This is a genomic window from Pullulanibacillus camelliae, from assembly GCF_014642655.1.
Lineage (GTDB): Bacteria > Bacillota > Bacilli > Bacillales > Sporolactobacillaceae > Pullulanibacillus > Pullulanibacillus camelliae.
This window is the reverse complement of sequence record NZ_BMIR01000001.1, coordinates 230,687-346,029: the sequence shown is the minus strand read 5'-3', so window position 1 is coordinate 346,029 and position 115,343 is coordinate 230,687. Positions and strand designations below refer to the sequence as shown.

The following is a 115,343-nucleotide window of genomic DNA, read 5'->3' as shown; positions in this document are numbered from 1 at the left end:
TGCATTAGACAAGCCTATTCATAAGCTGATTGGTGGAGCTTTTCGGACAGAAATTACGCCATATGCTACGGGCTTCTATCGGGTAAATGGGAAAACTTATCCTGACGAAGCGGTAAAAGAGGCTAAGAGGCATTTAGATAATGGATTTAATGCCTTTAAGTTGAAAATTGGTTTTGGTGTTCAAGCGGATCTTGAGTATATTTTTGCTTTACGAGAGGCTGTTGGTCCGGACGTTCAGATTATGGTGGATGCAAACGGGGCTTATAATGCAGCAACTGCTCGCAGAATCCTGTTAGAAAGTCAATCCGCTAAGATTCACTTTTTTGAAGAACCCCTTGCTCCAGAAGATATTGAGGGCTATCAAAGTTTGAAAAACTTAACAAGTACTTACATTGCTTCTGGAGAAAACCTATTTGGAAAAGTGGGGTATCGTCATTGGATTTCGAGTGGAGCATTGGATATTCTGCAGCCTGATCTTTGTTCTTCGGGGGGCTTTACTGAATGTAAAAAAATAGCTGCCTTAGCCCAAGCATATAATACTATGCTGATTCCTCACGTATGGGGATCGGGGATCGGATTGGCAGCGGCCCTACAGTTTATTGCTACTCTTCCTCCCGCTCCTCTTTGTTTACACCCAGAGGAAGCTATGCTTGAATATGATCAATCTTCGCATCCATTTCGAGGAGACTTAATCTATCATGCCATCTCAATGGAAGATGGGAAGGTGAAAATACCTGAAAAGTCGGGTATTGGAGTAGAAATCAATCAGGATATTATTAATGAGTATAGTCAAAAGGTTTTTATTTAAGCTATTAAACGGTTCCTATAGCAATCTGTGCTATTGAACCGTTTTTCTATTGCTTTGATAGGATGAGATCTGTTTTTGAATGCTATTTTACACTAGACCTTTTAGTCTATGAATAGGTTGCGATTAAGTCTATCCTTTAAAAAATTTCCTATGGACACTTTTGATAATACCAAGGGTTCTAGGAGCGTGTAGTTGTTGGAGAGATGCAGTCATCTCATAGCCTTAATATCAACAGAAATGAGGCATTGACATTCTTCATATGTTGCGGTTTTTGAATCTTTTAATTGTGTTTACAATTGGAGTTCAAATGTTGTCCATATTGTTTCCCTAAAAGAATCATCGGAAAGATAGCAATAGGTTCATAATTTGGTATAATGATTACTGTTAATCGTTTTTGGGACGTCTCTATGTGTTATTTGTGGTGAATAGCATCAGAGACGTCTTTTGTTTTACTATCAGAATTTATAACTTCTCTTACGCTCATAAAAGAAGATAGTATAAGTTCGGTTTTGACTTTCACCATCTAAGCTTGGCGACAACCTAAGTGTGTGATTTGCAAAAATCATATCAGGAGTACCAGCGAAGTGGTGCAAGCCAAGTTTTCTAAAAGAAAGTATAAAATTTCTGCTCATGGTCATGAGGACGATGCACGATTCCGCTTCATGTAGCTTATTTTCCTCATGCCCACACGATGTGGGTAGGGTCGGTGTTGTCACAGGACGTGACGTTTTTAGCCGATCGTCCTTAGTGGCCTCAGCTCATTTTGGAATGGTTTTATTTCTGTTCCAAAATGGATCTTCGGACACGCGCTGTTCCCGAAGGAGTCTCGCGCCTTACGCTCCCATCCACTTGATCAGGCAATGAAGCCTCTTTCACATATCATGATGCTCTATACTAAGGACAAGGACAGGGCATGCTTTTCACCCGGTTTTTCTTATTCTAATATATAGTTTGCTGTCTCTATTTCGACACTCAGCTTAAATCTATCCTTTTAGCAAAAGTGATGTAACTATAAATATCTGTGTTTATAGGAGGGATGTCTATGTTATCAAAAGCTATTGCTGGACAAATCGTTGATAAGATCATTCAGGATCTCGGGTTTAATATCAATATCATGAATCGAAGTGGTGAAATCATAGCCTCGGGAGATAAAGAACGCATTGGCACCATACACGAAGGAGCGGTCAGGGTATTGGAGACGGGAGCGGCATTGACCATTCAAAATGAAACTTATACTGGTGCTAAGCCTGGCGTGAATTTACCCATTGCTTTTAATGGGAGGATCGTTGGTGTCGTCGGTATTACTGGCAATCCAAAGACAACGGCGAAATTTGGTGCTCTTGTTGTGTCGATGACAGAACTTATGCTTGAGCAATTTTCTCTGCTAGAAGAAAGTGACTGGAGAGCGCGAACCAAGGGGTTTATGATAGATGAATGTTTAAAAGCTGACCCCGACATCCAGAAAATCTATCATAAGGCGAAGCAACTAAAAATAAAGCTTGAGCCTCCTTTTCGGGTCATTGTCTTGCAAATCAAACAGCCGATACAGGCTTCTTCCTCAAATTTATATTATCGTTTGGCAGACCGGCTGACAGCTTTTCAAGATTTATATCATTTTGTTGATGATGAACACTTTCTTTTACTTACAAAAGCTTCAACATGTGATCAAGCTATTCTCAAAAAAATCAAGCCTCTGTTTGAAGAAACGTATAAAACAGTACGGGTAGGCATCGCTGAACCACATGATCATATTAAGCAAACGCACGAAAGGTATAGACGGGTCGTCAAAGGCTTTGAGTTGACCGAAGGCTCCTTATTCCATACCGATGAATTAAGGATGCTGTATCTTCTGGATTCCACGCATGCTATTGAAAGGGATGCTTATATTACCCAAACACTAGGGACTCTATCAGATGAGTTACGAACAACTTTAACAGTATTCTTTGATCACAATCTTAATATCTCACAAGCAGCGCAAGCTTTATTTATTCATCGTAATACATTGATTTATCGGTTAGATAAAATAACCGAAATGACCAAACTTGACCCACGACACTTTTCAGATGCTTGGGCACTTGGGTTAGCGTTTTGGTTAAATTGCACAAAAAACAAACAGTAATCATTAACTAAATTTGTATAGGATAACGATTTCAAATGAATGAAATCGTTTTTATAATAATAGTGTAAGCGTATACAAGGAGATGGTCTTATGAACGTTATTCTCTCCCCAGATTCATTTAAAGGATGCCTTTCATCTGTGCAGGTTTGCCAGGCAATGGCTCGCGGTATAAAAAAGGCGACTCCAGATGCTGAAATAACATGCATTCCCATGGCTGATGGGGGTGAAGGAACAACTACCAGCCTTGTGGCGGCAACAGAGGGGGATTTTATGAAGGATCTTTCTGTTCACGATCCACTCGGCCGTCCGATAAAAGCCTCTTATGGGGTGACAGGGGATGGAAAAACAGCCATTATCGAATTGGCTGCTGCATCAGGACTTGATTTGCTGGAGGCTTCAGAGCTTGATCCACGGCTGGCTTCGACCCTTGGCACGGGAGAACTTATCCTAGATGCCTTAGATCAAGGCTTGCGCTCATTTATTATTTGTTTAGGAGGAAGTGCAACCAATGATGGGGGCACAGGGCTTTTAAAGGCATTAGGCTTTCGCTTTTTAGATCAAGCGGGGGATGAGCTGTCTGAAGGCGGGTGGGCATTGAAACATTTACAGGCCATTGATATGACCCAGGCCGATGCACGCTTAAAGGAATCACATTTTCAAATTGCATGCGATGTCAGTAATCCATTGATCGGGAACTATGGGGCTTCAGCGGTTTTTGGGCCGCAAAAGGGGGCAACCCCGGAGATGATATCGGCTTTGGATCAGGCACTTGCGCGTTTTGCAGATGTTGTTGAGCAAGATAGAGGGCTTCGCCTCCATGATTTAAAAGGCGCTGGAGCAGCTGGGGGGACCGCTGCAGGTCTATTGGCATTCTTAAATGCAGAATTAGTCTCTGGTATTGAGCTCGTTAAACAAACCATTGGCTTTGATGATCGAATTCAGAACAACAGACCCGATCTGATTCTAACGGGTGAAGGTAAAATAGATGCACAAACGAGTTTTGGAAAAGTGATTGCCGGTATTTGTCAGAGTGCTAAGCCACTGCATATCCCAGTCATCGCTTTGGCAGGAGCAACCAGTGATGAGTTGGCTCCCCTGCATGAGGCAGGTTTAGCTGCTGCTTTCTCGATTGCCGATGGACCACTTACATTGGAAGAGAGTATTGAGAGGGCTGAAACATTGATAGAAAAAACAACAGAACAAGTCATTCGTATTATTGCACTTTGAAAAGTGGAAATGTCCCTAAAATGATGAGAAAAAGGGAGACGTAAAAGGCGCCTCGCCATTAGATTGGATGAGGAAGGAACATAGAGGCTCCTGAGAAGCGTAGCAGGAGTAGCAAGGAAAAAGTAGTGCATCCAAGTTTTCTACTTAAATAGGGGGAATTCGTTATGAGCACAAGTCTATTATCTACAGTTGGACCTCTGCTTCTTATTTGGCTGTTAGTTTGTATTGTTGTCATTATCTTTTTATCAGCAAAGATTAAATTACATCCGTTCTTATCTATAGTTGCCGCGACTTATATTTTTGGACTGGGTGCTAACGCGATCGGGAAAATTGTTGGCACCTCCAAGCCGCTGATTGCGGATATTGGTGGGACAATGACCACTGGTTTCGGCAATATATTAGCTTCTATTGGCATGGTCATTATTTTTGGTACGATTATTGGAAAATTCATAGAACGTTCTGGTGCAGCCATTACAATGGCGGAAACAGTCCTTAAATATATAAAAAATTCAGCGCTTGCTATGTCTATCATCGGTTGGGTTGTGTCAATTCCAGTATTTTGTGACTCGGGGTATGTTATTTTATCTTCATTAAAGAAATCGGTTGCCAAGAAGGCTAATGTCAATATCGTCGTTTTAAGTGTATCGCTCGCTACAGGCTTATATGCTTCACATACATTTGTCCCACCGACTCCGGGTCCGATTGCCGCTGCTGGTAATCTTGGTATCAATGCCAGCGAGCTGATCTGGGTTATTATCGTTGGGGCGTTCGTTTCAATTTTTACAGCGCTTGCTGGTTATATATATGCTTCTAAGTTTACAAAGAATTTAACAACGGATGTTGAGGAGGCAATAGAAAGCTTTGAAGACTATAAGAAAAAATTCACACGGCTTCCGTCCGCTTTTCAATCCTTCACACCAATCCTATTACCGGTTGTTTTGATGGCGCTAGGTTCCATTGCCAACTTCCCAGTATCAGGAGTTGGTACGGATCATACACAAACACTCTTTTCTGGATGGCTATATACCGTTGTTAATTTTATAGGTCAACCGGTTAATGCCTTATTTATCGGTGTAGTATCTGCCTTCTTCTTACTTTTACCTGAAAAGAGTGAAACAACATTAACCAAATGGGTGGCAGACGGACTGCTCGATTCTGCTATTATTATCATGATCACAGGTGCTGGTGCTGCATTTGGAGCAATGATACAAGCAACGCCTATTGCAGATTATATTAAATCACTTCTTGAAGGAAATACCGTCTTTGTTGGGGCTGGGGCACTCTTCTTACTCTTTATTATCTCAGCACTCTTGAAAACAGCCCAAGGCAGCTCAACGGCAGCACTCATTATCACCTCTACCATTGTCATGCCGCTCCTGCCTTCTCTCGGTTTGGATGCGATGATCGGGAATATTCCAATCGGTCAAGTCCTTGCAGTCATGGCTATCGGATCAGGTGCGATGGTCGTCAGTCATGTCAATGATTCATATTTTTGGGTTGTCACCCAATTTTCCAATATGAAGCTGACCACCGCCTACAGAGCACAGACGGTGGCCACATTAATCCAAGGCCTTGTTGGAATTATTATCACATTTATACTAGGGGTGATCTTCCTCTGATAAAATGGTTGGTCGATCATAGCAATTGGGTACACAAAGTAAAAGGCGATGCCGGATAGCATTCTGGCACCGCCTTTTAAATGCGGTTGAATAGGTATTCCTTAAATTTTTAGCTGCTAAAAGCAGAAGAAAAGGCAACTGAACACTGATTAACCTAGATTTACAAAGTTATCGCTGGTAAGGTGATAGTACTCAAAATTCCTAAGATAATAATGTAGTGAGATCTTTTATTTAAAGCCTACGTATTAGAGTAACTATTGATATGATCCTTTCATTACCTTTAAAAACTCGTTTAATTTAATGCGTTCTTCACGAGAGAGGGTCTTGGCTGTATTTATAAGTTGAATATAGTCATCTGTCAGTTCATTGACATCGTGTGAAAAGAAAGATGTTAAATCAGTACCCAAGGCCTCTAGAATCTTAGCAAGCATGTCAACATCAGGAATGGCACGATTATTTTCAAATCGACTGATATAGGATTGTGAGACATTTACCCTTTCAGCGAGCTCTTTTGTAGTTAGTGGCACAGTCTTTCTTAATAAACGTAACTTTTCACCAATATTTAAATTCTCCATGACCTATCCCCACTTCAATTTTCTTCTAACTTTAGTGTAGCGTGTCCCTCTTTAATCTCATAGTGTCAAATAAAAATAGAACAAATAGTAATTAATTTATTGACAAATTAGAATAAATAGTAATAAAATAATGAGTGCAAACGTTAGTTCATCTTTAGAACTGTTACGAGACAAATTAGAACTTAACAAAGGAGGCTGACAATGGATTTGTTTAGCATTTAAAAGATTAGATCAACGAGATAATGGCGTAAAGGCTAGGGAGAAGTATTGTTGATGTGCTTTGGAGTCAATTGATGCTAATGATTTCAAAATCAGTCCGTTGTATCACGTTGTATTGAAGAGGAGCCGGGCACGTTAAAAAGCTAATGGACCACTTGTTTCATTTCTAAGAACCTTAATGTTGGCAGAAGGGCGATAAATCCATTGAAAATGTAACCGGTCACACTTTTCTTGGAAAGTAGAAATTATAATGCGTTCAAAATTGGTGAGGCTAATATGACAACAATAAGAGATATAGCTAAGGCGGCAGAGGTTTCAGTTGCAACGGTATCAAGAGTTCTTAATAACAATGGCTATGTGCATGTGGATACAAGAGCTCGTGTGTTGAAAATTATTAAAGAATTTAATTATAGACCTAATGCAGTGGCGAGAAGCCTTTATAAAAAGCAATCCAACACCATTGCTCTTATCTTACCAGATATCACTAATCCCTTTTTCCCTGAGTTAGCTAAGGCTGTGGAAGATGCCCTTAATCTGTATGGCTATACATTAATGCTATGTAATTCAGATGAAAGGCCATTAAAGGAAAGAGAATACGTTGAGATATTGAAACAAAAATATGTCGATGGTGTGATATTGGTGAGTCATACTTTAGCACCTGAGGATTTGGAGAGGCTGGGACTGCCTGTGGTGATTGTTGATCGCAATGTACACGGGAAGATTCCTACAGTATTATCCAATAATATCGGTGGCGCACGAAGGGGAACAAGGTTTCTAAAGGAAAAGGGATACAAGGTGATCGCTCATCTAAGAGGTCCAGAAAATATTGTGACTTCAAATGAAAGGTATCAAGGCTACTTGGATGTCGTTGCTGATGAAAGTTGGTTCCATGAAGGATTAACGGCAGTAGGTAATTACAATATGAAGGAATCAGTAACGGCTACAAAGGAATTAATAACAAAGTATCCTGAGATAGACGCTATATTTTCTGGTAATGATGTTATGGGGGTGGGAGCGGTAAAAGCAGTACAAGAAATGGGAAAGCAAATTCCTGATGATATTGGGATCATTGGCTTTGATGGAATAACTCTTGGTGAAATGATTTATCCAGAACTGACGACGATAGCACAGCCTATTTATGAGATGGGAGTATTAGCCGCGCGTATGCTAATAAAGCTAATAGAAAACAAGCCTTTAAATACAACATTTTATGAGTTTCCGATAAAACTCATTGAAAGAAAGACAACGAGGTAGTGTAGAAAGGAAAAAGATGCAATGGATTCCCCGAAAATAACAGTTATTGGAAGCATTAATATGGATTTATTAACAGAGACATCTGTTATTCCTAATGAAGGTGTCACCGTTATGGGAGAAAGATTTTCGACTATGCCTGGAGGTAAAGGGGCCAATCAGGCAGTGGCTGCAGCACGGCTAGGTGCAGAAGTCAGCATGATAGGATGTGTTGGAGATGATGAATTTGGTCATACATTACTGGATCATTTAGCTAAGGAGGGTATTTTTACAAACAAAGTGAAACCGGTTACACATTCGACTGGAGTGGCTAACATAACGGTTCATAAAGCAAACAATCGAATTATTATTATTCCTGGAGCAAATTATTGCACAACACCCACAATGCTATTAGAAAACAGTGACATTATTGCGAATAGTGATGTGGTTCTTATACAACTAGAGATCCCCTATGAAACCGTGATAATAGCGATAGAACTGGCTAACAGATTTGGCGTGAAAACGATATTGAATCCGGCACCAGCGCAGCCAATTTCTCGAGCGCTCTTAAATAAAATTGATTATATCACACCCAATGAGCATGAAATCGCAGATGTTTTGAGTATGGAACCGGATTCATCTCTCGAGACGTTAATTGAAAAGGCAGGCCATCAGTTTATAGTAACAAAAGGTTCTGAAGGCGTATTTTATTTAGAAGATAATAAAGTTATTCATGTCCCTTCTTTTTCAGTTGACGTTGTTGACACAACGGGTGCTGGTGATGCATTTAATGGTGCTTTTGCGGTGGCCATTGGCAGAGGATATTCAATTAAAGAAGCATGTGTTTTTGCGAATGCGGTTGGAGCATTAACCGTTTCGAGAATGGGGGCTCAGACTGGGATGCCATCGTTTAAAGAGGCTGAAGACTTGGTTAAGAAGGCAAAGATAAAGTAGCTAACTAGGATTCTAATAATACTCATTTAAGGGGGAGTTTAAAGTGAAAGGGAAATTTTTTCTTATGCTGGTAGGAATAGTGTCACTCGTCTTAATTGCTACTGGATGTGAATCCAATGGAGGAAGTGCACATTCAGGTAAAGTTACACTAACAATTTTAGCAGAAGCAGATAGCGCGGATAGCTTGAAGGCGGTGGCAAAGGGATATGAAGAAAAGCACCCCAATGTCACAGTGAAAGTTCAATCCTATCCCTTTGCAGATTTATTTAAACAGCAACAAGTTGTATTAAACGCCCATGATCCCAGTGCTGATATTTTATATATCGATGGTCCTACTCTTCCTGACTTTGCATCTAAAGGTTGGATAGAACCGTTAGATAATTATATAGATGATAGTGTTAAAAAAGAGTGGAGTAAATCCATGGCTGACGAAGTGACTATTCAAGGTAAGCTTTACGCGGCACCAATGAATTCTTCAAGTCAAGTCTTATTCTATAACAAAGAGATATTAAAAAAAAATGGAATTGAACCTCCGGAGAATGATGTGAATAAAAGATGGACATGGGAGAAACTGGTGAATAATGCCAAAAAAGTAAAGGGTAAATCTAATGGACAAAAGGTGTGGGGCTTCGCATTTGAACAGGCCAATCGTGCCTATCAATTAATTCCCTTGGCCCAAAGCCTTGGTGCAACAAAACTTGTAAGTGATGATGGACTAAAATCGAGTGGCTACACTAATTCTAAAGAAATGATAAAGGCAGGTCAATTCATGAATGATCTCTATAATACTTGGAAAATCACTCCTAAAATTTCTGCCGATCAAACCAATGACTATTTTTCGTCTGGAAAGCTAGCCTTTATTGAAGGGGGGAGCTGGGATGCTGTTGATTTTAAGAAGGCTGGCGTAAACTTTGGCATCGCTCCAGTACCTTATTTCTCTGGTGGAAAACCTGTCACTCCGACAGGAAGCTGGACTCTTGGTGTGTCTAAGTACTCTAAAAACAAAAGTGAATCAGCGAAATTAATTAAATATATGTCGACTGGTGAAGGGGCAAAAAAATGGTTTGACTTAGAAGGCAATTTACCAGCAACAACACATTTATTAGAACAAATTCAAAAGGATCCTAAATACAAAAAGCTACCTTATAGTGCTAGCAGTTTGGCAGCATATGAAGATCAGCATGATTCAATGCTTAGACCCAAGACACCTGGCTATATTACATGGGAAAGCGAAGTGGACAAAGCTTTTGAAAATATTATGGATGGAACAGATCCGAAAAAAGCTTTAGATGAAAGTGTTAAGCAGATGGATAATGAATTAGAGAAATATAAAAATTAAATGAGACTAAGATAGATTTTCCAGAGCCCTTTAAGTAAAAGGGTTCTGGAAGGTATGAAACCATTGCTATTTAGGAGGTCTGAACGTTGATAAGCAGTAAATGGACGCCGTATCTATTCCTCTTACCAGCTATCGTTGGGCTTGGGATTTTTAGTATTTATCCAGCATTTCAGGCATTTTTTAGTAGTTTATATTCTTTTTCATTTGTCAATCAAACCAATCAGTTTGTTGGATTACAAAATTATATTTCAGAATTTACTGATCCCGTTTTTTGGAATTCCGTAAAAGTGACACTTTTATTTAATGTTGTCATCAATCCGCTACAAATTGTTTTGGCCTTTGGACTAGCCATACTATTAAATAAGCGAGTTAAAGGGATAGGGTTTTTTAGGAGTATACATTTTATTCCCATTTCAGTGTCATTACCTATTGCGAGTGTTTTATTTATGATCATTCTTAATCCAGATGAGGGCTTAGTAAATAGTGTCCTTACTAGCTTAGGTTTTCATGCACAGCCTTTTTTACATAGCTCTCATCAAGCATTATGGGTGATTGTCGGCATTGCAACGTGGAAAGGTGTCGGATATTGGGCAGTTTTTTTATTGGCAGGATTACAGGAGGTTCCGAGTGCTCTGTATGAAGCAGCAGCACTGGATGGTGCTAATAAGTGGACTGAATTCATAAAAATCACATTTCCTCTGATGAAGCGGTCATTAACGTTTGTTGCTGTTGCAGATACTGTAGCCAATTTCTTGTTATTTGCTCCGATGTATATTATGACTGATGGTGGTCCAAACAACAGTACAGATGTCTTAATGTATGAAACGATTAAGAATGCTTACGTCAACTCCAATATGGGAAGTGCTGACGCTTTAATCGTCATGTTAATCATCATCATCTTAATCATAATAGGCGTGGAATCGAAATTATTAAAGCCTAAACATTAAGCGGGGAGGTGCAAGCAATGGAAAATAAAAAGGTTATGGGGAAGCTAGTCTCATATCTTTTAAATATCGTATTAGTTTTTATAGTCGTTTTACCCTTATTATTTTCGATTACATCATCCTTTCGACCACATGAAGATATATTTAAATATATATCACCTATCACTTGGAAAACCTTCATACCAACTGATATTACCTTTAGTGCCTATAAAGATATATTCACAGAAAGTGGATTTGGTAGAATATTTTTTAATACATTTTTTGTAGGCATCGTAACGGTAGCATTAGGGCTTTTGGTCAACTCAATGGCGGCCTTTGCGTTCTCAGTCTTTAGCTTTAGAGGGAAAAAAATAGTGTTCTTTATTGTGCTTTTGACATTTATGGTTCCCTTTGAAGTTATAGCTGTTCCTTTATACAAAGTCGTTTCGTCTCTGGGATTTATTGATAGTTACTCTGCATTAATTATCCCTGTTGTAGCGAACGGCTTAGTTATATTTTTGTATAAGCAGTTTTTTGATGATTTACCCCTATCCATCTTTGAATCTGCTCGTATGGATGGCGCATCGTGGTGGCGGATATATTATGGCATTGTTTTGCCACTAAGTAAGCCTGTGACAATAACGGCCGGACTTTTAATTTTTGTAGGCCAATGGGAATCCTTTCTATGGCCGTTATTAGCCACACATTCTGACCAATATCGTGTGATACAAGTCGCTATGTCTACTTTTTCACAGGAACATGCAACGATTTGGAATCAACTCTTTGCAGCGTCAAATCTTACAATCGTTGTGCCGGCGATTTTATTACTATTTTTGCAAAAATATTTTGTTAACGGTATTGCTAATACTGGTGTTAAGGAATAGAAAAGGAGAGATAAAGGATGACATTTAATTTATTTAAAAGGTTAGAGGCTCCAAAAGGAAAAATCCGTGTTGTTATTGATACAGATACTTATAATGAGGTCGATGATCAATTTGCAGTTGTTTATGCGTTGCAATCTCAAGACAAATTGAACGTTGAGGCTATTTATGCTGCACCTTTTTTTAATGAACGTTCTCAAGGACCCGCTGATGGTATGGAAAAGAGTTTTAATGAGATTAATAAAATACTAGCATTGATGAATATCTCTCGCGAAAATTTTGTGTTTAGGGGTTCAACAGGATACTTGGAAGATTTGGCGCATCCTTATCGCAGTGAGGCAGCAATGGATCTAATTGAAAAGGCAATGGCGTCATCTGATGATGATCCCCTTTATGTAGTGGCAATCGGTGCTATAACAAATGTTGTTTCTGCCATTTTGATTCAACCAGAAATTGTGCATAAGATTGTTGTTGTTTGGCTAGGAGGACATGCATTATACTGGCCTGACACAAAGGAGTTTAATCTCTATCAAGATCTTTTGGCTTCTCGATTTCTTTATGATTGTGGCGTTCCACTCATCAATATCCCTTGCATGGGTGTCTGTTCTCATCTATTAACCACTTTGTCTGAACTCGAAGCTCATATTGATAGAACGAGTAAAGTCGGGCAGTTTTTATTAGAGACATTCAAGGGTTACCATGAGGATCACTATGCTTATTCTAAGGTGATTTGGGATATTTCCACAATCGCTTACTTAATAAATCCTACATGGGTAGAAACAAAGGTTGTGCATAGCCCTATCTTAACGGATCAATTCACATGGAGCTTTGATTTATCGAGACATCCCATTCGAATGGCTACTTTTTTAAATCGAGATGGAATTTATAAGGATATGTTTAAAAAACTATGTGGTGAAAGATAGTGTAAGAAAATAAAAAGGGGGACAGTCTGTCATAGAAACAAGGAGATAAGAGGAATTTGAATGTCGAATACCTGTCTCGCACTTTATAACTTTCAGTATAACTGGCTAATGAGTTAATGTGCATGGTTATTGAACTGGACTTGTGCCAGTTCTTTTTATACTATACAGAATGTATAACTTCGCTGCCGCGCATAAAGGAAGAGAGTATAAGGCGGGCTTTGACTTTCGCCACCTGAGGCTTGCGGGTAACCTAAGTGTGTGATGTGTAAAAATCACATCAGGAGTACCAGCGAAGGGGTGCAAGCCAAGTTTTCTTATTTATCCTTTTTTGCTGATGCGCTCCATGGAGGAGAGTATACGTTCAGGCTTTGACTAAGGTTGGAGCGGGCATCGATGTCATAAATTTACTGAAAGCTTTAAACGTTCGATCGCCTTTTTGTATGTTTTGCAATTAAAAATATTAAATTTCTAATCTTAATGCTTGGAATTGCTATAAAGATACGAGATCATTGTTATACTTAAAAGAAAAGGTTGAATACAAAACATAGAATTAAGGAGATCTGAAAATGCTCATTCAATGTTCAAAAAAGCTACTTGATCAGCTAAAAATCAAACCTCAGGTACAAAATGTGGCAGAGCCGTTTTTCTCTTGGCATGCAAATTTAATGATGGTTAACCGTCGGAAAACAATTGTATTGGTAAATGATCTTCACCGTTATGTGATCGTTCTTTACGGATTAAAGGCTAAGGATTTTAAAAATTTGCCCAGCCTTATTACTAGTGCAATTCGAGAGACTTACCAACAAGAAGGAATTAAAGAGGAGCTGGTTGAAAAGTACCTAAAACAGGCCCCACAATTTTTCTTTTCGAAGACAAAGGATCGCACCTCTGTTGCTCGAATGAATAAAGCATGTGAGACAGTGGGCTTTTTTGATTATGAAGTGGCAATCGATCCTTCTCTTATTAACGTAACTTTAAGCAGGAGAGCAAGTCAGAATATGTATGGTGCTGGAAAGAATAGCTATATTTATCCTTATAAAGAATTGATCAAAGCTTTTGAGAGCTTCTCAACTGGAAGTGTCTATAATCCCAAGGCTGCCATTGTCAAAATCACACTAAGGCTCGGTAATCACAAGGTTTGGCGACGATTAGTTATTCCGGTTTATTACAAATTTAATCGACTTCATAAGACACTACAGCAAGCATTTGGGTGGCAAAACTATCATCTGCATGAATTTCAAATATATAAATCAAAAACCACTCTTCCATTTATAACTTTAGTGGATAATGAAGAAGCTTTTGAAATTCAGAGCGATACAACGATCAAGCTGGAAAGAGAAGTTTCCTTTTCTGAATATCTTTCAGAAAAAATACGCTATGTCTATGATTTCGGAGATTATTGGGAGCATGACATAAAAGTTGAAGAGATAATTGAGGACTATGACAAGAATTATCCAGTCTGTCTAGCGGGCAATGGCGCGGCGCCACCCGAAGATGTCGGAGGAGAGTTTGGTTATGATCATTTCCTAAAAATCATGGCTGATAAAAATCACCCCAACTATGAGGAAATGACAAGGTGGGCAGAGCAGCAAGGATATCAGGATTTTGATAGAGATCAAGTAAACAAAAAGCTTGAAAGAATGTAGGTGACGCTATTGTGAATCTCTTAGCCAACCCAACCATAGTATGAGCGCAACGAAAGAGAGGAGCAAGTGAATAAAAGCCCTCCTAAAAAATAGCAAGAGACAGGGACGTTTTAACAATAACACTACGCAAAATAACCAATCAAAGCTGAGGTTAACAAATAGAGAACAAATCAGGGGGAGCCGTTTCCCAATCGAGAGTTGAGCGTAACAAAAGAGATGTGAAAATGAACAACAGTCATTCTCAAAAAAACAAATGACTGTGCCAGAAGCAGCTACTTTCATTTCCCCTTTAATAGAAAAAAGAGCCGGGCATGTTTTTTTCGCCCGGTCTTCGTTAGTCTCCAATAATTCTCACTTCGGTTTCTAAGTCGACACCAAAGTTTTCTTTAACTGTTTTTTGAACATGGCGAATGACAGCAACATAATCACTGGCTGTGGCCCGGTCTTTATTAACGATAAAGCCAGCATGTTTTGTTGAAACCTCAGCACCACCAATATTAAAACCTTGGAGCTTGCTGTCTTGAATGAGCTTTCCTGCGAAATAACCCGGAGGTCTTTTAAAAACACTTCCGCATGAAGGATATTCCAAGGGCTGTTTGGACTCTCGTAAGTAGGTGAGTTCATCCATTTTTGCCTTCATTGCTGTATAATCCCCAGGCTGGAGCTGGAAGTGGGCTGCCAACACTATAAAGCCCTTTTCCTCCACTGCGCTATGCCGATAGCTTAGGTTGAGTTCAGCTGCAGGTATCTTGGTGACCTTGCCTTCTTTGATGACTAACGCGCTTGCTAATACATCTGCAATTTCCCCACCATAGGCACCAGCATTCATGTAAAGTGCCCCCCCGACAGATCCGGGAATACCACATGCGAATTCTAAACCAGTTAGACGGCTTTCAAGTGCTTGATAAGAGACATCGATGATTCTTGCTCCACACTGTGCGGTAACAATATCATTGTCCGTTTCTATTTTATTTAGTTTTGTTAAGTTGAGGACGACACCTCTGATTCCATTGTCTGTAATCAAGACATTTGAACCATTACCGAGTGTGGTGAGTGGGATGCTGTTGTCTCGAGTAAAGGTATATATGGTTTCAATATCCCCGTAACACTTTGGGAATACAAGGATATCTGCTGGTCCACCGATTTTTGTATACGTATAATTTTTTAAAGGTTCGTCTTTCTTTATGATGGATTCCTTAAGAATCGCCTGTAAATGATTAAAGAGTTTTTCCTTGTTCATGTTGAGCACCTTTCCCTCCCTCATTCCATAATAACTTTATTCAATAGCCGTGTCACTTGTTTATGGGGGCGATCGTAAATATAAAGACGTCTTAAAAACTTACATTTTAGTTATTCATGAGCGACCTTTAAGTCAATCCGTTTATTCTTATTATAAGTCGATGTATTTAATTTAAGACTAAGAAACCCCAGGAAGGACAAAGTGTTTGCTCCTTTCTGGGGATTACGGCGAATAATTATGAAGCAGTGCGTAGATTGGAGAGGAGTATACACATAGATGATCGTTAAGAGAAAGTCCATCTGTCTTGCAGTGCAATAACTCCCTCACAGTAAAACAGGAGTCAGCATTTACATATTTCGACCTGTCATCGTGTTAACTGGGTATTCAAGGCGCTTAATTTCTGCTTCTGTATGAATCCTCTTAGTGCTCTCTATGGTAAAACGAATTTCGTCACTTCATTGTTGTAAGGAGACCGTTGCCACTCCTCCTTCTAGGATCTCATCTTCTTCTAATATTTTTTAGAACTATATCTAGGCGTTCTCTGCCTCTCTTATTTCAAACATACCGTTATCCTTCATTAGTACCCACTCTTCTAAATCTATCGGACTAGCTCCAGGGAAGTATGGGGGGGCTATTTGTGCGTATTGGTGGGATTCGAGGAGCTTGCAGCGGTATTGGGCAGCACGGTTAAGCTTAATTTCAAATGTACTGAAGAAGATTGGCAGTTTTTTAACTTGATGGTTGGTAAATTGAACAATGGTACCGTTATCATTATTTTGCCAGTTTCTAATGTGTTTATGTGAGAGCCAAATGCAATCACGGTTCTTTGGTGAGGTCAGTGGGAAGAGGATCATATCATAGGCATCACTGATGGCAATAGGGGCCATATGTGTATAGTTTAAAAGCGCTGCGGCACCTTCCTTGCGACCGATATAGCTTGAGCCAAAGAAACAGCAAGAATCATCAATGACAGTGATGGCCTTCGCTTTCACTTGCAGGATTTGGTTTTCTTCAATGATAATGGTCCAATGTTCTCCGAAGAGACCATCCATAGGTAATAAAGCCATTGTCCTAGGGTTGATGATATAGTGTTCTTTTACGTGATAATTTTCCATTTCTCTCTCCCTTTCATGATTTCTCGGATTTATTATGCAGGAGAGGTCTCAATTTGTATAAAAGTCAAAGCTTCATTTTCAGTGCTTCAAATACTGCAAAAATGATGTTTTTCTCCAAGGAAATTGATAATTTTTATAGCATGGTCATCCAGATTATCATATTTTCTTGCTTTTTTATAAAACTAAAGATACACCATTTAAGGCTCAGTTCATTGGGCTTAATTTTAAAAATAACTATGATCTATGGCTTCATAAAAGACTAAAATTACTCTTCCTTAAGTGCATTCAGATATAATAAAGGCCCCATTACGTTCGAATAGTAATAGGGCCATCATCACTTATTATCTTGTCATGTACTTCATCATGCAATGGGATGTGAGCAACAGCTGCCTTAGCAGTGAGCGATGGGAGACATTGACTTCAAGTGGTTTTTTCCGAGTTTTAAAGAGAACAATGGATCGTCCCCGATATTTAGGATGGGGAAGAATGGTTTTGACATGTAGATAGAAGATCCAGTAACATTCCTCATAGTCGGGAGCATGGGTGGGAAAGGCATAGATCCATTCCAGTGGGTAAATGGGAATCGGGACCTTGTTCCATTTCTTCTGGGCGCCCATGTGATGAATCACTGCCTTGCGCCGTCCATCATAACTCGCACCGCCATCAAGGCAGGCCGATTTAATGAGTTGTAAAGGCTTCTTATTGATATAAAGCTGTTGGTCCGGCTCCAATACGATAGTGGCATAGTCGATGTGCCGTGTCGCAAGAATCGCAACAGTATCTTGTGTAATCTCATAGCCTCCGAATACGTTCTCATTCATATCACATTCTCCTTACATGTTAAGATGTTAGAATATGAAAAAAATAATCCCGACATCTAATTCGTCATGTGGAAGCAAGATGCAAATGGGTATAAAGCCCAAATTATGAAATTAAACGCCAGTAATGTTAATTTAATTGTAAAGCGTTTACAAAATAAAAACAACCCAGGATGGTAAAAAAGTGCCGTATGGGTCTTAGAGGGGATAGAAGGATGGGGGATATATGTCATTGAAGAGATGTATTGGAGCGGATAGTTTCTGTTTACGCTTCAAGCTTTTCCGAGTTCTCCAAAAATGTTCTTTACATTTTGGAGCGGTATTGATGTGCTAGCTCCGGTGTTGTCACATGGATGTGACGGTTTAAGCCCGAAGTTCCTTGAAAATGTAGATGCTTAGACTAAGAAGCTCCTCCTGTTCCTGTGTCTGCTAGATTTGCTTTGTAGTCAGCTTCTTCGAAACAACGCACTGTTTATTCGTGAAGTAACCCTCGCCCTTTCCCCTAAGGAGTCTCGCGCTTTGCGCTTTTAATCCACTTGACCATGCACTGAAGAGCACCTTCCATATATGATGAAGCTCTATACCAAGACAAGGACCGGGCATGCTTTTCAACGGGTTATTCTTATTTGAAAAAAATTACTTAAAATTATATTAACCAAGAGTAGCAATAAATTCTTTTAAAATATTTGGTAATACCTTAGAGTCTTTATAAATAGCAACTAAGTTTCTGGGCACTGTGAAGGAACGACAATTTGCAGTTGCAATGAACCCCTGTTTTAGCTCTGACTCAATCGTTGAATAGGGTATGAGAGATATTCCTAGCCCCTGTATTATACAAGATTTGACGGCCTCAAAATGGTCTAGTTGTAATATAACATTGACTTTGTGGCCACTTAATATATTTTCTAATATCTGCTGGATAAACAGTTTTGGGGAGTAAAAAATAAACGGTTGAGTTAAAATTTCTTCAAAAGTTATTAATTGTCCGTTTGCCCACGGGTGTTTCGGTGGGATGGCAAGTACCAATTCATCTTGGTATATCTTTTTGACTTCAATATCATTTCTGAGAATGACACTTTCATAATTAATTATTATATCAATTTGGTTCTTTATAAGTTTATCTAATAATATTGCATTACTTTCTTCAAAACTCACATCAAAATGAATGTATGGATTTTTTTCCATAAATTTTCGGATTACCTTAGGGAGATAGTAGGTACCTGGTATCTTTGGGGTCCCTATCAGTATGTTTTTTTGAAAATTTCCTAAGTGCTCCAATGCACTTTCAGCCTCTTCAACCATACTAAATATGCGTACACCATATTCGTACAGAGTTTCCCCATGATGTGTCAATTGGAATAGCTTTCCACGGCGCTCAATTAATTTTTTTCCTAATACTTGTTCCAAACTTTTTATTTGTTGTGAGATCGCGGGTTGACTGATATTAAGGTCACGTGAAGCATTTATAAAACTTTTGTTTTTAGCAACCGAGCAAAAAATAAATAACTGGTGTAGATTCATTTTTTATCTCCTATATAACTAATTCTTATAAAAAAATAAGAATTATATATTTTACAATATGATAGCGCTGTCGGATAATTATTGCAAGAGATGAAATCTTTAAAAAATGAAAGGAAATGTTTCTAATGAAGGCTATTCATTTTTTAGGTAATAAAGAAATTGAATATGTAGAAAAACAAATACCAAACAATTTAGGTGAGAAAGAAGTTTTGGTAAAAGTAGAGTGTTGTGGATTATGCGGCTCAGATAAGCGCCTTTTCTATCAAGGCTCTAAATACATTCCCGGACACGAGATCTCAGGTGTTATCTATTCTGTTGGAGCAAAAGTAACTATACAAAAAGGAACAAGAGTCATAATTTATATACCTCTTTTTTGTGGGAAATGTAAATTTTGTTTGAACGGGGAGAATAACCGCTGTCAAGAAATTTCAGGATTGATTGGTTGGCAAAGAGATGGCGGATATGCAGAATATGTTAGAGTACCTGAAAGTAATGTAATTCCAATACCTGATGATATCTCAAATACTGATGGAGTATTATTGTTAGATACAATTGGAACGGCCGCTCACGGTATACGATTAGCAATGCAAAGAAATTCATCCCAAACATCCAGTGACAACGTATTGGTTATTGGGTGTGGCCCACTAGGATTAGGTGCAATCTTAACTCTTCAAGCCTTCGGATTTAAAAAAGTTTATGCGTCTGATCCTTCAAAGGAGCGTATCGAACTTGCCAAAGAATTCAACGCTATACCATATTCTAAGAATGATAGTTCAATTGCGGCCGAATTTTCTATAGTTATTGAAGCAAGTGGGAGTGCACTAGGTAGAAAAACAGGAATTTATGCAGTTGAACCAGGAGGAGCATTTGTGGTTATGGGAGAAAGTTCAGAGCCTTTTATTGTAGAGCCGACACCAGAGTTACGAAGAAAAGATTTTTATCTTATCCGCTCTTTCTATTTTCAATTGAATGAAGTGAAAGACAATATTGAATTATATAGGAGACACCAGACGTCATTTCAACGTTTAGTAAGTAAAGTCTCTCCATTTGAAAAGTTTAAAGAAACGTTTGACGAATTTTGCGAAGGGAAAACGGTCAAACCATTTGTAAAAATGAATGGATAAGCATTTTGAAAAAGAGGAGAGAAAATGAAGATAAAGGATTCTGTATATATTGGATTAGACATAGGTTCAACACATATTAAGGCAGCAGCTTATACAACTGCCGGAGATTTAAAATCGATTGCACGATTATCTACTCCTGTTCATGTTTCAAGTGATGGAGGCATTTATCATCTTTCATCAGAACTTTGGGAAAAAACATTAAAGTGTTTAATCGAGTGCATTAATGGAATGAAAGATATCAAAATCAAAGGTATAGGCATTGCGAGTATGGCAGAATCAGGTGTCTTCATGGATGCTGATGGAAAAGAAAATGACTACATTTTAGCTTGGTATGATCAAAGACCTAGTCATTTTTTAAAAGAAATTCAAAAAAAAGTTCCGGCGAAGGAATTCTTTGAACGCACAGGTTTAATACCAGATTCAAAGTATTCACTTTTAAAAATGATATGGATGAAACGATTTATGCCTGATATATGGAAGTCGGCGAGAACATGGTTGAATATTGCAGATTTCATTGCCTATAAACTGACTGGACATATGCAATCCGAAATATCACTAGACAGTCGTACGATGCTATTTAACATAAAAAAACGACATTGGGATCAAGATTTGATAAAGGAATTTGGTATAAAAGACGAACTGTTTAAAGAGCCTGTTCATTCAGGGCAGTTGATTGGGAAACTAGTAGAAGATGTTGCACGGGTACTTAAAATTCCTAAGGGGATTCCAGTCACGATTGCTGGTCATGACCATATTGTGGGTGCCTTTGGTATAGGTGCTATTTTCGATGGGGATGTAACGAATTCATGTGGGACTGCTGAGACGCTTATCATTACAATACCAGAAAAAGATTTAAGCCAATTTCCAACTCTTCCTCCATTTACAATCGGATGTCATGTGATACCAAATCGCCATTATGTTTTATTACCAGTCGGCAGAACTGGAGGTATTGTTGAATGGTTTCTTTCTATTACCGGTTGGAATTATGACCAGTTTCTTGATGTTTTATCAAAAGATGAAATTAAAGATGGGAGTATTGACTTCTTCCCTATTCCCTTTGATGAAGGGAATCAAGTCCAATATGGTTGGTTTGGGGGAGCGATAACACACTCTAATTCAAGTGAGCTTTCACATGCACTAATTCATGGATTGGGTAACTTATTTAGAAATAGGATGGAGCTTTTGGAGAATTTAAATTTTCCCATTGAAAGACTAATGGTCATTGGTGGTTCGACTCAAAATCAATTTTGGATGAGAACAAAAGCTAATATCTTAAATAAAAATCTACAAATTGTTAGGGATTCTGAAGCAGTTGCACGTGGTGCTGCCATTTTAGCAGCTAAAAGTTGTGGAGAAATTGAAGATGTTCCTACTCCTCCTTCTTTAACAATAGAACCTGATCTAAAAGAAATTGATAGATTAGAAGATCATTATAAAAACCGTTATTTAAAAACGATTTCTAATATTAATAAGTAATAAAGAAAGGAATGTTAAGAATGCCACTAGTTTCAGGAAAGCAAATGTTAGAGGATGCTTATAAGAAGGGGTATGCAGTTGGTGCCTTTAGTGTCGACCATTTAAACAGTATAGTAGCAGTAATTAAAACGGCAGAAGAAATGGAGTCACCAGTCATTGTACAAACGGGGCAAGGGACTTTTAAACAAACAAGGATGAATTACTTAGCTGCCCTTGTTAAAGAAGTTGCTACAGAAGCAAAGATTCCAGTAGCGTTACATCTTGATCATGGAACAGGATTCGAACAGGCTATTCATGCGATAAGATGTGGTTATACCTCGTTAATGTTTGATGGTTCACGTTTAAATATTGAAGAGAATATTTCTATTACACAGCAAATTAAAAAAGCATCAAGTACGTTAGGATTGCCACTCGAAGCTGAATTGGGGAAATTGGGAACCAGAGGACAAGATGAGTTCCAATCACTTACTGATCCTGGCGAAGCAGAATTCTTTGTAAGAAAGACAAATGTGAATAGTTTAGCGGTTGCTCTTGGCAATATCCATGCTGCTTATGGTGAAGAGATAAATATAAATCTAGGTCACCTAAAAATCATTCATGATAGGGTAGGAATTCCTATGGTGTTGCATGGCGGGACTGGAGTTTCGCATGAAGATATAAAAAAAGCTATTCAATTAGGTATTAGTAAAGTAAATATTGCTACTGAATGGCGGAGAGCAACCGTTGACTATTTAAGGCGCGAATTAAGTGATGAAAATCAAAATGACTTTTTCACTCTTAATATGGGTGTTCAAAATATAATTTGTGACATTGTGAGAACTAAAATCACTTTATTTGGAAGTCAAGGTAAAGCCTAAGTATAGGGGGGAAAAGGATGATAAATGAAAAAATGTTTGTCAATGGATCATGGGTTGAATCTTGCTCACAAAAAAGGGATGAAGTTAAAAATCCAGCTACTGATGAAAAAATAGGGACTATTCCATCAGCCAATCGCGAAGATGCTTCAAAAGCAATTGAAGCTGCAAATCAAGCTTTTCGACTATGGTCAAAGATGACAGCATACGAAAGAAGCAACATTATGTATAAGGCTTATGAGCAGCTACTAATTAAGAAGGATGAAATCGCAGCGATAATGACTCTTGAACAAGGGAAACCTCTTTCCGAAGCAAAAAATGAAGTGAAAATGGCAGCAGAGTACCTAAAATGGTACGCAGAGGAGGCAAAAAGAGTATATGGCGATACGCTCCCTTCTTCACATCAAAACAAGCGTTTAATGGTGATTCGGCAACCTATTGGTGTGGTAGCAGCCATTACGCCTTGGAATTTTCCAGCTTCAATGATAACAAGAAAAATAGCGCCAGCGCTAGCTGCAGGGTGCACTGTTGTTGTGAAACCATCGGAACTTACCCCGTTCACCGCTGTGGAAATTTTCAAAGTTCTTCATAAAGCCGGTTTTCCAAATGGCACTATTAATTTGGTTACTGGTGAAGGAGCGATAATAGGTAAGGAATTTTTGGAGAATCAAGTAGTGAGAAAGATTGCTTTTACGGGTTCAACTAGGGTTGGAAAGTATTTGTATCAGAATGCTTCAGAGCAGGTAAAAAAGCTCTCACTTGAATTAGGAGGACATGCACCATTTATTGTATTTGCAGATTCAGATATTGATCAAGCCGTTAACTCCTTCATTATAAGTAAATATAGAAATGCTGGACAAACTTGTATTTGTGCAAATCGATTATATGTTGAGGAGTCTATTAAGGAAGCGTTTATAACAAACCTTGTTCAAAAAGTTAAAGAAATGAAAACAGGTGATGGGTTTGATGAAGATATAGATATTGGTCCTTTAATAGATAAAAAGGCATATGAAAAAGTTCACTCTCAAGTAAAGGATGCAGTTAATAAAGGTGGAATTATTTTGACTGGAGGGCATCGTTATCATGTAAAGGGTAAAAAAGGATATTTTTATGAACCTACAATCATTGAAAATGTTGATAATACAATGGATATCTATTATGAGGAAACATTTGGTCCAGTTGCTCCGATTATTACATTTGCTTCAGAAGAAGAAGTCATTCAAAAAGCAAACGATAGCTTATATGGACTGGCAGCGTATGTTTTTACTAAAGATTTAGGTAGATCTTATAGGATGCTAGAAGAGTTAGAATATGGAATTATAGGTATCAATGATCCAATTCCAGGAGTTGTCCAAGCACCATTTGGAGGGTGGAAAGAAAGTGGAATAGGACGTGAGGGTGGATATTATGGGATGGACTCATTTTTAGAAACGAAATATGCTTCAATAGATATTTATTAAAATAATATGAGCAATGCCAATAAAGCAATTTCTTCGGCATTGCTGGAAGGGAGGAGAGATTAATGAAAATAATAGAGATCAGACCTCGTGTAGTTGCTGTCCCTGTTAAGTATCCAGTAGTGTCATGTGTAAGGAAATCCAAAAAAGTTATATTTGTTATTCTGGATATTCTCACTGATGAAGAGATGACGGGTATTTCTTATGTGCAAGCTTTTCATTATCATGGGGCCAGGGCTATAAAAGCTTGTATAAATTATTTAGAGCAATTCCTTATTGGGCAAGACCCAAGACATATAGATGTTTTATGGAAAAAAATGTGGGATGCGACAAAGCTATTGGGACATCAAGGATTACCTACTTTTGCAATATCTTTAATAGATATTGCCTTATGGGATATTGCAGCAAAGGCCGCAAACTTGCCCCTGTATCAATTTTTGGGTGGAGAGAGGCAAGCTATTGAGGCTTATCAAAGTGATGGCTTGTGGTTAGAGTCACAAGAGCTTGTATGCAAACAAGCGGAAGAATTCGCCAATCAAGGATTCCGAACACTTAAAATGCGTTTAGGTAGAGCGAATGTTGATGATGATATTAGCTTACTAAAGGAAATTCAATATGTGCTTGATGATAAAATGGAGCTTTTATGTGATGTGAACCAGGGGTGGGATACAGAGATTTCAAATTACATGGATAGATACCTACAGTTATATGGGATTCGGTGGATTGAAGAACCTATTGATGTGGAAAATTTAAAAGGGTATGGAGATTTAGCCAAATCTATGGTTACACCACTTACATTTGGTGAAAATTTATATCATATTAATTCCTTTCTAGCCTTTTTGGATATGGATAATTTGAAAACGCTTACCCCTGATCTACAAAGAATTGGCGGTATAACAGGATGGATGAAATTAAACGTCTTATTCGATCTTTATAATAAATTTTCATCTATACATTTATTTCCAGAAATAGCGGTGCATTTATTTCCACTTATTAAAAAGAAGCGGAAATTAGAATGGGTAACTTGGGCAACACCATTATTTAAAGAACCACTAGCAATAGAAAATGGTTATGTACAAATGCCGCAAGGGAAAGGACTTTGTTTAGAGTGGGATGAAAGAGCAATAAGTGACATGCAAGAATAAGATCAAATAAATGGAGGTTAGTGGTATGACTGCGGATCATTCGATGAGGAAGGTTGTTATAGGGAGTTTTATAGGTGCTTTAATTGAATGGTATGACTTTTTTCTTTATGGAACAGCAGCTGCACTAGTATTTAATAAAATATTTTTTAATCATACAGATCCTCTAATTGGAACGTTATTATCCCTTACTACATTTGCAATTGGCTTTATTTCTCGGCCACTAGGTGGAATCATTTTTGGGCACTATGGTGATAAGATCGGACGTAAGAAGGTTCTTATTATAACAATCTTAATAATGGGATTATCAACGTTTTTGATTGGCTTAATGCCGTCATCACAAACTATAGGGATATGGGCACCTATTCTATTATGTATACTAAGAGTGTTGCAGGGGATTGGAATTGGTGGAGAGTATGGTGGTGCAGCATTAATGACAATCGAACACTCACCAAACTCAAAAAGGGGTTTCTGGGCAAGCTTACCTCAATCCGCTTCTCCAGCAGGTATTTTATTATCTACTGGGATGTTTACCTTAGTTTCTAAACTACCTGAAGCACAGTTTATGTCATGGGGATGGAGAATTCCATTTTTAATAAGTATTGTATTACTTCTTGTAGGAGTGTTTATTCGTAGCAATGTGGAGGAATCACCTGAATTTAAAAAAAATGTCTTAGAAAAAAATAATGAGGCTAACATGCCAGTTGTTGAAATTTTACGTACAGATCTTAAAAGTGTCCTTATAACATTAGGCGCTCGCTTTGGCGAGGCAGTTTCATCAAACATCTTTAACGTATTTGCTATTGCTTATATAACGACGCAATTAAAATTTAATACAACGGTTTCAACTACAGGAATAATGTTGGCTTCAGCAATTAGTATTATTGCTTGTCCAATCTTTGGAATCATTTCAGATAAAATAGGTCGGAAAATTATTTATTTGATCAGCGCTTTTTTTGTAATGGCTTTTGCATTCCCATTCTTTGGTTTACTCAATACAAAAATTCCCTTGCTCATTGCTTTGGCAATAATTATTGCTTATACCTTTGGTCCTACAATGATGTTTAGTGTTCAATCTGTTTTGTTTGCAGAACAATTTGATACGAAAGTTCGTTATACAGGTTTGTCTATAGCCTATCAATTTTCATCTATTTTAGGAGGGCTAACTCCTTTAATTGCTACAACTTTGCTTGTCCCTTTGGATGGAAAGCCGTGGTTAGTCTCTATCTTTTTGCTGATAATTGGTTTAATCTCTTTTGTTTCAGCCTTCTTTGCAAAGGATAGTATAGCTAAAAGTAGAAAAAAAAATAAAAAAATTGCATGATAAGAGGCTAACTTGTTTAGTAGCCAATTAATAAAAATCATAGAAAAATAAGATCAACTTATGTACATTAATTATTTGTAATAATATATTCCCCCCCTCATTTATTTAAGAATAAAATGAGGGATTAATTTTTTAATATAATTATTCCTAGACTATTCATAGAAGTTCCCAAAACACAGTAAAAAGGCTTATCTATCAAGTGGTTTATTCTGTATTTCAACGCATCAACTAAATGAAAAAATCCGTTTCTGATAAGGTTAAAACGACGAAGAAATAACCATCAGAAAGGCTTCTTATAATGGCTCCTTTACCGCAAATAACGCTTGATTTCAATCGTAGAATTAAATTGTCAAATGATAGAGGAGCCCTTTCCTCCGATACAGGTGAGTTCTTATTTCGAGAATTTGACGAAAAAATTGGTTTTTCACAAACTCTGATTCAACACCTCAAACTAAAGGATGAAAGGCGTTACTTTGTTCATGCGAATGAACAGCTGATTCGCCAAAACTCTATCAAATGATCGCCGGATATTCCGAAGATAATGCGGCTGATCAATCTAGAGGGACAAAAGAATATGCAGATTCAAACGATACGGACAAAGATCATTAAAGTCGCTAGTAAATTAGTGAAATCCGGGTGATCTTTGTCCTTCAAATGTTCTTCCAGTTTCGTGTATCAAGCGTTTTTTTGGGACATACTACAGCGCATTCAAAGGCTAAAACTAGAGTGATTGGAGCGTATGGCACGAGACTCCTACGGGAACAGCACGTGTCCGAAGACCCCGCAGGAAGTGTCTTTCTTCCGAGGAGGCTGAGGCCGTGCCCGTGGAAAGCGAGTGCCAGGAGCGGAAATCACCTACCCATGCTATACCCAATTTCAACATTTATTTTCGCGCCAAGGGAAAAGTATGCCCAAAAACAGATAACTTTTTAGTGCACGATCATTTTATTGCTTCATCGCAGTGAATTTCTCAATATTATTCCTAATATAGTTTGGTCTTGAACTGAAATCTCGTTTTTCTTTGAAGGATGAATAAATCAGGTTATTTGTACTTTTCCAAGACATGAATTTTTAATTAACCTATATTATCTGATGAAAGATTTACATAGGCAATCTCATTGCTATGAAGAGTTTGATATGAAAAAATATATAGATACTAGGATGACCTAGGAGGGGGATCTGTTTAAGTAGTAATGGGTATAGAATACTATAATTAAAGTACTTAATAGTTTAAAGTCCCTTATGCTTACGGATTTCCTCTATAATTGAAAAGGAGATTTCTTATATGGAAGAGAGGAAGCAATTAGAGAGGTCTTTAAAACCGCATTGGGTTTGGGCTGTTGCTTTTGGATCAGCTGTTGGTTGGGGGTGTTTTGTACAACCAGGGGCATGGATGGGACAAGCAGGACCGCTGGGTGCCATCATTGGTTTATGTATCGGTGCTCTTTTTATGATTGTGATTGGTTTAAGCTATGGAACGCTAGTTAAACACTTTCCGGTATCTGGAGGGGAATTTGCTTATGCTTACGCCAGTCTAGGACGCATTCATGCGTATATTTGTGGGTGGTTTTTAACATTAGGATATTTATCGATTGTGGCATTAAATGCAACGGCACTTGCCTTAATGGTTAAATATCTTTTTCCTAGCGTCGTGAAGCATTTACTCTTATATACTGTTGCTGGCTGGAATGTTTATTTTATCGAAATTGTCATCGCAAGCCTAGCGCTTTTTGTTTTCTGTATCTTAAATATTCGTGGTGGTGGGCTTTCTGGAAAATGGCAATTTATCTTTTGCCTGATTCTTGCAGCCGGTGTTCTATTTCTCGGTATTAGCATGAGTATAAGTCCTGATACATCGTTTCATAATATCAAACCGATATTCAAACCAGGAACTTCAGCGATTTCTGGAATTCTTGCAATGGTGGCGATTGCGCCCTGGGCTTATGTAGGATTTGACAGTATTCCACAAGTTGCTGAAGAATTCAATTTCTCTTCAAATAAGGCATTAAAACTTATCATTTTGTCACTTGTTGCCGCAGGGCTCGTGTATTCATTAATGATCTTTGTAACGGCGATGTCGGCTCCTTGGCAAAGCCTATCAACATCCATTTGGGGGACTGGGGATGGTGTTGATGAAGTTCTTGGTCATGTTGGCATGTTTGTTCTTGCAGTAGCCTTATGTATGGGTATTTTCACGGGTATTAATGGCTTTATCGTGTCAACAAGTCGTTTGATGTTTGCTATGGGAAGAGCAAGGATTCTACCCCAAGCCTTTGCTAAGCTACATGCTAAGTATAAAACCCCTTATGCTGGTATCATTTTTACATGCTCGATCTGTCTCTTAGCACCTTGGTTTGGCCGCAATGCGCTAAATTGGATTGTTAATATGTCTTCGACAGGAGTTACGATTGCCTATTTTTATTGCTGCCTGGATGCCTATAAATTTTTTAGATGGTCCAAACAGTCCAAAGGAGATAGGTTGATCGCCCCAGTTAAAAAGGCCTTTTCGCTTTTGGGTATTCTTTTCAGTATGGCCTTTCTTGCTCTCCTTGTTGTTCCTGGTTCGCCAGCCTTTTTAAATAAGCCAGCATGGATTGCTTTAATAATATGGATAATCATCGGGACTATTTTCTATATAATAAATGGAAAAACATTTCGAAGCATACCAAAAGCGGAAATGGATTATTTAATTTTGGGGAAAGAGAGTCAAACGGACAATATGGCTTCTTTAGAAAAAACAAATTAAACAGCAGTCAATGTTATGAGTTAAAAAACATGGAGAGGTTAAAACTCCATGTTTTTTTACTACCAGGATTTATAACTTCGCTGACGCTCATAAAGGAAGATAGTGTAAGGCGGGCTTTGACTATCGCCACCTGAGGCTTGCGGGCACCCTAAGTGTGTGATTGGCAAAAATCACAACAGGCGTACCAGTGAAGGGGTGCAAGCCAAGTTTTCTAAAAGAAAGTATAAAATTTCTGATCATGAGAATGGTGCGGCTTTCCGCTCCCGGACGCTCGCTTTCCGCGGGTGAGTGGTAAGCCCCCTCGCGCCTTCGCACTGCTAAGGGCTTACCGATCTCCCACTTCCCGCAGGACTCTAGTATCCACATCATGAGTCAGCGGCGCCCGCGGAACACATGATTTTAGAGTGTTCCGAATCGAGCGCCTTGAGCTCCCATCCACTTGATCAGGCAATGAAGCCTCTTTCATATTGGATGATGCTCTATACTAAGGACAAGAACAGGGCATGCTTTTTGCCCGGTTTTTCTTATCAGTTCTTTTCTTATAAGGTGTTGAAAGCCTTAGAACCAGCAACTTAGACTGGCACTAGAAAAATAGGCGTTGCCTTATTTGAAGGGGGACCTTCCTGTCTATTGTTTAGTTTTCTTTTAATGTTGTAGAAACAAATTCTAGGAAAGTGCGTACAGCAAGATAGCTAACGGCTTCTTTTGTACAATACATCCAGGCTAAACGTTTCAAAGGAATCCCTTTTTTATTTAAAAGTGGGACACAACAAAGATCGTGTTCGGATTTTAGGCATGATCCCGTTAAGATGGAATAGCCAAGACCCGCTCTAACGAATTCTATACACGTTTCGGCAGTATCGACGTCCATGGCGATTTTAGGAGGGACTTGGAAATAGTTTGTCCACCATTGGTCAATCAATGACTTTAGAGATGGGTTCGTCCGATAATTAATTCTTGATAAGTGGGGGAGGTCCTTAAAATCGACAGGCTCCTTTGAAACCAAATAGATATTTTCTTTTGTTAACAAGTGTTTGTAAGGTGCCCATTCCATATCCTCCCTTAGAAAAGCGATATGGATATCATTGCGGGTTAACGAGCTCACTAAAGGGGAGCTTAATCCTGTAACCACATTGAAATCTACTTCAGGATATAATTGAATAAATTTTGATAAAAGATCAGGAAGATAATACTGAGCGATTGCAGTAGAAGAGCCAATATAGATCGTCCCTTTGACCTTCTCTTCCATGGAATAGATATTTTCACGAATTCTCTTCAAATCTTTAGTCAGATGCTTTGCATATCTTATAGCAATATCTCCTTGAGGTGTTAAATGGAGACCTGAATTACTTCTTACAAATAATTGAGCCCCAAAAAAGCTTTCAATTTTATTAATACGATAGGTTAAAGCCGGTTGAGATATGAAAAGCTCTTCAGAGAGCCTTGAGATGCTTCGTTCCTTATCCATCATAGATAAAATAAACCAATCTCTTTCATCCAATCTTAATCTACTCCCTTTTTATTAAAGTCCATCTTGAGTTCTAGAAACAAAGGATTTTTTAGATCGATCATTCAAGCTTTCTTCCGCTATAAAAAATGTTTATGGACAATCATAAATTTGTTATGGTTTTCATTATAACTGTAAGCGCTTATAATTTGAATAGGAGATCACTTTACATTTGAAATTTAATGTCATCATCATGAATGGGTTGGAGGGATAAGAATGATTGAAAGTGTAGGCATTATCGGATTAGGAAATATGGGAAGTACGATAGCTAGGCGATTATCAAATACATTTAAAATGATTGGTTATGACATTGACCAGCAGAAACGAGAAATGCTTCGTCAACAGGGGATAGAATGTGCAGAATCACCAGAAGAGCTCGCAGCAAAGGTTAACGTCCTTTTACTTTCTCTACCAAGACCAGAAATCTCTTTACGGACATTAGAATCCGTTTGTTCTTATTTACAATCAGGATCCGTTGTCATAGAAACCAGTACCGTTTCTCCTGCAGATGCAGGTCGATTTCATGAAGTCTGTGCCCCCTATTCTATTGATTTAGTGGATGGAGCCATATTAGGTGGCATCTCACATGTTGAAAATGGGGTAGCGACCTTATTAATGGGCGGACCCTCAGAGGTTATTCACAGTCTTAACCCTGTGTTGGCAGAGTTATCGAACGATATCAGGATTATGGGTAAAGTAGGGACAGGTATGGCGGCTAAGATTATTAACAATGCCGTTGCGCATAATGTGATGGTCATGATTATTGAGGCTGCGGCCTTAGGAAAAGAATTAGGGGTTTCTACAGAAGCTATCTATCAATTACTCAGCGGTGAGACAGCTCTATTACGACCGCTTACCCATCGCTTTGGAGAACGGATTATGAATGGTGAATTTGAAGGCGGAATGTCAACAGAGAATGCTAGAAAGGACTCAAAGCTTGCCTTAACTCTTGCTCAAGAGCAGGGTGTGCCTCTTTTTTCTATTCAAGCAAGCCACACCGTGTACGAAATTGCCAAACAAGTTGGATTAGGAAATTTGGATTATGCGTCGATCGCCAAGCTATGGGAGGACTGGCTAAATATCAAATTTACGGATTGAAAGACAATGGCGTTCCAGATGGAATAAAGCCATGTTAAAAGGTAGAATCATACTTCAATAAAGGGAGTCTAGCCATATGAAAAAAATGAAGATGTATATAGACGGTCAGTGGGTGGAGAGTGGAAATCATGAGTATTTATCTTCTGTAAATCCTTTTAATAGAGAAGTTTGGGCAACCGTTCCGCAAGCGAGTCAACAAGATGCGAACGATGCTATTGAGGCTGCGCGCCGCTCATTCCATACAAATTGGAAGCATTCAAGTGGGTTAAAACGCGCCACATTGTTGTTTAAACTTGCGGATCTACTAGATGAAAATGCTGAACACTTGGCTCAAATTGAGTCAAAAGACAACGGGAAGATTATTCGAGAAACTACTAAGCAGATGCACTTTGCAGCTCGAATGTATCGTTTTTATGCGGGGTATGCAGATAAGCTATACGGGGAGTCCATTCCTTTGGATAATACAAATTTACTAGATTATACAATGCGAGAGCCAATTGGTGTTGCCGTGCTCATTACGGCATGGAATTCTCCCATACAACTGCTTGCTAACAAATTAGCTCCAGCATTGGCTGCGGGAAATTGCGTTGTTATTAAGCCCTCTGAGCAAGCTTCAGTGTCGACGCTGGAATTTACTAAATTAATTGAAGCGGCTGGATTTCCCCAAGGTGTTGTTAATATTGTGACTGGAGATGGAAGGGTGGGTGACTATTTAACGCGCTCGGATAAGGTCAATAAAATAAGTTTTACAGGGGGTGTGCATACAGCGCGACTGATTGGCAACAATGCCAGTAAGAACTTTGTCCCTTTAACCCTAGAGCTTGGAGGAAAATCGCCAAACATTATCTATTCTGATGCTGATTTAGAGCGTGCAGTGCCTGGTGCGATGGCGGGTATCTTTGCTTCCAGTGGGCAAACCTGTATCGCTGGCTCACGCTTACTCGTACAAAGGTCAATCTATGATGAAGTGGCGACAAAAATAGCTAAGCGTGTCCAGACTATTAAATTAGGTGATCCACTTGATCCATTGACAGAGATGGGGCCTGTGGCGAATGAAGGGCAGTATCATAGAATTTTGAAAACGATAGAAAAGGTTGAGTCAGAAGGAGCAAAGGTCTTAGTAGGTGGAGAAATACATGATCCAGAGCTGTCAACAGGTTATTATATTTCACCAACAGTGTTGATAAATGTATCAAATGCGATGGAAGTAGCTCGTGAAGAAGTTTTCGGTCCAGTCCTTTGTATGATTCCTTTTGAAGATGAGGAGGAATCCATACAAATTGCTAATGATTCGGGCTATGGATTGGCATCAGGAATATGGACGAATAATCTTTCCCGAGCTCACAGGATCGCAAAAGAATTAGAGGCTGGGACAGTATGGGTGAATACGTATCGGACAAGTGCCGCACAAGCTCCCTTCGGAGGAGTAAAACAAAGTGGGTATGGAAGAGAAAGAGGCTTTCACGCACTTCAAGAATATACGCGGACAAAAAATGTGATGGTTGATTTGTCCAATGAGATACAAGACCCGTTTTCAATTCGGACTTAATAGAGATACTCAAGGAAAGGGGCCGTACAAATGAACAATGTAGAGATGATTGAAAAGAGTACCATGAAAAAAGTGAAATGGCGCATTCTTCCCTTTGTGTTTCTACTCTATATAATTTCATTTATAGATAGAGGGAATATTGGTTATGCAGCATTAGATATGAATACGGCATTAGGCATTTCCAGCACAGTTTTTGGCTTATTGAGCGGTATATTTTTTATTGGCTATTTTCTTTTCGAAGTCCCTAGCAATATTTTGTTACATCGCCTAGGTGCGAAGATATGGATTTCTCGCATTCTCATTAGTTGGGGAATTATCGTCATGCTGACGACATGGGTTAAAAATGTTGAGGAGCTGTATATTTTACGCTTCCTACTAGGAATAGCTGAGGCAGGTCTTTTTCCAGGGATTATATTATACTTAACCTATTGGTTTCCAGCAAAGGATCAAGCGCGTGCGGTGGCTCTATTTATGTTAGGGATTCCAGTCTCGAATATTATTAGCGGCCCCTTGTCAACATGGATTATGAGCAATGTACATGGCTGGGGTCTCGAGGGATGGCAATGGCTCTTCTTTTGGGAAGGCCTACCCGCAGTTGTAATCGGTATCATAGCAATCTTCTTCTTAGTTGATCGGCCAGAAAAAGCTAAATGGCTGTCAAAGGAGGAGAAGCATTGGCTGGCGAATACTTTGGAGAATGAGAATAAAGAAAAACTAGGGTCAAAAAAACATTCCATTACTGAGGTTTTAAAAATACCTAAAGTGTGGAGGTTCTCTATCATATATCTCACTGTTACGATGGGGTCCTATGCGATCTCTCTTTGGATGCCGACCATTGTAAGCCTATTCTCTAAAATTTTGACAGATTTTCAAGTGGGACTCATTAGTATTATCCCCTTTATTTTTGGGGGAATCTGTATGATGTTTTGGTCTAAAAACTCCGATCGAACTGGGGAAAGACGGTTCCATACCTCTCTTCCTCCTCTGTTTGGAGCCATAGGCTTGGTTATTTCAGCAACGAGTCATAGTCCTATAGTGATGCTTATCGGACTGACAATGGCAGCCATTGGTATCTATTGTTTCTTTGGACCGTTTTGGCCATTGCCTAATGCCTTTCTGAGTAAAGAGATGGCCGCTGTCGGCTTAGCTGTCATCAATTCAATTGGAAATATAGGAGGTTTTTTAGGACCTTATGCCATTGGTTATTTAAAAGATGCCACTGGAAGTGTGAGTTCGGGACTTTATTTTCTATGTGGAGGTTTAATCCTCGGTTTCTTATTAACGGTGACATTACCGAAAACATCCGTTAAGGCCTCTGGAGCTCATGTTAAAGATAAAAGAATAGAGAATTAGGAGGAATTGAAATGAGTGACTTTCCTATCATTCGTCCGTTGCTTGTCGGCATATTACAAATTGAAAAGTCCAATTTTGTTTACGGTAGACATCAAGGAACAAAAATTGAAGCCCCATGTATCATGTTTGTTATTGAAATCAATGGTAAGAAAATTGTCGTGGATACAGGCCCTTGTAATCCTGAAAAGGCCGCACAATATCATGGGCCCTTAATCCAGGATGAGAGCATGTACCAACCGAATGTATTGAAAAATAATGATATTGATCCTGATGAAATTGAAATCGTGATTCTCAGCCATCTACACTGGGATCATTGCAGCAACTGTAAAATATTTAAGAATGCCACATTTATTGTTCAAAAAACGGAACTGCAGACTGCAATTGCGCCTAATGAACTTCAGAAGGCACAGTATGAAATAGGATTTAAAGGGGTAATCCCTCCCTGGATTGATGTACTGCCTCAAATATCAACAGTATCTGGAGATGTTCATGATTTTGAAAAAGGCATTCATTTAATCACATTACCGGGTCACACACCTGGTCTTATGGGGGTCGCTGTTGAAACAGAAAGAGGCTTATATACAATAGCGAGTGACTGTGTACCACTTATGGAAAATTGGTACGGGGATGACAAGGTGAGCCATATTCCCAATGGATTACACATAGACCTTGATCAATATGAACAGTCTTTTAAGAAATTGCGTGATATGGGAGGCATTATACTCGCAGGACATGATTTTGAAACATTGAAGTATAAAGTCTACCCTCATGAGTAAGTTCTATGAGGGTAAGACAGAAGTATTCAGCTCATAAAGAAGTCGAACGCATGTACACTTTTGAAGGCATGCGTTCGCTTTTTGAATGAATCATGAAACGCTCCGTCAAAATACTTTGCTTTCCACGGGGAGTGGTAAGCCTCTTCAAGCTGCACTCTGCGGGGTCTTATGCTCTCCCCTTTCTGCAGGAGTCTCTGTATTTTTAACTACGTTTCCGCTTTCCTGTCGCCTTTTAAAATATTATCGTTCGGTATGAGGATTATCCCTTTTAGTTTTGTCCTAGTCTCTTATTTATACTATCAGCAGTAATAGTCCTTATTAACGCTATTTAAGGGCGAGCGTATAGAAGTAAAACTTTGATCTTCGCCAGCAAAGCTTGCAGTTAACATTAACGAAAGCTGCCTTGATGCTGATTAAGACACGGGAAAAGGAGATTAATCCGCGAAGATCTACAAAAAATCAAGACTTTTGTATTGCCTTGTCAAGGAACCTTTCTGTTTGGGGTTTGAGACCACAAACAGAAAGGTTTGGTCTCAACCTCAACCTTCAGTAATTTAGCCACACGTTCTATGTGGCTGATGGTCTAGTAGGCCTGCGGATGCGGTGCATTTGACATTCTATAACAAATGAATACCCACTATTTTTTTAATCTCTAAAGCTGGCTGAGCTCATAGAGGGTCTTGGCGTAAATCGCTGTTGCGAGAATCAAGTCCTCTATTTCTATATATTCATTGGCCTGGTGAGCGGTCATTTCTTTCCCTGGGAATGTCGCTCCGAAGGCAACGCCGTTGTCCATAAGGCGGGCATATGTTCCTCCACCAGTAGTTAATAAAGTGGGTTCATTTCCAGTGATGTCTTGATAAGCCTGCTGCATGGTCTTGATCATCGGATGTCCAGGTGATACATGATGCGCTTTTGATTCGCGCACTTCATCGACCTTTAGACTGTAAGACTCAGCGGTATTAGCAATGCTTTCAATGGTTTTCTTATAATCCGTATCAAGTGGGCAACGGAGGTTAAGTAAGATCTCTAGATGGTGAGATTCATAATGAAAAATACCAGCATTGATGGTTAACGGTCCAAGTGTAGGTTCACTGTAGGCGACACTAAGCGCTTCGCCAAATGGATCTCTATAGAGATGAGTATTACAATAATCAACAAAGGATTTGTCTGTTCCCCTAAAGGGAAGAGTGGCTAAGAAATGAATCAGCTCGAGTGCTGCATTAATCCCATTTTGCGGCGCCATCCCATGAACAGTTTTTCCATAAAGCGTGAGCGTGAGTGCTTCTTGATGAGCATTAACTTCCCCTTTTAAGTGTTGTTCTTCGCAGTATGCTTGAAATGAAGCTGCTATGGATGATAAACCTTCGCCTTGTAATTGAACAACGGCTTGTCCAGGCACCATATTACTCCGTTCTCCAGAATGAAATTGGGCGATCCGGATGCTCACCTTATCATCGACATTAGGCGACTCAGTAGGAGTGACGAGTTTCACATGAATTTGGCCTTTTTCAGCATGGATAATGGGAAAGTCGGCATCAGGAGAAAAACCGAATATAGGTTGTTTTTCCTTTGTGAAATAATGGCGGATACAGCTCATACCGCTTTCTTCGTCAGTTCCAAATATTAATCGAATGCGTCTTTTCAGTGGTACGTCTAATTCCTTGAGGATTTTGAGTGCATAAAAAGCCGCCATACCAGGACCTTTATCATCGATTGCGCCTCTAGCAAAAAGCTTATTACCAACAAGCGTTGCTTCAAAAGGTGGGGTATCCCATTCTGATGGAGTAGCTGGGACCACATCAACATGAGCAAGAACGCCTATGTAATCTTCAGAGCTTCCGTATTCAATGTAACCAGCATAGCCATCAACATTTTTAGTTTCGAAATGATAGTCTTTCCCCTTGTTGAGAACATAGTTCAATGCCTTCCCCACTTCATTGCCCATAGGATGTTCAGGACTTTGTGATTCTGTGTCTTTGATACTTGGAATGTCGAGTAGTCCCATAAGATCCCTTAATAGATCCTCTTTTCTTTGTTGTGCTTCTTTGATCCAATCGATCTGTTTCATCATATCTGGCCTCCTTCTATACTCCTATTATTCACTTCATTCAGCTTTAGTGCCAGAGTTATTTCTTCTTTTTTGGTTAGAGATGATCTTTTCTTTACACTAAATTACAAATGGTAAAATAGTTTTCGAGCCTATTTAATGAAAAGGGAAGTGTAATGAAGCATAGAGAAGTCAAACAAGCAGTGAGAATGGCTCAAATCCCCGACCAGCCATTGGGGGCTATATCAGGTAGAATTACCTTAAACAGGGGCATTCAAGTGCTATAGGACAATTTGTCAAAATTTTGGGATAACTTCAATCGATCATGGAGTGATACGGGCGAGACATCTCAGCGCTTATTTCAAGTGAGGATGTTTGGACGTCCATGGCAAGCAAGTGGTTCTCCCTATCATTAACCTTAGAGCCCAATGTGAACAAAAAATGGACCTGTGTGATTTTGTTTGTTTTGAAAAAACTAACGAAATCACACAGGCGGCCAGATGTTAGTGCGGTAGGGGAAAATGTACAAAAAATGGAGTACTGGAGTGATGGCGCCAAGACTCATCCTGTCCGTCTGAGGCCGTGCCCGTGGAAAGCGTGCACCTGTAGCGGAAATCAATATAATATATTGGATTTAGACATCATAATTTATATTATCGAATGGATTAAAATACTTTGAAAAGAATATGTTTTTAGTTAAAGTTAAAAGAGAATGCATAGATTAAGAAAGGATGAAAGAATGAAAAAGAAGCCAAACATGTTATTGATAGTTGCAGATCAACATCGAATGGATTGCTTGGGGGCTTACGGCAATCAAGAGATTAAAACACCTCATCTAGATAGTCTGGCAAAGGATGGGGTAGTTTATGAAAATAGCTTTTGCGTGGCGCCGCTGTGTACGCCATCACGGTATTCATTGATGACAGGTTTGTATCCGCATCAACATCAGGGCTACACAAACCACAGTACGATTTCTGAAGGAACAGCAACCTTTCCACGCCTTTTAAAGGAACAAGGCTATCGAACAGAGGCCATTGGTAAGATGCATTTGACGCCGACTTATCTCGATATTGGGTTTGAGCACATGCAATTAGCAGAGCAAAATGGTGAGGGGCGGTTTGAAGATGATTATCATCGATACCTTAGAGCACATGATCTAGTAGATAAAATGGATTTGATTGATCAGGTTGATGAATATCGCTATCAAGCTTCTGATTCCTACTGGGACAGTATGGGAACCTTGGAATCCAATTTGCCAGAACAGCACCATTCCACAAGTTGGATCGGTGAAAAGGCACTTTCTTCTATTTCGCAGTGGGGAGCTGAAGAGGCCAATTTTTTGATGGTGAGTTTTATTAAACCACATCATCCGTTTGATCCACCAGAGCCTTGGAGTACAATGTATGATCCAAAAAAATTGACCATTCTTCCAGGTTGGACAGAGGAATGCTTATCTCGTGACCTAGAAAATGATCAAGGTTTTTTTCCACATAAAAAATTGACGAAGGATAAATTAAAGAAGAGCATGGCGTATTATTATGCATCGATATCTCATATTGATTTTTATGTAGGAAAGATAATGGAGTGTCTTAAAACGCAAGGCCTTTATGAGGACACACTTATTATATATACGAGTGATCATGGAGAATACCTAGGGTTTCATCATCTCTTATTAAAAAATAATTATATGTATGATCCGCTTGTAAAGGTTCCATTAATCATAAAGAGGCCGAAGGAGAAACATAAGGGAACAAGAACTGAGCACCTTGTAAGTAATATAGATTTGGCTCCAACTTTGCTAGGATTTGGAGGGGGGGCACCTGATGTGTTCATGGCAGGGAGTGATCTGCTTTCAGAGCATCATCGCTCCTTTTCTGAAAGACAGTTTATTTTTTCGGAACAGGGAAGAGGTCAACAATATATGATTAGATCACGCAGCCATAAGCTTATACTAGACAGAGAGGAATCAAAATGTTTGTTTTTTGATTTGGAAAAAGATCCTTTGGAATTCAATAATCTTTATCATGATTCAAATTATCAAGGCTTGATCCTTCAATTTAAGCAAGCCCTGTATACTATGATACTCTTTGATAATGCTCCACCATCTCATACGAATCATCAAGCATCCGTAATAAGAGAGAATAATGTCCCTCGGAGTAAAAAAGAAAAGTTGGAAATGGCCAATTGGGTGAGGGCGAAAATGCGAAGTGAGCAGTATTGAAATAGTGTTAGCTGAAGGGATTATGTTAATCTCGCAGCACTTTTAAACTTTAGACGACTCATTTATTTTTTAGAAAAGTCTTGACACATATTATCAATGGAATTATGATGTGACTATAGTTCGGCCGGCGAACGAATTAATATATTTTCAAATTGCTTAGTAGTTAATTATAAAAGTAATCGTATAAAGTTCTTATCTTCATTGCTGTTAATGTGAAAATATTTTTGAAGGGCCTTGAAAATAGTGGGAAATTGGAATCAGCAGCTTGTTAAGATTTTAAACTTAAATAAAATTTTATCAGAATTAAGAATCAGTGATGAGACCTCGCGTGTTGAACTATCTAAACGATTAAATCTTGGGAAATCAACTATCACCAGTTTAGTGGGGAACTTAATTGACAGTGGTTGTGTACAAGAGGTAGGGAGTATTGAATCTCCTTTAGGTAGAAATCCAAAATCATTAAGATTAAATGCTACTTGGAGGCATATTATTGCTGTACACTTTGACACGCCGTTACTTCACTTGGCGCTTATTGACCTTAAGGGAAATAAAGTGAGTGAAAAAAGAATTACTCTAGAGGAACAAGTAGAGACTTGGCATTCTATTTCTGAATTAATGAAAGCGTCTGCTCAGCAGCTTTGTTCTGAAGAAGGTCTTGATTGGCAGAAGGATATTATAGGGGTATCTGTTGCGCTTCCTGGAATTATTGATATTCATAGCGGAAAAGCATGGTCCAGAATAATTATTGATCAATCAGGCGTATCGATACAAGAACTTCTTATGAATACTTTTCAGAAAAGAGTGCTGGTGGATAATGATGTACGTGCTTTAGCAATGGCAGTAGGTAGAGAGCTTGATGATGAGGAATCGGATATGGTCACCCTTCTTGTTGGGAAGGGCGTAGGAGCTGGAATAGTTTCTAACGGTCAATTGATACGTGGGGGAGCATTGGGTGCAGGTCAAGTTGGTCATATTAAAGTTTCACAGCATGGACCACTCTGTCATTGTGGAGACAGAGGATGTCTAGAATCATTTATTTCCAATGATGCACTTCTTGAAGCATTTCAGACTAAATGCTTGGAAAATCCTGAGTTAGAAGAACGCGTTTTAGAAGTGCTATCGAAGTCAGACCTTGCTCAAATTGAAATAAAGGATATTGCGTTATTAGCAAAAGAAGATGTTAAAGAGGCCCTGCAAATTATTGAGGATGTATCAAAGAAATTGGGAAAGCTTATACATGTCATGGTTCAAACGTTAAATCCAAATAAAGTATTGCTTGCTGGTCCATTGTTTGACGGAGCTGCTCATATTATGATTCCAAAACTATCAGAACAGGTCAAGACACTCACCCAAGCTTATTTAAGCTCTCATTTAGTTTTTGAAGCCCTTACGAATTACGAAGAACACATTATTTCAGGAATTGCTAACTTTATTCTAGATGAAATATATGCCCCACCCATATATAAGGATACGAATGAACCAAGTATAACTTTAACTGATTTTATTAGTGAATAAACATTTTATCATTTATACATTACTTAAAGTTCTAATAAGACAGTGGGAGGGACCTATATGAATGTTATTTATATGCACACACATGATACTGGCAAATGGATTGAACCATATGGTCAAAATGCAAGAACACCGAATTTAATGAAGCTGGCAAAGGAAGGGACGATTTTTAGAAAGGCATTTTGTGCTGCTCCCACATGTTCTCCAAGCCGAGCCGCATTGCTTACAGGAATGACACCGCATTCTTCAGGGATGCTCGGGTTGGCTCATAGAGGGTTTCAATTAAATAACTATGACCAACATTTAGTTCAGTATTTAAATAGCAATGGTTATGAAACAGTATTGTGTGGTATTCAACATGAAGCAGAAGCGGTAGAATCACTTGGTTATCGAAGAATATTAGATAATCAAAATTATGACATGGGAGATTTTGATAAGGACTGGACGGAGTTTGATAAAGGCAATGCACAGCAAGTCGCCTCCTTTTTAAATGAATCCCATGAAGAGCCGTTTTTCCTTTCATTTGGAATGTTTAATACCCATCGTGAGTTTCCTCAAGTTGATTCAGACATTGATTTAAATTATGTGGCTGCACCCTATCAGCTTCATGACAACAAAGAAAATCGACTCGAAATGGCTAGATTTCTCAGTTCGGTTCGCGTGGTAGATGATTGTGTAGGCATTGTCATGAACGCAATAAAGGAATCAGGGCACGAAAAGGATACCCTGATCATATTTACTACAGATCACGGTCCAGCCTTCCCTTTCATGAAATGCAATCTATATGATGAGGGGATTGGTGTATCTCTAATCATTAGACATCCTGATGCTGATCAGGCTCCAAAGGCTTTTGATGGACTGATATCGCATATTGACCTTTTTCCTACGCTTTGTGATCTTCTAAATCTTGAGCATCCAGATTGGCTTCAAGGGGTTTCATTCAGTTCAATCTTTAAAGGAAATCCGGAAAAGGTTCGGGAGGAACTTTTTTCTGAAGTAACCTATCATGCAGCCTACGAGCCTTCCCGATCGATTCGAACAGAGCGATATAAGTATATACGATACTTCGATGATGACTTAAATATTGCTGGAGCAAACATTGATGATAGTCATAGTAAAACGTTTCTTATTGAAAATGGTTTTCTAAATATGCATCGAGAAAGGGAACAGCTTTTTGATCTATATCTTGATCCAATGGAACGAACAAACTTGGTAAATGACCGGGCTTATCATCAGGTCTTTATGCAAATGTCCCAAAGGCTTCATGAGTGGATGGTTAAAACGAATGATCCTCTGCTTTCGGGGCAAGTTTTGAAACCAGAAGGAGCTATAGTAAACAGAAGGTCTGCTATTAGTCCTAATAGTGATGACTTCGAGTAACTCATGCCTGCTTTTTGGAAAGTGGATAACCTTAAGGTGACAGCGCTCATTTTGAGGTTAATCATTGATATGAAATGATAGCGGTCACATTAAAGCATGAATATCATGGGTCGTTAATATAAGGAACAAAGCAATGATTCAAAGAAAGAGAAGATAGTCAATGGAATAGATTTATAGCATAACGTAAATTCATATTATTTTGAATAGAGGGATAAAAATGTCCGAGAAGATTGCAAGTAATAAATCGATTATGTCAATTTTTATTTTCGGAGCATTAGCTGATTTATTATTTGGTTATGATACAGGGGTAATGGGGGTTGCCTTGCTGTTTATTAAAAAACAAATGACACTGAGCCCGAGTATGCAGGGATGGGTTGTCAGCTCATTGCTTATAGGGGCTATGATTGGTGTGGCGATAGCAGGCATATTAGCAGACAAATTTGGTAGACGTAAAATTATTCTAATAACGGCTGTTGCATTCGGTATCGGTGCTATCGGGGCGGCGGTAGCTCCTGATGTTTCTTTACTTATAATTTCACGATTTATAATGGGGTTAGGAGTTGGCGCAGCTTCTGTGGTTGTGACAATCTATCTTTCAGAAATGGCCCCTACTAACAAACGAGGTATTTTAACAGCGCTTAACCAGCTTATGGTGACGCTGGGCATTTTGTTATCTTATATCGTGGATTATTCTTTAGCTCCATTTGAAGCATGGCGCTGGATGCTGGGCATTGCACTTGTTCCATCCATTATTGTATTCATAGGTATCTGTTTTCAGCCTGAGACGCCACGTTGGTTAGTCAAAAATGGGTTTGAAGATAAAGCGCTTCAAGTGCTGACCAGATTGGTTGGAAAGTTGAAGGCAGAGCAAGAATTGAATGAAATAAAAACGTTTCTAGATGCAGAAAAAATAAATAAGCAATCGACTGTCTTTACACCAAAGATCCGATTAATGATAATCGTAGCAGCCTTTATAGCTATGTTTCCGCAAATAATGGGAACGAACAGTATCATATACTATGCCCCGACAATGCTTACTACCATTGGATTTGGAGGTTCAGCTGCCATCTTAGCGAATGTCGCCATAGGTGCTTTAAACTTTTTGATGACCTTTGTAGCGATGAAGCTTATTGACAACGTAGGGCGGAAACCGATGCTTTTATGTGGCACTGTAGGAATGGGCTTGGGGATGCTGACACTTGGAATCGTTTTTCATTCATCACATTCCCATCCTTCCACTGGGTCAGGAGTGATAGCATTAATTGCCATGCTTGTATTCATTGGTTCCTTTGCGACGACATGGGGAACCATTACCCGTATTCTTATTTCAGAACTGTTACCACTTAAATTTCGTGGTTCTATAATGGGATATGTCCTAGTGCTTAACTGGGGATTCAATTTCTTAATTGGATTAATATTCCCGATTGTTCTTAACGGCTTAGGCGCAAGCGTTATGTTTTTCATATTTATGGGTATCGCTATTATTGCTTTCTTCTTCGTTTTGTTATTAGTTCCAGAGACAAAGCAACGCAGTCTAGAAGAAATCGAACAATCAATGCGAGCTTAATTAATTTATCATTCAACGGTTAGGAAAGCACCCCAGACCAACATGATCTGGGGTGCTTTTATAGTATAGGCTATACAGATCAACTGATTGATTTCTTGCTAGGATGTATCTCTGCTTCAGTACAGTCCCCCTCTCCAAAAATGATGCCCTCAAAATAAGCATCACGCTTTATTCTAAAATGTTAAATGACAATGAAAATGGTACTAATAACATATGTATTAGCCTCTATTTGTGTCTTCCCCTGATTATTTCCCAAGGTTTATAAGGGATTCCTAGTAATAGGAAAGAAATATAAATGTTGAAGTTTAATCTCATTGCTAGAATATAAATCAGAAAGTAGGATTATCCCACTCACTCAGAATAAGTCAGGGCTTCTGTAGAAGGACAAGATTATAAGCGGTTGAACATGTACTTCATGGTAGACGTTTTCGGAAGTGAACGGGTTTTGAAACGCGTTTCAAGGCTTTTTGTCTCTGTTAAGGCATTTCATTCGACCCAAAACAATAAACTTCCCAAAAATGAATTCTGAGTAAAAGAGGATTTTCATTAAAAAATAGGAAGGGAGGGAATCATGATGACTAAAACCGTTTTATTAGTATGTGGAGCGGGAGCATCATCTGGTTTTATGGCGGGAGCTGCCCGAAAAGCTGCAAAGAAATTGGATGTAGATATTCAATTTAAAGCTAAGAGTGAGTCTGAAATTAGTGAGAACTTAAATGATATTGATTTGCTGTTGGTTGCACCACATTTGAAATATATGATTGATGATGTAAAAGAAGAATGTGATAAAGCAGGTGTTAAGTACGCTATCATTCCACAAAAAATATATGGCGTATTAGACGGTAAGGGTTTGGTTAAAATTGCAGAAGAACAATTACAAGGTGGAGAACAATGATGGAACAGGTAAATAAAGAAGAACTAGTATCAATTTCTATGAACGTGATACTATATGCTGGAAACGCACGCAATTATGTTTTCCAAGCCGTAAATAAAGCATCCAATGGTGATTTTGATGAGGCCGATGAGCTGATGGAAAAAGCTAATGACGAAGTAACTACTGCGCATCAGGCTCAAACAGATACGCTACAAAAAGAAGCGAAAGGTATTGGTATTTCGTATTCGCCGTTGTTCGGTCATGCCCAAGACACATTGATGACAGTTAAATCAGAAATCAATATGATGAAAGAAATTATAAAAATTTACAAGAGAATCATTTGAAACGGGTAGTACCGAGTATAACGGCAAAGTATTGGAGATCTCCTAATTAAGTGTTCTTAATTTGATTAACGAGGGGGAGAAAAAATGGAGGGATTTATGTCGTGGATGACGGAGAGCTTTGCGCCAAGAGTTAATAAATTGGCAAAAAACCCTTGGATTGCAGCCATTCAAGCCGCTATTTTGGCAGCTATGCCAATGGTTTTAGTCGGCTCATTTGCTACTATCTTATCAATTGTTAAGGATTTTTGGAAGGGCTTTCCTGACTTTTCGATGATTAGCACATTTTCATTCGGCTTGTTTTCAATATTTTTAGCCTATTTAATACCTGAGTCAGTAATGAATCATAAAGGTCATAAGGATGTTGCTAAACAAGCTGGTCTTGCCGGATTGGGCTTTTTTCTAATATTGGTATATCCCCAAATTTCTAAAGATGGTGGTCACATAACGTTTGATCTAAACACCCTTGGATCCGGTGGTATGATTGCGGCTTTGATTGCAGGGCTATTTGTTGGTTTTGTTATGAATCTATTCTCAAAATGGAAATTCATTCATGAAGATTCACCAATTCCTGACTTTATTGCTGCTTGGTTCAACACATTAATTCCAATTACAATAATATTACTCATTGGTTGGATTTTTACGTTTGAAATGGATGCTAACTTATATCATGTTGTAAATACGATTGTTTCTCCGCTAGTCAATCTTGGACAAGGGTTCTGGGGCATGGTAATCATTAACTTCCTTGCTTTCGGTTTCTTGTATACCTTTGGGATTTCAAGCTGGGTATTATATCCCGTTCAATCGGCTATTTTTCTACCGGCGATTGCACAAAATCAAGCAAACTTTGAGGCTCATAAAGCCGTGACTAATATTTTTACGAATGAAGCAATGTTTTTATTTTTAATCGGTGGGGGAGGGGCAACATTAGCTCTCGTCATTATGCTATCTTTTATGGCTAAATCAAAAAGATTAAGAATGATAGGGAGAGCCTCTTTTGTTCCTGCAATATTTAATATTAACGAACCGGTCGTGTTTGGTGCGCCAATTGTCTTTAACCCAATTTTAATGGTTCCTATGTGGATTTGTAGTTTGCTAGGCCCTATTTTAGTTTGGGTTGTAATGAAAATTGGGTTAGTACCAATACCGCATAGACCCTTTCAGCTATGGTATGCACCTGCACCTATCCAAAGTTGGATTGTTGTTGAATCAATACGCGGGTTGATCTTCGTTTGTATATTTTTTGCCATTACATGGATTGTATACTATCCATTTTTTAAAGTTTACGACAAACAAGCGGTTAAACAAGATGCGGAATTAGCAGAAAAAGGAGAGTGATACTTGTGAGACAAAATAAATATGCAAGTTTTCCAAAAGACTTTATGTGGGGCGGTGCCATTGCTGCAAGTCAAGCCGATGGTGCTTACAGTGAAGATGGCAAAAAGCCCAGTTCCTCTGATGTCCAACCCTATCTTAAAGGAATGTCAAATGAAGAAATTCAAGAGTTAGAAAAGCAAGGTATGACATTGGAGGAAGTCAAAAAGAATCTTATGGATACAGATCGTTATTTTCCTAAGCGTCATGGGATTGATTTCTATCATACCTATGAGAGTGATTTAGAATTACTAGCAGAAATGGGCTTTAAAACATTTAGAACTTCCATTGATTGGTCAAGGGTATTCCCTAACGGGGATGAAACCGAACCTAACGAAGCAGCTTTAAAACATTATGACAAGATGATTGATAAAATGAAGTCACTTGGAATCGAGCCCATCATAACTATGCTGCATTATGAAACACCGATTAACATCACATTGAAATATGGTGGGTGGAACAATAAAGCGATCATCGATATGTTTGAGCGCTATGGTAAGGTGCTATTAGATCGATTTGGAAATCGGGTGAAGTATTGGATTGTTATTAACCAAATTAACTTGATTCAGATTGAACCATTCTTGTCTCTAGGTATATGTAAAGATCAATTTAATCATATTGAAGAAGCGGAATATCAAGCAGTTCACAATCAGATCGTCGCCGCAGCTAAAATTCAAAGGTATGCAAAAACATTACAATTCGACTTAGAAATTGGCACAATGGTTGCAGACGGAACTGTGTATCCGTATTCATGTAAGCCAGATGATGTTGTGTTAGCGATGCAGCATAACCGTATGCAATATTTTTTTACAGATATTCAGTTTAATGGAAAGTATCCGACATATGCTTTAAATTACTTCAAGGAAAATAAAATGGATCTTAATATTACAGAGGAAGAAGTACAGCTATTAGCAGAAAATCCAATGGATTACCTTGCCATTTCTTATTATTACTCTAAAATGGTCGATTCAACGAAGAATGTGAACAAAGCTGATTCAACTTCGGAAAATCCCTATTTAGAAGCTAACCCGTGGGGATGGAGTGTAGACCCACAAGGGTTGTATCATACACTTTCCCAATATTGGGATCGCTATCAAAAACCAATCATTATTGCTGAAAATGGGTTTGGAATGTACGATGAACTTGAAGACGGAAAGGTTCATGATGATTATCGTATATCTTACTTAGGTGATCATATCGAACAAGTAGGTCGTTCAATAAAAGATGGTGCTGAGATTATTGCCTATTGTGCCTGGGGGCCGATTGATATTGTTAGTTGCTCTTCACAGCAAATGTCAAAACGTTACGGTTTTATATATGTTGACTTAGACGATGAAGGTAAGGGCTCTGGGGAGCGAATCAAGAAGGATAGTTTTTATTGGTATAAACAAGTGATTGCAACGAATGGTGCTGAAGTTTAACAGATAGAAAAAGGGGGGCGATGCACTCCCTTTTTCATGTATAAGGATTGATTCGATGAACAAAACCGATATGTTACTTGAATACCTAAAAAGACATTCAACAGAAGGCTTTATATCGGCCAAGACATTGGCTGAATTATTAGGCGTAACGGACAGAACCATTCGTCATTATATTAAAGTGATAAATAATGAACAGCCAAATGTGATTGAGTCTAGCAGAGCGGGATATAGATTACGCGATAAAACTACAAAAGTTGTGAAACGCTTGGAAAATACCAATCATATTGATAACCGTCGTTTTTATATTCTGAGAAGACTTATTAAGAGTTCTGACCGGGGCTTAGATTTGTTCGATTTAGCAGATACACTTTACATTTCAGACGCTACTGTACGTGCTGATATAGCATACCTCAATCATTTAGTCACCAAATATGGTTTGCAAATCGTTCAGCAAAATAATCGCTATGTTCTTATTGGGGATGAGAAGACTCTCAGAAAGTTGATGATAGATCTCATTGGCTTCTCGAAACAAACAAAGGTATCCTTTGAAGAAGAAGTCCAAAAACTTTTAAAAGGCGTCTCCCTTCAAGAATTGATGAAGATTTGTAAAAAAAGTTTTGAAAAGTATCATGTGCACCCAAACACGTACTTTTTCAAAAACTTTATTCTACATTTAGCGATTGCTATTGAAAGAGTTACTGATCACGAACAATTGGGACAAAGTTCATTTCAAATCAATAACCGCAATACAATCAGTTTCAAAATTGTTAACGATATCCTAAATCAACTTAGTGAAATCTATCATGCCCAGTTTTCTCAATCGGATATTGACGAATTGGCACTTTTATTTAATGGTCAAATAAAGAATGATGACATTTCAATGGAATATTATGCTAACAATAAAGTGACTCAAGCTTTTGAACATGCCATACAAGCAATAGAAGAAGTCTATATGCTTGATTTTGGTGATGATGATTTCAAAGTACGTCTGTTTGTTCATGTGCAAAACCTTTATCATCGTTTAAGGCAAAATAAATACACAAGAAATCTGAGTGTGTTGAATATCCGGATTAAATACCCGATTATTTTTGATATTGCAGTCTATTTCGCTTCCGTATTATCAAGCGATTTGAATGTTGAAATGAATGATGATGAAATTGCTTTTATTGCTCTGCACATAGGGACGTTTTTAAATCGTCAGCATGAAAAAAAATCATAAAATTAGAACAGTTATTATCACACCGGCCTATCTTCACCAACACAATCAAATTGAGCGGTATATTCAAAAATATTTTGATGATGATTTGGAGGTTGAAGGAATATATGAAGATGTTATTAGTGATTGGAATTTGCTCATACCTCCTGAATTAGTCATTACAACGCAAAACGCTGAATGTTTAGAAAATGAATTTGCAACGTCGAATACTGAAATTGTAAGTATACACGAATTTATGACTAAACATGACGCTGTCCTAATCAAACGTGCAGTTGAAAAAATCAAACATAGCAAGTATTTGCGTTTTCTCAAACAAAAAGTGCCAGAATTAATTAGAGATGAGTTTTTTCTAAAAATTAGAGATGGTATTCCAAAAGAACAAATTATAAAGACCATAGCTGACGTCTTTCAACAATATGGTTATGTGGATGATGATTATTTGATAAAAATGAACGAACGCGAAAAGGTCTCTTCTACTGCGTTTCCAAGTGGTATAGCTGTTCCCCACACAATGAAGTTTGAATCAAAAAAGACAGGCTTAATGATTATAAAACCTATCACCCCCATTCGTTGGGATAGTGTTAAAGTGAAATTAATTATCGGAATATCTGTTAATAAGGAAGACTCACAAATGTTTAATATGATATTCCCTCGTATTATTGAATTAACAGCGGAACCTTATAATATTAACTACCTTGTCGCATCAGCTTCTAGATATGAATTTATTCAACGTTTGATCGAATTGATGGCGAAGGATAATTATTTTCAAGAATAACCAGGAGATTTTATTTCTTTCAACGTTCATTTCGTTCAGTAGAAACACGGAGATGTTTTTAATAGCAATCTTGTAAAAATAAAGGAGAAGACAAGTGGAACGTCATTATGCAATGCTTATTTTTCTGATCGGGGCCGGAAGCTTTGGTTTCAATCCGTTTTTTGTCAAGCTGAGTTATGCTGGGGGCTGGACTTTATCCGAAATCATTGATATGCAAATCATAATTGCTCTGATTGTGCTCTGGATCGTTGGCATTTTTGCTATGTACCGTCACCGATGGGCAGTCCGGAAGCTGACAGCTAAAAGTGTCTTGAATATCATGGCAGTTGGGGGATTCACAGGCCTGACTAGCGTGCTCTACTATGGGGCAATGGCATACTTGCCGGCCTCGTTGGCCATCGTGATGTTGTTTCAGTTCGTATGGGTCGGTATGATTTATGAATGGATTTTTGACCGACGGAAACCGAGCTTGAAGACTATATTGTCTGTGATTCTAACCCTCATTGGCGTGTATTTTGCCGCCGGACTGGTTAGTGGGAAGGCTCTTGATTTTCCTATGATCGGTTTTCTTTTGGGATTGGGCGCTGCTTTTTCATACTCGGCTTTTATCTTTACAAGTGGACGTGTTTCGGTGGATATTCCAGCCACAGTCCGTACACCGATTATAGCTACGGGAGCTGGGATTGTTATTTTTGTCATCTTTCCTCCCATTTTTACTATAAAAGACGCATTGGGGAGCGATTTGTGGTTGTATGCAGCAGCACTCGGATTCACCGCTTTAATTTTGCCTCCTTTTCTTTTCGCTATCTCAGCACCGAATTTGTCCCCAAGTTTGGCTACTATTTTAGGCGCAATAGAATTACCTGTAGCTGTTATTGTCTCAAATCTAGGACTCTCTGAACACGTCACAGGCTGGCAATGGTTTGGGATTATCTTGATTCTTTTCTCGATCATGGTTGGGGAGGTTAACATCTTCAAAAAGAGCAGTAGTCAGAATCTTAAAAGGGATATTTTAAAGAATAAATAATCAATACTAACCTTTATAGTTTTTGAGGTTTGCCATCCGAGTCATGTGATAAATGATTGAAAAATTGGATCATTACAAAAGGGGCATTTGTCCTTGTTGTAATGGATTGGTTATTTCCCTGTTTGTTTTTCCAATAGCGTATCTTCGCAAAACTCGTTAATATAGCTTTACGGCCTGTCAAAAAGTTGAGGATATTGAACCTCTGTTCATTGTAGTCACTTCACCAATCATTCCTGAGCTAGCCATCACCATTTATTTTAAAAGGAGTATTTTTGATGGTATGTTAAGCTGGGGAGAGTGGGAACAGCATTGAAGGCATTTTAGGTGTTTTAAAAAATAGCTTATATATTTGTTTTAATGAAATAAATATCTATAAGGCACCCTTAATATCCTGAAGAGGGTGTCAAGGAATGTGAATTTCTTCTATAAAGGTGATTCCTCGTGAATTTTGAAAAATATTGTACAGAGCTATGGTTTGGACCCCTAGAATAAATATAAAATTGTTACATTTTATAACAAAAAGGTTGAATTATACAAAATAGGCTTTATAATTTGTTGTAATCAAATAAAATTTTAATAATTAAAAATTTTTTGTGTCAATAAGGAGTGGATTGGGTGACTTATAGGTTTATTTCACAGCCCCAGTATCCGGAGTGTAATAAGAAGTTCGGCAAGGAGGACCTACTGCAACTCTGTTCGTGCGGAATGCTTATAGCTGCGAGACGTGTGCAAGAAAGTGATTGGATGAAAGAAAATGAAGAATGAAAATAACTTAATTTTTGATCATGCTATTCGCACAGCGGATATGTTAGTAACCATGCTGGGACCGCGATGTGAGGTGGCTGTTCATGATTTTACAAATCTAGAACAATCACTCATTTATGTTGCGGGAACGATCACGGGCAGAAGTGTTGGAGGCCCTATAACGGATTTAGTTTTACAGGAATTAAAAAAGTCACCTGAGAAGATTGCTGATATCCCTAATTATAAAACAGTATCAGAAAAAGGCCATGTGATGAAGTCTTCAACAGTGTTTTTGCGAAATCGAGAAAAACAAATCATCGGTGCTTTATGTATCAATATTGATATCAGTTTAATGATTCAAATTGGTGCAGAAATCAATGACTTTGTAACGCTTGATAAAGAAGACCATAACGCGGAAAATTTCTTTTCATCTGTACAGGACGTCATCGAAACAATGGTGAAGCAAGTTTTGCAGACCTTTAATAAAGCTCCGACTCTTTTAGATATGGATGAAAAAATTGAATGTGTACGGATATTGGATACTAAGGGTGCATTTCTAATTAAAGGATCAACGGAGTATTTAGCGTCAGTTCTAGGTGTCTCAAAATATACCATCTATAATTATCTTCAAAAAATAAGAGTGGAAACGACTTTTACTTCATGAAATACCTTCCTATATTTAATAACTCAAATAACAAAAAATGACGTACCAGGCAGGCCACTGTGCAAGAACCATTGTGTTTATCTCTGTATCGCACGTTTGTAAGCGAATTATAAGCAGAATTTAATAAGTGGGAGGATGTATATGGAGCCTGGGTTAAATGAGGTTAAGAAAACAAATTGGCGAAAGTCCTTATTTAAGATGCCCGATGCCTACGTTATTTTATTTATCCTCGTGGTGCTGTGTGCGGTCGCAACTTATTTCATTCCAGCAGGCGAATTTAAGAGAGTTCAGCACGGAGATATAACCATTGTTGATCCTAAGAGTTATCATGCCATCCAGCAAAGCCCAGTAGGCATTACGGCTATTTTTCTATCATTTTCAAGAGGGATGATTGATACTGCCAATATTATCTTTTTAATATTGTTTATTGGTGGCGCATTTAAAATAATGGATGCTTCAGGAGCAATTCACTCGGGCATTATGACTTTAATAAACAAAATGCAAAAGAGGAAATTTTTATTGATAGCCATATTGGGCATTTTGTTTTCTCTATTATGTACTACTGGTTTTTCTGCGAATGCGACAATTGCTTTTATTCCCATTGGCCTTTTAATAGCAAAGTCATTAAAGCTCGATGCGATTGCAGGGGTTGCTATCGTTTTTCTAACAAGTATGTCAGGATTCAATACAGCATTTCTAAACCCAAAGACGTTAGGCGTTGCTCAACAGATTGCTGAGCTTCCTATGTTCTCAGGATTAACTTATAGAGTGGTTTTATATGTTGTATTTGCTATGGCTACAATTCTATATATTATATGGTATTGCAATAAAATTCTGAAAGACCCCTCAAAAAGTTATATGGGGCAAAGGAGATTTGCAGGGAACGAGGAGCAAATGGATGATGGCGACATTAGTCATACGTTCACTCTCAGATATGGCTTGATCCTCCTTCTTTTTGTTTTGGGCATCGCCTTCTATGTCTATGGCTCATTAAAATTTGGTTTCGGAATGGAAGAAATGACAGCCATATTCTTGGTCATAGCCATTGGAGCTGGGTTACTCGCGAAAATGAACTCCAATGAAATTGTGAGCAACTTTATGCAAGGGGCACAAAACCTCTTATATAGTGCATTGATAGTTGGTGCTGCTCGTGCAGTCGTATTCATATTAGAAGATGGCAAGATAATAGATACGATTATTCATGCCTTATCTACAACACTTGAACCCCTCTCTCCAATGGCAGGCGCCATTGGCATGCTTTGGGCCAATGCGATTTTTAACTTTTTTGTTCCCTCAGGCTCAGGGCAGGCAGTTGTTACGATGCCGATTTGGACGCCATTAGCTGATCTTCTCAATATTAATCGTCAAGTTGCCGTTCAAGCCTTTCAATTGGGAGATGGCTTCACCAATAGTTTGTTTCCTACGTCAGGGATTTTAATGGCAAGCTTAGCCATTGGTGGGGTTCCTTTCTCAGCATGGTTGAAATTTATTTGGAGAATTATGTTGATCTGGTTAGTCTTGGGTTCTATAGCTATAGCCATAGGTGTCATGATCAATTGGGGCCCGTTCTAAAAAGGTTATTTACAGCGTTAGAATTAAAGAAATGAAGTGTTATAGCAAAGCAAACAAAGGAGGCTAAATAACCATGGATGTCATTCGTACACGTCGTGATTTACATCAGCATCCTGAGGTGGGATTTACTGAATTTCGTACAGCCAGCAGGGTGGTTGAGGGTTTACAATCATTAGGATATGATGTTCTATTCGGTGCAGATGCTCTGGATGAGGCGTCTCGAAATGGTGTTCCTTCACAGAAGGAATTGGATCAAGCTTATAAGAGGGCCATTGATGATGGAGCCAATCCAGAAATTATCAGTAAAATGCAGGGAGGGCTTACAGCTGTTATTGGCATTTTAGAAGGTCATGCCCCTGGGCCAACAATCGCTTTTCGCTTTGATATGGATGCTCTTCCTGTTCATGAAAGCACTGAAAATGATCATTTTCCTCAGAAACAGGGATTTCGTTCGAAATACGAGCAAACAATGCATGCCTGCGCACATGATGCGCACACAGCTATTGGATTAAGCCTTGCCGAAAAGATGGCAGAAGGCAGCTTTTCCGGAAAGCTTAAATTGATCTTTCAACCGGCAGAGGAAGGTGGAAGAGGTGCACATTCTGTTGTAAAAAAAGGTGTCGTAGATGATGTTGATAAAATATATTGTCTTCACTTAGGATTGGATGTGCCGCTAGGGGAAATCAGTGGTGGTTCAAAGGATTGGTTAGCGACGACAAAAATGATGATCGAGTTTTTTGGTGTGCCTTCTCACTCGGGGGCATCTCCGGAAAAAGGGAAAAATGCTTTAATTGGTGCCGCAACGGCGTTATTAAATATTCATAGTCTTCCTCGACATAGTACAGAACAAACGCGTATCAATGTGGGAAGATTAGAAGGAGGAAGTGCGGTAAATATTATTCCCCATTACGCTAAAATGGTGGCAGAGACGCGATCAACGTCTGCAATGGTCAATGCAGAACTTGAGAACAAGATAAAATCAATTGTTAAACACAGCGCTGAAATGCATGAGCTTCAGTACAATTTGGAGGTCATTGGTCAAGCTATTCCTATTACATGCGATCAAGAGTTAATAACGCTCATTAAGGAGGAAGCGGCACAAATAGACGATTTCACTTCAGTGCAGGACTATCACAAGGGTGGAGGCAGTGAAGATGCTAGTTTGCTCATTAAACGCGTACAAGAGTTAGGGGGCAAGGGGACCTATATGATAATAGGAACAACAATTCCTGCCCCCCACCATCATCAAAAATTTGATATCGATGAACAAGTTCTTGAACCGACTGTTAAACTTCTAGAGCGAATCTCTAAAAGAGAGTTAGTCTAAGTGAGGGAATGGAAGGTGAATAACACTTGGAATCGGCAATGACATTTGTGGCCACAGGAGATAGCTTTATTACCCGGAATTTGCCTCACGCAGATCAGAAGCATCGAGAAATAGCTACTCTCTTTAGTCAAGCGGATGTCTGTTTTACTAATTTAGAAGTGACAACTCATCATTATGAGGGGATCCCTTCAGCAGTGAGTGGCGGGGCATGGGCAGTGGCTTCTCCTCGAGTTTTAGAGGACCTAAAGAAGTATGGCATTAATCTCATAGCATGGGCAAATAACCATACGCTCGATTTTTCATATGGAGGACTTAAGGCGACTGACAAGTATTTGAATGATTATGGTTTTATTCATGCGGGGGTTGGCAGTAATTTGGCTGAGGCCAGTAGACCGAAATATATTGAAACACGTATGGGGAGAGTGGCGTTAATTTCTGCAACCTCAACTTTTCATGAAACATGGCGGGCAGGGGCTCAAAGACCTGATAGTATAGGAAGACCTGGGATCAATCCGCTTCGTTTTAATGTAATTTATGAAGTGACTCCGTCGGAAATGGAAGTGCTAAAATCCATTGCTGATAAAACGAGTATTAATGCGACACAGCACTTGCATGCCCGATTAGGCTTATCGACGAGCTCTGATCAGCCATTCTTTTCATTTGGCTCCTATACCTTTAAAGTGGGCAATAAAGAAGGCGTTATCACTACACCGAATAATGAAGACATGCGACGCATAACGAACGCGATTTCTGAGGCAAAAAGACAGGCAGACTATGTCATTGTAAGCATTCATTCTCATGAAATGAACGGGGAAAGATTAGAAGAGCCAGCGGATTTTATTAAAACATTTTCAAGAAACTGTATCGATAAGGGGGCCAATGCAGTGATTGGGCATGGTCCTCACATCTTACGTGGTATAGAAATCTATAAAAATGCTCCAATATTTTATAGCCTTGGCAATTTCATTTTCCAAAATGATACGATGATAAGCCAACCGGCTGATTTTTATGAAAGGTATGGCTTAGATGACACACATAATGTTGCTGATTTATATGATGCTCGAACACAAAAAGAGACCAAGGGATTCGTCACAGATAAAAAAGTGTGGTCATCGCTCTTTGTTAAATGGAGAGTTAAGAGTGGAAAGTTAATTCGGCTTCAATTGTATCCTATTGAATTGGGGTTTGGAAAACCGCGTTCGCAAAGGGGATGGCCAGAACTAAGTAGGAGTGAAAGCATATTGCAAGAAGCCCAAGCTCTTTCATCGCCCTTTGGGACGAACATTCACATTATGAGTGGTGTAGGAGAAGTGGAACTCCATTAGCTCATGAATAACCAAGAATATCAGAGCTGGGAATCAATGAGGTTGGAATCCTTATATGTGCGCATTGATTATTCTTGCTTAGACAGTAGAGAGCGGAATGAATGTTCATCCATTGAGTGCCCACCTTAAGTAAAGCATCTATCGAAGTAAAAGTCATGAATGGTTGGCTTTATAAAAACGATCGGAATAAATTTCATAGCAAACGTCTGAGAAGGGTCAATTTGGCAAGCTCTTTCTTGCTGTCTCATTCGTTTCCATTTAAACTTTGATTTGCAAAGATGGATAGACTAAATGCGGAAGAAATAGGTTTACAAATAAAGAAAATCCATAGCGTTAGAAATCGTTCGCAAATGCTCCTTAAGAGAAACAGATGACTGTCACCCTTCACAGTGATTTGGGATGAGGATCATTTTAAGGAGGAATTTTTTTCATTCACCAAATGGATTAGCGATGGTGACGTTTATTCCAATATCCTCAAAATCCCCTTTTAAAATCCCATTAATTTTATTATCTGTAATAAGAACATCAATTTCTTCAATCGCACAAAAGCTTTTAAAAGCCTTCTTTCCAAGCTTACTGCTGTCACATAGAAGAATCGATTGATCGGAAACAGACACCATTTGTTTTTTTAATTTGGCTAAATGAACATCAGGGGTAGAAGGGCCAAAATGCAAATCTAATGCATTAGCGGCAATAAAAGCTTTGTCAACAGAGAATGCCTTTAATTCATCCGAGCCAAGTGTATAGTGGAAATGATGGCGAATGATACCACTTAAAAAATGGGTTTGAATATGACTCGATTGCTGTAAAATGAGCCCAATTTGCAAGTCATTAGTGATCACTGTAACGCTTTTTTTGAGATGAAGGAGTTTAGCGAGTTCTAGGGTAGTCGTCCCAGTATCAAGAACAAGGGTATCACCATCACTGATATATTGAAGGGCTGCCTGTGCAATGCTCTGTTTTTCTTGAAAATAAAGAGTTTCTTTCTCGTCGGGCTCCATTTCTTTAATGTTCTTTTCGGGATGAATCATTGCGCCACCATGGGTGCGAATAATCAAATGCATATTTTCTAATTCTTGTAGATCATTCCTTACCGTTGCGGGAGTCACTTGAAAGTTATCAGCTAATTCGCTTACAGTCATTTTTCCATTTTCTAAGATGAGTGAATACATTTGACCTTTACGTTCGTGGGCAAATAATTTTTCTTTTGAGTGCTGCAAGGACGGTCCCTCCTTTTGGGAATAGAATTATCATTAATGAAATAGGCAGAGGTTTAATAGAGAAAGAACCGTTCTGAAAATGGAACGGCTCTTTCTTGCTCTGTCTATATTTTAATCAAAAACGATGACACTTTTAAAGTCTTTTGATGATTTTGCCTGTTCAAACGCCATTTTAAAATTATCGATGCTATATCGATTGGAAATCAGCTTATCGAGCTTGAAAAGGCGCTGAGTGATAATCTCCAATGATTTTAGAAAGTGAAGAAGACTGGCACGGGTACTGCCGGTAAGCAGGAGCTGCTTGTAATGAATGAGATTAGAGTTAACTGGAACCATTTCTTTTTCCTTTGGAATCCCCCCAAAATAGGAAATGCGTCCGTTCATATTCATCCATTCCAGACACTTTGATTGGATGTCTGGTGCAGGGGCGGCTACGATGACGACATCCATCCCTTTATTGTTCGTTAAGGCCAGTACTTTGTCATCAATATTATCCTTTACAGAAATGGTCTGTATCTCTGGTTCTATCTCTTTGGCAGCTTCTAAACGCTCAATATGGCGATCATATAAATAAACGTTTGATGCTCCCTGAGCTTTCGCTAAAATGGCATGCATGACACCAATGGGCCCGCCGCCGATAATTAATACATGATCACCTGGTCCAATGTCTAAACGCTGTTGACCGTTATAGACACAGGAAAGGGGCTCAATTAAGGCGATTTCTTCAAAAGAAACGTTATGTTTATTATGAATCACCATGACATTTCCTTGTATGACAGCCTTCTCGGGAATCCTCACGTATTCAGCAAAGGCACCGTCCATATTAATCCCCAATGCTTTATACTCGTCACATAAATGAGTATGTCCAGATATGCACCTTTCGCACGTGCCACATCCCATATTAGGGGCAACGGCCACGGGTTGCCCAATCTGATACTTCTCGTCCACTGCGCTCCCTTTTTTTGAAATAATCCCCGCTAACTCATGTCCAAGAATAAGCGGGTGATTTTCATCAATACCTCCATAGCCGTTACGGTACATTCTAATGTCTGTTCCGCAAATAGAAGCCGCCTCAACCTTTATTAATAGTTCATGTTCGCCAATAGCAGGAATGGGCACTTCATCGATTCGAATATCTTCCTTACCATATAATCTTGCGCACTTCAATGGATTCCCTCCCCTAGTTGAATGACAGTTCCAGTTTTAAGAGATTCATTGCCTTTATCAACGATATGAACAGCCATTTTTCCATCCATTCCCGTTGCTTTGGGCAGGGTATCATTTAAAATACACTTAACAAAGCTAACTGCTTCAGCCAAATAAGCGTCTTTGAATAGATTCGTCCAACTTTTACGTGCCGGACGTTTGACGCTGTGATTTTTAGCGCATGATAAAACGGTTGTTTCGTGAATATCTCCGATTGTAATAATCCCTTCAGTTCCAAGAATTTCTACTCTTGCATCATAGCCATACTGGACGTATTGAGCGCCATCTAGAGAACCAAGGACACCATTTTCAAATACACCGTTCATCACAACATTATCGTAGAAGTCAGGATAACGGTCCTTCACCTCCTTATTTCGAAAATTCCCACCTACTGCAAATAATGTTTTAAATTCGCTCCCTGAAAACCAGCGCATGGTATCAATATCATGGCTGTTCACTTCACCTAAGGGGCCATTGCTAATTGAGATATCGTACATCCATTCTTGAGGTTTAGATGGCCCACGGGTGAGTGATTTTACAAGCACGACATCGCCAACCTCTCCTGCATCCACCATCTCTTTTGCGGTTTGAAAGCTTTCATCAAATCGGCGCATAAATCCGATCTGCAGCTTCACATGATTTCTTTCGGCTGCCTCTATCATTTCGTCACATTCTTCGGTGTTCATCGCCATAGGCTTTTCACAGAAGATATGTTTCTTTGCATTGGCTGCGGCCACTGCGATGTCTTTATGAAATTTAGTAGGGCAGGCAATAATGACTGCATCAATAGTGTCGTTAGACAATGCCTCTTGATAAGTCGTATAGTAGGTTGTAAGCTTCAGAAGATTGGCTGCTTTTTTGGCAGCCGCCTCATTTGGATCACATACTGCTACTAATTCTGCTTGTTCGATTTGATGATTATAATTATGTGCGTGGATCATACCCGCTCTTCCTGTTCCTATTAAGCATACCCTCAGTTTTTCCATAATTGATGTTCCCTTCATTAGAATGTTCTACTTTTTGTGATTTAAGGACAATGGCTATAATAGCTGTTACGCATGCGCCGATGAGTATGGCCAGCATATATAAGAAAACGTGTGATACGGCTCCTGGGATTGGCAGGACAAAGATACCGCCGTGTGGGACAGCTAAACCACATTTGAAGAGCATTGAAAGTGCACCAGTGACGGCAGCTCCGATAACTGAAGATGGAATAACACGTAAAGGATCGGCGGCAGCAAAAGGAATAGCCCCTTCTGTAATAAAGGAAATGCCCAGAATCCAAGCTGTTTTTCCGGCTTCTTGCTCTTCCTTTGTGAACTTCTTCTTATTTATGAATGTTGCAAAGGCCATTCCTAAAGGAGGCACCATACCAGAAGCCATAGTGGCGGCCATCACGATAGAGGTTTCTCCAGGGTGTAAGCCGGTTAATGAAGCCACACCGAAAAAATAGGCAGCTTTACCAACAGGTCCAGCCATATCAACGGCCATCATGCCACCGATAATTACGCCTAATATAATAGAGTTTGTTCCACTTAAACCATTGAGCCAATCGGTCATAAATGTATTTAAAGCTTTAAAGGGTTCACCAACTACATAAATCATCAAAAGACCAGTAATGAGAGATGAAATAAGTGGCAAAATTAAAACAGGAATAAGGCCTTGCAGAGCTTTAGGGAGTTTCAAAGATTTTCTTAAATATAAGGCGATATACCCAGCTAAAAAACCAGCAATTAATGCACCGAAGAATCCTGCACCTACTGTCGAAGCAAGCATGCCGCCGATCATACCAGGAACAATTCCGGGTCTGTCTGCGATTGAAAAGGCAATAAATCCAGCTAAGATAGGGAGCATTAAGGCAAAGGCTGTTCCAGAACCAATTTGATTCAGGCTAGCGGCTAAAGTGCCTTTATGGTCCGCTGCATGAATGCCTCCAAATGCAAAAGAGAGGGCGATTAAGATACCGCCTGTAACGACGAATGGAATCATATACGAGACACCAGTCATTAAATGGCGGTAAGGGCCTAATCCCTTTTTCCCTTTCTGAGGCGGGGCTTGCTCTGAGGAATGAGCGGTAGTGGACGCGTTTCCAAAAATCTTTGCTTCTTTTAATGACTTTTGAATTAATGTTTTGGCATCATGGATAGCTTCATCAATATTGACCTCATTTAAGCGCTTACCAAAAAAGCGGTCTTTATTGACAGTTGTAGTTGCGGCAATAATAACGACATCAGCTTCTTCAATATCGCGTTCACTTAGCTTATTTTCTACTCCGATAGAACCTTGAGTTTCAACCTTAATCTCGTAATGGAGTTCCTTCGCAGCCATTTCCAAACTTTCAGCAGCCATATAGGTATGGGCAATGCCGGTTGAGCATGAGGTAATAGCAACAATTTTCATATGAACACCTCGCTTTGGATTTTAATTATTTTTAAATATGGAAAGGATCTCGGAAGTAGAATCCGCTTTCATAAGCTTGTAACGAAAATCTTCATGCATTAATTTTCGAGATAATTGGCTTAAGATTTTCAAATGTAAGTCATCAGAGTCCTCAGGCACCGCAATCATTATAAATAGATGAGACAATTGGTTGTCCATAGCATCATAATCGATTCCCCTTATGCTTCTGCCAAAGACAATACTGGCTTCGTTAACAGCCGCTGTTTTTCCATGTGGTATAGCTACGCCATTTCCGATAGCTGTTGAATATTCCTCCTCTCTTTTTTGGACAGCCGCAATAAACTCCTGCATATCCTTAAGCTTTCCACTTTTGTCTAGGATGGTAGCCAATTCATGGATGACTTCATTCTTAGTATGGGATTGCAGATCTAGTGCCATTTGATTTTCTTTTAATAAGTGGTCAATTTGGTCCATTAAAATATCCCCCTCCTTTTTGTTTTTTTCTCTTCTGTGTGATTATATTACCATAATATTTTTGAAATGAAAATAAAATAACTAAATAAAAATAAAAATTACGTTTTTTATATTTATAATTTCGAAACGAAAAAACGGGATTTGTTGTTTTAATAATCGTTATAATCAGTGAATACGTGGTAGGGAGGTTGACAAATATGTGTGAGATAATCTCACAAAAATGTGGTAAGAAGTAAAGGGACGTATTAAAATTAGCCTATTGTCGAAATGATCATGATTTGCTGCGGACGTTGTCAGATAATGAGGATGTCTAAACGTATAAAAATAAGGGAATTACATTGTCTGAATAGACAAAGGTTAATAGACTGAAATAATAGAAATTTATATAATTATAGAATTATATAAAATATACAAGGGAGAGTCATAATGTTAAAAAGTGCCGAAACATCAAAGAAGACGTTTAATGACGCGGGAGAAAGCCTAAATTCTAATCACTGGAAAACCATGTGGGCGTCTATGATTGGTTATGCGATGGATGGCTTGGATATGATGGTGCTTTCCTTTACACTGGCTTTAATCACAGTTAGCTTTCATCTTAATTCAGCCCAAGCTGGTTTTATTTCGACTATTACGTTAATCGGTGCCGTTATCGGTGGCTATGTATTTGGCATCATGGCCGATGCCTTTGGTCGAGTGAAAGTCTTTACGTGGACCATATTAATTTTTTCATTATTTACAGGACTTTGTGCCTTAGCGACCAATATTTATATGCTCGATACATTTAGATTTATTGCAGGATTGGGCATCGGGGGAGAATTTGGCATCGGCATGACACTTGTTACTGAAGTTTGGCCAAAAAAGTATCGATCAAGAGCGACAGCAGGGGTTGCTGTAGGGTATCAAATTGGTATCGTACTCGCCACTCTTTGTACCACATTTATTTCACCTATTTTTGGCTGGCGTGGTGTTTTTCTTGTTGGCGTCATTCCAGCGCTATTTGCTTGGTGGTCACGCCGGGGACTAAAAGAACCAGATATGTTTATAGAAAGACAGAAGCAGCGTAAAAGTAAAGCTGTCCCGATTAAACAATTGTTTGAAACACCAAAAAAGACAGGGACAACCCTTGGATTGATTTTGATTTCCGGTGTACAAAACTTTGGATTTTATGGCATTATGACCTGGCTGCCAAGTATGCTGAGTAATCAATTAGGCTTTTCTCTTTCATCAACTACACTGTGGACGATTTTGACAACCATTGGCATGATTGTTGGCATTGTGATATTTGGTACGATGGTTGATAAGTTAGGACGAAAACCATCTTATATGATTTTTCAAGTCTGTGCAGCTGTCATTGTTTGGATATTCTTTCAACAGAGCTCAGTGGCTATTTTGTTTGCATTAGGTGCAATTCTTGGCTTTTTTGTTAATGGCATGATGGGGGGATACGGGGCCTTATTGGCAGAGCATTATAAAACAGAGGTTCGATCTACCGCTGAGAATTTTATTTTTAATTCGGGCCGAGCGATCGGTGGCTTTGGACCGTTTATTATTGGTACACTCTCATTAAAGTATTCCCTAAGCTACTCTTTGGGGCTTATCTCAGGCATCTATATTTTAGCTGCTTTGGCCTTCTTATTTTTAATTCCTGAAACCAAGGGCGTCGATTTAGACTAGGAGAAAAATATAAAGGAAATGGCTATGGACAGCGCTGCTGTCCTTTTTTCAAAGATCAGAAAGTATAAAATTTCTGGCCATGATGAGGACAGTGCACGAGGCTGCTCCAGGTCGCTCGCTTTCCGCGGGGGAGTGGTAAGCCTCCTCGTGCCTTCGCGCTGCTAAGATTTTACCGATTTCCCACTTCCCACAGGACTCTCGTATCGCATCAGGAGTCAGCGGAGCCCGTGGAACACACGATTTTAGAGTGTTCTTGAATCTCGCACCTTGCGCTCCCATCCACTTGATCAGGCAATGAAGCCTCTTCCATATATAATGATACTCTATACCTAGACAAGGACCGGACACGCTTTTCGCCCGGTTTTTCTTGCTTAAAGCGGGAGGAGGTTACACTGTTTTTTATACTATCAGGCATTCTCAAAGAAAGAGAGTATAAGTTCGGGCTTTGACTTTCGCCATCTAAGGCTTGGCGGCCCCCTTAATGTATAAGTGCAAAAGCACGAACATCAGGCTGTGCTTAACAAAGCGGTAAAGTATAAGTCAAGTTTTTTAAGGATTGAGGATGCGGCGAAGCTTTATTCTCCAAATATAAAAAGGCGTTTTTTTATAATAAAGAAAAGATCAGAAAGTAGGTGCGCTATTGTCACTAACCGTTTTCGAGGCGATGAAACTTGGTAGACTCAATGAATGCAGAATTGTTGCAGGTCACGCTGGCATAAAGAAGGAGATCAAATATGTCACGGTGATGGAGGTTCCTGACATTGTGAATTGGTTAAAAGGCGGAGAGCTTATTCTGACGAGTTTATACCCAATTAAAGATGATGCAGAGTCTCAGATCCGTTTGATAAAAGATCTTTATGAGGTGGGGACTGTGGCCCTGGCCATCAAGCCTAATCGTTTTATTGATGAGATTCCGTCATTGATTTTAGAGGAAGCAGATAAATATAATATGCCAATTATAGAAATCAAAGAGTCCATTAGTTATTTAGATCTTATGGTACCAGTGATGCAAGCCCTCTTCAGCAATCAAATGATTTATCAGGAGGACATTGCTAAGGCCAATCAAATCGTGAATGACATCGCTGTGGCCTCTAAAGGGATTGCTCAATTGACAGAGATTTTAAAAGAGAAAACTGGGAATGACATAACCATTGAAACGCAACTTCGATATTTGACGGTTCCTAACGCAACTTTTGATTATAAGTCACTTTCTTTAGAACAAAGAGGGGAGCTTATGACATTAAAGCAGCCTGTTCTTATGAAAAGGCAAAGAGAAAATCAAGCTGTTGACTGCATAGTGACGCCGCTTTTTATTGATGGGAAAGCGATAGGCTATTTGACATGCTGGGGAGTCCGGCTTACTCATGTTGGCATAGATATTGCAATTATGGAAAAAGCCTCGACTCTATTTACCTTGGAATTTCAAAAGCAAAAGATCAACTATGAAGTTCAACAGCAATATAAAAATGATTTCATTCGAGAATTACTTTTTAATAATGTGCTGACGGATACAGATCTATATGAGTGGGGGGAGAAATACGGGTTTTTAAAAAAAAATAGATATGTCTGTGTCTTGTTAGGAAATAAAAAACATCATTTTGGTTCAGAAGCATTAGCCTTGCTGGAGCCTATATTAGAGCTTTGGGAGCAACAGGGTATTTACACTGCTGTTCGTGGGTATCTATCCATCTTATTACCAATAGAGAACGCCCAAGAAGATCAGATCAAAAAGAGGGTAGAAAACATTTTAACGTCTATGCAAAGTCGTATGTCCGAAGAAAAGCTATATGTTGGTATCGGAGGCTTTCATGAAGGAATAAAGGGAATAAGACGCAGCTATGCAGAGGCGGAAAAGGCATTGCGGCTCTCGACTCATCATAGCTTAACACACTATAAGGATTTGGGTGTGTTTCGTTTGTTAGACTTTATTGATGATCAAGAGGCCTTAAGAGAATTTTATGATGAGACTGTAGGTCTTTTGAAAGCCTATGATAGTGACAATCAATTAGATTTACTGCACACACTGATCAGCTATCTGCACTATAATTCAAATCTTAAGATGACAGCGGATGCACTTTTTATTCATGTGAATACTTTAAAGTACCGCTTAAAGAGAATCCATGCCATTACAGGATACGATATTCACCAAACAGAGGATCTTTTAAACTTACAGATAGGATTAAAGATTGCGTATCTCTTAAGAGAAATTAGCTAAAAAGACAATGAAAAATTGATTTTATTAGTTATAAAGACAAAGGCAATGGAGAGCAAAGTAAAGAATCCTTAAATAAGGAAAATGGTCATCCTTTATGAGGAGGAATTGCTTTGAATGTCGGTCGAATAGAAAAAACACTAAAGGAAATCAATCAAATCGGGTACAGCGAAAAAGGAATGAACCGTTTAGCCTATACTGCTGAAGAATTACAAGCTAAAAAACTGGTGATGGCTAGGTGTCGGCAGGAGAAGATGCACGTCAGAATGGATGAAGCAGGCAATGTGATTGCTCGGCGTGAGGGACGCTTGCCACACTTAGCGCCAGTAGGAATGGGATCGCATATTGACACGGTATATGATGGTGGACGGTTCGATGGGACTGTAGGGATTGTTGCAGCATTGGAAGTGGTTCGGCGTCTTAATGAAAAAAACATAGTGACACAAAGACCTATCGAATTAATGATTTTTTCTGCAGAGGAGTCCTCCAGATTCGGAATGGCAACGATCGGGAGTAAAATCATGGCGGGGCTAATTCGAGCTGACCAGCTAAAGCATTTAACAGATCGCAAGGGTGTGACCTTTAAGCGAGCGGTTGAAAAAGTTGGGTTAGACATTTCAACCATGGATAAAGCGATTAGAACGGCTCCATTACATGCCTTTTATGAGATACATATAGAACAAGGGCCTATTTTAGAAAAGGAAAAATTACCAATAGGGATTGTTACAACTATTGCGGCGCCTACGAGATTTAGGGTAACGATTAAAGGGAAGGCTGCGCATTCAGGAACGACACCTATGCATATGAGACAAGATGCCTTAATGGGTGCAGTTGAGGTGGCAAAGAAAGTAGAAGAGTCGGCCCGACGAATGGGTGAGGGAACCGTGGCAACCGTTGGTGATTTAAAAGTTAGTCCTGGTGCGATGAATGTTATACCTGGAGCAGCTGAATTGCTAGTCGACATACGCGGTCAGTCTAAGAAGCAAAAGCAAGAAGTCATCCATGCTATTTTGAGAAAGTTCGAACAGTTAGAGATGGAGAGGCGTCTTGAAGTGGCTGTGGATTGGCTGGCTGATAATGATCCTGTCCTTTTAAATAGGACAATGATCACTCAATTAATAGGGCTATGTGAGCAAGACCATTTTTCTTATAAAACGATGGCAAGCGGTGCAGGGCACGATGCGATGAATATGGCGTCCCTCTGCCCTACAGGTTTGATTTTCATCCCTTGTAAGGATGGATTAAGCCACCATAAAGATGAAGAAACGAAGATTGAGAGCATTGAAATAGCCGTTCGTCTATTAGAGAAGGCTGTTCTCCAAAAGTCAGAGGACGTTCATGAAGGGGCTTATTGTAAAGGGGGAACAGCGCTTTGAGAGATTTTCGTTTAAAGGTTGTCTTTAATCAACAGGTCAGTCAACGCTATTGGCATCTTTGCCTTGATGCGTCATCCATTCAAGAAGATATAAAACCCGGACAATTTTTTAATATCTTTTGTAGTGATTATTCAACAGAGCCTTTTTTAAGAAGGCCCTTTAGCCTTTATCATTTTGATAAAATGCATCTGGAATTTTTGTACGCTATCAAAGGAGTGGGAACCAAGGCACTTACCCACTATCAAAAGGGAGATACCCTCAATGTTTTAGGACCGCTTGGTCAGTTCTTCCAGCTTCCTAAAAATACAAGAGAAATTTTATTGCTTGCAAGAGGTGTTGGCATCGCCACGTTAGCGGCTCTTGCTTATGAGGCCTATGAGAGAGGCATTAAGGTTGTGGGCGTGCTTAGTGCACGGACAAACGATGATCTTGTGATTGCTGACACGTTACAATCCTTGGGCATGGTGATTTATAAAGTGACTGATGAAAATAAAACAAGCGACATTGAAAATGTAATGGAAAGACTCTCATTCATCCTTAAGCAGCGCACTATTGATGCGGTCTATACGTGCGGGTCAAGGCGATTAACACGCTTATTACAAAGGGTTTCTTCAGAGTACGGCATTTATGGAGAAGTTGCTTTGGAAGAAAATATGGGCTGCTCTGTAGGGGTGTGCTATGCCTGTGTTTGTCAAATCAAAGAAAAAGAGGATAGTCAATCTGTTCGCATTTGCAGAGAAGGACCAGTTTTTCCTTTAGAGAAGGTGTTGGTATGACAGGCAGAATAAATTTAAAGGTTCAGATTGGAGAACTTCTGTTGCAAAATCCTGTGATGCCTGCTTCTGGAGCATTTGGTGAGGGAATGGATGAACTGGTTGATTTTAATCAATTGGGTGCAGTGGTGCCGAAAAGTATTACGCGCTATCCCAGAGGAGGCAACCCGACGCCAAGAATTTGTGAAACACCGAGTGGCATGATTAATTCGATTGGTATCCAAAGTAAAGGGCTGGATGATTATTTAGCACATACGATTCCCTATTATTCTCGTTATCATGTGCCCTTAATTCCTAGTATTTCAGGGGATTCGATTGAAGAGTTTGTTGAAATGTCGAGAATTATCGCTCTAGAAGAAGCGGTTGCTGGATTAGAGCTTAATATCTCTTGTCCCAATTTAAAGGGTAATGGCTTGTCATTTGGCATGGATGAAGAAGTGACCTATCAACTGATTTCTGAAGTCAGACAGGTGACGACGAAACCGCTGCTTGCGAAATTGACGCCCAATGTGACGAGTATCGTGGATATTGCCAAGTCTGCGGTTCGTGCGGGGGCCGATAGTCTTGTAGTGGCTAATACATTACTCGCTATGGCCATTGATACTGAGAGCTGGAAGCCTAAAATTGGCAATTTAATGGGTGGCCTTTCAGGACCAGCTGTTCGTCCGGTTATTGTCCGCATGGTTTATCAAGTGGCGCAAGCGGTCGATGTTCCAATCATTGGGTGTGGCGGCATCATGTGCGGTCGTGATGCCATAGAAATGATGCTCGCAGGAGCAACAGCCGTTCAAATAGGAACAGCGAGCTTTCTCAATCCCACGGCGATGTTAGAAATTATTGAAGAAATCAAAGCTTATTTAAAAGAACATCAGTTGGAGGATATTCAGCAATTAATTGGTCAAGCACATAGCCAAATAAAACAAGAATAGGGTGATGGAATAGATGAGATGGGATCATATTATAAAAAATGGAACACTTGTAACGTCAGATGGGGAGAAAAGGGCCCATATTTATATAAAGTCTGGAAAAATTGTCGCGGTTACTTCTGAAGCATTAGAGGGACAAGCTGAAGTGATCACAGATGCAACAGGCAAGCATGTCTATCCGGGATTCATAGATACACATGTTCACTCGCGAGATCCAGGAACAACTTACAAGGAAGATTTTTATCACTCTACTTTAGCAGCGGCAGCGGGTGGGATTACGTCTGTCTTTGAAATGCCCAATACCAATCCACCAATAAACACTGTAGAAAATTTTAATAAGCAGGTTAAAAATCTGTCAAGCAAGGCCAACGTTAATTTTGCTATATGGGGAATATGCTTGGGAGATTTAAATCTTAAAGAGCTTCCGGCTCTAAGTAAAGCGGGAGTTATTGCTTTCAAGTTTTTTTGGGGCTACGCAGTCAACCGCCAGACCTACCAACTGGTCTATAACTATTCTGATGACATGCAGGATGTCATTCCTCCGTTCAGTGATGGTGAGGTGCATGACATGTTTGCAGCGGTCGCGCGTACAGGGAAATTATTAGCGATTCATGCGGAAAATAACGAATTGATCCAGACGCTTACCCATAAGATGATCGCAACAGGTCGGACAGATTATAATGCTCTCGTAGAAGCACGCCCAAATCTAGCAGAGGAAACAACAGCTCAGACAGGGATCAGTTTTGCGCAGGACACAGGAACGCACCTGCATATATTGCATATCAGTTCTGGGGGCACGGTTGATCAACTCCTTGAAGCACAGCAAAAGGGCATCACTGTCACGGGGGAAACCTGTCCGCATTATCTCTTTTTAAATAATGAAGATTATGAAGCTATAGGAACAGATATGAAGGTTTATCCTCCAGTTAAGTATAAGAAGGATCAAGAGAGACTATGGCAAGGTCTGCAAGATGGTACAATTTCTTGGGTTTGCTCTGATCATGCCCCGCATACGCCGGAAGAGAAAGCGGGCGACTTATGGTCAATACCTGCTGGGATGTGTGGTGTTGAGACATTGGCTCCATTGATGATTCATGCGGTAAGTGAAGGGAAATTAACCAAAGGACAATTAGCACAAGTGCTTGCTGAAAATCCTGCAAAAACATTTAATCTCTATCCAAATAAAGGCTCACTTGAGGTTGGAAGTGATGCAGATCTCACCATTGTTGATTTTAATCAAGCATTTAAAATTAAACGTGAGCATCTTCATAGTAAGAGTAAAGTGACCGCTTATGATGGTTTTATGACCCAGGGAGCACCTGTTCAAACCATCGTTAACGGGCACACGGTTATGAAAGACGGACAAATTATAAAGACACATAGTGGGCAGTTTTTTACAGCGACCGATCATTAAGGGTGAGGGGATAGAAGTGAATAAGATAACCATAGCGGCAACTGGCGATAGCTTTATTACACGGAGGTTGCCGTCAAAAGACAGCCTTGCCTTTAGGCAAATAAAGGATTTATTGGATGAAGTGGATATTCGATTCACTAATTTAGAAACGACGATTCATAGAAAAGAGGGGTATCCGGGAGCGTTTAGTGGAGGCACTTGGGCGATGTCTCCTCCCGAGGTTCTTGAGGATATAAAGGCGTTTGGTTTTAACCTTTTGTCTTGGGCAACGAATCATACATTGGATTATTCACATGGGGGTTTATTAGCCACTCAGCGTTATCTGGATCATATGGGATTCGTTCATGGAGGGGCTGGAAGAAATCTGCGCGAAGCCTCCCAACCTGTCTATATTGAGACGGAAGGAGGAAGGGTGGCTTTGATTGCCGCAACTTCAACGTTTCATCCCGCGTGGCGTGCCGGTGAACAGCGTTATGATATGATCGGCAGACCAGGCGTTAATCCGCTTCGGTTTACACAAACGCATCACGTACCTCCTGAGGCATTTAATCAATTAAAGAAAATTGCTGATCAAACAGAGATTAATGCCAAGTATCATCTGGATATTAAAGAAGGATTTGAGGTTGAAGGCACGGATAAAACCAAGTTGAGGCTTGGCGATTTAAACTTTCAATCTAGTGATACTTATCAAAGTCTATCTGAACCTCACGCCGACGATTTAACAAGGATTGCCAAGGCTATTCACGAAGCCAAGCGACAAGCCGATGTAGTGCTAGTCAGCTTGCATTCTCATGAAATGGAAGGGGAAAATAAGAGCCGGCCTGCTCCCTTTTTCATAAAAGCCTCTCATTACTTTATTGATCAAGGCGCGACTGCTATTATTGGCCACGGTCCTCATATTCTCAGAGGAGTAGAAATATATAAGCAAAAGCCAATCTTTTATAGTTTGGGCAATTTTATCTTTCAAAACGATACGATTGAAGCACTTCCAGCTGATTTTTTCGAAAAATATAGATTGAGTCATGAGCACAATGTTGCTGATGGGCTAGATGCAAGAAGTCGGAATGGTGAAATCGGGTTAGGTGTAAATCCGCTAGTGTGGGAATCAATGCTACCTGTTTTGGAAATAGAGGATGGTGTCGTAAAAAGTATTAAGTGTTATCCCATATCATTAGGCTTTGGTCAACCGCGTTATCGGAGAGGATGGCCTGCCTTGATTAATAATGATACTCGTGTTCTAGAAAATTTAGCGGCATTAAGCAAGCCATTCCATACACAGATGACTATAAAAGATAATATTGGGTTTATCGAATGTTAAAGAAGAAAAAGGCTATTCATGGATTAGTGAGTAGCCTTTTCCTTTTGGGCTAATTTTGACCAATTGCTTTAGTTTGTAGGTACTTATAGAAGCTTAACGCTCTGTAAAGGCTTTTATTAGGGAGTAGCATCCAATAAAAGGGGTAACGTGTCGAATAAGGACATATTTATATGTGGTAAACTATAAATATTAAAAAAATGGAGGGCTTCGTATATGACAGTTGACGACAAAGAGGATATTGATGGTCTCAAGGAAATCGGTAAAATTGTCGCGTTGGCAATACGTGAAATGAAACGTCAGACACGGGTAGGAATGACGACAAAAGAACTGGATGATATTGGCGGACATTTTTTAAGAAGCCACGGTGCGGTTTCTGCACCAAAGCTTACTTACGATTTTCCGGGGAATACGTGCATTAGTATTAACCAAGAAGTTGCTCACGGAATACCGGGAAACCGGAAAATTCAAGAAGGGGATCTAATAAATATTGATGTTTCCGCTGAACTCGGAGGCTATTTTGCCGATGCAGGCCATTCTTTTCAAGTGCCTTTATACACCCCTGCTTTGACGCGGCTTTGCCAGCATACACACGATACTATGATGAAGGTGATCTCTTCACTTAGAGCGGGGGTAAGGTTGAATGAAATCGGGAGAATGATTCAAAGGGAAGCCAGAAAAGGTGGCTATAAGGTCATCATGAACCTGTGCAGTCATGGCATTGGAAAATCCTTGCATGAGGCCCCTGATAACATTTTGCCTTTTTATAGCAAGGATGATAAACGTGTGCTGGAGGAAGGTGCAGTCATTACTATTGAGCCTTTTTTGTCAACTGGAGCAGAGTATGTCGTCGAAGGTTCGGATGGATGGACACTGTGTTTACCTAATAAGGGCTTTTGTGCACAGCATGAGCACACAATAATTGTTACAAGAGGTCAACCGATCATTACAACCATTGCTTAGCGATTGAGTTCTTCGTTGATTAGCTTCTTCTGTTGCTGAGGCGCATTTCCATATTAGGGGATGGGTCTTTTTTATGTTTCGGATCAGGTGGTATGAAATAATCGTTAAACCATAGGGGATAAAGCTGAGTGCTGCAAAGTTTTAAAAGGGGCAAAAATCGATAATGGCTATCTGTTCTTTAACAATCACAAACATGGCTTTGTATTCAAAAAGAAAAACCGGGCGAAAAGCATGCCCGGTCCTTGTCCTTAGTATAGAGCATCATTCAATATGAAAGAGGCTCCATTGTCTGGTCAAGTGGATGGGAGCGCAAGGCGCGCGATTCGGAACACACTAAAATTGTGTGTTCCACGGGCGCCGCTGACTCATGATGCGATACGAGAATCCGGCGGGAAGTGGGAGATCGGTAAGCCCCCGCAGAGTATGGCATACCATTCCCTCGCGGAAAGCGAGCAACCTGAAGCGGAATTGTGCACCGTCCTATGACCAGAAATTTTATACTTTCTGATCTTTGAAAAAAGAGTGGTGAACCACTCATCTTAATCATTAGGGTGACATGGATATATCCTTTTTCTGTCTCACATGACTCTATTCACTTATCGCTCTACTAATTCCAGCTTCTCACCATTCGGACCTTGGAAAAAGGCGATTTTAACTGTAGCGTTTAAAATGCTGCGAGGTTTTTCATCTACTAATTTGACGCCGGCTTCTTTGAAGCGTAGGAGCTCGGCTTCGATGTTTTCAACAGTAAAAGCCAAGTGGTTCACAATGCCTTCATTTTCCATCTTGTTACCACAGACAAGTTCAACTTCAACACTCGGCTGCTCTGGAAAAAATAAAAAGGCCAGCTCAACAGTATCATTTAACCACTCTCTATTTCTTAACTTTAAGCCCAGGATATTTTGATAGAATGCTAAAGACTCGTCCATGTCATTTACCATAATCCCAACATGTTCCATTTTCACAACGCATTCCTCCCAACGGAAAATAGTAGTGTACATCTCTATAATAGTCTACATTGGAGTGTTTCAATAGTAAAAAATCATAAGTACACTATTTTCTTAACGTGAATTTGTCACGTTTCTTCTGATGACTGCAATAGGGCCTAGTAATGGAGCGCAATTATTGAATGATAAGTTATTGTAGATCCTGCTACAATAATCAAGATTTAAAAGCACTTCATCTTAATGATTACCTCAACCTAATATACTTTATTTAAAAAAGCTCCAGCTCTTAAGCGAGAACTGGAACTTATTGTCTTATCTAAAATGTGTCATCACTTGTTGAAGATTATCTTGATCGAGGATGAGTTGGGAGTTATTACTCTTTAAGATATCATCGTACAGGGTTTCGGAGTGCCCGGTTAATTGGTAATAGTGAATATCTTTGTTAGGATTTAAGGATTTCACAGCAAGACCTAAACTGAGAATATCTGTGTTGGACATATTTGTGCCGATTAAAAAGTTGGATGTGGTTGAAACAAGATGTGGAAGGTCGGTAAAATTGCTCGGTTGTAAGGCGGCCTTAGCAATGGCGACCAGTACTTTTTCTTGTAAGAGCTGACGATCGAAGTCAACCCTTTTCAGCGAATAGCGTTCATGGACAAGCTCAGTGATCATCTTGCCATCCAATGTTTGTGTCCCTTTTTTTATAATCTTGTCTTTATTTTCTTTATACCACGGATGGGTAAGCTTCACATCAAAGGGGACATCAACGTCAACAGTCCCAAGGGCTTCAACCATTGACTGCAGGCCTTCATAGTTGGTTTCAACATAATAATTGATAGGAACGCCTGTCAATTGCATGATCGAGCTGACAGCAGCTTCAATTCCCGCCTTTGATCCACTTGTCGCTTGTTTGATATATTGGACACTTGTTAACTTGGTATACCCGTACCCCGCTAAATAGACCCGGGTATCTCTAGGAATACTCACTGTATTATATTGGTGCTTATTGAGATCAGCGTGGAGCAGAATCATTGAGTCTGAGTGTCCGGCATGTTGGCCTTTGCGTTCATCAGAGCCAATTAAAAGGATATTAAGGACGTTTTCCTTTAATTTTGGTATATTTCTAAGCGCGTTAGCCGCCTTGATTTTTTCTTGATCTTCTGAGGCGGAATCTGAGTCTGAATCGGCAATGACCTGATCGGAGCTGATGGTTGGCGGATGTTTAAAATGATGCTCGGGTTGAATATGATAGTATTCATAAAAACCTAAACCAAATAAAATGGTACAAAGTGATAAACCGCCAATTAAAATCTGTTTCCAGCGTCTTTTAAAAAACCCCATACAAATCCCCCAATAACAACCAGTATCCTAGGTTCCTTTTTGTACTAGACCGAAATACCCACTTATTCTATTATATTGCAAAGTTTATATAATTCAATTTTTGTGGGAAGATTCACAAAGAGTTGCCGAGAACATAAAGGAAAAGGTGAACAATCATATCGAAATAAATGACCAGGTGTAAAGGGTGTTAAATGTGGCTGGTAATGCTGCTTTTCATAAGATAGTAAAAGACCTCAAAGGCAAGCCTTCAAGGTCTTCAGGCGTTCTGAAGTTGAGATGATCTACTATGGCTTTCTTCCTTACCCCTTAGTTCCCGAAATGACAATGCCTCTAATAAAATATTTCTGCGCGAAGAAGAACAAGAGCAGCGGGGGCAAGATGGCGATAATAGAGGCGGCCATGAGTAAATTCCAGGGTGTCTGTGCAAAGGCCGCGGTAAAGTTGGCGAGACCGAGAGCAAGTGGGTATTTATCCGGTGTGCTCAAATAAATAAGCGGACCGATAAGATCATTCCAGCGATACATGAATTCCATGATGGCTGCCGTTGCCATACCAGGCATTGATAGCGGGAGCAGGATTCTAAAAAATATGGTGAAATAACCGCCACCATCAATTTCGACGGCCTCATCGAGTTCCTTGGGTAAGCCCATATAAAATTGTCGCAATAAGAAAATGGTAAATGCGCTGCCACCGATGGTTGGGATAATAAGGGGCCAGTAAGAATCCACCAAGCCGAGCTTGTTGAAGATCAAATACTGTGGAATCATCGTGACCTGTGGGGGGAGCATCATAGTGCTTAGAACGATGCCAAACAAGACGGCTTTTCCCCGCGCTTTTAGTCGAGCGAAGCCAAAGGCCACAAAGGCTGAGAAAAACGTCGTCGAGCAAACCGTAACAATAGTGTACCACACACTGTTCCAAGTAAATCGACCGAAGGGAACTTCTTTGAAAACCTGAACAAAGTTATGCCATTGAAAAGAAGGAATCCATTTCGGCGGAAACGCCTGGGTTTCTGGCAATGTTTTGAGCGCGGTGGATAACATCCAAACAACAGGAAGTAAAAAGAAGGCTAAACCTAAGATCAGCAATACGTAAATCATAATTTTTCTGATCCATCCATATTCATCATGCACATAATTTTTTTTCGATTGTGTCGTCACAGCATTTTCCCTCCCTACATTGATTTTTAAAGCCGAGTGTGTTCGGGCCTATTTATTTTCATACTCATAATAGACTAATCGACGTGAGACGAAGAGAGACAGCATGGTTAAGACAAAAATAATGATAAACAAGACCCATGCGAGCGCTGAGGCATAGCCCATGCGATATTGGGAAAATGCCGTGTCAAACAAATAATAGACGTAGAAATAAGAGTGCCAATCTGGCCCGCCTTGTGTGATGACATAGGCTTGAGTAAAGATTTGAAACGAGCCAATGATGGCAATAATGGTGTTGAATAGAATAACTGGTGAGATGAGGGGCACTGTAATATGAATAAATTTGGCCCAACCTTTTGCTCCATCTAAAGCGGCTGATTCATAGAGCTCTTTGGGCAATTGTTGGAGGCTTGCGAGAAAAATAACCATTGTTCCACCGACAGCAGTTAATTGCATTAGGGCCATAGAGGGAATCACCCAGTTTGTGCTGTTAAACCAATTTGGCCCATCAATGCCAAATAACTGTTTTAATAAAGAATTCACGACACCGAAATCGGGATTTAATAGCCATGACCAAAGAAAGGCGACAGACACACCAGAGATAATACTGGGTGCATAAAAGGCTGTTCGAAAGAAGGCTTGCCCTTTCACTTTTTGATTCAGCAGGATGGCCAATAAAAGGCCGAGTATAATAGTAAAAGGTACTGCAAGCAGTGCATAAAAAGCCGTGGCACTCAATGACTTGAGGACGAGAAAGTCACTAAATAAATGAATATAGTTGCCCAGCCCGACCCAAATGGGAGAGGACACAATATCATAACTGGTAAAGCTTAGAAAAAGTGAAGCGATAATGGGGCCGCCAGTAAAACAGATAAAGCCAATCACCCATGGTGAAATAAACAACCAAAACGCCCGTTCTTGTCGCTTAGCCTTTGGGCTTCTTTTTACTTTTTTCTTTGTGCGTACGGTCCTTTGGGTTTCAACCGAATGGTCCAGATGCAAAGCTCCTCACTCCTTCATTTTAATTTAGAATCTGCCTATTTCTTCACAGTGGTCCATGAATTCAACAGTCTTTTGGTTTCATACATGGCATCTTTAAAGCTCTTATTCCCACCGTAATAGGCATTGATCGGTTGATTGATATATTGAATCAGTGTCGCCCAATCCTTTACCATATGGTTGGACGCCTCAATGCCATACTTAATCGATCCTTCATGGGCCTCTTTCAGCTTTTGCTTAGAGATGCCTAGTTTTTTTGATTCAAAGTCAAGCCAGTAATTCATGAGATGCTGGTTAGCTGGAGGGCCTTGTGTGATATGAATATAGCTTTTTAGGCTATCCGTACTATAAAGGAATTTCATGAATTTCCAGGCTTCCTTGGGATGCTTAGAATCTTTAGAGATGCTCATGATGTCGATATACATGCGATCCTGACGGTTGGGAACATAAGGCAGTGCAGCGACACTCCATTTGAAATCCTCGATGTTTTGATAGCCCCAGAGCCCCCAACCGCCATTAATTGTCATGGCAACTTTTCCTGAGACAAAGGGATCCCCCAATTGAGAAATAGCGGATAGCTGTGATGCAGAAGGAGAGACCTTATACTTAAAGATCAAATCGTGATGGGCTTTGACGGCTTTGTGTACAGCTGGATCATCAACATTAGGCTTGAGCAAGAGCCCTTTTTTATAGCTTTCATCTGAAATAAAACTGCTGCCAAACATTTCGGCGTCTACTGAAGGGTCATTGTTATCAAGGAGTCCATAAATGTGTTTAGAAGGATCTGTGAGCTTTTTAGCATAGGAGACCATTTTATCCCATGTCCAAGCTTTATCCTCCCAATCGGTTGGCGGATCAGGGAGACCTGCTTTTTTAAATAGATCTTTATTGTAAAATAAAAGACTACCAAGTGTATTGATCGGTAACGCCTTCAATTCTCCTTTGATTTTCCATAAATTTAAGGCACTTGGTAACACACCATCAATGACTTCTGGATCTTTTTTTACATAGTTAGAAAGATCAACGAGCTGATCAGCATAGGACATAAAACCACCATTCGCCCAGTTAGGCGCAACAATATCTGGTAAATTTTTTCCTGCGATCATGGTGCGCATTTTTTGATCAATTTGATCCTGTGGAACATCAATTAACTTGATATTTATGTTCGGATTTTGTTGTTCAAATATCTTAATCATCTGGTTTTCCCAAACTTTTTCATGCGGATCGGCGCGCACGAGCCAGCTCAACTGGACTTTTCCTTTTCCATTCGTTGAGCCACTGCAGCCGGACATTGCTATGACGAGAACGAGGCCAAGCACAGTGATCAAAAACGTTTTGAAAAACATGCGATTCACCTTTCATCCTCCTCTCATAATATGGAAACGCTTACAAAAATAATTAGGCTTTCGCTACTTGCTTCCTTCTGTGGCTTTGACAAAAGAAGAGCATAAGACATTTCTTAAAAGTCCTCCGCCATTGATGAAGTCAATTTACTGTTTTCATGTGTTTTTAGTCCCTTTTGTAGTGCTAGTATTTTGTAACATTATCATATGCACCGAGATCTTATGCGTGATATGAGTAGGCTAAAAATCGGAAAGAGAATTCCCCTGCCTGTGAGGCATCCCCTTTAAAAAAGCAAAAGCCAACGCCGACATGATTCATAAAGACGTTGACTGTTCCTGCATTTATTCCTTTTCGGTGTCATTAAGGGTGGTTAAACTTTTGTCATGCTTTAATAAGTCGAGAAAGACCTGCAATGCTTTGGTTTGAAAAGGGGAAGAGGTGGTGACGATGGAGAACTTTCTTACATAAGGTAAGCCTTTAAGTTTGAGTATTTTTAGATCACCATGGCGAAGCTCTTTTTGAATGGTCCATTGTGAGAGCAGGCTTATACCTAACCCTGCTTCAACGGCCTCCTTTATCGGTTGTGTGCTTCCTAAACTCATGATCTGAGTAGGTGAAATCTCAAAACGCTTGAGCACTGTTTCTGCTGCTTCTCTTGTTCCAGATCCAAATTCTCTTAAAATCCACCTTTGTTCTTCTAAGTCTTTTATGGTGACTTCATGTTTTATGGCTAATGGATGCTGTGGTGAAGCGACGACACTCATGTAATCATCTGTAAATTCTTCAATACATAAATCCTTTTCTGTTTTAATATGTCCTTCGACAATGCCAACATCAAGCTGATGATTCAGAGTTAATTGTGCGATGTCTGATGTGTTACCAATGGTTACGGTGGGTTGAATACTTGGATAAAGGCTTTGCATTTTTGCGATGATGTGAGGGATGATATATTCTCCAAATGTGTAGCTTGCTCCAATTGAAAGTGTCCCGCTGGCTTTATTGGCTAAATCATCGACGAGATGATGCATTTTTGTGTAGAGCCCAACAATTTGTTTGGCATGGTGATAGACAATTTCCCCAGCTTTATTCAATCGGACGTATTTATTTGTTCTTTCGAGCAATCTGACCCCGAAGTTGTCTTCAAAAGTACGGATGTATTGACTGACTGCTGGTTGGGTCATATGCAGTTCTTCAGCTGCTCTGGAAAAATTTTTCTTTTCTGCAACAGTGACAAACACCTGTAAATAGTGATCCATGTTAATGCCTCCCTTTTATCCATCATTCCTCTTATTATATCACTTTACTTATTATCACCATTATAAATAATTATTTTTCTTATAATAAAACATCATTTATAGTTAGAAATAGGAGGTGCGGTTATGAATGTAACGGACTCGCAGGAACGAAAAAGATTGAAATCAAATCTCTCACCACAAACAAAGTGGATCGGAGGTGTTGCTTTTACCTTTTTTATTGCCTTACTCGGCTACTTATTGGCACTAATACCTGGGTTTAACCATATTGGCCAGTTGGCCTGTGCCATTATTATTGCCGTTGTTTATCGCCAAATTTTTGGGTACCCTGAAGCCATTCGTTCAGGGATTGCCTTTTCATCTAAACGGTTACTTCGTATCGCCATTATTCTGTATGGTTTGAAATTAAACATTGCCACCGTGCTGAGTGATGGATTAGGGCTTTTGCTTCGTGATGCCTGTGTTATTGCCTTTGCTATTTTTGTAACGATTGGACTCGCAAAACTATTTAAAGCGGATAAAATGATTTCCTTGTTACTAGGTGTTGGGACTGGGGTTTGTGGTGCCGCTGCTATTGCAGCAATAGCCCCTATCGTCAAATCGAAGGATGAGGATACAGCGATTGGCGTTGGGATCATTGCTTTAATGGGGACAGTCTTTGCGATTGTTTACACGATTTTGCGTCCATTTTTACCGCTTGATGCAATACAATATGGGACATGGTCAGGCAGTAGTCTCCATGAAATCGCTCATGTCGCTTTAGCTGCAGCGCCTGCTGGACAGCACGCATTAGCCATTGCACTGCTGGCTAAATTAGGCCGCGTCTTCTTACTTGTTCCTCTTTGCTTTATCTTCATTTATTTCATGAAGCGTAAAAATAAAGGAGCAGAAGCAGCCGATACTAAAATTGAATTTCCTTGGTTTCTTGTTGGTTTTATTATTTTGAGTGTATTAGGGAGCTATGTTTTGGGTCATGCCATTCCAGTCCCTCAAAGCCTCATGAATTTTATTCCTAATTTGACGACTTGGTTCTTAACAGCTGCGATGGTCGGACTTGGTTTGAATGTTAGTCTAAAAGACTTGCGGACAAAGGCTCTCAAGCCACTCATTGCCATGACGATTACCTCTGTCTTATTATCGGTCATCTCTTTCTTTACTGTATGAGAAATGGGGAAGCAATCGATGAAGTCTGGGAGTACCCTGTCAAAGGAAGAGCTCTCATGAAAAATATATTATTGGAACGGATGGATCAAAGCATTCCGAGCATGCAGGAGTGTCTCCTCTCATCCAAAGTCATTCTGGCTTATTGAAGCGGCCATTTTAATGAATGCAAAGCACCTGCAAGTCGGGTTTAATGAAGAGGAGATGCGACAATTTTTTACCGAGAAAGAAACGGAGTATATGGCGGCAAAAGGAATTCAGCCGTGTTTAGTGGTGTGATTTCTGATGATTAAATCTTATGGAAGGGGCTGGGACAGAAGTCTTCAGCTCATAGAGAATCCGAACGTATTCACCATTTTAAAGGGATGCGTTCGGATTTTTAGTGAGTCATGAAGCGCTTCGTCAAACGATTTCGCTTTTCGTGGGGGGAGTGGTAAGCCTCCTTGCGCTACGCGCTGCGGGGTCTTACTGATCTCCTACTTCCCGCAGGAGTCTTTGTATTTGGACTACACTTCCGTTTTCCTGTCTCCTTTTAAAATATTATCGTTCGGTATGAGGGTGATCTCTTTTCGCTTTGTCCTAGCCTCTTTCTTTTAGACACTGAGACTTGTTGGATTAATAGGGAGTCCTGAGAATCATGAGTGCATTGTGAAGTGAGAAAGCGCCATTTCTATTGTTCTTTATATCGTCAGCTTTAAGCCTCCTTATATAATAGCGGCTCTCCTAAAAATCATCAAATTCCGATACTATAATTAATTTTCTGATTTAAATTGACATTTAAAATAGGCTGATTTATATTATTAATAACATCACTGGAGTAAATAAGGGAGAAAGTTATTTTTTTTATTCAATTATTTATATTAAAAGAGGTTTGATCGTAATAAATAGCTTTAATTTCTCCTATGGTGAAAAAATAAAAGGTGACTTAACTATGCAGAAGAAGGATCAAAATTATATAAAAAAGGAAAATAAAGGGTTGGTTTTAGATTTGATTAAAAGATTGGGCCCTGTTTCCCGTGCGAAAATTGCAAAAGTAACTAAAATGAGTCCAACAACTGTATCGAGAATTGTCTCCTCTTTAATTGAATTAAATTTTGTTGAAGAAACTGAGCAATTCACATCAGGCGTAGGCCGGAAGGCGACGCTTCTCGCAGTAAAATCTGATTCCATTCTTTCTATAGGTATTGAATTAGATGAAAAGGTTTCAAGGGCCTGTATCATTGATTTCTTGGGGAATATGATTTGTTCAAGCGAAACCAGTCTCAATAAAGAGGATGCCCCAGAAAAGATTGTCATCCATCTTAAAAAACAAGTCGAAGAGCTGGTAAACGGTCATAATGTTCAGTGGCAAAAAGTTATTGGAATGGGAGTTGGGCTCCCTGGATTAATAGATTATGCCAATGGACAAGTTAAAATCTCTGCTCAACTCGGATGGGGGGATGTTCCGTTAGCACATATGTTAGAAAAGGAGTTTCAGGTCAAGGTTTTTATAGATAATGAATTAAAGCTGAAGGCCTATGCTGAAAAACGCCTAGGAAATGGGAAGCAAAGTGGTAGATTAGTGATGATTGGTTTTGGCAGTGGAGTGGGCTCCTCCCTCATAGTTAATGGTGAAATAGATAGGGGCCATTCTAATTTTGCTGGAGAGATCGGGCATACCATTGTAGATCCAAATGGTAAACTCTGTCCTTGTGGGAATTTTGGCTGTTTACAAACGTATATTGCTGAATCTTTTTTATTGGAAGAGGCTTCAAAAAGAAAAGAAATAAAGGACATTCAGGAGCTGATTGAGATAGCTGAACGTAATGAAGAGTGGGCAATCAGTGTTATCGAACGTGCAGTGACCTATGCCACGCTTGCAATCAATAATATTGTTTGCATTAATAACCCAGATACAGTCCTTCTAACAGGCTCTTTGATTGATCGTTATCCGTATATAACAAATAAAATTTTGAAAAGCTGTGAAACAAAAATCTGGGAGCCGTTACGCAATTCATTCGCTTTAAGAGTGTCAACCTTAGAACAACAAGGTGTCATGTTGGGGGCAGGAATGATAGCTCAGAAGGATTTTGTGCAAAAGCTTAATTTTGAAGAGGGGGTATTGAATTGAACGATCCAGTGCTGGTTTCAGAGTATAGAGGAAGCATTCTTGAAAATGAACATCATGGGGTAATATGTGGTGTTAATGAAAAAAAAGAGGTGATTTTCCAAGAGGGAGATATTAATCATTTGACATTTTATCGATCAGCTATGAAACCAATTCAGGCCATTCCAGTCTTTCTGACGGACGTCATCAATAAATATGGGTTAACTTCGGAAGAGACCGCTCTATTTACAGCCTCGCAACGAGGAGAAATCTATCATCAAAATGCCTTGGTCTCCTTGTTAAGAAAATTGCAATTGTCAGAGGAACAGCTTGTTTGTGCAGAGTCCTTGCCTTTAAATGATGAACCTAAAGCCGCTTGCTTATGGAACCATGGTGCGAAGCGTAGATTGTTTCATAATTGTGCTGGGAAGCATCTGGGACTTATTGCTGCAGCACGTGAAAAGGGTTGGGATATGGATACATATTATGAGCTTGACCATCCGCTTCAACAAGCCATTTTGGGATATCTTTCGCAATTAGCTGAGATAGATTCCAATGAAATTGGAAAGGGAACGGATGGGTGTGGGGTTCCAGTTTTCTCTGTTCCTTTATATAATATGGCTCTTTCATATCTTAAATTTGCTTGTCCAGAGATGATATCAGATCAAGGGATGAAAGAGGCGGTTAAACATATTGGCACCGTAATGAATGAGAATCCTAAGATCATTGCCTCCCATCAATTTGTGTGTACAGCATTATTGGAGGATTCAAATATTGTTGCCAAAGGAGGTGCACAAGGTGTTTATTGCTTTGCTTTAAGAAAAGAGAAACTTAGCTTTGCGTTAAAAGTGTTAAGTGGATCAGAGCTTGTCTGGCCAATTCTTATAGCTGGTATTTTAGAAAAAATGGATTATCAAAATAAGGAAACCATTCATCGCTTATATGAGCTAGGTCAGAGAGACATTCTTAACGATGAAGGAAAAATCATTGGAAAGCGCGTTGTTAATTTATAAGGGGGAAAAGAAGATGATAAGAAGTAAAAAGATCATGGGGGCCTTTTTAATTGTCCTTTTAGCACTGGTGTTAACCGCCTGTTCAACAACTCGTTCGAGCTCTGATAGTGGAGGGGCAGCTTCGTCCGATAAAAAGGATAAGGATATTAATATTGCTGTAAATCAAGATTTTACAACTTTAGATCCTCATAATGTAAGCGATACACTGTCTATTTCTGCTACTCATGCTATTTATGAAGGCCTTGTTGGGTTTGATAAGGATATGAAGATACAACCCGTTCTTGCAACAGATTATAAGATTAGCGATGACGGCTTGACGTATACTTTTCATTTAAGAAAGAATGTTAAGTTCCAGGATGGAAGCTCTTTTAATGCAGAGGCGGTGAAAGCTAATTTTGACCGAATCCAATCCTCCAAGGATGCCTTAATCGCTTCTCATTATTTGCAATATTTAAAATCCGTAAAAATTGTCGATGATCACACGATTCAACTCATTTTAAATCAGCCTTTTAGTGCCATGCTTAATAAACTTACGATGGTTGAAATGATTAGTCCAAAGGCGTTGAAGGATCAAGGTGACAAAATAGGGATGCATCCAGTAGGCACGGGACCATTTGAATTTGTTAAATGGAACCAAGGGGAGTCTTTAATACTGAAGAAAAATCCAAATTATTGGGATAAAGGCTATCCAAAGGTTGATCAAATTACGTATAAATCAGTTCCTGAAAATGGTTCGCGTGTAGATATGCTTAAAACCGGAGAGGCTGATTTTATTTACCCGTTACCAGAACAAAGTGTCCAAGCGTTAAAAACCCAAAATGATATAACTGTCGATCAAACAACCTCGAATATTGTACGTTATGTCACTTTAAATACAAATAAGAAACCTTTTAATGATAAAAAAGTTAGACAGGCAATGAACTATGCACTAGATAAAAATGCTTATATAAAGGTTGTTAAAAGCGGCTTTGGTAGTGAACTTGATTCGACAATGGCTCCTTCTACCCAATTCTACTCAAAACAAAAGGTATACAACTATGATCTGAGCAAAGCAAAAGAATTAATGAAAGAAGCCGGGTATGCGAAGGGATTTACTGCCGAGATCTGGGGGGATACAGATTCCGCAACTATGAAGGGGATGCAATTTATACAACAACAAATGGCTAGAATTAACATTAAATTGAAAATCAAGGCGATGGAGCAAGGGACGTTATCCGATGCGATTAATACCCCTAAATCTCCAGATGATGCCAAGGTTCAAATGTGGTATGTGAGTTGGTCTCCGTCTTCTGGTGATGCAGATGGTGCAACACGTGGTTTATTTAGTAGTGCAGCCTTCCCACCAAATGGTTCAAATACGGCTTATTATAAAAACGGAGAAGTTGATAAATTAATAGATAAAGCTAATCAAACAACGGATGTTGAAAAACAAAAAAGCATGTATGCAACCATCCAAAAGGATATTTACAATGATGCACCATGGCTTTTCCTTGGTGTTGATACAAACTTGTCTGCTCATGTTAATAAATTAAAAGGTGTCTATGTCTTGCCTGACGGTTCTATCCAAGTTAAGGAAGCCGAACTCCAATAGATCATGATGTAAATAAAGGGGGCTGAATAACTCAGCTCCTTTTATTAAAGGGAGGTCAAATTCAGCATTGAAAAAGTATATAGTCAAACGTATTTTAGGCATTATCCCACTCCTTTTTGTCGTTTCATTTCTAATATTTTTATTTATTCATTTGGTTCCAGGGGATCCTGCCCGCTTAATCGCAGGCAAAGATGCCGATTTACAACAAATCAATGCAATAAAGCACCAGCTACATTTAGATGAGCCTTTATATAAACAATACATTGATTATATGAATAATTTATTTCATGGTAATTTGGGTGAATCGATTAAATCAAAGGTTCCTGTTTCGGAATTAATAGGTGAAAGAATTGTTCCTTCTCTTGAATTATCACTACTAAGTATTGCTTGGGCCATGGTTATAGGGGTTTTAATTGGGATAATCTCAGCGATTTTTAAAAACCGTTGGCCTGATAATATAGGCATGATTACTGCAGTATCAGGAATCTCTCTTCCTAACTTTTGGTTAGGGTTGGTGATGATACAGATCTTTTCAGTTAAATTAGGCCTGCTACCAACGGGAGGAATCGAAACCTGGAAGGGATATTTAATGCCATCTATTGCACTAGGAGCAGGTATTATGGCAATGATCGCAAGGTTTACACGTTCCTCCTTGGTTCAAACGTTGAAGGAAGATTTTATTAGGACGGGGAGATCCAGAGGATATAGCGGTTTAACAATTGTATTTGGCCATGCGTTGCGGAGCTCATTAATTCCAGTTGTAACGGTGGCTGGACTTCAATTTGGGTTCTTATTGGGGGGTTCAATTGTTGTTGAAACCGTTTTTAGCTTTCCTGGAATGGGACGATTATTGATCAACTCGATTCAAATGAGAGATTATCCAGTTGTACAAGCTGAATTAATGCTTTTTTCATTTGAATTTATCCTTGTCAATTTAATCGTAGATTTATTGTATGGTTTTCTGAATCCGAAGATTCGTTATGATTAAAAACTAGTTGGTGCAAGGAGGGCTTTCTTTGAGTGAAACGATGACAGTTTCCAAACAGCAAATAGCTTCGAAACGCGGAACTTTATCTACTTTTTGGCATGATTTTAGGCAGAGAAAAGTAGCTTTTATTTCTTTTCTATTTTTTGTCCTTTTGGTTATTTTAGCAGTCATTGGGCCGTATATAGTTCCTTTTAATCCACAAACACCTGATTATAATCACGTATTACAAGGAATGTCGCAAAAGCATTGGGCAGGTACTGATGAATATGGAAGAGATGTACTAAGTCGCCTTATAGCTGGAACTAGGATCTCATTAGGTATCGGCATATCATCTGTATTAATTGGTGCAATGGCAGGGACTATATTGGGACTGGTAAGTGGCTATTTTGGAAAGTGGGTTGATAAAACCATCATGCGTATTTGTGATGTATTATTCGCTTTTCCTGATATCTTACTAGCAATTGGTATTGTTGCTATTTTAGGTCCAGGATTAAAAAATGTTATCTTTGCCGTCGCTTTTTTTAGTGTTCCCTCCTTTGCAAGAATGGTAAGAGGGAAAACACTTGAAGTGAAAGAAATGCTCTTCATAGAAGCAGAAAAGTCAATCGGCGCAAAGACAAATCGCATTATTTTTCGTCATATCTTTCCAGAGACTATTCCTATTATTATCGTTTATTTAACAATGCAGGTCGGTACAGCCATTTTAGCGGCTGCGAGTCTAAGTTTTCTTGGATTAGGGGCTTCTCCTTCCTCGCCTGACTGGGGAGCAATGTTAAGTATGTCACGTGATTACATTGGTACAGCTTTTAATCTTGTCTTTTTTCCAGGGCTAGCCATTTTTTTGACCGTTCTTTCTTTAAATAATTTAGGTGATGGTCTTCGTGATATTTTGGATCCAAAAATCAAAGATTAAGGGGAACTTTGTCAATATGCACAACTTATTAAATGTCAATAATCTACAAATTGCTTTTAGAAAAAGAAAAAAGTCCATTAAGGTTGTAAACGGTGTAGATTTTGGAATAAGTAAGGGAGAGATTGTGGGGATTGTTGGTGAATCGGGATGCGGAAAGAGTGTCACCTCTTTATCTATCATGAGGCTTTTTCATGATACATCTGGAGAGGTCGTGGGAGGCACTATCCAATTTAAAGAGAAGGATCTTCTTGAATTATCTGAGCGAGAGATGCGAAGGATCCGTGGAAAGGAAATAGCTATGATTTTTCAAGAGCCGATGACTTCTCTGAACCCCGTTATGAAAATAGGGAAGCAGTTAATCCAAGGCATCATGTTGCATTTAGGCTTGAACAGAGAAGAAGCGAAGCAACAGGCTGTAGAAATGTTGAAGCTCGTGGGAATACCAAGAGCTGAAAGCATTATGAATGAATATCCCCACCAATTATCCGGTGGGATGAGACAAAGGGTCATGATTGCAATTGCCATGTCTTGTGAACCGGAGTTATTAATTGCTGATGAGCCTACTACAGCGTTAGATGTTACCATTCAAGCACAAATATTACAATTGATGAAAAAGATACAGAGAGAAAGAGGGACAGCTATTTTACTGATAACTCACGACTTAGGTGTGGTTGCCGAATCATGTGATCGTGTGGTTGTTATGTACGCAGGTAGGGTGGTCGAAGAAGCTACTGTTGAAGAATTGTTTGAATCGCCGTTACATCCATATACACAGGGGCTAATTGAATCCGTTCCTAAAATAGGAAATAGGAAGGAAGAACTATACTCTATTCCAGGGCACGTGCCTAATCCAGAAGCTATGCCAAACGGGTGCAAGTTTGCTTCGCGGTGTCCTTATGTAATGGATATTTGTCGTGAGAGGGAACCACAGTTGGTCAGTAATAATAATGGACGAAAGCAACGCTGCTGGCTACATCAGTCTATTAAAGAAGAGGAGCGAAAAACCATTGGTTGATAATGAATTATTGAAAGTAAAAGGCTTGAAAAAATACTTTCCTATATCAAATGGATGGTTCTCCTCAAAAGAGTATGTTAAAGCCGTTGATGAGGTGTCCTTTTCCGTTAAAAAAGGTGAAACATTAAGCTTAGTTGGAGAATCAGGCTGTGGTAAATCTACATTAGGTCGTTTGATCAATGGATTAATAAAGGCAGATGCTGGTGACATTGTGTTTAAAGGGGATAATTTGGCAGAGGCAAGTGAGACAAAATGGCGATCTTATCGCAAACCTATGCAAATGATCTTTCAAGATCCCTATGCTTCACTAAGCCCAAGGATGAAAATCAAAGAGATCATAGCTGAACCGTTAAAAATCCATGATCCGAGCTTATCAAGAGAAGAAAGAGAAGCAAAGGTTAAAAGCATATTAGAAATATGTGGGATAGATTATTATCATTCAGATAAATATCCTCATGAGTTCAGTGGAGGTCAAAGACAGCGCATAGGAATTGCCCGGGCATTGATCTTACAACCCGAATTAATTATAGCTGATGAACCTGTTTCTGCTTTAGATGTATCTATTCAAGCACAGATTTTAAATTTGTTAAAGAAACTGCAGAAAGACTATCAACTCACCTATTTGTTTATTTCTCATGATTTGAGTGTTGTGGAGCACATCAGTGATCATGTAGCTGTTATGTATTTAGGGAATATTGTTGAGATTGCCCCAAGAGAAGCTATTTTTGAAGATCCAAAGCATCCATATACGAAAGCCTTGCTCTCTTCTGTCCCGATACCAGATCCTAAATTAAAAAGGGAGAGCATTATATTAAAGGGGGAAATTCCTAATGCAGCGAACCCCCCAAAGGGATGCAAGTTTCATACAAGGTGTCCACTTGCCATGTCGATTTGTTCAAAAGAAATACCAATAATGAAAACCGTTGGAGATAAACAGCAAATGGTCGCCTGTCATTTATATCAATAAATCATTTTCTTTTAGGGGCAATGGTTGAGATGCATTCGATAGAGGGAGGTTATTAATGTGGAGCAAGCTTATATCCATTTCATCAGCTATAATTCTGTGGAAGAACTTAAGCTGCTGAAGAATAAGAAACTTTTCCAATATCCTAAAATAACGCTTGTCTATGATAGGAAATACCTGCCCATCCTTTATGTAGGGGTTGAAAAGGAACATCTTGTACTAGATGATATTAGAAACCTATCGGGTGAGGTTGCTAAATTTATGAAGGAAAAAGGATTTACAGAAGGGATTAGTCAAATCAGTGAGCTGACGTCCTTCTTTCAAAGGTGGGATCAGGCTAAAGTGTTGATGGCCTTTTATGAAGGCTGGTATTTAGGACAATATTCATTTAATAAATATAAAAAGGTTAAGGAAGATGGGCGAATTGAACTCATTGTGGAAGGAGATGATAATGACTATTATAAAAATATAGCCTTAATTAGAAGTAATGCTGTCATGCATGTACGTGATCTTTGTAATGAGCCGCCCAATGTATTATATCCTGAGAGCTATGAAAGAATGGTTAGAACTTTCTTTAGCGATAATGATAAGGTAGAGATAACCGTGTATAATCAAGAGGATTTGATCGAAAGGGAATTAAATGGTCTATTGGCTGTTTCTAGAGGCAGTGCGCATTCACCAAAAGTTATCAAGCTCTCTTATAAGACCTCTGAGACTGCGCCCCATATTGCATTAATTGGAAAAGGCGTCACCTTTGATTCTGGTGGAGTGAATATAAAATCGGGTGACTTCTCTGATATGAAGATGGATATGGGAGGCTCAGCAGCTGTTGTGGGAGCCATCCATTTGCTCAGTCATATGCATGCTGAAGCTCATGTGACTGCAATTATACCCATAGTCGAGAATCTGACTGATTCAAGATCACTCCTACCTTCTGAAATCATACATTACAAAAATGATACAACAGTTCAAGTCGTTAATACAGATGGTGAGGGGCGATTGATTTTGGCGGATAGTCTTTTATTAGCACAGGAACTAGGGGCTGAGACCATTGTGGATATTGCGACTCTTACCGGATCAGTCGGTCATGCTTTGGGTCTTAAAGTTGCTGGATTATGGAGTAACACGGAAACTGTAGCGCTTAAGCTGAAAGAGATTGGTGAGGAGAATGGGGATCTTATTTGGCCAATGCCTCTTGTAAGCGAATATAAGGAGTGGTTGGAAAACCCTTATGCAGATATTTCGAATGTAGGAACAAATGCCTATGGTGGAGCGATAACAGCAGCAGTGTTTTTATCACACTTTGTCGAGCCAGGCATAAAATGGGCACATATCGATATGGCAAATACAGTACAAAGCTGGAAAACGTTTGGTTACTATACATCTGGTGCGTCAGGTTTTGGGGCTAGATTATTAGCAGACTTTGTGATAGGTGAGAAATAACAAATGAAAATAGAAATCATTGCTCAAAATGTGGATGATGCCCTTGAAGCAGAGAAGGCAGGGGCTGATCGTTTAGAATTGGTCACGGCTATAGAAGAAGGAGGACTCACCCCGAGTTATCAAACGATAAAGGAAGTAGTGGAATCTGTAGAGATTCCAGTCTATGTCATGGTGAGACCCCACAGCAAGCATTTCAATTATACAGACAATGAATGGTATACCATTCAAGAAAATATTATTGTCATTAGAGAACTTAAGGCTCAAGGCATTGTATTTGGCTGTTTAAATGAAGATAGAGGCATTGATGAAAAGCTATTAGAAAAAGTGCTTAAAGTAGCAGAAGGATTAGGTGTCACTTTTCATCGAGCATTTGATGAGGTAATTGACCAAGAACAAGCCTATAAAGTTCTTTGTTCTTATTCAGATGTGATCGAGAGAGTATTGACATCCGGCGGAGCGGAAAAAGTACCGCAAGGAATAGAGGCGTTGAAGCGGCTGATTCAATGCTCACAAAACTTAAAGGGGCCGAAGATCTTAGTTGGATCGGGTTTAAATCCTGATAATTTGGGTGCTATTCATACGGCTTTACAAGCTGAGGAGTATCACTTTGGTTCAGGCGTTCGGCAGTCCTTCTCCTTCCATCACCCCATCGTCCCCTTTAAGATGGAGAGAATTACTCGCATATTAAAATAAACAGAGACGTGGCTTCACAGCATCTTTCAACGGCTATATAAATGACAAAAAGAGCTCCTGTCGGCTCACTACCGACTTCGGGGCTCTTTTTTTAATAGGTTTTAGTCGTAAGTCCTTTACTAAAATGTGCAGGAGTGAAAAGCGTTATCCTACCTCTTCAGATGTACTTATCAACTAATTGTAAATAAAAGAAAGTTCACCAACTAATAGACATAGTATAACAATTGCCTATCTTCCCGCTTTGATACGCCGTCTTCGTGTTAAGGTGTCGATTGTGACAGCGATAAGTAAGATGGCACCTTCGATCAGATATTTAGTGCTAGACGGGGCGCTGAGCAAATCCATACCATTTTCCACGCTGCCGAGAACGAGGGCACCGGCTAAGGCGTTGTACACACTGCCACGACCGCCGAATAAGCTGGTTCCACCAATGATCGCAGCGGCGATGGAAAGCAGTAAGAGATCACCAGTTCCAGTAGCGGGCGAAGCGGCTCCGAGTCTTGAGGCTCCGAGTATCCCACCAACTGCTGCAAGACCTGCAGCGAGGATAAAGACACTTACTTTTACCCATTTGACTTTTATTCCAGCGCGGCGGGCGGCTTCGGCGTTGCCGCCTAATGCATAGACATGACGACCAAATAAAGTGGATTGGGTGACAAACCCAAAGATAAATACCAGAAGAATAAGGATTAAAGCAGACAAGGGGATGCCTTTATACAAGTTGAGTGTGAGCACGACAATACTAGTAATGATGGCAACCCCAATGATTCTTAACATGAGCTGATTGATAGGAGTGGCCTTTAGTCCTTTTTGCGTGCGACGTTGCCTCTGCCCAAGTGTTGCCCAAGCAAAGACAGCAACAGTGATGGCGGCTAAAAGCCAGCCCAGCCATCCAGGGAGATACGTGCTGGAAATCGCAAGAAGCGTAGGATTGATAACGGGAACTGTTCCTGTGTCTCCTAATAGTGCGAGTAAAATTCCTTGATAGCCTAAAGACCCCGCTAAGGTAACAATGAAAGCAGGGACACCAATCAGTGTCACCCATAATCCCTGAAAGACGCCAATAGCGATTCCAGAAAGAATGGCAATAATGATAGCGATAATCGCACCAAATGGTCCTGTCCAAGATGTGGCAAGTATGACCAAAATCCCAGCTGAGACCCCGCTGACGGCAGCAATTGACAAATCAATTTCCCCGAGTAAAAGAACAAATGTTACCCCGATGGCAAGCGTTCCAATATCAACGATTTGTTGTACGAGATTAGATAGATTTCTCGGGTCGAGAAAATGGGGGTTGAGAATCTGAAAAACAATCCATATGACTATCAAAGCAATGATCACAGGAATAAGACCAAGATCTCCACTTGCTAGGCGCACTTTAATAGAAGAAAAAAGGCCTTCATCATTTGTAGAGGTAGGCTCCTTTTGACCTGGAACAGTCGACATTTACATCTCCACCTTCCTAGAAGCACCAGTAATCGCCGCGACGACATCTTCATTGGTGACCTCACTATTTTTATAGTGAGCTACTGTTTCACCATGCCTGAGTACCGTAATGCGATCAGCCACTTGAAAGACATCGGTTAAATTATGAGAAATAACGAGCACGGCAATATCTTTCTTAGCCAGTGTACGAATGAGGTTAAGCACTGAACGTGTTTGGGCGACACCAAGAGCAGCAGTTGGTTCGTCCAGTAAGACAAGCTTAGACCCCCATAGAACAGCACGTGCCACTGCGACGGTTTGACGCTGTCCGCCTGAGAGACTGGCAACGGGTGTGGTGAGTGGTGGTAGATGGATTCCTAAAGAATCGAGTACAGGAACAGCTCGCTTTTCCATTTCTTCTTTATCTACAACAGAGAGCACTCCCGGAATGAGGGGTCTTTTCAGTTCCTTCCCAAGAAATAAATTGGAGACAATATCTAAGTTGTCACAAAGGGCCAAATCTTGATAAACGGTTTGGATACCTAATGCTTCTGCAATACTCGGACCATTTAATTTCACTGCACGCCCTTCAATGGAAATCGTTCCTTCATCCGGTTGATCGACACCGGAAACCATTTTGATAGTAGTGGATTTTCCTGCGCCGTTGTCACCAACAAGTGCCAACACTTCTCCTGATGAGACATGCAGATTGACACCTTTTAGCGCTTGGACGGCTCCGAAGCGCTTTTTTAAATTTTCTACGCGTAATATTTCGCGTGGTCTATTGGCTTCACTCAATGTTATTCCTCCTGCTAGTTGCTTTCTAAGGGGGGAAGTCCCCCTTTAGAAATGATCTATATTAATGTTCGGGACATTTTTGGGCAGCATCACCTGTACAAATTTTATCCCATGTTGTATAGCCGTCCTTGATAACGGTATCTGCAAGGTTATCCTTTGTGACGGCAATGGGGTCCAATAATACAGAGGGGACATCGGTCATATTGTTGTTGGTTTTCCCATTGACTAGCCCTTTAGGTGGCGCTTTACCTTCTGCTAAAGCGACCGCTAATTGCGCTGCAGCTGTTGCTTCTTTTTTTACATCCTTATATACGCTCATTGACTGTGTGCCAAGCACAATATTACGCAGACCATCATCGGTTGCATCCTGACCAGTTACTGGGACTTTGCCGGCTAGGCCTTGGGCTTTCAAGGCCTTTATTGCCGCTCCTGCATTGCCGTCGTTGGCAGCAAGAACAGCATCTACTTTGTTATCGAGCTTCGTTAGCGCCTGTTCGGTCTCACGTAAGGCATTATCTGCTAACCATTCTGGTGTATAACTTTCGTAACCTTTAACAAGAGTCTTATCCTTGAACAACGGATCAAGAATAGTGTGGGCACCTTTTCTAAATAATAGGGCATTATTGTCACTTTGTGCTCCGTTAATCATGACAACTGTTCCCCCCTTAGGTGTATGGTCAGCAATATATTTTCCTTGTAATTCACCTACTTTTTCATTATTAAAAGAGATATAATAATCCTCTTTAGCGTTTAAAATTAAGCGATCATAAGAGATCACCTTGACGTCAGCATCCTGTGCTTTTCGAACGATCGTCGCTGCGGCCTTAGAGTCTTGAGGGTCGATGACCAATACCTTAGCTCCAGATGTTATCGCTGACTCAGCTTGTTTTTGCTGTGTTTGCTCATCTCCTTGAGCGTTTTGATAAATTACTTTTATGTCTGGATTCAAGTCCTTAACCGCTGCTTCAAAATCGGGTTTATCTTGACTTTCATAGCGAGCGGATGTGCCGGTTTCTGGAAGGAGAAGGGCGATCGTTGCTGTCTTCTTTTTACCGCCAGAGCTAGAAGTCCCATCACTATTAGATTGAGATCCGCAAGCAGTTGTGAAAATCATCAAAAGGATAATGCCAGCAATCCAAAAAAACCATTGATGTTTACTTACACCTTTTTTGTGCTTCAAAAATCATTCCCCCTATAAATGAACTGAGCGATAATGCCAATGCCTCTTTATTTATGCGTTTCATGCCCTTAGATGAATAAAGTTATCTCCTCCCTTACATGAAATGAATAACGAAAGCGGTTTCTTTTTTGCCTTATCACCCCTCTTCAACAAAATATGGTCGGATAACATAGCGAAATCAGCCTGACAATATTCAATTTATTTCTATAAACTGAAAAAATTTCGCTTGATTAACAAAAAAAGACATAACAGGTCATTCTAAAGTCTTAAGCCATAAGTGATAAGGAAATTTATTTTTTAACTAATGTATTAATGCAATAGAGTGATAAAAAGATGCAATATTATCTGACAATAGCGTTGACTTTTGGAAAGGCAATTGCTAATATAATTAAAAGTTTTAAAATTTGAAATACTGGTTCTATTATAGAACCAAAAGGTGGCTAAAGTTTGGGGTCAAAGACACTATTAAAATCATTATCATTGCTCGACAAATTTACTCTTGATACACCAACTTGGGGATTAAGAGAGTTAGCCAGAGAATTGGACATGAGTCATACCATTGTCTATCGATTGTTATCTACCTTTGAGGAGAAGGGCTACATCTATCGAGACCCTGATACGCATAAGTATCATCTTGGCATTAAATTTATGGAGTTAGGCAACATTGTGGAGGACAATTTGAGATTACTAGAAGTGATCCAGCCTATTATGAAAAATATTGCAATAGAAACAGGCGAGAGTGTAGTTCTGACTATTCTGGATAATCTTGAAGGCATTTTTGTCAAGATCGTTGAAAGTGACAAACACGTTCGTTTTGCGGAGTCAGTAGGAAGACGATCTCCTTTATACATTGGTGCTTCACATAAGACCATTCTTGCTTACCTTCCAAAAGATACCCAACAAAAGGTTATTTCACAGGGAATAGCAATGCAGGTCAAGCAAATAAAGTCTGAAGCTCTTTTTATTCAGCAGTTGGAAAGCATTCAGGAAAAGGGATGGGCATACTCTGTGGGAGAAACCTTTGAAGATGTGTCTGCAGTGGCTGTCCCCTTGTTCGATGGCCGAGGAACGATTGTTGGCTCTTTATCTGTAGCGGGTCCAGTTTATCGGTTGTCTAGCGAAGCTGCTCAGCAGCAGCTCGTTATCCTGCAACACTATCAAAAGGAAATGAACGCAATTTTAAGCAACGCCCTATTGCCTACTCGGCGGGAGGCTTTTATAGGGAATCTTCTTTAATAGTTTTTAAAAAGGGGGATGAAGGTGGAAAAGATACTGGAGGTTAAGGAGCTCGTCACAGGGTACAAGGGGAAAACGGGGTTTTTAAAAGCTGTAGATGGTGTCTCTTTTGACATTGAAAAAGGTGAGACAGTCTGTATTGTAGGTGAATCTGGAAGTGGGAAGAGTGTTACCTCAATGAGTATTATGAGACTCGTAGATTACGAAAATGGCAAAATTTTGAGTGGAAGCATCCGGTTTGAGCAGGAGGAACTGACTGATAAAAGTTCTGATGAAATGCGGCATATAAGAGGTTCAAAAATATCCATGATTTTTCAAGAGCCCCTGACAGCACTTAACCCTGTCTTTACAGTAGGAAAGCAAATTACTGAGGCCATCTTATTGCATCAATCTATTACAAAAAAGAAGGCCATGGAAAGAGCTGAAGAGCTGCTACGCTTGGTAGGATTATCAGATCCCAAGACGCGGTTGAAACAATTTCCGCATGAATTATCAGGCGGGATGCGACAAAGAGTCATGATTGCTATCGCCTTAGCCTCTAATCCGGAATTATTAATAGCGGATGAACCGACGACGGCATTGGATGTTACCATAGAGGCGCAAATACTAGAACTATTGCGCACGATAAGAGAACAGAGAAACATGTCGATTATGTTAATCACTCATGACATTGGGGTAGCCGCAGAAATGGCCCATCGGATCATCATCATGTATGCTGGGAAAATTGTAGAAATAGGTAAAACAAATGATATCCTGCAAAGACCTTACCATCCTTATTCCAAAGGTTTAATGGAATCTGTACCAAAAATGGACGGGCAACGCGGGGTGCCGCTACAATCTATTGATGGCACAATTCCTAGTTTGCATGAAATGCCTAGTGGATGCCGCTTTTCACCACGTTGTCCTTTGGCCACAGATAAATGTCGAGGAGAAGCTCCACAATTAGAAAGAAAGGGAGATAGACAGGTGGCTTGTTGGCATGTAGATAAATTATTACAGCAGGAAGATAAGACACAGGTAAAGGAGGGGATATAAATGAGGTTGGAAAATCACGCGGGATTAGATCATCAGCCGTTAGTAGAAATAAAACACCTTAAGAAATATTTCACTATTAAAGGAGGTGGTGTATTCAAAAGAGAGAAAAAGGAAATAAAGGCAGTCGATGATGTATCTTTTCAAATTTTTAAAGGTGAAACGCTTGGTCTGGTAGGGGAATCAGGCTGTGGGAAGTCAACGCTTGGTAGAAATCTATTGAGGCTTCAAGAGCCAACAGCAGGTGAAGTCTTATTCCATGGGGAAAACATCCTACAGTATAAGAAAAAACAACTCAGAGATTTACGGAATAAAATGCAGATTATTTACCAAGATCCTTTTGGCTCTTTGAACCCGAGATTTACTATCGGCCAAATCATTGGGGAAATGTTTGCTATACACGGCACGGCAAAAGGTAAGGAAAAGGAACAGAGAATAAAAGAATTGTTAGCACTTGTCGGTCTAGATTCGAGTAGATATAACAGCTATCCGCATGAATTTTCTGGAGGACAGCGGCAGAGAGTGGGGATTGCCCGCGCCTTAGCTCTTCAACCTGAATTTGTTGTTGCAGATGAGCCCGTTTCGGCTCTGGATGTTTCTGTGCAATCGCAGATCATCAATCTTTTAATGAAATTAAAAGAAGACTTAGGGCTAACTTTGCTATTTATTGCGCATGGGTTAAATGTTGTCCGACATATTTCTGATCGGGTGGGGGTGATGTACCTTGGCAGGATGGTTGAGCTTTCCGAGACAGATAATATTTTTGATCATCCAGCCCATCCTTATACAGCAGCCCTTCTGACGACAATACCTGATGCCAATCCAAACGCAAAAAAAGAACGCATCGTTCTGAAAGGTGAGGTGCCTTCACCAGCTGCCCCACCATCAGGGTGTAGCTTTAGGACAAGATGTCCATTAGCAACGGAACGATGCGCTAAGGAAGTACCAAAATTGCAAGAAATTCGAAGCGGCCACTTCGTATCTTGCCATTACCCTTTAGAAAAAGGGCAATCCCTGAGAGATGCTATCGTATGACAGCTAATGTCTTCTCTAGAGAAAAATGTCTATATGTCTATTGTATACCAACTTTATCTTAAAAAAAATAAATGAATAAGGGAGTTTTGAGTGTGTCAAAAATCATGCATAAAAATGCCAAAATATATGATGGATATAAATCTTTTCAGTATTTGGAACCAGGAGTAGATTATAAACAATTTAAACTGGCAAAGGAAATTGGCAGGGTGCCCGAGTATGCTTATCCTGTCTCTGAGGAAGAGGAAGCCGTTGTTCAAGATATTTTTAATGAAGAAAATATCATCTCTATGCATGAACATACTTTTATCGCACCCGAAGATTTATCGCAATTTTATGAGTTTAGGAGACAAGGGCGTGACTATACAGCCTTTGAGGCACTGAGTCAATCGGGCCTCGATGTCATATTTGAGAACTTTATGGATGGGACGGCTATGGTCACCTCTCTAGCAGGTTGGAAATGGTCTGATGTGATTCATGACTTAGGTATTAGAATGAGTGACATTGCTCATCAGGATATGGTGATCAAAGCAGAGCGTCTTTCCGACTTATATCGGGCCAAGAAGGAAGGGAAAATCGCCTTTGTTTGTGCACTGGAATCCTCAACAATGATAGAAAATGAGTTAGATCGCCTTGATATATTGTATGGCTTTGGCGTGCGGACGATGGGAATTGTTTATTCTGAAGCCAATCAACTCGGATCTGGCTTGCGCGAGCCCAACGATTCTGGACTTTCTGTCTTTGGCAAACAAGCTGTCCAACGCATGAACAAATTAGGCATTACCATTGATGTATCGCATTCAGGTGATAAAACAGCTTTAGATACCATTGAAACAAGTGAAAAACCGGTCACCATTAATCATGCAGGTGCACGAGGCTTGTGGAATACAAAACGGATGAAGCCGGACGATGTCATGATCGCTTGTGCTGAAAAGGGGGGTGTCATAGCAATAGAAGCCGCTCCTCATTCAACGGTAACAGAAAAAAATCCTCGTCATAATATTGAGTCATTTATGGAGCACTTTGAATACGTAGCGAATTTAGTAGGGATTGATCATGTTGCTTTTGGGCCTGATACATTATTCGGTGATCATGTAGAACTGCACAATGTGTTATCCGGGCAATTATCTATCAAAAGCTCCCAAGCCTCTAATTTACAAAGAGTAGAGTATGTAGAAGGGTTAGAAAATCCGGCAGAATGTTTTCCAAATATTGTGCGCTGGTTAGTCCATCATGGGTACAATCGTGAACAAATCCGCAAGGTTATCGGTACTAATATTCTTAGAGTATTAGAAGCGACATGGGCTAAATAATAGAGAGAGGAAACGGGTCATGCTGAAATATATGAAAGTCACACTAGTCACACTGATAGCAATCGCCTTGTTGACAGCCTGCTCCTATAGTAGTGAGGGAGATCAGTCATCGACATCGGCGTCAGATTCCGGGAGTGGACAAGCTCAAAAGGGTGGGAAGGTAACGATTCCAATCGTTGCCGACCCTACGTTTAATCCATGGAGTCCCAATGCCTTTGCCGAATCGAACGTAGTTAACCGAGTGCTTTTCGATGGGCTAACAAAACCAGGTAAGGATTTACAACCATCGCCAGATTTAGCAACAAGCTGGGAGACTTCAAATGATGGTCTTGTTTGGACATTCCATCTTCGTAAAGGTGTTAAATGGCATGATGGTAAGCCATTTACTGCAGATGATGTTGCTTATACCTTTAATGATATTGCCTTAAAAAAATCCTTAGGTGCGAATAATGCTTCTTATTTTAAATCAGTAAAAAATGTTGAAGTGGTTGATGATCACACCGTTAAATTTAACTTATCAAGCCCTTTTGCAGCCCTGCCTGCTTATCTAAGCTATAACACAGAAATTTTACCAAAGCATATCTTTGAGGGAAAGGATCCTTGGAACTTAACCTCATTTAACAAAAAGAATCCAGTTGGTACGGGGCCATTTAAAATTAAAAGCTATACTTCGGGTCAAAGCGTGGTTCTTGAACGTAATGATGATTATTGGGGAGATAAAGCTAAGCTTGATGAAGTGGAGTATAAAGTGCTCCCTGATGCCAATACGCAAATTGCACAATTATTGAGTGGCGAGCTATCAATATTTGCATTATCTGATCTTTCTTCCATTGATATGCTTAAGAATTCCCCAAAAGTGGATGTGGCCGGAAAGGATATTCCTGATTTCTATTGGGTCATTGTCAATCAAAAGGAAAAGAAATATCAAGATCAGCGAGTGAGACAAGCCTTTGAATATGCGATAGACCGTAAAAACATCATTAAGACCGTATTAAAGGGCTATGGTAAAGTTGCAAATGCTGCCATTTCGCCAGCGCTAAGTCAGTATTATACCGACGATGTAAAGCAGTATAATTATGATCCTAAAAAGGCGAAGGAACTTTTAGCTGAGGCGGGATGGAAGGATACGAACGGAGACGGTATTGTCGATAAGGATGGGAAACCCTTTACTGTTAACTTTGAAATTGGTCTTCAAGGGAACCTAAAGGCAATTGCTCAGCTTGTTCAGCAGTATCTTAAGATCGTTGGCATAGATGTTAAATTGAAGACAATGGATTGGAACTCGATGATTGATAAAGTTGTCATCCAACGTGATTATGATATGACCTTGAACTGGTGGAAGTATGCTGCTGATCCAGATTTATCAGCTTATATGCACACGGGTGGCGGCAACAACATACCCGCTTTCAGTAATAAAGAGCTGGATGAGTTATTAGAAGCGGGTGCTCAAACAAGCGATGTAGACAAACGAAAGCAGATCTATAATGATGCGCAAAAGGTGATGTCTGAGCAGCTTCCTTATTTATTCCTCTTTTATCCAGAGGAAGTGCTAGTCAAGCAAAAAACACTAAAAGGTGTTCCTGATCTAGACTATAGCGATACGCTTTACTATATCAATGAATGGTACCTCAAAAAATAAATGAGAAGTGAGGGTGAGACAAAACGCAAAGGAGATCACCCTCATACCAACGATAAGATTTTAAAAGGAGTTAGAGAAATCGGAAGTGTCGTCAAAATACGGGGATTCCTACGGGAAAGCACGTGTCCGAGGACCACTTGGGAATCCTTAAAGATCTTTGTCTAAGTGTCTTACATTCTTCAAAGACCTTTGGCTAAAAGCATCACATCCATGTGATAACACCGAAGCTAGCATACCCTGCGCGTCGAACACCGAAGCTAGCGCATCCTGTGTGCCTGAGGCGGTGTCTGTGGAAAGCAAAGTGTTTTGACGGAACGCTTCTTGACTCACTCAAAAAGCCGAACGTATTCCTTCGAAATTGTGAATGCGTTCGACTTCTCTATTTAACTGAATCCTTCCGTTCCAGCCCCATTTCTTTTTAATACGTGGAGTAAGCAAAAGCTTTCTCTCAGGTGCAGAGTTAGAGCAGAGCTTTGTTATCTAGAGGAAGGATGCGTCAATAAGATGAATAGCAAAAAAAGCTGATGCTAAGAGTTATTTATGAATTTGAAAGGAAAAGGAGGGAATGGTCATGCTTCGATTTTTAATTCACCGCATTGGGCAGAGTATCATTCTATTGTTTATAGTGACAATCATTACTTTCTTTTTAATCAATCTGGCCCCAGGCGGACCTAAAGGTGTCACACGTATGGACGCTTCACCAGAAGAGAGACAGGCTATGATAGAAAGATATGGCTTAGATAAGCCTGTTATTGTTCGATATGGAGAATGGTTAAAGGGAGCAATTCATGGAGATCTAGGCATCTCTTATACATCTAATGAGCCTGTTATAAAAAGAATTGATGAGCGTTTACCCTATACGATTGAATTAACTGTGTATACCATTATTTTCTCGGTTGTTTTCGGAATTATTTTTGGGGTGATTTCCGCTATTCGAAGGGGGAAAGTCTTAGATCACTTGATTAATTTTGTCAGTGTGATTGGATTATCCATTCCAGCATTTTGGTTGGGGATTATGCTCATTTTATTGTTCTCTGTTAGCTTGCATTGGTTGCCATCCTCAGGTGTGGGCCCCAGGGGCAGTGACTTTAATGTATTGGGGTATCTCGCTCATCTTATTATGCCTGTCATTATCCTATCAACGACGGTATTGCCCAATATTGTGCGTTTCACCCGCTCCTCTATGTTAGAGGTCATATCACAAAATTTTATCAGAACAGCGCGAGCGAAGGGTGCGAAAGAAGTCGTCGTGATTTATAGCCATGCCCTTAGGAATGCATTAATACCTGTCATCACAATTATTGGTGTGATGATACCTCGGCTGTTAAGTGGAGCCGTGATTACTGAGTCGATATTTGGGTGGACTGGCATAGGGAATCTCATTATTGAAGCAGCTAATGGTAGAGACTATCCATTGGTCATGGGGATTACAGTGGTGATAACAGTAGTAGTTATTATCTGTAACCTTCTGGTTGATTTGATTTACTCTCAGGTCGATCCGCGTGTGAAGAATGTAGCGTAAGAAAGGAGACCTTGATATGACAACAGCAAGGAATATAAAGGATTCATTGTCTCAAGCCGAAGTGACAAAGAAAAAACGGCAGTTTGCTGTTCTGACACATCTTAAACAAAACAAAGTGGCGTTCATCTCATTCATCTTTCTTATATTGGTCCATATTATTGTCTTTTTGGGTCCATTTGCTTGGCATGTTACACCCGAACAAATCTCTAAGGACGGATCACTTGTTGGGTGGAGTTTACAGCACCCGTTTGGAACAGATGACCTTGGCAGAGATGTCTTTTCCCGAATGCTTCATGGGGGGCGAGTCACTTTACTTGTGGGGCTATGTTCTATGCTATTCTCACTGATTATTGGAACCTTTATTGGTGCGTGTGCGGGATTTCTTGGTAAGGCTGTGGAAGCTGTATTTATGCGCATAACTGAAGCGATGATGGCTATCCCTAATTTCTTTTTTGTATTGGTTGCCTTGACGGTGCTGGGAACAAGTCCGTTTATGGTCATCATTGTCATCGCCTTCTCTTCGTGGATGGAGATTGCCAGGATTGTATATGGAGAGACTTTGAAATGGAAGGAATACGAATTCGTTGAAGCGGCAAATGCCTCAGGTGCATCAACGGCTCGAATCATGGCGAAATACATTTTGCCTCAGATTATTCCATCGATCATCGTTTCTGGAACATTGACCATTGCGTGGGCGATCTTAACAGAAAGTGCTATAAGTTATCTAGGTTTAGGTATTCAACCTCCGACGGCAACATGGGGAAATATGCTACAAAATTCACAGCAATATATTTGGACGGCTCCAATACTGGGCATTCTTCCAGGGATTGCTATTACTCTCGTTGTATTAGCTTACAATTTTTTAGGCGATGGATTGCGTGACGCCTTAGATCCAAGGTATGTCAATAAATAGCCCTATAGATGTTCCATAACAAATGAACGTCAAATATGGAGTTGTTTTGAAATTTACTTTAAAGGGTGATTCTAGAAATGATGATAAAAATCAACGGAAATAATATATATTATGAAATTCATGGGAATCCGGAGGGTGAACCCATCTTTTTCATTCATGGCGCTCCAGGGTTAGGCGACTGTAGAAATGATATTAAAGCCTTTTCAGCTTTAGGTGATGACTATCAGCTTGTCTTTATGGATATGCGCGGTTCAGGGCGTTCTGAGGGGAAGCCGCCATTTACACACGAACAATGGGCGGCAGATATTGAGGAGTTAAGAAAAAGACTTGTTGATGCGCCAATAAAAATACTTGGTGGATCATATGGTGGGTACTTAGCATTAGAATATGTGATCCGCTATCCTGAACAGGTGACGCATGTTTTACTACGAGATACGGCCCCTAGTAATGATTTTGATCATTTATCCATCGATCGTGCCTTAAAAAGTCAGCTTCCCGGAGTAACGGAAGACCGTCTTGTAAAATTATTTGCCGGTAAAGTGGAGTCAAACCAAGAACTTAAGGACATGTTTGCAGCGATTCAGCCACTTTATACTGTGGAATACGATGAAGAAGCAGTGAAAAAACGATTGGATTCAATTTTTTATCGGTTTGAAACACATAATTTTGCTTTTAGCGTGAATAAACCTCGATACGATGTTCAGCCACAATTGCCTGCTATTAAGGTACCGACACTGGTTACGGTAGGGCGTCATGATTGGATCACTCCTGTTCTTTGTTCTGAGATTATTGCTGAGCATATCCCAAATTCTAAGCTCGTTATTTTTGAACAAAGTGGACATTCACCACACCTTGAAGAAAATGAGGATTATTTAAAACTTGTCCGTAATTTTTTGCAAAAGAACTCTGTCGGGAAAACAGACAAGGCTTCATCTGAGTCTTAACCCCGAATGAGCCTATTGACTAAAAGGATGGAGTAAAGCAGTGGATGATCATCTCATTAAACTTTCGATCCTACAGGAAATTGGAGGTAAGAGGTCTTAGTGTGGACCGAGGAAGAACGGGTCGATTTAACCTTTGCTTCCGTTGGAGCACCTACTCGGCGCTCCAGCCTAAATGGCTTAAAGATAGGGGGGGAATGAGTGATTTCAGGCGCAATAGCTGGGGGTTCTCCCGATTTTAGCATTCGGGAGATCAACCAGTGGTATAGACAAATCCTTGGAGCTTCAATGAGACTTTGGGAAGATTTCTTAAATGTAATGCGTTTGGTTTGGCAAAAGAAAGTGTCACCGCACATTTATAGGACCTATACATGAGATAGAACACAGGAAGCCCAGCGTGCATTAGAAAAAACGCGAGCACTTCGGTAAGAGGTCTGTAAACATTGGTTAGGTCAGGTAAAAACATGCCTCTATTAAGTAGAGCACTGCCTTTCATTTCCTCCGGTACGTGTCATAAAGGATCAGGAAAGCCCATGTCTGAATTTTAGAGGTGCCAAATCTTACTATAGCTCCTTCCAAATCACTTTATAATCATCATTTTTGCTTTCTTTTCTTCTTTCTTTTTACAAGGATAATAATGACAACCACGATGAGCAGAATGCTGCCAGCTAGAATCGCACCATATTTAATCAGATCTGCTTTTGTGATGAACAGCCCTTCTGGGGTGTTATCGCCGTTGCCTTTTACGATGATATGCTCTGCCCGATTGGCATCTGTCCTTTTTAAGGAATAAGTAAAGGTTCTATGCAGGGTTTGTCCAGCATATGTCCAAGTGATATCAGCCTGATAGGTCCCGGGCTGTCGAGCTTTTTCATCATCAATTAAAAGCGAAAAATAACTTTGATCCCCAGGATAGATCGAGCCCATACTAGCTGTCTTGGTCATGATTAACTTATGTTTTTTATAGATCCTGACCGTCCCCTTAGATTTTTCCAGGACGTTTCCTTTATTAGCAAGATAAATATCCAAAAATAAATCTGCACCATTCCAAGTAGGCGTGAGCTTTGTAAGCGAAAGCTGGTGTTTTTCTGGTCCCTTGATTTTTACCCACACAGCATAAGCTTGTGAATATGCATTGTTTACAATGATTTTTGCTTTGTTGGCTTGAGGACTATTTTGGCGACTCTCGGCGGGGACAAATTTATACAATTCAACATTGGCGATGTGATCCCCTGGCAATGCTGTCTTAGGAATGGTAAAGGATAAGGGTAAAACTTTTACTTCACCAGGCTTTAAAACAATGTCCTTCTGCTTGAAAGTGAACCATAGTGAGGTTCTTTGTCTGGCGGCACTTTGAGGTGTGAGTGTGGCCATACCGCCGCCTTTACCTGTGACTGCATCTGAGATAAATAAGGTACCACTCCCTGAAAGCTGATGAGAGGGATTAGATATTTTTAAAGAAATGGTATGGCTTTCGCCGGGCTGGCCTTCAATGTAAAAATAACCACTTGTATTGGTCCCAGCAGGTTCAATAAATAATTTGCCTTCATCTGCATGAGCGTGGTGGATGTTGAGACAAACGAAAAATAAGAGACAAAAAAGTAATTTCTTCATGCTGTCCTCCAATAAAAAAAGCTAAGAATGAATGAACATTCTTAGCTTGAGCAAAGCTATAACAAATTATTAAATTAAGGAGCTACAGTAACGGCGTATTGGATGGTTGTCGAATAGTCACCTGCAAACATACCGATACGTGTAGGATCCGTGACATTTGCAAATTTTGAATCAGTGGCATCACTTGGTGTAAGTGTAGCGTCTGCTGGTAGATAGTTCGGCAAGGATAAAGCGTACGTCACATTGGCAGAATAGGCGCCAGCGCCGTATCCTTTATCAGCTGTTACAAGGGCAACACCGGAAGGGGAAAGGGATGTGGCACCTGTTTGTGATGTGATGCCTTCCATGCTTCCGGCAATATTAGATAGAGACGCTGTGTTTGCTTTAAGAACAGAGCCGATAGGAAGGGTAATTTGAACTGTATCGCCAGTCTTACCCGTCGTTTTATCTTCAACATTGGCTGTTAAATCAGATGCAGATACTTTAATCTGCCAGCCTTCGTTAGTCCCACGGTTATCGTCAATACGAAGATAATCATTGGTATTGATTGTTGAGAATTGTTCTGTAACATCAACTGTACCAATGGAGCCGAAGCCAACAAGTGAATTGCTTGAAGTGACATTAGAGCCTTCTGTTAAAGCATTCTGATCTGTATTGCTTGCAAAATTTAAAGTGCCGCCTGTGATTGTACCGGAACTAGCAGCAAACGCAGAATTCGCTGACAATAAAGCACCGAACAAAATGACTGCAGGGATAAATTTACGTACTTTTTTGAACATAGATGTTTACCTCCACCATTTTATTAGTGCAGTAGAGTATCCCGTGGAGAATCTCTCTATCGTTCCGCGGCAACTGGCAGACATAGCACGAAGCTTTAGTCCCTATAGTTTTGCGTCCCAATCTTTCAATTGGTTTGCTCTTTTCAACTGCTAGCTTGATTATAAAATCCTTTTGGGTGTCGAACAACGCAAAAAATATTCCATTTTTATGGTCAATTTTTCCTCGCAGATTCGTAGCTTCATATTAAAACACTCCTCTTAACTGTTATCTGTCCATCAGTTAAGGGGAGTGTTTTATTTTTAAAGCATTGATTCAATCTATGTATCCTGCCGATTTACAATCGCTTCAATAAAATGTGCAAGATGCGTTCTCTCTTCTTCAGTTAATCGTTTGATATTTTCAAGCAGTTGTATAAGTTCAGGCGAAAACTCTGAGGCATTGCCAAAAAAATCACCAAGGGAAATATCAAGAGCCTCGCAGATAGTCTGTAATTTATCAAGTGAAGGTGTTGTACGTCCTCTCTCAATATCACTCAGATAAGGCTGAGAAATATAAGCCATTTTCGCTAACTCAGTTACTTTTAAATTTTTTGATTTTCGTATGTTTTGAATTCGCATACCTATATTCACATCTATCACCTAACCCCATTATATAAGGAATCAATGGGAAGTGTTGGGGTTTTATACAAATAAAATATCGTAAATATCTATAAAAATATTGAAATAAATAGTTATTAAAGATATAATTTTGTCTGTATTCGTTTTATTTAGAAATTAACTCATTATTGATAGGAGGGAAGGTAATAATGAAGCGGCAAAATGGTGGGGCGTTTATTCTACAAAATAAATGAAAACGCTTATCTTGTATGGCCGCTTAGGTACAAAAAAGAGTAGAAAGGGGATAAAGGTTGAGTAAAAAAAGGCCTAATATTATCATTTTTAATCCTGATCAATGGCGTGGAGATGTGATGGGGCATCTAGGAAATGAGGCAGCAATGACGCCAAACTTAGATCAACTTGTTCAAGAAGAGGCGGTGTCTTTCAGTCAAGCGTATTGTCAAAATCCAGTTTGTACACCAAGTCGTTGTTCATTTATGACGGGCTGGTATCCGCATGTCAGAGGGCATCGCACAATGTATCACATGCTTCAGAAGGATGAGCCTGTGTTATTAAAGACTTTAAAAGAATCAGGTTACTTTGTCTGGTGGGGAGGCAAAAATGATTTGGTTCCTGCTGAATATGGCTATGAGGATTATTGTGACATTAAATATAATCCGAAAGAGAAGCCCTTGCCATACTGGGGAGGAAATGATGAATGGCGAGGTGAGCCGGGAAGTGATACGTATTATTCCTTTTATGTTGGAAGGATAGCTAAACTAAACGATGCTGAGTTTTATTACGATTCAGACTGGGCAAATGTGTTGGGGGCCATTGAACAAATAAAAAATCGACCAGATGATCAACCGTTCTGTCTCTATCTTCCCTTGCTTTATCCCCATCCACCATATGGAGTAGAAGAACCTTGGTTTAGCCAAATCGATCGTGGCAAGCTTCCTGAGCGTATCAAGAGCCCTGAACAATGGGAGGGAAAGGCTAGCCTACTGAAAGGGATCTATGAAAGGCAGAATATGAAAACGTGGACGGAAGAGCGTTGGGATGAATTAAGAGCTACCTATTATGGGATGTGCGCACGGGTGGATCACCAATTTGGCATGGTGATGGAAGCCTTGAAGGATGCAGGGATTTATGATGAAACAGCTGTATTTTTCTTTTCAGATCATGGAGATTTTACTGGAGACTATGGATTAGTAGAGAAAACTCAAAATACATTCGAAGATTGTCTGACCCATGTTCCTTTAATCGTTAAGCCACCTCTGGGAATTGAAATTAATCCAGGGGTCAATGAGGCTTTAGTGGAACTCATTGATGTCTCCGCAACGGTTGAAAATTTAGCTGGTATAACGCCAAGCCATACCCATTTTGGACGTTCGTTGCTGCCCCTCATTTCAGGAGAAGTAAAGGCGCAGCGAGACAGTGTTTTTTGTGAGGGTGGGCGACTTGCTGAAGAAGATCATTGCAAGGAATTAGAATCGCTTTCGAGCCAAGAAACAGGTCTTTATTGGCCAAGATTAAGTTTACAAATAGAGGATGGACCAGAACATACAAAAGCAGTGATGTGCAGGACTAAACGCTATAAATATGTCAGGCGGTTGTATGAGGAAGATGAATTATATGATTTAGAAGCTGATCCTCATGAACTGGACAATCGTATTCATGATCCACAGATGCATGCGATTTTATCAGAAATGCAAGAAAGGGTTCTGACATTTTATCAGGAAACATGTGACGTTGTTCCACATCATCCGAATTTACGTGGACTCTAAATTACCTGCTTTTTAGTCACTTAAAGAAACAGTATTTGAGGAGGGGTATTTTGCGGAAACTATTTAGTTTGGCCATGGGCATGATCCTGTTATTCTCCCTTGTCTTGGCGGGGTGTAGCAGTTCAGCAGATTCTAGTAGTCAATCATCTGCCGGCGGGAAAGCTACGATAACTTTATGGAACCGCTGGCCAGAGCTTAATGATGTGTTTAAAACGACGATTGCTGATTTTGAGAAGGAGAACCCGAAGATTCATGTAAAGTTAACCAATGTTCCGGCGGATCAATATGTGGCACAACTACAGGCAGCCATTCAAGGCAATCAGCTTCCTGATATATTTGGCTTTAATCCGTCACTTTCCTTACCACAGTTGACGGGTCTTGACGTCATTCATGATATTGATGATGTCATAACGGATCAGAAAAAGACTCAATTTGTTGATGGAACCTGGTCGGAGGGGTTTACAACGCTTAATGGTAAGGTTTATCAGCTCCCCCTTATGTCTGGATATCATTACACGAACATGATGTTTTATAATAAAAAGATTTTAAATCAATATGGGATTAAATCCATTCCGAAAACATGGGATGAATTTCTGAATGCAGGTAAGACCATTTATGAAAAGTCTCAAGGGAAAATCTATGGACTTATCGTTGCTGGTAAATCCTCTGCATCATATGAGACAAATGGTGAAATTATGTCCATGGCGACAGCGATCTCTCCAGAGGTATTTTGGAACTCAGGTGGAGTAACAGGCATCAATTATAAAACGGGTAAATATGATTTCGATACACCTGGCATCATTCAAACCATGCAGTATTTTAAAAAGCTAAAAGACAACAATGTATTACACCCCAACAGTATGCAAAGCGATGATATGCAGTCAAAAGGATTATTTGAAAATGGCAAGGCCGCATTTACTTGGGATGGAACGATGGCCGCTGGCATCTTTAATAATGATGGATTTAAAGATTGGGGTGCAGCCCCATTGCCAACAAAGGATGGCAAGCCCTCTTATGAGGGATTTCAAGGGGAGTCACCTGCAGGATTGCTCGTTTCAAAAAATACAAAGCATTATAAAGAGGTAAAAACATTTTTAAACTATATTATCGATCATTTTTACAAAAATTTAGCAACGGATGGCGTCGAGGAGCCACCAATACAAAGTGCTATGGAAGGCATCAAACAGCCCTATCCACAATTTCAACAAGTCGTGGACATTCAAGACAAAATAAAGATATTGGCTCCTAATCCATATGAAAGTAATGTAAAAGCGATTGATGTAGTAAATAATGCCCAAGGCAAACAGCCTCAAGACGATTTAGGGAACATATTGCAGGGGTATTTGTCAGGACAGATAAGTAATATTAAGGAAACGCTTAAAGATAGAACGGCTAAATTTAATAAGGCATTGACAGATGCGATTAAGAGTTCTAATGGCAAGGTTTCAGCTTCAAATTTTAAATTTTCTGATTGGACACCTTTTAAACCATATAAGGGGAATTAGTATTGCAATGAGTTAAATATCAGGCGGAGAGACGTTAATCGTCTCTTCTCTATATCTTAGTTTGATTCTAAAGGGGGAGCTGATGGATGTCAGAGCCATTATTATCGAATCAAAAACCTCGCGTTAAATTAAATACATCAAAAAGAAGGCACCGCAGATATTATTGGGCCTATTTATTTATCACACCACAATTTATTCTCTTTGTTGGGCTGACCATTTTTCCCATTGTGATGAGCTATGTTTACTCATTCTATCAATGGAGTGGAATTGGACCATTAGAGAATTTCATCAAATGGGAGAATTATAAGGAGCTTTTTCATGATACGAAGTTTTGGCATGACTTTTTGCATTCCCTCGAATACATGGTTGGGCAAACGGTGATCGTTATGCCACTTGCTTTAATCATGGCTATCCTATTTAATGAGTCAAAAATAAAGGGGAAAACCTTTTATCGCACACTCTATTTCTTACCGGTTGTCACATCGACAGCGATCATCGGTATTGTTATGGCAAATATTTTTGGGAACAAAGATGCTTTAGTTAATAATCTCTTACAAACCTTTCACATTATAAAACATCCGATTCATTGGTTAGATAATCCGACATTAGCGATGACAGTTATGATTATCGTTGGATCTTGGAAATTTTTTGGGATTGTGATGATTTATTGGTTAGCCGGCCTTCAATCTATCTCAGCCGACATTTATGAGGCTGCAAAGATTGATGGAGCCAACTTTTTTAGTACCCTTTGGTACATTACTTTACCCATTTTAAAGCCCATTTCAGCTGTTATTTTACTTTTGACTGTTGTGAATGGTTTGCACGTTTTTGATTTGGTTAAAACATTAACTGATGGCGGACCTTACTTTTCTACTGAAACTATCGATCTCTTTATTTATAACTATGCCTTTGCCAGTGATGGCATTCCGCGAATGGGCTATGCATCGTCCGCTGGAATTTTATTCGGCATCTTTGTCTTCTTGTTAAGCATCGGCATCGGGTGGCTCATTAAAAAAGCTGGTCAAGACGAAAAAGTGAAAGGAAAATCATAAAATGATGGGATCTAGACAGAGGAAAATTATATTGCATACCATTTTATTAATCCTTGGAGCCATTTGGATATATCCTTTTATATGGATGGTTTCTTCCTCATTAAAATCAAACATAGAGTTTTTTGGTTCGGGCTTAAATCTCATTCCTAAGATATTCCATTGGGAAAACTATGCGCGCGCATGGGAAACGGCTCAATTTTCTAAGTACTTCTTTAACTCAGTAGTGATTACCGTAGCGACTGTTGTGATTGTTACAGTGGTTTGTGCTTTGACAGGGTATGCATTGGGAAGGGTAAGCTTTCCAGGTAGAAAATTGGCGATGGTATTAATTACGGCGACGATGTTCATCCCGAAAGGATATACCATCATTCCTTTATTCGAGATTGTCCGACATTTGGGCTTAATGAACCATTTATCTGGAGTGATTTTGGCAGAGTCGGCAGGAGCACATGTTCTATACATTCTTCTGTTTACCTCCTATTTTTCAACGATTCCAGGTGAATTAGAGGATGCAGCATCTATCGATGGATGCGGTTTTTTTCAAACCTTTCGAAAAGTAATGCTGCCGCTGGCGACACCGGTGATTGCCACAACAGCAATCATGCAATTTATTTGGTCATGGAATGACTTTCTTGTTCCGCTCGTCTTCACATTAAATCGTCCTGAATTAAGGACGCTTGCAGTGGGCATGTACTCATTTATTGGAGAATACCAGACTGATTATACAGGGATGGCTGCTGGTGCAACGATAGCGCTCGTTCCGATCATGCTCGTTTTTATTTTTATGCAGCGATATTTTATCGAGGGCATTGCAGGCGCTGTAAAGCAATAGAACTTCATTCTATAGATTGATCGTAGTAAGGGAGCTGCAGTGGGTGCTGCAACTCCTTTTAACAGGACAGGCCTCAGACCGCAATGATGAGCGCTTTATTATGCCACACACTATAAATTTTGGCTAAAGCCGTCACAGCCATGTGACAACGCCGAAGCCAGCACATTAATCCCCCTCAAAAAGTAAAGAACTAAAGAACACTTTGGGGGATCCCTGATTGTGTGTCGGAGGCTATGTCCGTAGAAAGCGTTCCACCTCTAGAGGAAATCCACACAAGATTTAAGCATCACCAATTTCTATTATGAAATGGTGATGCTTAAAAGATTATAAAAATTCCTTTTTGATAAAATGCAACGCTTCTCTGATGTCTGTGTCTAATTTTTCCTCATCCGCATTATCCGAAAGGTCTCTCCAAACCTTTATATCGGAACCGACAATTCCTCCAGTACGGACAAAAGGTTCCATTACAACATTTCCATCAAAATGGATGTCCCGAAGCGCTTGACCGATTTCTTTCCATGGCATATGTCCTTTTCCAGGGACTTTACGATTTCCTTCACCAATGTGTAATTGGCCTAAGTATTCACCAGTATATCGAATAGCATCTCCAATATTGTCTTCTTCAATATTCATATGAAAGCTGTCTAGCAGGACTTTAACATTGTCTTTCCCAATGTCTCTTACATAGTCGACTGCTTCTTTTGCGTCATTTATCAAAAATTGTTCAAATCTATTAAGGCATTCTACTAACAAAGTAATATTATAGTGGGATGCATAGTTTGCTAATTCTTGCATACTCTTTATACTTTGTTTTCTCGCATGAACTTTATTGATAGGAAGAGAGTAATCGACAGGCCAATAGGAGTAAATGGTGCCACCGATGAAATGAATATTCGCTTTATAAAGTGCATCCAATATCTTTTTCATGTAAGCAATGCCATTTTGACGTACCGATTCATCCTCTGAAGAAACATCGTACGCTTTGGGGAGTCCTATACCGGCGGTTAAAGTAATAGGGTGTTTTTCAGCTTCAGCTCTTAATGAAAACAACGCTTCATCAGACATATTTACGATGCCAGCGGCACCTACTTCTAAGATATCAAAACCAAGGTCGGCGACCTTTTTTACATATCGATGATAATTGGCATCCCAGCTTTGTTCCCAGTAAGCAAAGTATGTACCAAATTTCATTTGATTCCCTCCAAGTGTAAGTTTTTCATTGAACATAGTGGGGATGAGCGGTCACATGTTAGGTAAATATTAAGTGACTGCTTGCTCTTTAAATGATCTCAACTTTTTTAAAAGAAAGGTGCCAACTCGAACGAATTATAAGCGGTTTCACTTGACTGTGCACCTAAATGACTAGCTAATTTTTCATTGAATAAATTCCAATGATATGTTACTATATAATGACAATAGAATGTTAATATAAATATAATAAAAATTTTCACATGAGCTTGTCAAGTGGAATAAAGGAAATGGAGTGATTGGTTATAGAACCAAGGAGACTTGATAAATCAGTCCCTATACCATTATATTTCCAGTTAAAGGAACTTATCCTATCTGAAATAAAAAATGGTAATTATTCAATTGGGAGTATGATTCCTACAGAAAATGAATTGATTAATTTATATCAGATCAGCCGTACAACAGTGCGCCAAGCGATCACAGAACTCGTGCAAGAGGGATGGCTTTACAGGGTTAAGAGTAAAGGAACATTTGTCTCGAAGCCCAAGATTGATCAAAGCTTCATCCAAGCCTTAGGTTCTTTTAATGATCAAATTACTGCATTAGGCCGAACGCCTCATACTGAACTTCTTGATTTTAAAGTGATTGAGGCCCCTGATAATGTGGCCAAAGAGCTCAAGTTACAGCCAAAGGAAAAGGCAGTATATATTCATCGGAGACGCTTTGCGGATGATGAACCGATTGTCATGGTAAAAACTTATCTTCCGTATCATCGATGTAGTTTTGTATTAGAACATGATTTCTCACAGGAATCATTATATCCTGTACTGGCGACAAAGGATGAGACCCATATTCACAAAATTCGTCGCTATATCGAAGCGCTAGAAGCAGAAGAGTATGACATGAAAAATCTTAATATTAATAGTGGGACAGCGATTCAACGCTTTATTTCTATTGGCTATAACTTCATTGATGAACCAATTGAGTATTCAATTGCGAGATATCGTGGGGATCGCAATAGATTTGAGGTTACGATCACGGCAACCAATTCATCAAAGTAGTTCATTTTTTATCGCTGACACTCATAAAGGAAGAGAGTATAAGGCGGGCTTTGACTTTCGCCACCTAAAGGCTTGCGGGCACC

93 protein-coding genes, 1 pseudogene and 1 riboswitch (1 of these 95 cut by a window edge) are annotated in these 115,343 nt (G+C 39.6%); of the genes and pseudogenes, 69 read left to right on the top strand and 25 right to left on the bottom strand.

Annotated elements, in window-relative coordinates:
* The 4 genes from IEW82_RS01450 to IEW82_RS01435 all read left to right on the top strand — a co-directional run.
* Window positions 1-808: the 3' portion of a mandelate racemase/muconate lactonizing enzyme family protein gene (locus tag IEW82_RS01450; RefSeq protein ID WP_188688124.1), read on the top strand. The gene continues 347 nt to the left of window position 1, outside the view; the window shows 808 of its 1,155 coding nt (coding positions 348-1,155); the start codon falls outside the window, past its left edge; its stop codon occupies window positions 806-808.
* Window positions 809-1,850: 1,042 nt separating this feature from the next.
* The gene (locus IEW82_RS01445) at window positions 1,851-2,927 is read left to right on the top strand and encodes a CdaR family transcriptional regulator (protein ID WP_188688122.1); all 1,077 of its coding nucleotides are present in this window, start codon (window positions 1,851-1,853) and stop codon (window positions 2,925-2,927) included.
* A gap of 90 nt (window positions 2,928-3,017) precedes the next feature.
* On the top strand, window positions 3,018-4,154 hold the full coding sequence (locus IEW82_RS01440; RefSeq protein WP_188688120.1) for a glycerate kinase: 1,137 nt from the start codon (window positions 3,018-3,020) through the stop codon (window positions 4,152-4,154).
* 164 nt (window positions 4,155-4,318) lie between these two features.
* A complete protein-coding gene (locus IEW82_RS01435) occupies window positions 4,319-5,773 on the top strand; it encodes a GntP family permease (protein WP_188688118.1) in 1,455 nt (484 codons plus the stop codon).
* A 254-nt stretch (window positions 5,774-6,027) separates the two neighbouring features.
* Here the strand turns inward: IEW82_RS01435 and IEW82_RS01430 are convergent, their stop codons facing one another.
* A complete protein-coding gene (locus IEW82_RS01430) occupies window positions 6,028-6,348 on the bottom strand; it encodes a helix-turn-helix domain-containing protein (RefSeq protein WP_188688116.1) in 321 nt (106 codons plus the stop codon).
* A gap of 495 nt (window positions 6,349-6,843) precedes the next feature.
* On the opposite strand from IEW82_RS01430, the gene IEW82_RS01425 reads away from it, so the two are divergent.
* The 7 genes from IEW82_RS01425 (at window position 6,844) to IEW82_RS01395 (ending at window position 14,463) form a co-directional block, all read left to right on the top strand.
* On the top strand, window positions 6,844-7,821 hold the full coding sequence (locus IEW82_RS01425; RefSeq protein ID WP_188688114.1) for a LacI family DNA-binding transcriptional regulator: 978 nt from the start codon (window positions 6,844-6,846) through the stop codon (window positions 7,819-7,821).
* Window positions 7,822-7,842: 21 nt separating this feature from the next.
* Window positions 7,843-8,751, top strand: a complete 909-nt coding sequence (gene rbsK, locus IEW82_RS01420) for a ribokinase (protein ID WP_188688112.1) — start codon at window positions 7,843-7,845, stop codon at window positions 8,749-8,751.
* A 43-nt stretch (window positions 8,752-8,794) separates the two neighbouring features.
* Window positions 8,795-10,090: a sugar ABC transporter substrate-binding protein gene (locus IEW82_RS01415; protein WP_188688111.1), complete on the top strand. Its 1,296-nt coding sequence runs from the start codon at window positions 8,795-8,797 to the stop codon at window positions 10,088-10,090.
* Window positions 10,091-10,176: 86 nt separating this feature from the next.
* Window positions 10,177-11,037 carry a carbohydrate ABC transporter permease gene (locus IEW82_RS01410; RefSeq protein WP_188688109.1) on the top strand — a complete coding sequence of 287 codons (861 nt, stop codon included), beginning with the start codon at window positions 10,177-10,179 and terminating at the stop codon, window positions 11,035-11,037.
* Between the two features lie 17 nt (window positions 11,038-11,054).
* On the top strand, window positions 11,055-11,897 hold the full coding sequence (locus IEW82_RS01405; protein ID WP_229672183.1) for a carbohydrate ABC transporter permease: 843 nt from the start codon (window positions 11,055-11,057) through the stop codon (window positions 11,895-11,897).
* 17 nt (window positions 11,898-11,914) lie between these two features.
* Window positions 11,915-12,817: a nucleoside hydrolase gene (locus IEW82_RS01400; RefSeq protein ID WP_188688106.1), complete on the top strand. Its 903-nt coding sequence runs from the start codon at window positions 11,915-11,917 to the stop codon at window positions 12,815-12,817.
* A 566-nt stretch (window positions 12,818-13,383) separates the two neighbouring features.
* The gene (locus IEW82_RS01395; protein ID WP_188688104.1) at window positions 13,384-14,463 is read left to right on the top strand and encodes a plasmid pRiA4b ORF-3 family protein; all 1,080 of its coding nucleotides are present in this window, start codon (window positions 13,384-13,386) and stop codon (window positions 14,461-14,463) included.
* Between the two features lie 334 nt (window positions 14,464-14,797).
* On the opposite strand, the gene murB is transcribed toward IEW82_RS01395, so the two are convergent.
* The 4 genes from murB to IEW82_RS01375 all read right to left on the bottom strand — a co-directional run bounded on the left by murB (window position 14,798) and on the right by IEW82_RS01375 (window position 19,157).
* A complete protein-coding gene (gene murB, locus IEW82_RS01390) occupies window positions 14,798-15,703 on the bottom strand; it encodes a UDP-N-acetylmuramate dehydrogenase (protein WP_188688101.1) in 906 nt (301 codons plus the stop codon).
* A gap of 530 nt (window positions 15,704-16,233) precedes the next feature.
* Entirely contained in the window at window positions 16,234-16,818 is a 585-nt protein-coding gene (locus IEW82_RS01385; protein WP_188688099.1) for a competence protein ComK, read from the bottom strand.
* A 341-nt stretch (window positions 16,819-17,159) separates the two neighbouring features.
* Entirely contained in the window at window positions 17,160-17,639 is a 480-nt protein-coding gene (locus IEW82_RS01380; protein WP_188688096.1) for a competence protein ComK, read from the bottom strand.
* Between the two features lie 648 nt (window positions 17,640-18,287).
* On the bottom strand, window positions 18,288-19,157 hold the full coding sequence (locus tag IEW82_RS01375) for a LysR substrate-binding domain-containing protein (RefSeq protein WP_188688094.1): 870 nt from the start codon (window positions 19,155-19,157) through the stop codon (window positions 18,288-18,290).
* Between the two features lie 125 nt (window positions 19,158-19,282).
* On the opposite strand from IEW82_RS01375, the gene IEW82_RS01370 reads away from it, so the two are divergent.
* From IEW82_RS01370 to IEW82_RS01335, 8 genes and pseudogenes are all read left to right on the top strand, one after another.
* Complete coding sequence (locus tag IEW82_RS01370) at window positions 19,283-20,281, top strand: alcohol dehydrogenase catalytic domain-containing protein (RefSeq protein WP_188688092.1); 999 nt, start codon at window positions 19,283-19,285, stop codon at window positions 20,279-20,281.
* Window positions 20,282-20,305: 24 nt separating this feature from the next.
* Window positions 20,306-21,757: an FGGY-family carbohydrate kinase gene (locus IEW82_RS01365; protein WP_188688090.1), complete on the top strand. Its 1,452-nt coding sequence runs from the start codon at window positions 20,306-20,308 to the stop codon at window positions 21,755-21,757.
* Between the two features lie 20 nt (window positions 21,758-21,777).
* Complete coding sequence (locus IEW82_RS01360; protein WP_188688089.1) at window positions 21,778-22,614, top strand: class II fructose-bisphosphate aldolase; 837 nt, start codon at window positions 21,778-21,780, stop codon at window positions 22,612-22,614.
* A gap of 17 nt (window positions 22,615-22,631) precedes the next feature.
* Window positions 22,632-24,071 (top strand): NAD-dependent succinate-semialdehyde dehydrogenase, encoded by a 1,440-nt coding sequence (locus tag IEW82_RS01355; RefSeq protein WP_188688087.1) that lies wholly within the window; start codon window positions 22,632-22,634, stop codon window positions 24,069-24,071.
* Between the two features lie 62 nt (window positions 24,072-24,133).
* Window positions 24,134-25,213, top strand: a complete 1,080-nt coding sequence (locus IEW82_RS01350) for a mandelate racemase/muconate lactonizing enzyme family protein (protein ID WP_188688084.1) — start codon at window positions 24,134-24,136, stop codon at window positions 25,211-25,213.
* Between the two features lie 25 nt (window positions 25,214-25,238).
* Window positions 25,239-26,534 (top strand): MFS transporter, encoded by a 1,296-nt coding sequence (locus IEW82_RS01345; protein ID WP_229672181.1) that lies wholly within the window; start codon window positions 25,239-25,241, stop codon window positions 26,532-26,534.
* 298 nt (window positions 26,535-26,832) lie between these two features.
* Window positions 26,833-27,089, top strand: a pseudogene (locus tag IEW82_RS01340) (transposase); the annotation flags it as partial.
* 730 nt (window positions 27,090-27,819) lie between these two features.
* Window positions 27,820-29,280 (top strand): APC family permease, encoded by a 1,461-nt coding sequence (locus tag IEW82_RS01335; protein WP_188688080.1) that lies wholly within the window; start codon window positions 27,820-27,822, stop codon window positions 29,278-29,280.
* Between the two features lie 634 nt (window positions 29,281-29,914).
* On the opposite strand, the gene IEW82_RS01330 is transcribed toward IEW82_RS01335, so the two are convergent.
* A complete protein-coding gene (locus IEW82_RS01330) occupies window positions 29,915-30,781 on the bottom strand; it encodes a LysR family transcriptional regulator (protein WP_188688078.1) in 867 nt (288 codons plus the stop codon).
* A 222-nt stretch (window positions 30,782-31,003) separates the two neighbouring features.
* Here IEW82_RS01330 and IEW82_RS01325 point away from each other — a divergent pair, with 222 nt between their 5' ends.
* From IEW82_RS01325 to IEW82_RS01310, 4 genes are all read left to right on the top strand, one after another.
* Window positions 31,004-31,885: an NAD(P)-dependent oxidoreductase gene (locus IEW82_RS01325; RefSeq protein WP_188688076.1), complete on the top strand. Its 882-nt coding sequence runs from the start codon at window positions 31,004-31,006 to the stop codon at window positions 31,883-31,885.
* A gap of 76 nt (window positions 31,886-31,961) precedes the next feature.
* A complete protein-coding gene (locus IEW82_RS01320; RefSeq protein WP_188688074.1) occupies window positions 31,962-33,434 on the top strand; it encodes an aldehyde dehydrogenase in 1,473 nt (490 codons plus the stop codon).
* Window positions 33,435-33,464: 30 nt separating this feature from the next.
* On the top strand, window positions 33,465-34,787 hold the full coding sequence (locus IEW82_RS01315; RefSeq protein WP_188688071.1) for an MFS transporter: 1,323 nt from the start codon (window positions 33,465-33,467) through the stop codon (window positions 34,785-34,787).
* Window positions 34,788-34,798: 11 nt separating this feature from the next.
* Window positions 34,799-35,563: an N-acyl homoserine lactonase family protein gene (locus IEW82_RS01310; protein ID WP_188688069.1), complete on the top strand. Its 765-nt coding sequence runs from the start codon at window positions 34,799-34,801 to the stop codon at window positions 35,561-35,563.
* A 652-nt stretch (window positions 35,564-36,215) separates the two neighbouring features.
* Here the strand turns inward: IEW82_RS01310 and pepV are convergent.
* On the bottom strand, window positions 36,216-37,637 hold the full coding sequence (gene pepV, locus IEW82_RS01305; protein WP_229672179.1) for a dipeptidase PepV: 1,422 nt from the start codon (window positions 37,635-37,637) through the stop codon (window positions 36,216-36,218).
* Between the two features lie 715 nt (window positions 37,638-38,352).
* Between pepV and IEW82_RS01300 the strand changes: the two genes are divergently transcribed.
* From IEW82_RS01300 to IEW82_RS01230, 15 genes are all read left to right on the top strand, one after another.
* Complete coding sequence (locus tag IEW82_RS01300; RefSeq protein WP_188688067.1) at window positions 38,353-39,834, top strand: sulfatase family protein; 1,482 nt, start codon at window positions 38,353-38,355, stop codon at window positions 39,832-39,834.
* A gap of 243 nt (window positions 39,835-40,077) precedes the next feature.
* On the top strand, window positions 40,078-41,349 hold the full coding sequence (locus tag IEW82_RS01295) for an ROK family transcriptional regulator (protein ID WP_188688066.1): 1,272 nt from the start codon (window positions 40,078-40,080) through the stop codon (window positions 41,347-41,349).
* A gap of 57 nt (window positions 41,350-41,406) precedes the next feature.
* A complete protein-coding gene (locus IEW82_RS01290) occupies window positions 41,407-42,726 on the top strand; it encodes a sulfatase family protein (RefSeq protein ID WP_188688064.1) in 1,320 nt (439 codons plus the stop codon).
* A 217-nt stretch (window positions 42,727-42,943) separates the two neighbouring features.
* Complete coding sequence (locus IEW82_RS01285; protein ID WP_188688062.1) at window positions 42,944-44,293, top strand: sugar porter family MFS transporter; 1,350 nt, start codon at window positions 42,944-42,946, stop codon at window positions 44,291-44,293.
* A gap of 574 nt (window positions 44,294-44,867) precedes the next feature.
* Entirely contained in the window at window positions 44,868-45,188 is a 321-nt protein-coding gene (locus IEW82_RS01280; RefSeq protein ID WP_188688890.1) for a PTS sugar transporter subunit IIB, read from the top strand.
* Complete coding sequence (locus IEW82_RS01275) at window positions 45,185-45,511, top strand: PTS lactose/cellobiose transporter subunit IIA (protein ID WP_188688060.1); 327 nt, start codon at window positions 45,185-45,187, stop codon at window positions 45,509-45,511. The genes IEW82_RS01280 and IEW82_RS01275 overlap by 4 nt, the downstream gene beginning before the upstream one ends.
* An 84-nt stretch (window positions 45,512-45,595) precedes the next feature.
* Window positions 45,596-46,846: a PTS sugar transporter subunit IIC gene (locus tag IEW82_RS01270; protein WP_188688058.1), complete on the top strand. Its 1,251-nt coding sequence runs from the start codon at window positions 45,596-45,598 to the stop codon at window positions 46,844-46,846.
* Window positions 46,847-46,851: 5 nt separating this feature from the next.
* Window positions 46,852-48,303: a glycoside hydrolase family 1 protein gene (locus tag IEW82_RS01265; RefSeq protein ID WP_188688056.1), complete on the top strand. Its 1,452-nt coding sequence runs from the start codon at window positions 46,852-46,854 to the stop codon at window positions 48,301-48,303.
* A gap of 55 nt (window positions 48,304-48,358) precedes the next feature.
* Window positions 48,359-49,522: a BglG family transcription antiterminator gene (locus tag IEW82_RS01260; RefSeq protein WP_188688054.1), complete on the top strand. Its 1,164-nt coding sequence runs from the start codon at window positions 48,359-48,361 to the stop codon at window positions 49,520-49,522.
* Complete coding sequence (locus IEW82_RS01255) at window positions 49,506-50,294, top strand: PTS sugar transporter subunit IIA (protein WP_188688052.1); 789 nt, start codon at window positions 49,506-49,508, stop codon at window positions 50,292-50,294. Before IEW82_RS01260 ends, IEW82_RS01255 begins: the two co-directional genes overlap by 17 nt.
* Window positions 50,295-50,388: 94 nt before the next feature.
* Window positions 50,389-51,321 (top strand): EamA family transporter, encoded by a 933-nt coding sequence (locus IEW82_RS01250; RefSeq protein WP_188688050.1) that lies wholly within the window; start codon window positions 50,389-50,391, stop codon window positions 51,319-51,321.
* A gap of 754 nt (window positions 51,322-52,075) precedes the next feature.
* Window positions 52,076-52,729, top strand: coding sequence for a helix-turn-helix transcriptional regulator (locus IEW82_RS01245; protein WP_188688048.1), 654 nt, complete (start codon window positions 52,076-52,078; stop codon window positions 52,727-52,729).
* Between the two features lie 141 nt (window positions 52,730-52,870).
* Window positions 52,871-54,301, top strand: a complete 1,431-nt coding sequence (locus tag IEW82_RS01240) for a YfcC family protein (RefSeq protein WP_229672177.1) — start codon at window positions 52,871-52,873, stop codon at window positions 54,299-54,301.
* Between the two features lie 73 nt (window positions 54,302-54,374).
* Window positions 54,375-55,628, top strand: coding sequence for an amidohydrolase (locus IEW82_RS01235; RefSeq protein ID WP_188688046.1), 1,254 nt, complete (start codon window positions 54,375-54,377; stop codon window positions 55,626-55,628).
* 26 nt (window positions 55,629-55,654) lie between these two features.
* Window positions 55,655-56,953: a CapA family protein gene (locus IEW82_RS01230; protein WP_188688044.1), complete on the top strand. Its 1,299-nt coding sequence runs from the start codon at window positions 55,655-55,657 to the stop codon at window positions 56,951-56,953.
* A gap of 428 nt (window positions 56,954-57,381) precedes the next feature.
* On the opposite strand, the gene IEW82_RS01225 is transcribed toward IEW82_RS01230, so the two are convergent.
* The 5 genes from IEW82_RS01225 to IEW82_RS20275 form a co-directional block, all read right to left on the bottom strand.
* Entirely contained in the window at window positions 57,382-58,173 is a 792-nt protein-coding gene (locus tag IEW82_RS01225; RefSeq protein WP_188688042.1) for a DeoR/GlpR family DNA-binding transcription regulator, read from the bottom strand.
* A gap of 111 nt (window positions 58,174-58,284) precedes the next feature.
* Window positions 58,285-59,340 carry an alcohol dehydrogenase catalytic domain-containing protein gene (locus IEW82_RS01220; protein ID WP_188688040.1) on the bottom strand — a complete coding sequence of 352 codons (1,056 nt, stop codon included), beginning with the start codon at window positions 59,338-59,340 and terminating at the stop codon, window positions 58,285-58,287.
* Window positions 59,337-60,320, bottom strand: a complete 984-nt coding sequence (locus tag IEW82_RS01215; protein ID WP_229672175.1) for a Gfo/Idh/MocA family oxidoreductase — start codon at window positions 60,318-60,320, stop codon at window positions 59,337-59,339. The genes IEW82_RS01220 and IEW82_RS01215 overlap by 4 nt, the downstream gene beginning before the upstream one ends.
* Entirely contained in the window at window positions 60,304-61,779 is a 1,476-nt protein-coding gene (locus IEW82_RS01210; RefSeq protein WP_188688036.1) for a PTS fructose transporter subunit IIC, read from the bottom strand. Before IEW82_RS01210 ends, IEW82_RS01215 begins: the two co-directional genes overlap by 17 nt.
* A gap of 21 nt (window positions 61,780-61,800) precedes the next feature.
* Complete coding sequence (locus IEW82_RS20275; RefSeq protein WP_188688033.1) at window positions 61,801-62,253, bottom strand: PTS sugar transporter subunit IIA; 453 nt, start codon at window positions 62,251-62,253, stop codon at window positions 61,801-61,803.
* Window positions 62,254-62,679: 426 nt separating this feature from the next.
* On the opposite strand from IEW82_RS20275, the gene IEW82_RS01200 reads away from it, so the two are divergent.
* The 8 genes from IEW82_RS01200 (at window position 62,680) to map (ending at window position 72,906) form a co-directional block, all read left to right on the top strand.
* The gene (locus IEW82_RS01200; protein WP_188688031.1) at window positions 62,680-63,927 is read left to right on the top strand and encodes an MFS transporter; all 1,248 of its coding nucleotides are present in this window, start codon (window positions 62,680-62,682) and stop codon (window positions 63,925-63,927) included.
* Between the two features lie 640 nt (window positions 63,928-64,567).
* Window positions 64,568-66,142, top strand: coding sequence for a PucR family transcriptional regulator (locus IEW82_RS01195; protein WP_188688029.1), 1,575 nt, complete (start codon window positions 64,568-64,570; stop codon window positions 66,140-66,142).
* 110 nt (window positions 66,143-66,252) lie between these two features.
* On the top strand, window positions 66,253-67,515 hold the full coding sequence (locus IEW82_RS01190; RefSeq protein WP_188688027.1) for a M20 family metallo-hydrolase: 1,263 nt from the start codon (window positions 66,253-66,255) through the stop codon (window positions 67,513-67,515).
* The gene (locus tag IEW82_RS01185; protein WP_188688026.1) at window positions 67,512-68,291 is read left to right on the top strand and encodes a dihydroorotate dehydrogenase electron transfer subunit; all 780 of its coding nucleotides are present in this window, start codon (window positions 67,512-67,514) and stop codon (window positions 68,289-68,291) included. The genes IEW82_RS01190 and IEW82_RS01185 overlap by 4 nt, the downstream gene beginning before the upstream one ends.
* On the top strand, window positions 68,288-69,217 hold the full coding sequence (locus IEW82_RS01180) for a dihydroorotate dehydrogenase (RefSeq protein ID WP_188688024.1): 930 nt from the start codon (window positions 68,288-68,290) through the stop codon (window positions 69,215-69,217). The genes IEW82_RS01185 and IEW82_RS01180 overlap by 4 nt, the downstream gene beginning before the upstream one ends.
* Before the next feature lie 13 nt (window positions 69,218-69,230).
* Complete coding sequence (gene allB / locus IEW82_RS01175) at window positions 69,231-70,628, top strand: allantoinase AllB (RefSeq protein WP_188688022.1); 1,398 nt, start codon at window positions 69,231-69,233, stop codon at window positions 70,626-70,628.
* 16 nt (window positions 70,629-70,644) lie between these two features.
* Window positions 70,645-71,946, top strand: coding sequence for a CapA family protein (locus IEW82_RS01170; RefSeq protein ID WP_188688020.1), 1,302 nt, complete (start codon window positions 70,645-70,647; stop codon window positions 71,944-71,946).
* 213 nt (window positions 71,947-72,159) lie between these two features.
* Window positions 72,160-72,906 (top strand): type I methionyl aminopeptidase, encoded by a 747-nt coding sequence (map, locus tag IEW82_RS01165; protein WP_188688018.1) that lies wholly within the window; start codon window positions 72,160-72,162, stop codon window positions 72,904-72,906.
* Between the two features lie 596 nt (window positions 72,907-73,502).
* Here the strand turns inward: map and IEW82_RS01160 are convergent.
* The 6 genes from IEW82_RS01160 to IEW82_RS01135 form a co-directional block, all read right to left on the bottom strand.
* Window positions 73,503-73,865, bottom strand: a complete 363-nt coding sequence (locus IEW82_RS01160; RefSeq protein WP_229672221.1) for a VOC family protein — start codon at window positions 73,863-73,865, stop codon at window positions 73,503-73,505.
* A gap of 300 nt (window positions 73,866-74,165) precedes the next feature.
* Window positions 74,166-75,194, bottom strand: coding sequence for an LCP family protein (locus IEW82_RS01155; RefSeq protein ID WP_188688014.1), 1,029 nt, complete (start codon window positions 75,192-75,194; stop codon window positions 74,166-74,168).
* Window positions 75,195-75,493: 299 nt separating this feature from the next.
* Window positions 75,494-76,354 (bottom strand): carbohydrate ABC transporter permease, encoded by an 861-nt coding sequence (locus IEW82_RS01150; RefSeq protein WP_229672173.1) that lies wholly within the window; start codon window positions 76,352-76,354, stop codon window positions 75,494-75,496.
* Between the two features lie 48 nt (window positions 76,355-76,402).
* Entirely contained in the window at window positions 76,403-77,353 is a 951-nt protein-coding gene (locus IEW82_RS01145) for a carbohydrate ABC transporter permease (RefSeq protein WP_229672170.1), read from the bottom strand.
* A gap of 35 nt (window positions 77,354-77,388) precedes the next feature.
* Window positions 77,389-78,696 (bottom strand): ABC transporter substrate-binding protein, encoded by a 1,308-nt coding sequence (locus tag IEW82_RS01140; RefSeq protein ID WP_229672219.1) that lies wholly within the window; start codon window positions 78,694-78,696, stop codon window positions 77,389-77,391.
* A gap of 339 nt (window positions 78,697-79,035) precedes the next feature.
* On the bottom strand, window positions 79,036-79,950 hold the full coding sequence (locus tag IEW82_RS01135; protein ID WP_188688010.1) for a LysR family transcriptional regulator: 915 nt from the start codon (window positions 79,948-79,950) through the stop codon (window positions 79,036-79,038).
* 123 nt (window positions 79,951-80,073) lie between these two features.
* Between IEW82_RS01135 and IEW82_RS01130 the strand changes: the two genes are divergently transcribed.
* The 10 genes from IEW82_RS01130 to IEW82_RS01085 all read left to right on the top strand — a co-directional run bounded on the left by IEW82_RS01130 (window position 80,074) and on the right by IEW82_RS01085 (window position 91,814).
* Window positions 80,074-81,111, top strand: a complete 1,038-nt coding sequence (locus IEW82_RS01130; protein WP_188688008.1) for a YeiH family protein — start codon at window positions 80,074-80,076, stop codon at window positions 81,109-81,111.
* Between the two features lie 928 nt (window positions 81,112-82,039).
* Window positions 82,040-83,218 (top strand): ROK family transcriptional regulator, encoded by a 1,179-nt coding sequence (locus tag IEW82_RS01125; protein WP_188688006.1) that lies wholly within the window; start codon window positions 82,040-82,042, stop codon window positions 83,216-83,218.
* The gene (locus IEW82_RS01120; protein ID WP_188688003.1) at window positions 83,215-84,207 is read left to right on the top strand and encodes an asparaginase; all 993 of its coding nucleotides are present in this window, start codon (window positions 83,215-83,217) and stop codon (window positions 84,205-84,207) included. The genes IEW82_RS01125 and IEW82_RS01120 overlap by 4 nt, the downstream gene beginning before the upstream one ends.
* Before the next feature lie 13 nt (window positions 84,208-84,220).
* Window positions 84,221-85,798 carry a glutathione ABC transporter substrate-binding protein gene (locus IEW82_RS01115; protein WP_188688002.1) on the top strand — a complete coding sequence of 526 codons (1,578 nt, stop codon included), beginning with the start codon at window positions 84,221-84,223 and terminating at the stop codon, window positions 85,796-85,798.
* 67 nt (window positions 85,799-85,865) lie between these two features.
* Window positions 85,866-86,786: an ABC transporter permease subunit gene (locus IEW82_RS01110; protein ID WP_188687999.1), complete on the top strand. Its 921-nt coding sequence runs from the start codon at window positions 85,866-85,868 to the stop codon at window positions 86,784-86,786.
* A 40-nt stretch (window positions 86,787-86,826) separates the two neighbouring features.
* Complete coding sequence (locus tag IEW82_RS01105; protein WP_188688878.1) at window positions 86,827-87,699, top strand: ABC transporter permease; 873 nt, start codon at window positions 86,827-86,829, stop codon at window positions 87,697-87,699.
* A 16-nt stretch (window positions 87,700-87,715) separates the two neighbouring features.
* Window positions 87,716-88,714: an ABC transporter ATP-binding protein gene (locus IEW82_RS01100; protein WP_188687997.1), complete on the top strand. Its 999-nt coding sequence runs from the start codon at window positions 87,716-87,718 to the stop codon at window positions 88,712-88,714.
* The gene (locus tag IEW82_RS01095; protein ID WP_229672167.1) at window positions 88,707-89,681 is read left to right on the top strand and encodes an ABC transporter ATP-binding protein; all 975 of its coding nucleotides are present in this window, start codon (window positions 88,707-88,709) and stop codon (window positions 89,679-89,681) included. The genes IEW82_RS01100 and IEW82_RS01095 overlap by 8 nt, the downstream gene beginning before the upstream one ends.
* A 57-nt stretch (window positions 89,682-89,738) precedes the next feature.
* Window positions 89,739-91,121, top strand: coding sequence for a leucyl aminopeptidase family protein (locus IEW82_RS01090; RefSeq protein WP_188687993.1), 1,383 nt, complete (start codon window positions 89,739-89,741; stop codon window positions 91,119-91,121).
* Window positions 91,122-91,124: 3 nt separating this feature from the next.
* Window positions 91,125-91,814 carry a copper homeostasis protein CutC gene (locus IEW82_RS01085; protein WP_188687992.1) on the top strand — a complete coding sequence of 230 codons (690 nt, stop codon included), beginning with the start codon at window positions 91,125-91,127 and terminating at the stop codon, window positions 91,812-91,814.
* Between the two features lie 228 nt (window positions 91,815-92,042).
* Here IEW82_RS01085 and IEW82_RS01080 read toward each other — a convergent pair whose 3' ends face one another.
* From IEW82_RS01080 to IEW82_RS01070, 3 genes are all read right to left on the bottom strand, one after another.
* Window positions 92,043-93,260 carry a sugar ABC transporter permease gene (locus tag IEW82_RS01080; protein ID WP_188687990.1) on the bottom strand — a complete coding sequence of 406 codons (1,218 nt, stop codon included), beginning with the start codon at window positions 93,258-93,260 and terminating at the stop codon, window positions 92,043-92,045.
* Window positions 93,261-94,037 (bottom strand): ATP-binding cassette domain-containing protein, encoded by a 777-nt coding sequence (locus IEW82_RS01075; protein ID WP_188687988.1) that lies wholly within the window; start codon window positions 94,035-94,037, stop codon window positions 93,261-93,263. It lies immediately after the preceding gene.
* 61 nt (window positions 94,038-94,098) lie between these two features.
* The gene (locus IEW82_RS01070) at window positions 94,099-95,217 is read right to left on the bottom strand and encodes a sugar ABC transporter substrate-binding protein (RefSeq protein WP_229672165.1); all 1,119 of its coding nucleotides are present in this window, start codon (window positions 95,215-95,217) and stop codon (window positions 94,099-94,101) included.
* 447 nt (window positions 95,218-95,664) lie between these two features.
* On the opposite strand from IEW82_RS01070, the gene IEW82_RS01065 reads away from it, so the two are divergent.
* The 8 genes from IEW82_RS01065 (at window position 95,665) to IEW82_RS01035 (ending at window position 104,848) form a co-directional block, all read left to right on the top strand.
* Window positions 95,665-96,453, top strand: coding sequence for an IclR family transcriptional regulator (locus tag IEW82_RS01065; protein ID WP_188687986.1), 789 nt, complete (start codon window positions 95,665-95,667; stop codon window positions 96,451-96,453).
* 24 nt (window positions 96,454-96,477) lie between these two features.
* Window positions 96,478-97,488: an ABC transporter ATP-binding protein gene (locus tag IEW82_RS19920; RefSeq protein ID WP_373285682.1), complete on the top strand. Its 1,011-nt coding sequence runs from the start codon at window positions 96,478-96,480 to the stop codon at window positions 97,486-97,488.
* Window positions 97,489-98,520 (top strand): ABC transporter ATP-binding protein, encoded by a 1,032-nt coding sequence (locus IEW82_RS19915; protein WP_229672161.1) that lies wholly within the window; start codon window positions 97,489-97,491, stop codon window positions 98,518-98,520.
* A gap of 92 nt (window positions 98,521-98,612) precedes the next feature.
* Window positions 98,613-99,830: a dipeptidase gene (locus IEW82_RS01055; RefSeq protein ID WP_229672159.1), complete on the top strand. Its 1,218-nt coding sequence runs from the start codon at window positions 98,613-98,615 to the stop codon at window positions 99,828-99,830.
* Between the two features lie 19 nt (window positions 99,831-99,849).
* A complete protein-coding gene (locus IEW82_RS01050) occupies window positions 99,850-101,469 on the top strand; it encodes an ABC transporter substrate-binding protein (RefSeq protein WP_188687984.1) in 1,620 nt (539 codons plus the stop codon).
* Window positions 101,470-102,040: 571 nt separating this feature from the next.
* Window positions 102,041-102,991, top strand: coding sequence for an ABC transporter permease (locus tag IEW82_RS01045; RefSeq protein WP_188687982.1), 951 nt, complete (start codon window positions 102,041-102,043; stop codon window positions 102,989-102,991).
* A 16-nt stretch (window positions 102,992-103,007) separates the two neighbouring features.
* Window positions 103,008-103,904 (top strand): ABC transporter permease, encoded by an 897-nt coding sequence (locus IEW82_RS01040; RefSeq protein ID WP_188687980.1) that lies wholly within the window; start codon window positions 103,008-103,010, stop codon window positions 103,902-103,904.
* A gap of 77 nt (window positions 103,905-103,981) precedes the next feature.
* Complete coding sequence (locus tag IEW82_RS01035; protein WP_188687978.1) at window positions 103,982-104,848, top strand: alpha/beta fold hydrolase; 867 nt, start codon at window positions 103,982-103,984, stop codon at window positions 104,846-104,848.
* Between the two features lie 591 nt (window positions 104,849-105,439).
* On the opposite strand, the gene IEW82_RS01030 is transcribed toward IEW82_RS01035, so the two are convergent.
* The 3 genes from IEW82_RS01030 to IEW82_RS01020 all read right to left on the bottom strand — a co-directional run bounded on the left by IEW82_RS01030 (window position 105,440) and on the right by IEW82_RS01020 (window position 107,868).
* Window positions 105,440-106,459, bottom strand: coding sequence for a DUF3324 domain-containing protein (locus IEW82_RS01030; protein ID WP_188687977.1), 1,020 nt, complete (start codon window positions 106,457-106,459; stop codon window positions 105,440-105,442).
* Between the two features lie 74 nt (window positions 106,460-106,533).
* Window positions 106,534-107,238 (bottom strand): WxL domain-containing protein, encoded by a 705-nt coding sequence (locus IEW82_RS01025; protein WP_188687974.1) that lies wholly within the window; start codon window positions 107,236-107,238, stop codon window positions 106,534-106,536.
* Window positions 107,239-107,303: 65 nt separating this feature from the next.
* A riboswitch (cyclic di-GMP riboswitch) is annotated at window positions 107,304-107,387 on the bottom strand.
* Between the two features lie 169 nt (window positions 107,388-107,556).
* The gene (locus IEW82_RS01020) at window positions 107,557-107,868 is read right to left on the bottom strand and encodes a helix-turn-helix domain-containing protein (protein ID WP_229672157.1); all 312 of its coding nucleotides are present in this window, start codon (window positions 107,866-107,868) and stop codon (window positions 107,557-107,559) included.
* Between the two features lie 278 nt (window positions 107,869-108,146).
* On the opposite strand from IEW82_RS01020, the gene IEW82_RS01015 reads away from it, so the two are divergent.
* The 4 genes from IEW82_RS01015 (at window position 108,147) to IEW82_RS01000 (ending at window position 113,011) form a co-directional block, all read left to right on the top strand.
* On the top strand, window positions 108,147-109,622 hold the full coding sequence (locus IEW82_RS01015) for a sulfatase family protein (RefSeq protein WP_188687972.1): 1,476 nt from the start codon (window positions 108,147-108,149) through the stop codon (window positions 109,620-109,622).
* A 50-nt stretch (window positions 109,623-109,672) separates the two neighbouring features.
* Window positions 109,673-111,127, top strand: a complete 1,455-nt coding sequence (locus IEW82_RS01010) for an ABC transporter substrate-binding protein (protein WP_188687969.1) — start codon at window positions 109,673-109,675, stop codon at window positions 111,125-111,127.
* A gap of 86 nt (window positions 111,128-111,213) precedes the next feature.
* A complete protein-coding gene (locus tag IEW82_RS01005) occupies window positions 111,214-112,179 on the top strand; it encodes a carbohydrate ABC transporter permease (RefSeq protein WP_188687967.1) in 966 nt (321 codons plus the stop codon).
* 1 nt (window position 112,180) lies between these two features.
* Window positions 112,181-113,011, top strand: coding sequence for a carbohydrate ABC transporter permease (locus IEW82_RS01000; protein ID WP_188687965.1), 831 nt, complete (start codon window positions 112,181-112,183; stop codon window positions 113,009-113,011).
* 324 nt (window positions 113,012-113,335) lie between these two features.
* Here the strand turns inward: IEW82_RS01000 and IEW82_RS00995 are convergent, their stop codons facing one another.
* Window positions 113,336-114,202, bottom strand: a complete 867-nt coding sequence (locus IEW82_RS00995) for a D-psicose 3-epimerase (RefSeq protein ID WP_188687963.1) — start codon at window positions 114,200-114,202, stop codon at window positions 113,336-113,338.
* Window positions 114,203-114,498: 296 nt separating this feature from the next.
* Here IEW82_RS00995 and IEW82_RS00990 point away from each other — a divergent pair, with 296 nt between their 5' ends.
* A complete protein-coding gene (locus IEW82_RS00990) occupies window positions 114,499-115,260 on the top strand; it encodes a GntR family transcriptional regulator (RefSeq protein ID WP_188687961.1) in 762 nt (253 codons plus the stop codon).
* The last annotated feature ends 83 nt before the right edge of the window (window positions 115,261-115,343 follow it).

Bases quoted from the DNA above. Each gene is read 5' to 3' on its own strand.
- IEW82_RS01445 (WP_188688122.1), top strand. From the start codon at position 1,851: ATGTTATCAAAAGCTATTGCTGGACAAATCGTTGATAAGATCATTCAG.
- IEW82_RS01440 (WP_188688120.1), top strand. From the start codon at position 3,018: ATGAACGTTATTCTCTCCCCAGATTCATTTAAAGGATGCCTTTCATCT.
- IEW82_RS01435 (WP_188688118.1), top strand. From the start codon at position 4,319: ATGAGCACAAGTCTATTATCTACAGTTGGACCTCTGCTTCTTATTTGG.
- IEW82_RS01430 (WP_188688116.1), bottom strand. From the start codon at position 6,348: ATGGAGAATTTAAATATTGGTGAAAAGTTACGTTTATTAAGAAAGACT.
- IEW82_RS01425 (WP_188688114.1), top strand. From the start codon at position 6,844: ATGACAACAATAAGAGATATAGCTAAGGCGGCAGAGGTTTCAGTTGCA.
- rbsK (WP_188688112.1), top strand. From the start codon at position 7,843: ATGGATTCCCCGAAAATAACAGTTATTGGAAGCATTAATATGGATTTA.
- IEW82_RS01405 (WP_229672183.1), top strand. From the start codon at position 11,055: ATGGAAAATAAAAAGGTTATGGGGAAGCTAGTCTCATATCTTTTAAAT.
- IEW82_RS01400 (WP_188688106.1), top strand. From the start codon at position 11,915: ATGACATTTAATTTATTTAAAAGGTTAGAGGCTCCAAAAGGAAAAATC.
- IEW82_RS01395 (WP_188688104.1), top strand. From the start codon at position 13,384: ATGCTCATTCAATGTTCAAAAAAGCTACTTGATCAGCTAAAAATCAAA.
- murB (WP_188688101.1), bottom strand. From the start codon at position 15,703: ATGAACAAGGAAAAACTCTTTAATCATTTACAGGCGATTCTTAAGGAA.
- IEW82_RS01385 (WP_188688099.1), bottom strand. From the start codon at position 16,818: ATGGAAAATTATCACGTAAAAGAACACTATATCATCAACCCTAGGACA.
- IEW82_RS01380 (WP_188688096.1), bottom strand. From the start codon at position 17,639: ATGAATGAGAACGTATTCGGAGGCTATGAGATTACACAAGATACTGTT.
- IEW82_RS01375 (WP_188688094.1), bottom strand. From the start codon at position 19,157: ATGAATCTACACCAGTTATTTATTTTTTGCTCGGTTGCTAAAAACAAA.
- IEW82_RS01370 (WP_188688092.1), top strand. From the start codon at position 19,283: ATGAAGGCTATTCATTTTTTAGGTAATAAAGAAATTGAATATGTAGAA.
- IEW82_RS01365 (WP_188688090.1), top strand. From the start codon at position 20,306: ATGAAGATAAAGGATTCTGTATATATTGGATTAGACATAGGTTCAACA.
- IEW82_RS01360 (WP_188688089.1), top strand. From the start codon at position 21,778: ATGCCACTAGTTTCAGGAAAGCAAATGTTAGAGGATGCTTATAAGAAG.
- IEW82_RS01355 (WP_188688087.1), top strand. From the start codon at position 22,632: ATGATAAATGAAAAAATGTTTGTCAATGGATCATGGGTTGAATCTTGC.
- IEW82_RS01350 (WP_188688084.1), top strand. From the start codon at position 24,134: ATGAAAATAATAGAGATCAGACCTCGTGTAGTTGCTGTCCCTGTTAAG.
- IEW82_RS01345 (WP_229672181.1), top strand. From the start codon at position 25,239: ATGACTGCGGATCATTCGATGAGGAAGGTTGTTATAGGGAGTTTTATA.
- IEW82_RS01335 (WP_188688080.1), top strand. From the start codon at position 27,820: ATGGAAGAGAGGAAGCAATTAGAGAGGTCTTTAAAACCGCATTGGGTT.
- IEW82_RS01325 (WP_188688076.1), top strand. From the start codon at position 31,004: ATGATTGAAAGTGTAGGCATTATCGGATTAGGAAATATGGGAAGTACG.
- IEW82_RS01320 (WP_188688074.1), top strand. From the start codon at position 31,962: ATGAAAAAAATGAAGATGTATATAGACGGTCAGTGGGTGGAGAGTGGA.
- IEW82_RS01315 (WP_188688071.1), top strand. From the start codon at position 33,465: ATGAACAATGTAGAGATGATTGAAAAGAGTACCATGAAAAAAGTGAAA.
- IEW82_RS01310 (WP_188688069.1), top strand. From the start codon at position 34,799: ATGAGTGACTTTCCTATCATTCGTCCGTTGCTTGTCGGCATATTACAA.
- pepV (WP_229672179.1), bottom strand. From the start codon at position 37,637: ATGATGAAACAGATCGATTGGATCAAAGAAGCACAACAAAGAAAAGAG.
- IEW82_RS01300 (WP_188688067.1), top strand. From the start codon at position 38,353: ATGAAAAAGAAGCCAAACATGTTATTGATAGTTGCAGATCAACATCGA.
- IEW82_RS01290 (WP_188688064.1), top strand. From the start codon at position 41,407: ATGAATGTTATTTATATGCACACACATGATACTGGCAAATGGATTGAA.
- IEW82_RS01285 (WP_188688062.1), top strand. From the start codon at position 42,944: ATGTCCGAGAAGATTGCAAGTAATAAATCGATTATGTCAATTTTTATT.
- IEW82_RS01280 (WP_188688890.1), top strand. From the start codon at position 44,868: ATGACTAAAACCGTTTTATTAGTATGTGGAGCGGGAGCATCATCTGGT.
- IEW82_RS01275 (WP_188688060.1), top strand. From the start codon at position 45,185: ATGATGGAACAGGTAAATAAAGAAGAACTAGTATCAATTTCTATGAAC.
- IEW82_RS01270 (WP_188688058.1), top strand. From the start codon at position 45,596: ATGGAGGGATTTATGTCGTGGATGACGGAGAGCTTTGCGCCAAGAGTT.
- IEW82_RS01260 (WP_188688054.1), top strand. From the start codon at position 48,359: ATGAACAAAACCGATATGTTACTTGAATACCTAAAAAGACATTCAACA.
- IEW82_RS01255 (WP_188688052.1), top strand. From the start codon at position 49,506: ATGAAAAAAAATCATAAAATTAGAACAGTTATTATCACACCGGCCTAT.
- IEW82_RS01245 (WP_188688048.1), top strand. From the start codon at position 52,076: ATGAAGAATGAAAATAACTTAATTTTTGATCATGCTATTCGCACAGCG.
- IEW82_RS01240 (WP_229672177.1), top strand. From the start codon at position 52,871: ATGGAGCCTGGGTTAAATGAGGTTAAGAAAACAAATTGGCGAAAGTCC.
- IEW82_RS01235 (WP_188688046.1), top strand. From the start codon at position 54,375: ATGGATGTCATTCGTACACGTCGTGATTTACATCAGCATCCTGAGGTG.
- IEW82_RS01215 (WP_229672175.1), bottom strand. From the start codon at position 60,320: ATGATCCACGCACATAATTATAATCATCAAATCGAACAAGCAGAATTA.
- IEW82_RS01210 (WP_188688036.1), bottom strand. From the start codon at position 61,779: ATGAAAATTGTTGCTATTACCTCATGCTCAACCGGCATTGCCCATACC.
- IEW82_RS20275 (WP_188688033.1), bottom strand. From the start codon at position 62,253: ATGGACCAAATTGACCACTTATTAAAAGAAAATCAAATGGCACTAGAT.
- IEW82_RS01200 (WP_188688031.1), top strand. From the start codon at position 62,680: ATGTTAAAAAGTGCCGAAACATCAAAGAAGACGTTTAATGACGCGGGA.
- IEW82_RS01180 (WP_188688024.1), top strand. From the start codon at position 68,288: ATGACAGGCAGAATAAATTTAAAGGTTCAGATTGGAGAACTTCTGTTG.
- allB (WP_188688022.1), top strand. From the start codon at position 69,231: ATGAGATGGGATCATATTATAAAAAATGGAACACTTGTAACGTCAGAT.
- map (WP_188688018.1), top strand. From the start codon at position 72,160: ATGACAGTTGACGACAAAGAGGATATTGATGGTCTCAAGGAAATCGGT.
- IEW82_RS01160 (WP_229672221.1), bottom strand. From the start codon at position 73,865: ATGGAACATGTTGGGATTATGGTAAATGACATGGACGAGTCTTTAGCA.
- IEW82_RS01155 (WP_188688014.1), bottom strand. From the start codon at position 75,194: ATGGGGTTTTTTAAAAGACGCTGGAAACAGATTTTAATTGGCGGTTTA.
- IEW82_RS01140 (WP_229672219.1), bottom strand. From the start codon at position 78,696: ATGTTTTTCAAAACGTTTTTGATCACTGTGCTTGGCCTCGTTCTCGTC.
- IEW82_RS01135 (WP_188688010.1), bottom strand. From the start codon at position 79,950: ATGGATCACTATTTACAGGTGTTTGTCACTGTTGCAGAAAAGAAAAAT.
- IEW82_RS01130 (WP_188688008.1), top strand. From the start codon at position 80,074: ATGAATGTAACGGACTCGCAGGAACGAAAAAGATTGAAATCAAATCTC.
- IEW82_RS01125 (WP_188688006.1), top strand. From the start codon at position 82,040: ATGCAGAAGAAGGATCAAAATTATATAAAAAAGGAAAATAAAGGGTTG.
- IEW82_RS01115 (WP_188688002.1), top strand. From the start codon at position 84,221: ATGATAAGAAGTAAAAAGATCATGGGGGCCTTTTTAATTGTCCTTTTA.
- IEW82_RS01105 (WP_188688878.1), top strand. From the start codon at position 86,827: ATGACAGTTTCCAAACAGCAAATAGCTTCGAAACGCGGAACTTTATCT.
- IEW82_RS01100 (WP_188687997.1), top strand. From the start codon at position 87,716: ATGCACAACTTATTAAATGTCAATAATCTACAAATTGCTTTTAGAAAA.
- IEW82_RS01085 (WP_188687992.1), top strand. From the start codon at position 91,125: ATGAAAATAGAAATCATTGCTCAAAATGTGGATGATGCCCTTGAAGCA.
- IEW82_RS01080 (WP_188687990.1), bottom strand. From the start codon at position 93,260: ATGTCGACTGTTCCAGGTCAAAAGGAGCCTACCTCTACAAATGATGAA.
- IEW82_RS19915 (WP_229672161.1), top strand. From the start codon at position 97,489: ATGAGGTTGGAAAATCACGCGGGATTAGATCATCAGCCGTTAGTAGAA.
- IEW82_RS01050 (WP_188687984.1), top strand. From the start codon at position 99,850: ATGCTGAAATATATGAAAGTCACACTAGTCACACTGATAGCAATCGCC.
- IEW82_RS01045 (WP_188687982.1), top strand. From the start codon at position 102,041: ATGCTTCGATTTTTAATTCACCGCATTGGGCAGAGTATCATTCTATTG.
- IEW82_RS01040 (WP_188687980.1), top strand. From the start codon at position 103,008: ATGACAACAGCAAGGAATATAAAGGATTCATTGTCTCAAGCCGAAGTG.
- IEW82_RS01035 (WP_188687978.1), top strand. From the start codon at position 103,982: ATGATGATAAAAATCAACGGAAATAATATATATTATGAAATTCATGGG.
- IEW82_RS01030 (WP_188687977.1), bottom strand. From the start codon at position 106,459: ATGAAGAAATTACTTTTTTGTCTCTTATTTTTCGTTTGTCTCAACATC.
- IEW82_RS01025 (WP_188687974.1), bottom strand. From the start codon at position 107,238: ATGTTCAAAAAAGTACGTAAATTTATCCCTGCAGTCATTTTGTTCGGT.
- IEW82_RS01005 (WP_188687967.1), top strand. From the start codon at position 111,214: ATGTCAGAGCCATTATTATCGAATCAAAAACCTCGCGTTAAATTAAAT.
- IEW82_RS01000 (WP_188687965.1), top strand. From the start codon at position 112,181: ATGATGGGATCTAGACAGAGGAAAATTATATTGCATACCATTTTATTA.
- IEW82_RS00995 (WP_188687963.1), bottom strand. From the start codon at position 114,202: ATGAAATTTGGTACATACTTTGCTTACTGGGAACAAAGCTGGGATGCC.